At 69.6% G+C, this 115,343-nt stretch carries 101 protein-coding genes, 1 tRNA gene and 1 pseudogene (2 of these 103 only partly in view); 42 read left to right on the top strand and 61 right to left on the bottom strand.

The features are described from left to right. The 6 genes from AAFN86_RS21245 to AAFN86_RS21220 form a co-directional block, all read right to left on the bottom strand. Positions 1-620, bottom strand: the 5' portion of a protein-coding gene (locus AAFN86_RS21245) for a hypothetical protein (RefSeq protein WP_347545556.1). It extends 109 nt beyond the left edge of the window; the window shows 620 of its 729 coding nt (coding positions 1-620); it begins with the start codon at positions 618-620; the stop codon falls past the left edge of the window. Further along, on the bottom strand, positions 617-1,420 hold the full coding sequence (locus tag AAFN86_RS21240; RefSeq protein ID WP_347545555.1) for a hypothetical protein: 804 nt from the start codon (positions 1,418-1,420) through the stop codon (positions 617-619). The genes AAFN86_RS21245 and AAFN86_RS21240 overlap by 4 nt, the downstream gene beginning before the upstream one ends. A gap of 181 nt (positions 1,421-1,601) precedes the next feature. Then, positions 1,602-2,606: a glycosyltransferase 61 family protein gene (locus AAFN86_RS21235; RefSeq protein WP_347545554.1), complete on the bottom strand. Its 1,005-nt coding sequence runs from the start codon at positions 2,604-2,606 to the stop codon at positions 1,602-1,604. Then, positions 2,603-3,734 (bottom strand): peptide chain release factor 2 gene (gene prfB, locus AAFN86_RS21230; RefSeq protein WP_347545553.1). Its coding sequence is split into 2 segments (ribosomal slippage): positions 2,603-3,664 and positions 3,666-3,734, totalling 1,131 coding nucleotides; the frame shifts between segments, so codons are not numbered across the junction. Before prfB ends, AAFN86_RS21235 begins: the two co-directional genes overlap by 4 nt. A gap of 9 nt (positions 3,735-3,743) precedes the next feature. Beyond that, positions 3,744-6,338 carry a PBP1A family penicillin-binding protein gene (locus tag AAFN86_RS21225; RefSeq protein WP_347545552.1) on the bottom strand — a complete coding sequence of 865 codons (2,595 nt, stop codon included), beginning with the start codon at positions 6,336-6,338 and terminating at the stop codon, positions 3,744-3,746. 232 nt (positions 6,339-6,570) lie between these two features. After that, entirely contained in the window at positions 6,571-7,695 is a 1,125-nt protein-coding gene (locus tag AAFN86_RS21220) for an N-acetylmuramoyl-L-alanine amidase (protein WP_347545551.1), read from the bottom strand. A gap of 789 nt (positions 7,696-8,484) precedes the next feature. Here AAFN86_RS21220 and AAFN86_RS21215 point away from each other — a divergent pair. The 3 genes from AAFN86_RS21215 (at position 8,485) to AAFN86_RS21205 (ending at position 15,251) form a co-directional block, all read left to right on the top strand. After that, complete coding sequence (locus AAFN86_RS21215; protein WP_347545550.1) at positions 8,485-11,427, top strand: ribonuclease E/G; 2,943 nt, start codon at positions 8,485-8,487, stop codon at positions 11,425-11,427. A gap of 459 nt (positions 11,428-11,886) precedes the next feature. Then, positions 11,887-14,673: an ATP-dependent DNA helicase gene (locus AAFN86_RS21210; RefSeq protein WP_347545549.1), complete on the top strand. Its 2,787-nt coding sequence runs from the start codon at positions 11,887-11,889 to the stop codon at positions 14,671-14,673. Positions 14,674-14,738: 65 nt separating this feature from the next. Beyond that, positions 14,739-15,251: a hypothetical protein gene (locus AAFN86_RS21205; protein ID WP_347545548.1), complete on the top strand. Its 513-nt coding sequence runs from the start codon at positions 14,739-14,741 to the stop codon at positions 15,249-15,251. Positions 15,252-15,296: 45 nt separating this feature from the next. Here the strand turns inward: AAFN86_RS21205 and AAFN86_RS21200 are convergent, their stop codons facing one another. From AAFN86_RS21200 to groES, 7 genes are all read right to left on the bottom strand, one after another. After that, complete coding sequence (locus tag AAFN86_RS21200) at positions 15,297-16,319, bottom strand: LLM class flavin-dependent oxidoreductase (RefSeq protein ID WP_347545547.1); 1,023 nt, start codon at positions 16,317-16,319, stop codon at positions 15,297-15,299. 375 nt (positions 16,320-16,694) lie between these two features. Continuing rightward, the gene (locus AAFN86_RS21195) at positions 16,695-17,876 is read right to left on the bottom strand and encodes an amidohydrolase family protein (protein ID WP_347545546.1); all 1,182 of its coding nucleotides are present in this window, start codon (positions 17,874-17,876) and stop codon (positions 16,695-16,697) included. After that, positions 17,873-18,832: a threonine dehydratase gene (locus AAFN86_RS21190; protein ID WP_347545545.1), complete on the bottom strand. Its 960-nt coding sequence runs from the start codon at positions 18,830-18,832 to the stop codon at positions 17,873-17,875. Before AAFN86_RS21190 ends, AAFN86_RS21195 begins: the two co-directional genes overlap by 4 nt. A 22-nt stretch (positions 18,833-18,854) precedes the next feature. Beyond that, positions 18,855-19,058: a cold-shock protein gene (locus tag AAFN86_RS21185; RefSeq protein WP_347545544.1), complete on the bottom strand. Its 204-nt coding sequence runs from the start codon at positions 19,056-19,058 to the stop codon at positions 18,855-18,857. Between the two features lie 221 nt (positions 19,059-19,279). Then, on the bottom strand, positions 19,280-20,260 hold the full coding sequence (locus AAFN86_RS21180) for a tripartite tricarboxylate transporter substrate binding protein (protein WP_347545543.1): 981 nt from the start codon (positions 20,258-20,260) through the stop codon (positions 19,280-19,282). A 330-nt stretch (positions 20,261-20,590) separates the two neighbouring features. Beyond that, entirely contained in the window at positions 20,591-22,234 is a 1,644-nt protein-coding gene (gene groL, locus AAFN86_RS21175) for a chaperonin GroEL (RefSeq protein ID WP_347545542.1), read from the bottom strand. A 52-nt stretch (positions 22,235-22,286) separates the two neighbouring features. Next, entirely contained in the window at positions 22,287-22,601 is a 315-nt protein-coding gene (gene groES, locus AAFN86_RS21170; RefSeq protein WP_347545541.1) for a co-chaperone GroES, read from the bottom strand. A 311-nt stretch (positions 22,602-22,912) separates the two neighbouring features. Here groES and AAFN86_RS21165 point away from each other — a divergent pair, with 311 nt between their 5' ends. The 3 genes from AAFN86_RS21165 to AAFN86_RS21155 all read left to right on the top strand — a co-directional run bounded on the left by AAFN86_RS21165 (position 22,913) and on the right by AAFN86_RS21155 (position 25,862). Then, entirely contained in the window at positions 22,913-23,182 is a 270-nt protein-coding gene (locus AAFN86_RS21165) for a Usg-like family protein (protein ID WP_347545572.1), read from the top strand. A gap of 104 nt (positions 23,183-23,286) precedes the next feature. Further along, a complete protein-coding gene (locus AAFN86_RS21160) occupies positions 23,287-24,822 on the top strand; it encodes a TrkA C-terminal domain-containing protein (RefSeq protein ID WP_347545540.1) in 1,536 nt (511 codons plus the stop codon). A gap of 17 nt (positions 24,823-24,839) precedes the next feature. Continuing rightward, positions 24,840-25,862: a 2-hydroxyacid dehydrogenase gene (locus AAFN86_RS21155; RefSeq protein WP_347545539.1), complete on the top strand. Its 1,023-nt coding sequence runs from the start codon at positions 24,840-24,842 to the stop codon at positions 25,860-25,862. 304 nt (positions 25,863-26,166) lie between these two features. Here AAFN86_RS21155 and ubiM read toward each other — a convergent pair whose 3' ends face one another. Genes ubiM through AAFN86_RS21140 form a run of 3 tightly spaced genes read right to left on the bottom strand, consistent with a single transcriptional unit; the run spans position 26,167 to position 28,896 of the window. Then, the gene (gene ubiM, locus AAFN86_RS21150; protein ID WP_347545538.1) at positions 26,167-27,357 is read right to left on the bottom strand and encodes a 5-demethoxyubiquinol-8 5-hydroxylase UbiM; all 1,191 of its coding nucleotides are present in this window, start codon (positions 27,355-27,357) and stop codon (positions 26,167-26,169) included. 58 nt (positions 27,358-27,415) lie between these two features. Further along, complete coding sequence (locus tag AAFN86_RS21145; RefSeq protein WP_347545537.1) at positions 27,416-28,111, bottom strand: VTT domain-containing protein; 696 nt, start codon at positions 28,109-28,111, stop codon at positions 27,416-27,418. After that, entirely contained in the window at positions 28,108-28,896 is a 789-nt protein-coding gene (locus AAFN86_RS21140) for a glycosyltransferase family 2 protein (protein WP_347545536.1), read from the bottom strand. Before AAFN86_RS21140 ends, AAFN86_RS21145 begins: the two co-directional genes overlap by 4 nt. 108 nt (positions 28,897-29,004) lie before the next feature. Between AAFN86_RS21140 and AAFN86_RS21135 the strand changes: the two genes are divergently transcribed. The 3 genes from AAFN86_RS21135 to tldD all read left to right on the top strand — a co-directional run bounded on the left by AAFN86_RS21135 (position 29,005) and on the right by tldD (position 34,217). Beyond that, positions 29,005-30,093, top strand: a complete 1,089-nt coding sequence (locus tag AAFN86_RS21135) for a COX15/CtaA family protein (RefSeq protein WP_347545535.1) — start codon at positions 29,005-29,007, stop codon at positions 30,091-30,093. After that, positions 30,090-32,717 (top strand): PAS-domain containing protein, encoded by a 2,628-nt coding sequence (locus AAFN86_RS21130; protein WP_347545534.1) that lies wholly within the window; start codon positions 30,090-30,092, stop codon positions 32,715-32,717. The genes AAFN86_RS21135 and AAFN86_RS21130 overlap by 4 nt, the downstream gene beginning before the upstream one ends. Positions 32,718-32,789: 72 nt before the next feature. After that, entirely contained in the window at positions 32,790-34,217 is a 1,428-nt protein-coding gene (gene tldD / locus AAFN86_RS21125) for a metalloprotease TldD (protein ID WP_347545533.1), read from the top strand. Between the two features lie 323 nt (positions 34,218-34,540). Here tldD and AAFN86_RS21120 read toward each other — a convergent pair whose 3' ends face one another. Then, positions 34,541-35,221, bottom strand: a complete 681-nt coding sequence (locus tag AAFN86_RS21120; protein ID WP_347545532.1) for a TetR/AcrR family transcriptional regulator — start codon at positions 35,219-35,221, stop codon at positions 34,541-34,543. A 176-nt stretch (positions 35,222-35,397) separates the two neighbouring features. Between AAFN86_RS21120 and AAFN86_RS21115 the strand changes: the two genes are divergently transcribed. Further along, positions 35,398-36,252 (top strand): TauD/TfdA family dioxygenase, encoded by an 855-nt coding sequence (locus AAFN86_RS21115; RefSeq protein WP_347545531.1) that lies wholly within the window; start codon positions 35,398-35,400, stop codon positions 36,250-36,252. Between the two features lie 85 nt (positions 36,253-36,337). After that, positions 36,338-36,604, top strand: a complete 267-nt coding sequence (locus AAFN86_RS21110) for a hypothetical protein (RefSeq protein WP_347545530.1) — start codon at positions 36,338-36,340, stop codon at positions 36,602-36,604. Positions 36,605-36,611: 7 nt separating this feature from the next. Here the strand turns inward: AAFN86_RS21110 and AAFN86_RS21105 are convergent, their stop codons facing one another. Together AAFN86_RS21105 and AAFN86_RS21100 are read right to left on the bottom strand one after the other, a co-directional pair. Beyond that, entirely contained in the window at positions 36,612-37,955 is a 1,344-nt protein-coding gene (locus AAFN86_RS21105; protein WP_347545529.1) for a glutamate--cysteine ligase, read from the bottom strand. A 91-nt stretch (positions 37,956-38,046) separates the two neighbouring features. Beyond that, a complete protein-coding gene (locus AAFN86_RS21100) occupies positions 38,047-38,772 on the bottom strand; it encodes a 16S rRNA (uracil(1498)-N(3))-methyltransferase (protein ID WP_347545528.1) in 726 nt (241 codons plus the stop codon). Between the two features lie 29 nt (positions 38,773-38,801). On the opposite strand from AAFN86_RS21100, the gene ubiA reads away from it, so the two are divergent. The 3 genes from ubiA to AAFN86_RS21085 are packed head-to-tail and all read left to right on the top strand — an operon-like array spanning position 38,802 to position 40,805. Beyond that, positions 38,802-39,701, top strand: coding sequence for a 4-hydroxybenzoate octaprenyltransferase (gene ubiA, locus AAFN86_RS21095; RefSeq protein WP_347545527.1), 900 nt, complete (start codon positions 38,802-38,804; stop codon positions 39,699-39,701). Beyond that, the gene (locus tag AAFN86_RS21090; RefSeq protein ID WP_347545526.1) at positions 39,698-40,339 is read left to right on the top strand and encodes a 50S ribosomal protein L11 methyltransferase; all 642 of its coding nucleotides are present in this window, start codon (positions 39,698-39,700) and stop codon (positions 40,337-40,339) included. The genes ubiA and AAFN86_RS21090 overlap by 4 nt, the downstream gene beginning before the upstream one ends. Positions 40,340-40,388: 49 nt before the next feature. Continuing rightward, on the top strand, positions 40,389-40,805 hold the full coding sequence (locus AAFN86_RS21085) for a type IV secretion protein Rhs (RefSeq protein ID WP_347545525.1): 417 nt from the start codon (positions 40,389-40,391) through the stop codon (positions 40,803-40,805). A 28-nt stretch (positions 40,806-40,833) separates the two neighbouring features. Here AAFN86_RS21085 and AAFN86_RS21080 read toward each other — a convergent pair whose 3' ends face one another. The 5 genes from AAFN86_RS21080 to AAFN86_RS21060 form a co-directional block, all read right to left on the bottom strand. Continuing rightward, complete coding sequence (locus AAFN86_RS21080) at positions 40,834-42,003, bottom strand: c-type cytochrome (protein WP_347545524.1); 1,170 nt, start codon at positions 42,001-42,003, stop codon at positions 40,834-40,836. Between the two features lie 359 nt (positions 42,004-42,362). After that, positions 42,363-43,112 (bottom strand): SDR family oxidoreductase, encoded by a 750-nt coding sequence (locus tag AAFN86_RS21075; RefSeq protein WP_347545523.1) that lies wholly within the window; start codon positions 43,110-43,112, stop codon positions 42,363-42,365. 200 nt (positions 43,113-43,312) lie between these two features. Next, the gene (locus AAFN86_RS21070) at positions 43,313-44,848 is read right to left on the bottom strand and encodes a DHA2 family efflux MFS transporter permease subunit (RefSeq protein WP_347545522.1); all 1,536 of its coding nucleotides are present in this window, start codon (positions 44,846-44,848) and stop codon (positions 43,313-43,315) included. An 83-nt stretch (positions 44,849-44,931) separates the two neighbouring features. Further along, positions 44,932-46,038, bottom strand: coding sequence for an HlyD family secretion protein (locus tag AAFN86_RS21065; protein WP_347545521.1), 1,107 nt, complete (start codon positions 46,036-46,038; stop codon positions 44,932-44,934). A gap of 11 nt (positions 46,039-46,049) precedes the next feature. Then, on the bottom strand, positions 46,050-46,544 hold the full coding sequence (locus AAFN86_RS21060) for a MarR family transcriptional regulator (RefSeq protein WP_347545520.1): 495 nt from the start codon (positions 46,542-46,544) through the stop codon (positions 46,050-46,052). 134 nt (positions 46,545-46,678) lie between these two features. On the opposite strand from AAFN86_RS21060, the gene AAFN86_RS21055 reads away from it, so the two are divergent. The 7 genes from AAFN86_RS21055 (at position 46,679) to AAFN86_RS21025 (ending at position 51,553) form a co-directional block, all read left to right on the top strand. Beyond that, positions 46,679-47,689 (top strand): C-terminal binding protein, encoded by a 1,011-nt coding sequence (locus AAFN86_RS21055; protein ID WP_347545519.1) that lies wholly within the window; start codon positions 46,679-46,681, stop codon positions 47,687-47,689. A 172-nt stretch (positions 47,690-47,861) separates the two neighbouring features. Then, on the top strand, positions 47,862-48,995 hold the full coding sequence (locus tag AAFN86_RS21050) for an acyl-CoA dehydrogenase family protein (protein WP_347545518.1): 1,134 nt from the start codon (positions 47,862-47,864) through the stop codon (positions 48,993-48,995). A 57-nt stretch (positions 48,996-49,052) separates the two neighbouring features. Further along, positions 49,053-49,805, top strand: coding sequence for a helix-turn-helix domain-containing protein (locus AAFN86_RS21045; protein WP_347545517.1), 753 nt, complete (start codon positions 49,053-49,055; stop codon positions 49,803-49,805). Continuing rightward, the gene (locus tag AAFN86_RS21040) at positions 49,802-50,275 is read left to right on the top strand and encodes a VOC family protein (protein ID WP_347545516.1); all 474 of its coding nucleotides are present in this window, start codon (positions 49,802-49,804) and stop codon (positions 50,273-50,275) included. The genes AAFN86_RS21045 and AAFN86_RS21040 overlap by 4 nt, the downstream gene beginning before the upstream one ends. Before the next feature lie 25 nt (positions 50,276-50,300). After that, complete coding sequence (locus tag AAFN86_RS21035; protein ID WP_347545515.1) at positions 50,301-50,654, top strand: DUF1428 domain-containing protein; 354 nt, start codon at positions 50,301-50,303, stop codon at positions 50,652-50,654. A gap of 18 nt (positions 50,655-50,672) precedes the next feature. After that, complete coding sequence (locus AAFN86_RS21030) at positions 50,673-51,095, top strand: VOC family protein (protein WP_347545514.1); 423 nt, start codon at positions 50,673-50,675, stop codon at positions 51,093-51,095. Beyond that, the gene (locus tag AAFN86_RS21025; protein WP_347545513.1) at positions 51,095-51,553 is read left to right on the top strand and encodes an SRPBCC family protein; all 459 of its coding nucleotides are present in this window, start codon (positions 51,095-51,097) and stop codon (positions 51,551-51,553) included. Before AAFN86_RS21030 ends, AAFN86_RS21025 begins: the two co-directional genes overlap by 1 nt. 7 nt (positions 51,554-51,560) lie before the next feature. Here AAFN86_RS21025 and AAFN86_RS21020 read toward each other — a convergent pair whose 3' ends face one another. Beyond that, a complete protein-coding gene (locus AAFN86_RS21020; RefSeq protein ID WP_347545512.1) occupies positions 51,561-51,929 on the bottom strand; it encodes an ArsC family reductase in 369 nt (122 codons plus the stop codon). Between the two features lie 127 nt (positions 51,930-52,056). On the opposite strand from AAFN86_RS21020, the gene AAFN86_RS21015 reads away from it, so the two are divergent. After that, positions 52,057-52,638, top strand: a complete 582-nt coding sequence (locus AAFN86_RS21015) for a dihydrofolate reductase family protein (RefSeq protein ID WP_347545511.1) — start codon at positions 52,057-52,059, stop codon at positions 52,636-52,638. Positions 52,639-52,643: 5 nt separating this feature from the next. Then, the gene (locus tag AAFN86_RS21010; RefSeq protein WP_347545510.1) at positions 52,644-53,303 is read left to right on the top strand and encodes a glutathione S-transferase family protein; all 660 of its coding nucleotides are present in this window, start codon (positions 52,644-52,646) and stop codon (positions 53,301-53,303) included. 517 nt (positions 53,304-53,820) lie between these two features. Here AAFN86_RS21010 and ybaK read toward each other — a convergent pair. The 3 genes from ybaK to guaA are packed head-to-tail and all read right to left on the bottom strand — an operon-like array spanning position 53,821 to position 57,133. Then, positions 53,821-54,294: a Cys-tRNA(Pro) deacylase gene (gene ybaK, locus AAFN86_RS21005; protein WP_347545509.1), complete on the bottom strand. Its 474-nt coding sequence runs from the start codon at positions 54,292-54,294 to the stop codon at positions 53,821-53,823. A gap of 2 nt (positions 54,295-54,296) precedes the next feature. After that, positions 54,297-55,556, bottom strand: a complete 1,260-nt coding sequence (locus AAFN86_RS21000; RefSeq protein WP_347545508.1) for a M20/M25/M40 family metallo-hydrolase — start codon at positions 55,554-55,556, stop codon at positions 54,297-54,299. Continuing rightward, positions 55,553-57,133, bottom strand: coding sequence for a glutamine-hydrolyzing GMP synthase (gene guaA / locus AAFN86_RS20995; RefSeq protein WP_347545571.1), 1,581 nt, complete (start codon positions 57,131-57,133; stop codon positions 55,553-55,555). Before guaA ends, AAFN86_RS21000 begins: the two co-directional genes overlap by 4 nt. Before the next feature lie 194 nt (positions 57,134-57,327). Here guaA and AAFN86_RS20990 point away from each other — a divergent pair, with 194 nt between their 5' ends. After that, positions 57,328-57,510 (top strand): hypothetical protein, encoded by a 183-nt coding sequence (locus AAFN86_RS20990; protein WP_347545507.1) that lies wholly within the window; start codon positions 57,328-57,330, stop codon positions 57,508-57,510. Between the two features lie 21 nt (positions 57,511-57,531). On the opposite strand, the gene AAFN86_RS20985 is transcribed toward AAFN86_RS20990, so the two are convergent. From AAFN86_RS20985 to AAFN86_RS20940, 10 genes are all read right to left on the bottom strand, one after another. After that, positions 57,532-58,095, bottom strand: a complete 564-nt coding sequence (locus tag AAFN86_RS20985; protein WP_347545506.1) for a GNAT family N-acetyltransferase — start codon at positions 58,093-58,095, stop codon at positions 57,532-57,534. Further along, on the bottom strand, positions 58,092-59,429 hold the full coding sequence (locus AAFN86_RS20980; RefSeq protein ID WP_347545505.1) for an RsmB/NOP family class I SAM-dependent RNA methyltransferase: 1,338 nt from the start codon (positions 59,427-59,429) through the stop codon (positions 58,092-58,094). The genes AAFN86_RS20985 and AAFN86_RS20980 overlap by 4 nt, the downstream gene beginning before the upstream one ends. Further along, entirely contained in the window at positions 59,426-60,103 is a 678-nt protein-coding gene (locus tag AAFN86_RS20975; RefSeq protein WP_347545504.1) for a haloacid dehalogenase type II, read from the bottom strand. The genes AAFN86_RS20980 and AAFN86_RS20975 overlap by 4 nt, the downstream gene beginning before the upstream one ends. 441 nt (positions 60,104-60,544) lie before the next feature. Then, entirely contained in the window at positions 60,545-62,050 is a 1,506-nt protein-coding gene (gene guaB / locus AAFN86_RS20970) for an IMP dehydrogenase (protein WP_347545503.1), read from the bottom strand. A 188-nt stretch (positions 62,051-62,238) separates the two neighbouring features. After that, positions 62,239-63,831, bottom strand: a complete 1,593-nt coding sequence (locus tag AAFN86_RS20965) for an ABC transporter substrate-binding protein (RefSeq protein WP_347545502.1) — start codon at positions 63,829-63,831, stop codon at positions 62,239-62,241. A gap of 546 nt (positions 63,832-64,377) precedes the next feature. Next, a complete protein-coding gene (locus AAFN86_RS20960; protein WP_347545501.1) occupies positions 64,378-65,658 on the bottom strand; it encodes an MFS transporter in 1,281 nt (426 codons plus the stop codon). Between the two features lie 476 nt (positions 65,659-66,134). Beyond that, positions 66,135-68,501, bottom strand: coding sequence for a tetratricopeptide repeat protein (locus AAFN86_RS20955; RefSeq protein WP_347545500.1), 2,367 nt, complete (start codon positions 68,499-68,501; stop codon positions 66,135-66,137). After that, the gene (locus AAFN86_RS20950; protein WP_347545499.1) at positions 68,498-69,511 is read right to left on the bottom strand and encodes an HAD family hydrolase; all 1,014 of its coding nucleotides are present in this window, start codon (positions 69,509-69,511) and stop codon (positions 68,498-68,500) included. Before AAFN86_RS20950 ends, AAFN86_RS20955 begins: the two co-directional genes overlap by 4 nt. 128 nt (positions 69,512-69,639) lie before the next feature. Continuing rightward, positions 69,640-71,325, bottom strand: a complete 1,686-nt coding sequence (locus tag AAFN86_RS20945) for an arylsulfatase (RefSeq protein ID WP_347545498.1) — start codon at positions 71,323-71,325, stop codon at positions 69,640-69,642. A gap of 172 nt (positions 71,326-71,497) precedes the next feature. Then, positions 71,498-72,307, bottom strand: a complete 810-nt coding sequence (locus tag AAFN86_RS20940) for a helix-turn-helix domain-containing protein (RefSeq protein WP_347545497.1) — start codon at positions 72,305-72,307, stop codon at positions 71,498-71,500. A gap of 247 nt (positions 72,308-72,554) precedes the next feature. Between AAFN86_RS20940 and AAFN86_RS20935 the strand changes: the two genes are divergently transcribed. Further along, entirely contained in the window at positions 72,555-73,799 is a 1,245-nt protein-coding gene (locus tag AAFN86_RS20935; RefSeq protein WP_347545496.1) for a porin, read from the top strand. A 94-nt stretch (positions 73,800-73,893) separates the two neighbouring features. On the opposite strand, the gene AAFN86_RS20930 is transcribed toward AAFN86_RS20935, so the two are convergent. The 8 genes from AAFN86_RS20930 to AAFN86_RS20895 all read right to left on the bottom strand — a co-directional run bounded on the left by AAFN86_RS20930 (position 73,894) and on the right by AAFN86_RS20895 (position 81,909). Continuing rightward, positions 73,894-75,504 carry a hypothetical protein gene (locus AAFN86_RS20930; protein ID WP_347545495.1) on the bottom strand — a complete coding sequence of 537 codons (1,611 nt, stop codon included), beginning with the start codon at positions 75,502-75,504 and terminating at the stop codon, positions 73,894-73,896. Between the two features lie 466 nt (positions 75,505-75,970). After that, a complete protein-coding gene (locus tag AAFN86_RS20925) occupies positions 75,971-76,753 on the bottom strand; it encodes a succinate dehydrogenase iron-sulfur subunit (protein ID WP_347545494.1) in 783 nt (260 codons plus the stop codon). Between the two features lie 75 nt (positions 76,754-76,828). Further along, positions 76,829-78,640, bottom strand: a complete 1,812-nt coding sequence (gene sdhA / locus AAFN86_RS20920) for a succinate dehydrogenase flavoprotein subunit (RefSeq protein ID WP_347545493.1) — start codon at positions 78,638-78,640, stop codon at positions 76,829-76,831. A gap of 109 nt (positions 78,641-78,749) precedes the next feature. Then, positions 78,750-79,142, bottom strand: coding sequence for a succinate dehydrogenase, hydrophobic membrane anchor protein (gene sdhD, locus AAFN86_RS20915; protein WP_347545492.1), 393 nt, complete (start codon positions 79,140-79,142; stop codon positions 78,750-78,752). Positions 79,143-79,147: 5 nt separating this feature from the next. Continuing rightward, on the bottom strand, positions 79,148-79,594 hold the full coding sequence (gene sdhC / locus AAFN86_RS20910) for a succinate dehydrogenase, cytochrome b556 subunit (protein ID WP_347545491.1): 447 nt from the start codon (positions 79,592-79,594) through the stop codon (positions 79,148-79,150). A gap of 161 nt (positions 79,595-79,755) precedes the next feature. Beyond that, the gene (locus tag AAFN86_RS20905; protein ID WP_347545490.1) at positions 79,756-80,160 is read right to left on the bottom strand and encodes a DUF350 domain-containing protein; all 405 of its coding nucleotides are present in this window, start codon (positions 80,158-80,160) and stop codon (positions 79,756-79,758) included. Between the two features lie 275 nt (positions 80,161-80,435). After that, positions 80,436-81,557, bottom strand: a complete 1,122-nt coding sequence (locus AAFN86_RS20900) for a glutathionylspermidine synthase family protein (RefSeq protein WP_347545489.1) — start codon at positions 81,555-81,557, stop codon at positions 80,436-80,438. A 4-nt stretch (positions 81,558-81,561) separates the two neighbouring features. Further along, entirely contained in the window at positions 81,562-81,909 is a 348-nt protein-coding gene (locus tag AAFN86_RS20895) for a hypothetical protein (protein ID WP_347545488.1), read from the bottom strand. Between the two features lie 91 nt (positions 81,910-82,000). Between AAFN86_RS20895 and AAFN86_RS20890 the strand changes: the two genes are divergently transcribed. The 3 genes from AAFN86_RS20890 to AAFN86_RS20880 all read left to right on the top strand — a co-directional run bounded on the left by AAFN86_RS20890 (position 82,001) and on the right by AAFN86_RS20880 (position 85,096). Then, positions 82,001-83,230, top strand: a complete 1,230-nt coding sequence (locus tag AAFN86_RS20890) for an MFS transporter (RefSeq protein WP_347545487.1) — start codon at positions 82,001-82,003, stop codon at positions 83,228-83,230. A gap of 358 nt (positions 83,231-83,588) precedes the next feature. Continuing rightward, positions 83,589-84,233, top strand: coding sequence for a trimeric intracellular cation channel family protein (locus AAFN86_RS20885; protein WP_347545486.1), 645 nt, complete (start codon positions 83,589-83,591; stop codon positions 84,231-84,233). After that, entirely contained in the window at positions 84,230-85,096 is an 867-nt protein-coding gene (locus AAFN86_RS20880) for a DMT family transporter (RefSeq protein ID WP_347545485.1), read from the top strand. The genes AAFN86_RS20885 and AAFN86_RS20880 overlap by 4 nt, the downstream gene beginning before the upstream one ends. Before the next feature lie 125 nt (positions 85,097-85,221). On the opposite strand, the gene AAFN86_RS20875 is transcribed toward AAFN86_RS20880, so the two are convergent. Further along, entirely contained in the window at positions 85,222-87,444 is a 2,223-nt protein-coding gene (locus AAFN86_RS20875) for a primosomal protein N' (protein ID WP_347545484.1), read from the bottom strand. 73 nt (positions 87,445-87,517) lie between these two features. On the opposite strand from AAFN86_RS20875, the gene fsa reads away from it, so the two are divergent. From fsa to pap, 4 genes are all read left to right on the top strand, one after another. Continuing rightward, the gene (fsa, locus tag AAFN86_RS20870) at positions 87,518-88,174 is read left to right on the top strand and encodes a fructose-6-phosphate aldolase (RefSeq protein ID WP_347545483.1); all 657 of its coding nucleotides are present in this window, start codon (positions 87,518-87,520) and stop codon (positions 88,172-88,174) included. Beyond that, positions 88,171-88,851 (top strand): DUF484 family protein, encoded by a 681-nt coding sequence (locus AAFN86_RS20865; protein WP_347545482.1) that lies wholly within the window; start codon positions 88,171-88,173, stop codon positions 88,849-88,851. Before fsa ends, AAFN86_RS20865 begins: the two co-directional genes overlap by 4 nt. A 322-nt stretch (positions 88,852-89,173) precedes the next feature. Then, the gene (locus tag AAFN86_RS20860) at positions 89,174-90,106 is read left to right on the top strand and encodes a tyrosine recombinase XerC (protein ID WP_347545481.1); all 933 of its coding nucleotides are present in this window, start codon (positions 89,174-89,176) and stop codon (positions 90,104-90,106) included. 46 nt (positions 90,107-90,152) lie between these two features. Continuing rightward, positions 90,153-91,676, top strand: a complete 1,524-nt coding sequence (gene pap, locus AAFN86_RS20855; RefSeq protein WP_347545480.1) for a polyphosphate:AMP phosphotransferase — start codon at positions 90,153-90,155, stop codon at positions 91,674-91,676. 348 nt (positions 91,677-92,024) lie between these two features. On the opposite strand, the gene AAFN86_RS20850 is transcribed toward pap, so the two are convergent. The 4 genes from AAFN86_RS20850 to AAFN86_RS20835 form a co-directional block, all read right to left on the bottom strand. Beyond that, complete coding sequence (locus AAFN86_RS20850) at positions 92,025-92,717, bottom strand: endonuclease V (protein WP_347545479.1); 693 nt, start codon at positions 92,715-92,717, stop codon at positions 92,025-92,027. A 28-nt stretch (positions 92,718-92,745) separates the two neighbouring features. Next, positions 92,746-93,999, bottom strand: coding sequence for a hypothetical protein (locus AAFN86_RS20845; protein WP_347545478.1), 1,254 nt, complete (start codon positions 93,997-93,999; stop codon positions 92,746-92,748). Continuing rightward, positions 93,996-94,937 carry a metal ABC transporter substrate-binding protein gene (locus tag AAFN86_RS20840; protein WP_347545477.1) on the bottom strand — a complete coding sequence of 314 codons (942 nt, stop codon included), beginning with the start codon at positions 94,935-94,937 and terminating at the stop codon, positions 93,996-93,998. Before AAFN86_RS20840 ends, AAFN86_RS20845 begins: the two co-directional genes overlap by 4 nt. A gap of 78 nt (positions 94,938-95,015) precedes the next feature. Then, complete coding sequence (locus AAFN86_RS20835) at positions 95,016-95,771, bottom strand: hypothetical protein (RefSeq protein ID WP_347545476.1); 756 nt, start codon at positions 95,769-95,771, stop codon at positions 95,016-95,018. Between the two features lie 155 nt (positions 95,772-95,926). On the opposite strand from AAFN86_RS20835, the gene pip reads away from it, so the two are divergent. The 3 genes from pip to AAFN86_RS20820 all read left to right on the top strand — a co-directional run bounded on the left by pip (position 95,927) and on the right by AAFN86_RS20820 (position 98,319). Next, a complete protein-coding gene (gene pip / locus AAFN86_RS20830; protein WP_347545475.1) occupies positions 95,927-96,874 on the top strand; it encodes a prolyl aminopeptidase in 948 nt (315 codons plus the stop codon). A gap of 25 nt (positions 96,875-96,899) precedes the next feature. Continuing rightward, positions 96,900-96,976 (top strand) — tRNA-Arg (locus AAFN86_RS20825). 566 nt (positions 96,977-97,542) lie between these two features. After that, positions 97,543-98,319 (top strand): hypothetical protein, encoded by a 777-nt coding sequence (locus tag AAFN86_RS20820; protein ID WP_347545474.1) that lies wholly within the window; start codon positions 97,543-97,545, stop codon positions 98,317-98,319. Between the two features lie 84 nt (positions 98,320-98,403). Here AAFN86_RS20820 and AAFN86_RS20815 read toward each other — a convergent pair whose 3' ends face one another. Beyond that, the gene (locus AAFN86_RS20815) at positions 98,404-98,925 is read right to left on the bottom strand and encodes a hypothetical protein (protein ID WP_347545473.1); all 522 of its coding nucleotides are present in this window, start codon (positions 98,923-98,925) and stop codon (positions 98,404-98,406) included. A gap of 16 nt (positions 98,926-98,941) precedes the next feature. Further along, positions 98,942-99,340: a hypothetical protein gene (locus AAFN86_RS20810; protein ID WP_347545472.1), complete on the bottom strand. Its 399-nt coding sequence runs from the start codon at positions 99,338-99,340 to the stop codon at positions 98,942-98,944. A gap of 246 nt (positions 99,341-99,586) precedes the next feature. Between AAFN86_RS20810 and AAFN86_RS20805 the strand changes: the two genes are divergently transcribed. The 4 genes from AAFN86_RS20805 to AAFN86_RS20790 all read left to right on the top strand — a co-directional run bounded on the left by AAFN86_RS20805 (position 99,587) and on the right by AAFN86_RS20790 (position 103,658). Next, a complete protein-coding gene (locus AAFN86_RS20805; RefSeq protein ID WP_347545471.1) occupies positions 99,587-100,372 on the top strand; it encodes a hypothetical protein in 786 nt (261 codons plus the stop codon). A 117-nt stretch (positions 100,373-100,489) separates the two neighbouring features. Continuing rightward, on the top strand, positions 100,490-100,699 hold the full coding sequence (locus AAFN86_RS20800) for an excisionase family DNA-binding protein (RefSeq protein WP_347545470.1): 210 nt from the start codon (positions 100,490-100,492) through the stop codon (positions 100,697-100,699). Between the two features lie 137 nt (positions 100,700-100,836). Then, positions 100,837-101,076 (top strand): hypothetical protein, encoded by a 240-nt coding sequence (locus tag AAFN86_RS20795; protein WP_347545469.1) that lies wholly within the window; start codon positions 100,837-100,839, stop codon positions 101,074-101,076. Continuing rightward, positions 101,073-103,658, top strand: coding sequence for a DUF3987 domain-containing protein (locus AAFN86_RS20790; protein WP_347545468.1), 2,586 nt, complete (start codon positions 101,073-101,075; stop codon positions 103,656-103,658). Before AAFN86_RS20795 ends, AAFN86_RS20790 begins: the two co-directional genes overlap by 4 nt. Before the next feature lie 395 nt (positions 103,659-104,053). Here the strand turns inward: AAFN86_RS20790 and AAFN86_RS20785 are convergent, their stop codons facing one another. From AAFN86_RS20785 to AAFN86_RS20770, 4 genes are all read right to left on the bottom strand, one after another. After that, a complete protein-coding gene (locus AAFN86_RS20785; RefSeq protein WP_347545467.1) occupies positions 104,054-105,547 on the bottom strand; it encodes a site-specific integrase in 1,494 nt (497 codons plus the stop codon). A 575-nt stretch (positions 105,548-106,122) separates the two neighbouring features. Continuing rightward, positions 106,123-106,884 carry a hypothetical protein gene (locus tag AAFN86_RS20780; RefSeq protein ID WP_347545466.1) on the bottom strand — a complete coding sequence of 254 codons (762 nt, stop codon included), beginning with the start codon at positions 106,882-106,884 and terminating at the stop codon, positions 106,123-106,125. Positions 106,885-107,079: 195 nt separating this feature from the next. Then, on the bottom strand, positions 107,080-107,721 hold the full coding sequence (locus tag AAFN86_RS20775) for an imm11 family protein (RefSeq protein WP_347545465.1): 642 nt from the start codon (positions 107,719-107,721) through the stop codon (positions 107,080-107,082). A gap of 22 nt (positions 107,722-107,743) precedes the next feature. Beyond that, positions 107,744-108,553 carry a DUF4261 domain-containing protein gene (locus AAFN86_RS20770; protein WP_347545464.1) on the bottom strand — a complete coding sequence of 270 codons (810 nt, stop codon included), beginning with the start codon at positions 108,551-108,553 and terminating at the stop codon, positions 107,744-107,746. Positions 108,554-109,479: 926 nt separating this feature from the next. Here AAFN86_RS20770 and AAFN86_RS20765 point away from each other — a divergent pair. Beyond that, positions 109,480-110,091, top strand: coding sequence for a hypothetical protein (locus AAFN86_RS20765; RefSeq protein ID WP_347545463.1), 612 nt, complete (start codon positions 109,480-109,482; stop codon positions 110,089-110,091). A gap of 57 nt (positions 110,092-110,148) precedes the next feature. Next, positions 110,149-110,514 (top strand): annotated as a pseudogene (locus tag AAFN86_RS20760) (class I SAM-dependent methyltransferase); the annotation flags it as partial. 21 nt (positions 110,515-110,535) lie between these two features. Here AAFN86_RS20760 and AAFN86_RS20755 read toward each other — a convergent pair. Genes AAFN86_RS20755 through AAFN86_RS20740 form a run of 4 tightly spaced genes read right to left on the bottom strand, consistent with a single transcriptional unit; the run spans position 110,536 to position 114,300 of the window. Then, complete coding sequence (locus tag AAFN86_RS20755) at positions 110,536-111,306, bottom strand: methyltransferase domain-containing protein (RefSeq protein WP_347545462.1); 771 nt, start codon at positions 111,304-111,306, stop codon at positions 110,536-110,538. Then, entirely contained in the window at positions 111,303-112,076 is a 774-nt protein-coding gene (locus tag AAFN86_RS20750; RefSeq protein WP_347545461.1) for an ABC transporter ATP-binding protein, read from the bottom strand. The genes AAFN86_RS20755 and AAFN86_RS20750 overlap by 4 nt, the downstream gene beginning before the upstream one ends. Next, positions 112,073-113,143: an iron ABC transporter permease gene (locus AAFN86_RS20745; protein WP_347545460.1), complete on the bottom strand. Its 1,071-nt coding sequence runs from the start codon at positions 113,141-113,143 to the stop codon at positions 112,073-112,075. Before AAFN86_RS20745 ends, AAFN86_RS20750 begins: the two co-directional genes overlap by 4 nt. Further along, complete coding sequence (locus AAFN86_RS20740) at positions 113,140-114,300, bottom strand: ABC transporter substrate-binding protein (RefSeq protein WP_347545459.1); 1,161 nt, start codon at positions 114,298-114,300, stop codon at positions 113,140-113,142. Before AAFN86_RS20740 ends, AAFN86_RS20745 begins: the two co-directional genes overlap by 4 nt. Positions 114,301-114,503: 203 nt before the next feature. Between AAFN86_RS20740 and AAFN86_RS20735 the strand changes: the two genes are divergently transcribed. After that, positions 114,504-115,343: the 5' portion of an MFS transporter gene (locus tag AAFN86_RS20735; RefSeq protein ID WP_347545458.1), read on the top strand. The gene runs 411 nt beyond the window's last position; only the first 840 of its 1,251 coding nucleotides appear in the window; it begins with the start codon at positions 114,504-114,506; its stop codon lies beyond the right edge, outside the window.

Genomic DNA, 115,343 nt, shown 5'->3' with positions numbered 1-115,343 from the left:
TCGTCCAGTCCGGCGATGCGGGCGATGCGCGCGAACAGGTTGTCGATCATGTCCCCGCCCGGCTTGAACACGGTCATGCCGTCGAACAGTTCCGCGCTTCTGCCACGTGGCCCCTGCGGGTCCGACGGCCCGGCAAGACGCCGTTCCGTCTCGGCCAGCTTGGCAAGGTTCGCCAGCACGGTGCCGTTCAGCGCCACCGCCCGCTGCGTCGGCGTGCCGTGGTCGGCCAGCGTGTCGCAGGCGGACACCAGCCAGCGCAGCGACAATTCACGCAGCAGGAAGGCGCCTTCCTCCAGCCACAGACGCTGGTAGAGCGGCAGGAAATGCGCCACGGCAACACGCCGCCGTAGCGCCACGACAAAGCCGGCATGCAGCACGAGCAATTCGCTGCGCCCGGCGAATTCGCTGCGCAACTCGTTGACGTGGTCGAAGAAGTCGGGCCGGCGCCCGCCGAAGACCGGCCTGCGGCGCTCGCCGCGGGTGAAGGCATTGTCGATGCCGTCCACCGTCGCGTCGCGCAGCGCCGCAAAATCCATCCCGGCGGCGGCGTAGTCGCGCGGGTCCCGCTTCGCGGCCCGCACCGCCCCGCCGCGCCCTGCCCTGGTGGCGCCGTCGGTCACTCGGGTGCCGCGACGTCGCGCAGCGCTTCCGCGAGGCCGCTGCCGCCTTCCACCGCCCAGTTCGGCCGGCCGATCGAATCCAGCGTGCGCAGCACGAGGTCGCGATTGTCGAAGGCCGAGACCACGTCCCAGCGCCCCTGCTTGACCAGCCGGCTCGACATCTCGAGCGCGCCGACCGCGCCGGCATGCCGGGCCGCGTTGCGCAGCATGACCGCGTCGAGCAGGTCGATGTAGCTCAGCGGCAGGAACGGCTTGCCGGCGGCATCGAGGCCGGTCAGCACCTCCTGGTAGAACTGGCGGAAATTCTCCCGGGCCGACAGGAAGCGCCTGGGTTCGAAATGCAGCGGCGGTGGGTCGGCCTGCGGCGCCTGGCCCGCCGATGCCCACACCCCGGTGCGGTTGGCGGTGAGTTGCGAGGAATGCACGGCGAGGAAGTTCGGCCGGAACAGCACGATGCAGCGCCAGCCAGGATCGGCGATGATGCGCCGCCGCACCTCCGGCGCATGGTTCGGCAGCAGCTTGATGCCCAGGATCGGCGTGGCGCAGTCGCGTTCCAGCCGGTCGAGGAAGCCGAGCGGATCGGCGTCGCGCGCCGCCTTCGTCGCATCCTGCGCGGCGCTCGCGAGATGGACGCGGTTCGGGTTGAACGGCTCCGGGTGGAAAGTGACGCCGGGCAGCGAGCCCAGGCTGCTGGCGAGGTAGTTCGTCCCGGTCCTCGGGTAGCCGAGGATGGCAACGCGATGCTGCGGCAGGCGCACCACCGTCACGCCCCGCACCACGGGAGACGTGCAGCGCGGCACGATGACGCACCAGAACGCGCCGGTACATGCCCCCGCTGCCGGCAGGCGTTGCGGGCAAGACCCCCCCGGCCGCAGGTCCTACGCAGCGGGCTGCGTTGCGCGACAGGGCGCCGGCACGCGACCGTCCCGGCCGGGGCGCCGCGATGCCCGGCATCGGGCGCGGGACTCTCGGACAACCTCGTCATTGCCGCGGCGCAGCCTCCGTCGCCATCGTCATCTCGCGCAATACATCGAGCACCTGCGCCGGCCGCGACAGCCGGTAGCTGGCGACCCGGCCCTTGCCCCCGAGATGCTCGAGATCCAGCGAGACCAGGCGCTGGTCGAGCCCCTTGGCATGCGCGATCACCTGGTAGTTCGGGTTGATCCGCGGGCCCCGGCCGAAAATGACGATGCGCGCGCGCACGTCGCGGACCAGCAGCAGGCTGTGAAAGGCGGACCCCTCGAAGCCGGCGATCACCTCGGCCGCCTCCAGCGCGGCCAGTTGATCGGCGAGGCTCATCGTCTCGGGGTGCAGGATCGTCCAGCGGTCGGCAGCGAGTGCGGCCTCGACCTCGGCCTCGCCATCGACCCGCGCGAGCCTGGCGGGCAGGTCGCTGCGCGACAGCCAGACGCAATGGCCGGGCTGTGGTGTCCGGCAGGGGTGCGCGGCGAGCGCGGCCTCCTGCCATGCATGGAGGTACCGCCGCGTCACTAGCCCCTGCTCCGGCACCGCGAGGCGGGCGACGCGGACAGGGCGGTCGATCACGCGGTGCTCCCGCGCTCCAAGCCCGAGCAGGTCGAGGATATCGCGCTGCCAGGGCAGGAGACGTGAATGCGACACCGCGCGCTGCCACAGCACCGGCCCCGGCAGCGTGGCGAAGGCCCAGGCCCGCGACAGGCTTTCCAGCAGGAAATGACCGAAATGATCCCAGAGCTGGCCGCCATAGATGAAATCGCCGTCCCAATCCTCCTCGGCAGCGGCGAAGGGCGGGGGGTTGGCGGCGTGGCCACCGCGCCGGTGGATGGCCGCCGCCACCGGCAGGTCGTCCGGGCCGAAGGCGCCGATGCGGAACGGCAGCGGCGCGCCGGGCGCGGTTTCATGCACGAGCGGCACGAGGGTCGCCCGGTCGACATGGTGCACGAGAAGTTCGGCCGGTGCAGGCCAGCGCGGCGGTGGCGCCGCGCCGGCCGGCGGCACCCCGGTCATCGCGCCGCCGCACTCGCCTCGGACCGCGTCGCGCCGACGCGCTGGGCCAGCGCGGCGGCCATGAATTCGTCGAGGTCGCCATCCAGCACGGCGTCGGGGTTGCCCTTCTCCACGCTGGTGCGCAGGTCCTTCACCATCTGGTACGGCTGCAGGACGTAGGACCGGATCTGGTGGCCCCAGCCGATATCGGTCTTGCCGGCCTCGACTGCGTCCGAGATCGCCTCGCGCTTGCGCAGTTCCAGTTCGTACAGCCGCGCCTTCAGCATCTCCATCGCGATGGCGCGGTTGCGGTGCTGGCTGCGGTCCTGGGTGGAGGCGGCGACGATGCCGGTCGGGATATGGGTGAAGCGCACGCCCGATTCGGTCTTGTTGACGTGCTGCCCGCCGGCGCCTGAGGCGCGGAAGGTGTCGGTCTTGAGGTCGGCCGGGTTGACCTCGATCTCGATCTTGTCGTCGATGACAGGATAGACATAGACCGATGCGAAGGATGTCTGCCGCCGCGCGGCCGCGTCAAAGGGGCTGATGCGCACCAGCCGGTGCACGCCCGATTCCGTCTTGAGCCAGCCATAGGCGTTCGGCCCCGACACCTGCACGGTGGCGGACTTGATGCCGGCCTGCTCGCCTTCGGACTGTTCGGTCAGCGTCACCTTGTAGCCGCGGCGTTCCGCCCAGCGCATGTACATGCGCAGCAGCATCTGGGCCCAGTCCTGGGCCTCGGTGCCGCCGGCCCCGGCATTGACTTCAAGGTAGGCGTCGTTGGCGTCGGCCTCGCCGGATAGAAGGCTTTCGATCTCAAGCCGCTTGGCTTCCGTGGCGAAGCCTTCGAGGTCGGCCATGGCGGCCTTGATGGTGTCCTCGTCGCCTTCGGCCTCGGCCAGTTCGATCAGGCCGAGCGCATCGGCGACATCGCGCTCCAGCTTGCGCACGCCCTCGACCTGACCGGCCAACCGGCCACGCTCGCGCATCACGCGACCGGCCTCGGCGGCATCATTCCAGAGGGAGGGGTCCTCGACCCGAGCGTTCAGCTCCTCGAGGCGGCGGGTTGCGGCATCCCAGTCAAAGATGCCTCCTCAGCAGGGACACCGAAGCGGTGATCTGCTCGTTCAGGGATTCTGCTTCAGCGCGCATGATGCTGGGTCAATAAAGCCCGCCCAGGTTGCTGTCGAGGCCGGTGGCCGTGCCGCCGCCGCCGCCACCGCCGCCCGCGCCCCACCGCCGCGCGGCATTCTCGGTGCCCGGGCGAAAAGCTTCGAGGATCGAGCCATTGCCGACATTGATGCGCACCAGCGCCACGCCCGGCGGCGCGCGGAACGGCACCGGCGGACTGTCGCGCAGGGCGGCTGCCAGCACGTCGTGGAAGATCGGCGCAGCATTGCCGCCGCCGGTCTCGCCATTGCCCAGGCTGCGTGGTTCGTCATAGCCCATCCACACCGCGATCACGATGTCGGGGGTGAAGCCGACGAACCAGTTGTCCTTGTAGTCGTCGGTGGTGCCGGTCTTGCCGGCGATCGGCCGGTTCAGCCCGGCCCCGGCGCGCGTGCCGGTGCCGCGCTGCACCACGCCCTGCAACAGGGACACCATCTGATAGGCGGCGATCGGGTCGGTCGCCTGCTGGCGCTGCGGATCCACGAGCTCGGGCGGGCCGGCATCGGGGTTGCCCGCGTCGCAGGTGGCGCAGCTGCGGCGGTCGGCGCGCCAGATCACTCGCCCGCGGCGATCCTGCACGGAATCGATCAGCGTCGGCGTCACGCGATTGCCGCCATTGGCGAAGGCGGCGTAGCCGGCGGCCATGCGCAGCACCGTCGTCTCCCCCGCGCCGAGCGACAGGGCGAGATAGCGCGGCATGTTGTCGATCACGCCGAAGCGGCGCGCCGCATCGGCCACCGCGTCCATCCCCACCTGCTGCGCGACCCGCACCGTCACCAGGTTGAGGCTGCGTTCCAGCGCCTGGCGCATGGTCACCCAGCCATTGGCCTGGCCTGCGGTGTAGTTCTGCGGCCGCCACAGCCGCCCGCCGGACATCACCTCGATCGGTTCGTCGAGCAGTTCGGTATTGGGCGGAATACCCTGCTCCAGCGCGTTGATGTAGACGAAGGGCTTGAAGGACGACCCCGGCTGGCGCTGCGCCTGGGTCGCGCGGTTGAACCAGGACCGTTCGAAGGACCAGCCGCCGGCCATCGCCAGCACGCGGCCCGATTGCGGGTCGAGGGCGACCACCGCGCCCTCGATCTGCGGCATCTGGCGCAGTTCAACGCGCTCGGGACGCGCCGCGCGCCCTTGCGCGGGCATCTGGGTCGCCATCTGTTCGACGAAGACGACGTCGCCGACATTGACCACCTGGTTCATGCGGGCGGGCTGGCCGCCCATCCGCCCATCGCGCACCGGGCGCGCCCAGGCGAGGTCCTGCAGATACATCAGGCCGGTCTGCGGTTGCGGCGCCCCGCGCCCGCCATCGGCGCGGTCGATCCAGCCGAGCCGTGCATCGTTGGCGCGCACTTCCAGCACCACCGCCAGCCGCCATTCCGGCAGTCCGCCCGGCGGCCGCTGATAGGCTTCGAGCGCCGGCATCCATTCGGTCGGGCCGGCCGCGATCTGGCCGAACGCGCCGCGCCAGCCGCCGCGGCGGCGGTCATAGGCCACCAGCCCGTCACGCAGCGCCTTCTCGGCCGCAGCCTGCAGGTCGGGTTCCAGGCTGGTGCGCACCACCAGGCCGCCCATCGTGGTCTGCTCGGCGCCGAAGCGCTGGATCAGCTCGCGGCGTACTTCCTCGGTGAAGTGCTGGCCGACCGGGACGACCTCCGGCCGGCGGGACGGGCGCGGGACCAGCGGCTCGGCCTTGGCGTAGCGGGCTTCCTCCCGCGTGATGTGGCCGTCCTCGGCCATGCGGTCGATCACCCAGTCGCGCCGGGCGCGCGCCGCCTCGGGGAAGCGGATCGGGTTGTAGTTGTTGGGCGCCTTGGGCAAGGCGGCGAGGAAGGCGGCCTCGGCGATCGTCAGGTCATCCAGGCCCTTGTTGAAATAGGCCTGCGCGGCGGCCGCCACGCCATAGGCGGATTGACCGAGGAAGATCTCGTTCAGGTAGATCTCGAGGATGCGTTCCTTGGGCAGCGCCTGTTCGATGCGCACGGCGAGGATCGCCTCGCGCACCTTGCGCATCAGCGACCGTTCGGCACCCACCAGCATGTTCTTGGCGACCTGCTGGGTGATGGTCGACGCCCCACCCATCCGCCGGCCGGAGCCATAGTTCTCCGCCGCCGTCAGCAGCGACCGCCCGATGCCGAGCGGATCGACGCCGGCATGTTCCCAGAAGCGCTGGTCCTCGGCCGAGACGAAGGCCTGCTGGATGCGCGCCGGGATCGCCTCGATCGGCACGAACACGCGCCGCTCAGTCGCCAGTTCGGCGGTGAGCCGGCTGTCGGCGGCGTAGATGCGGCTCATCTGCGGCGGGTTGTAGTCGGCCAGCCAGCGGTAGTCGGGCAGGTCCTCGGAGATCTGGCGATACAGGCCATAGGCGGCGACCGAACCGACCAGCCCACCCACGACCAGGATCATGAACAACAGGCGGAACAGCCCGAAGCCGCGACGGCGACGCTTGGCGCGCGCCGGCTTCTCGCGCCGCGGGGCGGCTTCCGCAGACGGTTCCGGCGGGGCGGCAGGGCCGGCCGCCGCAGCACGCCGCGTATTGCGGCGGGGGTCGAGCGGCTCGTCGGCATGAAGATCAGGCGGGGTCATCGGGGCACAGATACACTGTCAGGACGGGTGGGGCGATATTTGGTGCGGCGCAGCTGGAATGGGCGGGCTTCGCAAAGATTTCGTCGCGGTGCTGGAGGGGCCTTGCCCCTCCAGACCACCCCACCAAAGGCCAGTGGGCCTTTGGAAACCGATCCTTGGTGTCGGGCGCCGCGGGCTGGCTGATTCGCTGCGAGGCGCGCGGGGTGGGAATGGACGCCGATAGCAAGCCCCCCTACCCGGTCGGCGTTGAATCGAGCCATTGCTTCACGGCACGCGAAAGCGCGAGCGACAGCCGCGCCCGGTGCGCCCCCTGCTGCAGGGCGGCTTCGTCGCGCGGGTCCGACAGGAAGCCGAGTTCCACCAGGGCCGAGGGGATTTCCGGCGCCTTGAGCACCACGAAGGCGGCCTCGCGATGGGTGTTGGGCAGCAACTGCACCTCCTCGCCCAGTTCGCGCACGGCCAACCGGGCGAGGCGGTTGGAGCCGACCCGCGTCTCCTGCCGCATCAGGCTGATCAGGATGCGCTGAACCTCGGGGCTGACCGAGGGCAGGCGCAGGCCGCCGGCGATGTCGGCGCGGTTCTCGCGCTGCGCCAGCGCCTCGCTCATCGCGTCCGAAGCGGTCTCGGACAGGGTGTAGACCGAGGCGCCGCGCGCGCCAGGCGCGGAATCGGCGTGCAGGGAGACGAACAGCGCGGCGTCGCGGCGGCGGGCGAACTCGACCCGGTCGGCGAGCGGGACGAAGACGTCCCGCTGACGGGTGAGCAGCACGCGGCAGGTGCGCGCGGCCTCCAGCCGGCGTTTCAGTTCGAGCGCGGCCGCCAGGACGATGCGTTTTTCCTGCACGCCGGTGGTGCCGATCGCGCCTGGGTCACGGCCGCCATGGCCGGGATCGAGCACGACGAGCGGCAGCGATCCGGCGCTACGGGCAGTGCCGGCCAGCACGTCGCGCCCGGCGCGGATGGCGGCTTCGAATCGCGGCGGCGGCACCGGGGCGATGTCGATGGTGATCTGCCCCTCGCGGGCGGGGCCGATGGATGGCAAGGCAGGGCCGGCAAGGTCCAGCACGAGGACGCCATCCGCGGCGACGAAACGGCCGGCGCGCACCGGCCCGGCGTTGCGCAACGTGGCGGCACCACGCCAGGTCGCGCCGGGCAGTTCGATAACCAGGCGCATCGGGTCGGCATGGGCGCGGATCGACCAGCGCTGCGCGCCGTCAATGGCCAGGGTCAGGCGCGCACGGCCGGCAGTTGCCGCCAGGGTGGCCCCGGTGAGTGTGGCCGCCCGCGCCAGCGATGGCGCGGCGACGGCGGCGATCAGGCCGAGCCCCAGCAAGGGGCGCCGGCCGAGGCGCGGCATCGATGCTGTTCCCTGTTCCTGGCCCAACCCCCGGACCAGGCGGCAATATGTCATGTATTTCAGATATTTGCCATGGCTGAATTGAAGTGGCGTCTTATCCGATCGACACTTGGCCCGGTGCCCCGCACCAGACAGGAGCGCAAAGCGCTACCGCGACCGGACCGTCCGCCGTAGTCCGCGCGCCCGCGCAAAGCGCTGAACACAAGCCCACCGGATGGCCGGCGCCCGCCGTTTGAGGGACAGGCAAAAACCAACAAACCGCTGCCTTGTGGCAGCGGTGTGTGGCGACTATGGTTACCTGCCCCGGCGGTAACCGCTGCGGGCGGAGTCCCGGGCAGGATCGCCCGGCATGCGACCCGAGGGCTCAAGGCCGGGCGCGTGGCCGGTGCGAGACAGACGGGGACCCGGCCTGGAGCCGGGGCGGCACTCATGCCCCCCGCGCCTTCCGTGGTTCAGCCGGGTGCCCTGCCCCAAGGTTCCGCCAGCGCGGAGACGGGTGCGCGCATGGTCCGGTACTTGCCCCCTAGCCGGCAACCGGGCCGCCGCACAGCGTCCGCCGGCCCGCCCGTGCCTGGGACCGCCGCGACACCGCGGCCGTTCAAGGGTTACCGGGGCAGAAACCAGGCGCGCCCACCCCGGGCCTGCATCGCCACGCGCGGTGCGCGGCCCACCGAGCGAGGACTTTCGCCGCCGCATGCCCAAGGAAGCAGCGCCGCGATTCCGTCTCCGCCCGGGCCCCGCCATTTCGTTGCGCCGCCGGCCCCGCCGCGGCGCGGAGTTCCGACGCCCATGACCAAGCGCATGCTGATCGACGCATCACACCCCGAGGAGACAAGGGTGGTGGTGCTGGACGGCAACCGTGTCGAGGAATTCGACCTCGAGACCGCCACCCGCCGCCCGCTGAAGGGCAACATCTACCTGGCCAAGGTGGTGCGGGTGGAACCCTCCCTGCAGGCCGCCTTCGTCGAATACGGCGGCAACCGCCACGGCTTCCTCGCCTTCGGCGAAATCCACCCCGACTACTACCAGATCCCCGTCGCCGACCGGCAGCGCCTGATCGAGATGCAGGCCGAGGATGCCCGCGCCGAGGAGGAGGACGACCTGCCGCCGGAATCGGCGATGGACCGCGCCGCCTGGAACGGCGAAGGCGCCGAGGGCTGGACCAATGGCGAGGAAGCGCCCGCCCAGGCTGCGCCCGCCGGCGAATCCGCCGCCACGGAAGCGACGGCCCAGCCGCTCGACATGGCCGATGACCGCATCACCGGCACGCCGGATGCCGGCCTGCCGATCGAGCCGACCGCCGCCCCCGAAGCCGTGGATGCCGCCCCCGACACCATTGCGGCCGAGGTGCCGGACAACGACGCCGAGGACATCAGCCGCGTCGAATCCCTGCCCGCCGAGGACGCCCCCCCGCCGCCCGAGACGATTGGCGGCGAGGACCTGCCCGCCGAGGGTGAAGGCGAGGAAGACCGCCGCGAGCGCCGCATCCCGCCGCGCTTCCTGCGGCACTACAAGATCCAGGAAGTGATCAAGCGCCGGCAGATCATGCTGGTGCAGGTCGTCAAGGAGGAACGCGGCGGCAAGGGCGCGGCGCTGACCAGCTACATCTCGCTGGCCGGCCGCTTCTCCGTGCTGATGCCGAATTCCCCGCGCGGTGGCGGCGTCTCCCGCAAGATCACCTCGGCGGCCGACCGCAAGCGCCTGCGCGAAGCGGTCGAGGAGATGAACATGCCCGACGGCATGTCGCTGATCGTGCGCACCGCCGGCGCGCAGCGCCCCAAGCCCGAGATCAAGCGCGACTGCGAATACCTGCTGCGCCTGTGGGACAGCATCCGCGAGCGCACCCTCGCCTCCTCCGCGCCCGCGCTGATCTATGAGGAAGCGGACCTCATCAAGCGGTCGATCCGCGACGTCTATGGCCGCGACATCGACGAGGTGGTGGTCGAGGGCGACGACGCCTACAGCCAGGCGCGCGAGTTCATGCGCATGCTGATGCCGGCCAATTCCGGCCGCATCCGTGCCCATCGCGAAGCCGTGCCGCTGTATGCGCGCTTCAATGTCGATGCGCAGCTCGATGCGATGCACTCGCCGATCGTGCAGCTGAAGTCCGGCGGCTACATCGTCATCAACCAGACCGAGGCGCTGGTCGCCATCGACGTGAATTCGGGCCGCGCCACGCGCGACCGGCACATCGAGGACACGGCTCTCCGCACCAACCTTGAAGCCTCCGACGAGATCGCGCGGCAGCTGCGCCTGCGCGACCTCGCGGGCCTCATCGTCATCGACTTCATCGACATGGAGGCGGCCAAGCACGACGCCATGGTCGAGCGCCGCCTGAAGGAGGCGCTGAAGCACGACCGCGCCCGCATCCAGGTCGGCCGCATCAGCCATTTCGGCCTGCTGGAGATGTCGCGCCAGCGGCTGCGCCCGTCGATCGCCGAACAGACCTTCGTCGCCTGCCCGCATTGCCAGGGCCGCGGCCTGGTCCGCAGCGTCGACAGCAGCGCCCTGCAGGTGCTGCGCGCGATCGAGGAGGAAGGTGCCAAGCGCCGCGCCGCCGAGATCTGCGTGCATGTCGCCTCCCCCGTCGCGTTGTGGCTGCTGAACCGCAAGCGCGAGAAGCTGGCCGAGATCGAGGCGCGCTTCGGCATGGCGGTGCTGTTCGAACCGGACGACACGCTGATGGGTCCGGCGCTGAAGATCGAGCGCCTGCGCGCCGCCGAACCCTCCGCCATGCCCGTCGCGCCCTCCGCCCTGCGCATGGACTACGCGCCCGAGCCGGTTGAGCCCGAGGAGGAAGCCGAGGAGGCCGATGAGGCCGAGAGCGCCGAGGAAGCCGACGGCGCGCCGCGCCGCGCCGACGAGACCGCCGAGGAAGGCGAACGCCGCCGCCGTCGCCGCCGTCGCCGTCGCGGCGGACGCCGCGAGGATGGCCGTGAGGATGGCCGCGAGGCCGAGGGACTTCCTGGCGGCGAGGGCGAAGGCGAGGGTGACATCGAGGCCGAGGTCGCGGAGGCGGTCGAGAGCGCTGTGTCCGCCGAGGCCGGCGAAGCCCCGCCCGCCGACGCCACAGCCGAATCGGACGCCGATGCCGAAAGCCGCCGCCGTCGCCGTGGTCGCCGCGGCGGCCGCCGCCGGCGCGAGGATGGCGGCGCGGCCGAACCCGCCGCGACCGAGGAAGGCGAGGAGGCCGCACCGCTCGCTGCCGCCCCTGCCCCGGCACCGGTCCCGGCACCGCGCCCGGCGCGCTATACCGGCCCGACCCCGGCGGATCCCTTCGCTGGCCAGATCGACGATATCTTCGACGTGATGGAAGCCGCCGAGGCCGCGGCCGAACGCGCCGCCTCGTCCTCCCGGGCGGCCCGCAATGCCGCCCCGGCGCCGGTGACCGCGGCGCCTGACGCCGAAGCGCCGGCGACGGAAGCACCGGTGGCCGAGACGCAACCGGTCGAGACACCAAAGGTCGAGACGCCGGAGGTGGAGGTGGCGGCCGTCGTGGAGACCGCTGGCGAGGCGCCCGCCGCCATCGAGCCGGTGGTCGAGGCGCCGCCCGCCATGGTGGCTGAGCCGGTGCCGGAACCGGCCGCGGCGCCGCCGGAACCCGAACCCGTCATCGTCGCGCCGGCCCCTGGCGCCGCCGAACCGACGGTTGGCGCGCCGGTTCAGCCGGTTGTCCTCGGCACCGGTGCGGAAGCCGACCGACCCAAGCGCCAGGGCTGGTGGCGTCGCTGACGCCATCACGGCCGCGCCGTTCACGGGGATCCACCTGAACGGCGCGGTGGTGCCGGGCAGCCGCTCGGATCAGCCCGGCCAGGACCGGACGGCTGCACGAAACCTTCGATCCGGACCACCCGGTCCTGGTCTGATACCAACGGCTGAATTCCTCGCCGTTGGTAACGGCTCCGGCCTGCCCTCGGACACGTCGTGCCAAAGGTACGCCCATGGCGTGACGCGCAAATCTGCGGTTTGCCTGGCTTTCGCCGGACGACCGGCGGGTCGCCTTCGCGGCCTCGGCATGAGTCAATGACTCGTCCGTTGGTATGATACCCGCCGGCAGCCAGACTGAACCGCTGCCGCGGGCTTACCGGCACGCCCACACGCCACCCCCGGGCTGCCGCAGGCGGCCACCGGGGCGGGACAGGGGCATCCGTCCGCGGCTCGCACGCCCGCCGCAGCCTGCTACCCTGCGCCATGGCTTCTGCCCCGCGACTCCTGTTGCCCGACGTGCCTTGCCTCGTCGCCGGCCTTGGCCGGGCGGTGCTGGTGACCCCCGATGGAGAGGTCGAGACGCTGCAGGCCGAGGCCGCGGCGCAGCGCCTGCGCGACACCGCGCCGATGCTGGTGCACGCCCCGGCGACCGCGCGGCGGCTTGGCGTTGGCAGCTTCGAGGCGGCGCATGACGTGCTCGAACTGTTCGCCTTCTGCCGCCCGGCGGAACCCTGCGCGCCGACACCGCGTGGCCTGGCCCTAGCGCTCGACATGCCGCAGCCGGCGGATGAGGAAGCCGCCGCGGCCCTGCTGCCCGAGATCGCCACGGCGCTGCTGCGCCACCTGGCCGATACCCGCGACGCCCCGCAGAATCGCGACGCGGCCGGCCTGGCTGCCCGCATGGGCGAAGCGGGATGGGCATGGGCGCCATCGGTGCTGGCGGCGCTCGGCGATCCGAACGCGAAGCCGATGCCGAATGCCTACAAGGTCTGGCGCCGCCTGCCGGAATGGGAGGACACCGCCCCCGCCCCACCCGCTGCCGCCTTCGCCGTGGAACCGGCCGAGGCGCGGCGGCGGCTGGCCGAGATCCTCGGCGCCGGGGCGGAACAGCGGCCGCAGCAGGCCGACTACGCCTCGGCCGCCGCCGGGGCCTTCGCGCCGCGCGAGCACCCCGGTGCGCCGGCGCTGGTGCTGGCGGAAGCGGGGACGGGCACGGGCAAGACGCTCGGCTACATCGCGCCGGCCAGCCTGTGGGCCGAGAAGAACGGCGCGCCGGTGTGGATCAGCACCTTCACCCGGAACCTGCAGCGCCAGATCGACCAAGAGACGGCACGGCTGTTTCCCGACCCGGAGGATCGCCGCCGCCACGTGGTGCTGCGCAAGGGACGGGAGAATTATCTCTGCCTGCTCAACCTCGATGACCAGACCTCGGGCGGGCCGCCGCCCTATTGGGCGGTCGCACTCGGGCTGGTGGCGCGCTGGGCGCTGGCGACGCGCGACGGCGACCTGCTGGGCGGCGACTTTCCCGGCTGGATCACCGAGCTGTTCGGCCCCGGCGCGGTGCTGCCGCTGGCCGACCGGCGCGGCGAATGCATCCATTCCGCCTGCCCGCACTACAAGACCTGCTTCGTCGAGCATTCCATCCGCCGGGCCAAGACCGCGCAGATCGTCATCGCCAACCACGCGCTGGTGATGATCCAGGCCGCCCTTGGCGGCGGGGAGGACGGGCCGCCGCTGCGCCTGGTGTTCGACGAAGGCCACCATTTGTTCGACGCGGCGGATTCCGCCTTTTCCGCCGACCTGACCGGGGCCGAGATGGCGGAACTGCGCCGCTGGCTGCTGGGCGCGGAGGGCGGTCGGTCGCGGGCGCGCGGGCTGCGCCGGCGGCTGGAGGAATTAATCGGCGACCGGCCGGAGTTGAACGCCCAGCTCGACGCCGCGCTGCTGGCCGCCCGCGCCCTGCCGCTGCCGGGCTGGCCGACGCGCCTGCCCGGCGGCGGCACCGCCCGGCCGGACGAAACGCCCAATGCCGGGGAGGTCTTCCTGCGCGCCGCGCGCGAACAGGTGCTGGCCCGCACACAGGATGCCCGCGACGCCGGGCTGTATGATTCCGAATGCGACCTGTTCCCGGTGACCGCCGACCTGCCCGGTGCGGCGGAAGGCCTCGCCCGCGCCCTGCGTCGCATCGAGGAGCCGGCGGTGCTGCTGCGCGACCGCCTTGCCGCGCGGCTGGAGGATGAGGCGGAGGAGCTGGAAGTCGGCGACCGCATCCGCATCGAGGCCGCCTGCCGCGCGCTCGACAACCGTGCCTTGCGACCCCTGCGCGCCTGGACGCAGATGCTCGCGACCATCCAGGCCGACCCGCCGCAGCCGGGCCAGCGGCCCGATTTCGTCGATTGGCTCAGCCTGGAACGCCGCGGCGGCGCCGATACCGACGCGGGCATGCACCGGCACCACCTGGACCCCACCGAACCCTTCGCCCGCGCCGTGGCGGCACCCGCGCATGGGCTGCTGATCACCTCCGCCACGCTGCGCGACGAAGGGGAGGCCGAGGATGACGACCCCGAAGCCACCTGGCGCGAGGCGGAGGCGCGCACCGGGGCCTCCCACCTGCCGATCCCGGCGATCCGCGCGGCGATGCCATCCCCCTTCGATTACGCCGCGCGCACGCGCTGCCTGGTGATCACCGATGTCGCGAAGGAGAATACCGGCCAGGTCGCTGCCGCCTTCCAGGCGCTGTTCCTGGCGGCCGGCGGCGGCGGGCTCGGGCTGTTCACCGCCATCCGGCGGCTGCGCGACGTGCAGGCGCGCATCGCCGGGCCGCTGGAGCAGGCGGGCATCCCGCTCTATGCCCAGCATGTCGATGCGATGGACAATGCCACGCTGGTCGATGTCTTCCGCGCCGAGGAACATGCCTGCCTGCTCGGTACCGATGCGATGCGCGACGGGGTGGACGTGCCGGGCCGCGCGCTGCGGCTGCTGGTGTTCGACCGCGTGCCCTGGCCGCGCCCGACCATCCTGCACCGCGAACGTCGCGTGCATCTGTCGGGCGGGCGTCCCAAGGATTACGATGATCGCATTGCCCGCCACCGGTTGCGCCAGGCCTTCGGGCGGCTGATCCGCCGCGCCGACGACAAGGGCGTCTTCGTGCTGCTGGACCGCTCGGCCCCGTCGCGGCTGCTGCACGGGTTGCCGCCGGGGGTGCTGATCCGTCGACTGGGGCTGGCGCAGGCGGTGGCCGAGACGCGGGATTTCCTCGCCGAGCCATGACCCCTTCCGTCCGGGGCCTTGTGGGAGCATCTTCCCCTCCTGTTCCCGGCGGGAGGAGAATGTCCGTGCCCATGACCATAGAGACCTTTGCCGAGCGCGCGCGCGAGGCGCTCAAGAGCCACCCCGGCCTCGAAGGCCGCATCATGGTCTGCGACCTGGTGGGCGAGGCGCTCAAGGACGCTGCCTTCGTCGCCAAGCACATCAATGACAAGACGCCGGAACGCCAGGTTCTGTATGAGGATCCGGAACTCGGCTTCACCGTGCTCGCGCATGTGTACCACGACGCCAAGACCTCGGCCCCGCACGACCACGGCCCGACCTGGGCGATCTATGGTCAGGCGGCGGGCGAGACGGTAATGACCGACTGGGAATGCCTGGCACGGCCGACCGAGACGACGCCGGGCAAGGCGCGGCGCATCAAGGACTACGCGATGAAGCCGGGCGATGCGTATCTGTACGAACCTGGCATCCTGCATTCCCCGCGCCGCGACGGGCCAACGCGCCTGCTGCGGATCGAAGGGCTGAACATGGACCGCGTGAAGCGCCTGCCGTATCTGCCGGTGGACGCCGCGGCCTGATGCGGGATTGAACGGGAGGGACGCGCAGCGCCCTCCCGGCCAAGGTCAGCGCCAGCCGAGGGCCGGCGCGACCTGCGTCAGGATGCCCTCGATGACATGGGCGCAGTATTCGACGCCGAGCTGGTTCGGAATGGTCAGCAGCAGCGTATCGGCCTCGGCGATGCCCTCATCGGCGCGCAGCTGCTCCACCAGCGCCTCGGGCTCGGCGGCGTAGCCGCGGCCGAAGATGGCGCGGGTCTTCTCGTCGATGAAGCCGACCTGGTCCTGTTCCTTGCCGCCGCGCCCGAAGTATTCGCGGTCCTGGTCGTCCAGCAGCGGGAAGATGCTGCGGCTGACCGAGACGCGCGGCGTGCGCGAATGGGCGGCTTCCTTCCAGGCCTCGCGATAGGCGCGGATCTGCTTCGCCTGCTGGACGTGGAAGGGCTCGCCGGTCTCGTCGTCCTTCAAGGTGGAGCTTTGCAGGTTCATCCCCTGTTGCGCCGCCCAGACGGCCGTGGCGTTGGAGCCCGAACCCCACCAGATGCGATCGCGTAGCCCGTCCGAATGGGGTTCGAGGCGCAGCAGCCCCGGCGGGTTCGGGAACATCGGGCGCGGATTGGGCTTGGCGAAGCCTTCGCCCTGCAGCACCTGCAGGAACACCTCGGCATGACGGCGGCCCATATCGGCGTCGCTTTCGCCCTCGGCGGGCGCGTAGCCGAAATGGCGCCAGCCATCGATCACCTGTTCGGGTGAACCACGGCTGAGGCCGAGCTGCAGCCGCCCGCCGGCGATGAGGTCGGCTGCACCGGCATCCTCCGCCATGTAGAGCGGGTTCTCGTAGCGCATGTCGATCACGGCGGTGCCGAGTTCGATACGGCTTGTCCTCGCCCCCATCGCCGCCAGCACGGGAAACGGCGAGGCCAGTTGCCGCGCGAAATGATGCACGCGGACATAGGCGCCATCGGCGCCAAGGTCCTCGGCCGCAACCGCGAGGTCGATGGATTGCAGCAGGGCATCGGCAGCGCTGCGCGTGCCGGAGTGCGGCGAGGGCGACCAATGGCCGAAGGACAGGAAACCGATCTTCTTCATGGCAGGTCTGGTCCGATCGGGCGCGGCATCGCCGGCCCGCAAGATGGTGGCGGCCGCGCGGAGATCGCCAGGCCGTGTTGCCCAGGGATGTAGGTCATGCCGCAACTCCATGCCCATCACGGCCACCGATGATGGTCATGGCTTTGGTCCGATTGCGGGTCTCCGATCAGCGCGATCGCGGCATGCATGGCGCAGCGGCTGCAGCGGGCGGATCACGCCCGGGCCTCCCGCCTGCACGAGCACCGCCGCGCCTGACGGCAGTCCGTCAGACGCGATCGACCCCCGAGCATGATCGGTTCATCCCCATCACGCGCCAACCTGTTGTTTGCTCGCGTGATTCAAACCTTCGGTGCATGCGCACCTGCAGCCATCACGCTAGACGAGCAATGCGCCATCCCGCGCCACCACGCGGCCTCCCGACACCACCAGTTTGCGCGCCGGCCGCACCACCACCGCTTCGGCCAGGTTGCGCGCATCGACCAGCACTAACTCCGCACGTGCGCCGGGCGCCAAGCCGTAATCCGCGAAGCCACAGCCGGCCGCGCCCGCGCCGCTGATGCAGTCGAAGGCCAGCGCAATCTCATCATCCCGCCGGAAATTGTTGCGCAGCCCGACCAGCATGGCGCGTTCGAGCATGTCGGGCGAGCCATAGGGCGTCCAGGTGTCACGGATGCCGTCATTGCCGGCGAAGATCGTGACACCCGCCGCGCGGCACGGCGCGACGAGCGGAACGGGGCGGGATGCCGGCGCGGTGGTGGCGATGCCCACGCCCAGCCGCGCCATCTGCGCCAGCAGATCGTCGCGCTCACGTTCGGGAATGTCGCCGAGGCAGAAGGCGTGGCTGACCACGACCTTGCCCTCCATGCCGAGGGCGCGCGTGCGCTCCAGGATCAACTCCAGCGAGAAGGCGCCCATCGAGCCCTGTTCATGCAGGTGGATATCGACGGGCTTGGCGTGCTTTTCGGCAAGGGCGAATACGATGTCGAGATGCTTCACCGGATCGCGTTCGATCGCGCAGGGGTCGAGGCCACCGACGATATCGGCGCCGAGCGACAGCGCGGCATCGAGCGCCGCCTCCGTGCCCTGCCGGCCGAGGATGCCCGATTGCGGGAAGGCGACGATCTGGATGTCCTGCAACCCGTCCATCGCCGCACGGGTTTGCAGGACGCGTTCGACATGGGCGGTGCCCGCCTGGGTATCAACATCGACATGGCTGCGGATGCGCGTGGTGCCGGCGGCAAGGAAGGCACGCGCCATCGCCAGCGACGCGGCGTAGGCGTCGTGCCCGGTGCGCGCGCGCCATTCGCGTTCATTGTCGATCTTGTCGATGATGCGCGGGCCAACGGTGTTCACCAGCCAGTCGGGCTCGTGGAAGGTGGTCTTGTCGAGATGCGTGTGGCCTTCGACGAATCCAGGCAGCAGCAGCAGGCCTGCACCGTCCTCGACCGGGGTGCCGGAGGGGATGGTGCCGGGCGCGGCGATGCGGCCGCCCTGCACCAGCACGTCGGTCGCGGCCCCGCCCATCGGGCGGACGTTGCGCAGCAGAAGGTCGGTCATGCGGTCCCCAGCACCCAATCACGGAACAGGTCGAGATCGATATTGCCGCCGCACAGCACCAGGCCGACACGCTTGCCGCGCATCGCACCCCGTTCCTGCAGCAGCGCGGCGAGCGGCGCGGCACCCGCGCCCTCGGCAAGATTGTGGGTGTCCTGCCAATAGGCGCGGATCGCCGCGGCAACCTCGTCATCCGTCACGGTGACGATGCGTGCGGCACCAGCGCGGATGATGGCGAGTGCCGCGGCGTCCGGCACACGCGTCGCCATGCCGTCGGCCAGCGTATCCGCGCGCGGGGTCGTCACCACCTGCCCGGCGGCATAGGACAGCGCATAGGATGGCGCGCCGGTCGATTGCACGCCGATGATCTCGGTGCCCAGGCCGAGCAGGTCACGCGCGAGGATGCAGCCGCAAATCCCCGAGCCCAGCCCGATCGGCACATACAGCGCATCGAGTGGCGGCGCGTCGCGGAAGAATTCCAAGGCGTAGGTCGCGACACCCTTCACCAGGTCCGGTGCGAAGGACGGCGCGAATTCCAGCCCCTCGACGGCGGCGAGGCGCATCGCTTCTTCCCGCGCCGCATCAAAATCCTCGCCATGTTCGACCAGCCGCGCGCCGAAGGCCCGCATCGCGGCGTTCTTCTCGCTGCTGTTGCCGTGCGGGACGAGGATGGTGACCGGCACGCCGTGGCGCTGCCCGGCATAGGCGAGGGACTGGCCGTGATTGCCGCGCGTCGCGCTGACCACGCCCTTCACCGACGGGCGTTCCCGCTTCAGCCGGTTCATATAGACCAGCCCGCCGCGCACCTTGAAGGCGCCGGTGGGCGTGTGGTTCTCATGCTTGACGTGCACATCCACGCCGCATCGCACCGCGAGCAGCGGCCACGCGACCTGCGGCGTGGGTGGGAAGGCCTGGTGGATCAGGCGCGCCGCCGCCTCGAGTTCCGTCAGCGTGAACATCGGGATGGCGGCGCGGGGCGCGCTACAGCGGCTTGAGGTTGACGGCGGCGGCCTTGCCGCGTTCGTTCTCGACGTCGTAGCTGACCTTCTGGTTCTCGTTCAGCCCGGTCAGGCCGGCCTTCTGGACGGCGGTGATGTGGACGAAGACGTCCTTTCCACCATCCTGCGGAACGATGAAGCCGAAGCCCTTCGTCGCGTTGAACCACTTCACGGTGCCGATCGCCATGCGATCTGTCTCCTTGCCTCGCCCGGACGCGGCCTCGCGCCAGGGATTGTCCATCCGGGCCCGGATTCGGCTTGGAGGCGACCGGGTATCCGGAGGCACGGCAAGGCGAGACGAGACACGATTGGTGACGAAATCTGGCGCAGATTGTCCCGGCCGCGTCAATCAAAGTGAACCTTCGGCCATCTCGCGGCTGCATCGCATGATGCAGCCGCGAAGCGCCATCACTCGACGCGAATGCCGAGCTCCGGGATGGTGCGCCCCCAGAAGGCGTGTTCGTCGCGCACCTGGGCCGTGAAGGCTTCGATGCTGACCGGCCCGGTGAGCGGTTCCAGGCCGTCGCGACCCAGCTTCTCGTGGAAGGCCGGCATCGCTGCGATCTCGGCGACCGCCGTACGCAGCGCCGCGACCGGCTCGGCCGGCGTGCCGGCGGGATAGAACACGCCGTGCCAACCGGTGACGTTGTAGCCGGGCAGGCCCTGCTCGGCGACGGTCGGCACGTCCGGGAAGGTCGGCGAACGCTGCGCCCCGGTCACCGCGATGGCGCGCAGCTGGCCGTCGCGCACCAGCGGGATAGCCGGCGGCGGGGAGGAGATGTTGAACTGCACCGTGCCGTTCACCGCATCCATCAGCGCGGGCGCGGTGCCGCGATAGGCGACGTCGCCGATATCGATGCCGGCCATGCGGTTGAGCAGCTTGCCCGCCAAGTGGTTGTTCCCGCCATTGCCGGAATGGCTGAAGGTGATCTCGCCGGGCCTCGCCTTCGCCAGCGCGATCAGCTCCTGCAGGTTGGTCGCCGGGAAGCGTGGATTGGCGACCAGGATGTACTGGTAGTTGGCGACGATGCCGGCGGGCACCAGGACCAGCGCGGGGTCGTCGCGCTGCGGCGTGCGATAGACATGCGGGTTGATGACGATGTTGGAGGAGACGGCGTAGAGGAAGGTGTAGCCATCGGGGCGCGCCCGCACCGCGGCCAGGGCGCCGATCGACCCGCCGGCGCCGCCGCGATTGTCCACCACCACGGTCTGGCCGAGCTTCTGCGACAGGATATTGGCGAATTCGCGCCCGACGATGTCGGTGCCGCCACCGGCCGCATAGGGGACGATCATGGTCAGCGGGCGGTTCGGCCGCCAGGCGGCGCCCTGCGCCAGCGCAAGCGTCGGCGCGAAAAGGACTGGTGAAAGAAGCAGGCTGCGGCGTTTCATTGGACGGTTCCCGGTGCTTGAGCGGCGGCTCCTTAGCACCATCGCGGCACGGGGCCATAGGGCAATCAGGCCCGCCAGGGATCACCGGAAACAGCGGATCGAGGCCCCGCCTCGATCCGGGAGCGCAAAGCACGACCGCGCCCAGACCAACCGCCGTCCCCGGAACGCCAGTGCATGGCGCGCCAGTCAAGCACGCGGATAGGTGCGCCGGCGCTTGAGGCAGAATGACAAAGCCAAGCCGGAGGATGCTGGCTCCGGCGATCGACGCACAAAAAAAGAGGGCGGCCCCGAAGGACCGCCCTCTCCTGTTCCTTGCGGATCAGGGCTGGATCAGAAGTCCATCCCGCCCATGCCGCCCATGTCGCCGCCACCGCCGGCCGGAGCCGCCGCCTTGGCAGGCCGCTCGGCGACCATCGCCTCGGTGGTGATCAGCAGGGACGCGATGGAAGCCGCATCCTGCAGCGCCGTGCGCACAACCTTGGTCGGGTCGATGATGCCGGCGGCCACCAGGTTCTTGTACTCGTCCGACTGGGCGTCGTAGCCGTATTCGTAGGTGTCGGTGCGCAGCACCTCACCGGCGACCACGGCGCCGTCCTTGCCGGCGTTCTCCGAGATCTGGCGGATCGGCGCCTGGATCGCGCGGCGCACGATCTCGATGCCGACCTGCTGGTCGGGGTTCTCGGCCTTCAGGCCGGCCAGCTTCACGGAGGCGCGCAGCAGCGCCACGCCGCCGCCCGGGACGATGCCTTCCTCGACCGCGGCGCGGGTCGCATGCAGCGCGTCATCGACGCGATCCTTGCGCTCCTTCACCTCGACCTCGGTCGAGCCGCCGACGCGGATGACGGCAACGCCACCGGCCAGCTTCGCCAGACGCTCCTGCAGCTTCTCGCGGTCGTAGTCCGAGGTGGTCTCCTCGATCTGCGCCTTGATCTGCTCGCAGCGGCCGGTGATGGCGGTCTTCTCGCCGGCACCGTCGACGATCGTGGTATTCTCCTTCTCGATCTTCACGAGCTTCGCGCGGCCCAGCATCGCGAGCGTGACGCTCTCGAGCTTGATGCCGAGGTCTTCGGAGATCACTTCACCGCCGGTCAGGATGGCGATGTCTTCCAGCATCGCCTTGCGGCGATCGCCGAAGCCCGGCGCCTTCACGGCGGCGATCTTCAGGCCACCACGCAGCTTGTTCACGACCAGGGTGGCCAGCGCCTCGCCCTCGACGTCCTCGGCCACGATCACGAGCGGACGGCCCGACTGCACCACGGCTTCGAGGAGCGGCAGCATCGGCTGCAGCTGCGACAGCTTCTTCTCGAAGATCAGGATGTAGGGGTTTTCCATCTCGGCGATCATCTTCTCCGCATTCGTGATGAAATACGGGGAGACGTAGCCGCGATCGAACTGCATGCCCTCGACGACGTCGAGCTCGGTCTGGATCGACTTGGCTTCCTCGACGGTGATGACACCCTCGTTGCCAACCTTCTCCATCGCCTTGGCGATCATCTCGCCGATCTCGGTCTCGCCATTGGCGGAGATCGAGCCGACCTGCGCCACTTCGGCCGAGGTCGTGATCTTCTTCGTCTTGGACTCGAGGTCCTTGACGACTTCGGCGACGGCCTTGTCGATGCCGCGCTTCAGATCCATCGGGTTCATGCCGGCGGCAACGGCCTTGGCACCTTCACGGATGATGGCCTGGGCCAGCACGGTCGCGGTGGTGGTGCCGTCGCCGGCCAGGTCGTTGGTCTTCGAGGCCACTTCGCGCACCATCTGGGCGCCCATGTTCTCGAACTTGTCGGCCAGCTCGATTTCCTTGGCGACGGTCACGCCGTCCTTCGTGATGCGCGGGGCACCGAAGGACTTGTCGAGCACGACATTGCGGCCCTTCGGGCCCAGCGTCACCTTCACGGCGTCGGCAAGGATGTCCACGCCGCGAATCATACGTTCACGCGCCGAAGCGCCGAACTTCACGTCCTTAGCAGCCATGTGTCTCTACCTCTGAATTCTGTGTTGCGTCGGGTCGTCGCGAAATGGCGCCTCAGGCGGCCTTCTTCGCGGCGGACACGCCCTCGAGAATGCCCATGATGTCGGACTCCTTCATGATCAGGAGCTCCTCGCCATCGAGCTTCACCTCGGTGCCGGACCACTTGCCGAACAGGATGCGGTCGCCGGCCTTCACGTCGAGCGGACGGATCTCGCCCTTCTCGTTGATGGTGCCGGCGCCGACGGAGACGACTTCGCCTTCCTGCGGCTTTTCCTTGGCGGTGTCGGGGATGATGATGCCGCCGGCAGTCTTTTCTTCCGCGGTGACGCGGCGAACGAGAACGCGGTCGTGCAGGGGACGAAAGGTCATGAGTGTCCTCTCCTGAGCCTCGGGTTGATGAGCGCTCGCCCTGGGAAGCCTGTGGCCGGTCGCCAGGAGCGCGCCGGCCGTTAGCACTCCCCCCAGAGGAGTGCCAGCGATCTAGCCTTCGGGCCGCCACGCGTCAAGCGTTTGGCAGCACTCGTCGATCGAGAGTGCTAATGATCTGATTATACAAGATTTTTCTTGCGCTTCGTTGCACCGCACATGTCATCCTGTGAAGCAACTCACCGCGCCGCGACGGCGTTGCAGGTAGGAATGGCACGTCACACCACCCTCAAGGGAAAGGAATGACTACAGTGCTGCAGGGACTGGAACCGATCCTCCGAATCCCCGATTGGCGCATGACGACCGCCGAATTGCTGTACCACATGCCTGACCACCCGCATGTCCTGCAGGCCTTCGTCTGGCAGAAGATCGACCACGCGCCGGACTTCCCCGAACTGACCCGCTTCCTGGATTTCTGGAAGCGCGAGATCGAAGGCCCGCTGCATTCGGTGCGCGTCGCCTCCACCGCGCTGACCCGCCCGGCCGAACTGCGCTACGCGAACGGCGTGTTCACGTTGCACTGAGCCCGCCGAACGCGCGACCATGACCCCGCATGCCGCGCCGGAGAGCGCGGCATGGGGGAGATACCGGCGTGGAATGGTTTAGCGGCATACTCGAGGGCTCGCCGATGCTGGCCCTCTTCATCGCCATCGGCCTTGGCTATGCGCTCGGCCAGGTGCCGGTGCTGGGCGTGACCTTCGGTGCCGGGGCGGTGTTGTTCTCGGGCCTCGCGATCGGCGCCATCGCGCCGCGCGCCGCTCCGCCCGGCTTGGTCGGGACCCTCGGCCTGCTGATGTTCCTCTACGGCACCGGCATCCAGTACGGGCCGCAATGCGTCGCGGGCCTCAAGGGGCCGGGGCTACGCTGGATTCTCCTCGCCCTGGTGGCCGTCGTCGCCGCGCTGTTCGCCGCGAAGGCAGTGGGTGGCGTGCTTGGCCTGTCGGCCGCGATGCAGGCAGGGATGTTCGCCGGCGCAGGTACGAGCACCTCCGCCTTGCAGGCGGCGATCACGGTGGCGGGCGGCGGGCCGGAACCGACCATCGGCTATGCCGTCGCCTATCCGATCGGCGTCATCGGGCCGATCCTGCTGATGGGCTTCATGCTGCGGATCTTCGCGCTCAAGCCGCCCACGGCCGCGCCCGCGCTGCGCCATGCCGAGGTGACGCTGCGCGCGGACCAGCCGACACGCACCGTCGCGCAGATCACCGCCGCCCTGCCCGAAGGCGTGATGATCCTGGCGATGCGCCATGAGCATCAGAACGCCCCGGCCGAGCCCGAGGCTCGCATCGGTGCCGGCGATGGGCTGCTGATCGTCGGCCCGCCCGCGGCCATCGATGCCGCGGTCGCAATATTGGGGGAGGAGGAGGAAGGCCGCCTCGCCAAGGATCGTGCCGACTACGACATGGTCCGCGTCATCGTCTCCAAGCCGGCCTTCCGCGGCCAGACGCTCGCGTCCATGCCGAAGCCGCCCTGCCAGATCCGCGTCGCGCAGGTGCGCCGCGGCGATTCGGTGATGCTGCCCGGTCCGGACGTCGTGCTGGAGTATGGCGACGTGCTGGTGCTGTTGGCCGAGGCCGGCCGCCGGCCGGAACTGACCGCCCATTTCGGCGACAGCGTGAAGGGCAATGCGGAACTGTCCTTCGTGTCGATCGGCATCGGCATGGCACTCGGCCTGCTGGTCGGCATGATCCAGATCCCGCTGCCGGGCGGCGGCGGCTTCAGCCTGGGCGTCGCCGGCGGTCCGCTGGTGGTGGCGCTGATCCTCGGCTGGCGCGGCAGCAGCTTCGGCATCGGCTGGCGCATGCCGGTCGCGGCCAACATGGTGCTGCGCAATTTCGGCCTGTCGATCTTCCTCGGCCAGGTGGCGATCGCCTCCGGCCGGCCCTTCGTGGATACGGTCGCCTCGCAGGGGCCCGCGGTGCTGGTGGGCGCGGCGCTGGTGCTCGCGACCATCGTGCTGATGGTGCTGGCGATCGGCCACCTGATCCTGCGCATCCGCATCGACGATCTGTTCGGCGTCTGCGCCGGGGCCACCGGCAACCCGGCGATCCTGGCTGGCGCCAACCGATTGCTCGCCTCCGACCGCGCCGATGTCGGCTACGCCATCGTCTTTCCCACCATGACCATCGCCAAGATCGTCGCCGTCCAGCTCATGCTCGGCTGACGGGCGGGAGGCCCCCCATGCGCATCGCCATGTTCAGCACCAAGCCCTATGACCGCCGCAGCTTCGAGGCGCAGCCCGGCGCGGCGCCGCACGAGATCCTGTTCCTCGAACCGCGCCTCGCACTGCTGACCGCGCCGCTGGCGATGGGTGCGGAGGCCGTCTGCGTCTTCGTCAACGACGACCTGTCCGCCCCGGTGCTGGAGGCACTGGCCGCAGAAGGAACCAGGCTGGTCCTGCTGCGCTGCGCGGGGTTCAACAATGTGGACCTCCACGCCGCGCAACGGCTCGGCATCAAGGTCGCGCGCGTCCCCGCCTATTCGCCGCACGCCGTCGCGGAATTCACCATCGGGCTGATGCTCTCCCTCGTGCGCGGCATCCACCGCGCCTACCAGCGCACGCGGGACGGCAACTTCGCCCTCGAAGGGCTGCTAGGCTTCGACCTGCACGGCAAGACCGTGGGCGTGATCGGCACCGGCAAGATCGGGGCGATCGTCGCGCGCATCCTGTCGGCCGGCTTCGGCTGCCGGGTGCTCGCGTACGACGTCCACCCCGACCCGGCGCTGCAGGCGATCGGCGTCACCTATGCCGAACCGCGCGCCATCGCCGCCCAGGCCGACATCCTGACGCTGCATTGCCCTCTGACGCCCGAGACGCATCATGTCGTCCGTGCCGAGACGCTCGCCCTCGCCCGGCCGGGCCTGGTCGTGATCAACACCAGCCGCGGCGGGCTGGTCGATGCCGAAGCGGCGATCGATGCGCTGAAATCCGGCCAGCTCGGCGGCCTGGCGATGGATGTCTATGAACAGGAAGCCGACCTGTTCTTCGAGGACCTGTCGAACGAAATCCTCACCGACGACGTGATCGCCCGGCTGCTGACCTTCCCCAACGTGCTGGTCACCGGCCACCAGGCCTTCTTCACGGCCGAGGCGATGGGCGCCATCGCCGAGGTGACGCTCGGCAACGCCGCGCGGTTCGCGGCGAAGGAAGCGCTGGGGACGTCGGAGGTGACGCTGGCGGCGACGGTGCCCCGGCACGCGTGAGGGCGGAGGGACGCCGTCCGGAGCGCGTGGCAAGGAGAGGGGCCCTGCCCCTCTCCTGACCTCACCCCGCCAGGGTGCAGGGGCACCCTGGACCGCCGGGACTTGGTGCCGGACATGATGGAGCCCGTTGCGGGCACGGCGCCCCGGGAGTCTCCCGGGCTCCGGGCGCGACGCACCTGCTGTTGCCGCAGGATGCCTGCCCTGCCCGGCACCAGGTGATGGTTTCCAAAGGCCTTATGCCTTTGGTGGGGTGAGGTCCGGAGAGGGGCAAAGCCCCTCTCTGGCTCCCTCGTCGCCGCAGCGCCTACCGGCCCGCGCCGGGCAGCGGCTTCCACGTGCGCCCGGGCGCATCCATCAACCCAGCGACGATCGCCCGGCGCACCGGCGCCAGCACCGCGCCCGCGCCGATCAGCGCTGCACGCGCCAGCCGCGCCGGGGCCCGGTCATCCGAATACAGCCGTGCGACCGCGTTGGTCGCGAGGAACAGCGGCAGGCTCGCCCGCCGATGCGCGGCGGCATACCGCGACAAGCCCGCCGCCGCGCCGGGATCGGTCGCGCGGCGCATCTCGCCGGCCAGGATCTCCGCTCCCGACAGGCCGAAATTGAAACCATGCGCGGTCACCGGGTGCATCCCGACCGCGGCATCCCCCAGCAGCACGAAGCGCCGCGCGGCGAAGCGATGGGCATAGATCGCCACCAACGGATACGCATGCCGCGTCCCGGCCGGCCGCATCGTCCCGAGGCGCGATTCGAACCGCCGTGTCACTTCCTCGGCGAAATCCTCGGGCGGCAGCGCCATCGCCGCCTCGGCCTCCGCCGGCGGCAGCGTCAGCACGACGGACGACATCGCCCCGTTCAGCGGCAGCATGGCGATGGTCTGGCCATGGCCGAACCATTCCGTCGCGATGCCTCCATGGGGCTTCTCATGCGCCACGCGCGCGACGATCATCGTCCGCCCGAAATCCAGCATCTGCGCCCCGATCCCCGCCCGGCGCCGCGCTTCGGAAAAACGGGAATCGGCGGCGACGACGACCCGCGCCGCCACCTTCTCCCCGCCATCCAGCGTCACCTCGGCCCCTTCGGGCGCCAGCGACAGGCCGGTGACGGACCGCCCGGCGACCAGCCGCGCCTCAGTCGTCGCGGCGGTCTCGAACAGCGCGCGACGGATCAAATGGTTCGGAATCAGCCGGCCGAGCGGTTCCCCGTCACCCCCCGGCGCGAAGCGCAGCGCCAGCGGATTGGCGCCGTTCAACACCTTCGCCTCGCGCAGCGGCGCCGTCTGGTCGGCCGGGATGCGATCCCAGGCGCCGAGGTCGCGCAGGATCGCCTGCGACCGGTGGGTCAGCGCGATCTCCCGCCCGTCGAAGGCAGGATCGGCGATCGATGCCTCCGGCGCGCGTTCCAGTAGGGTGATGCGCAGGCCGCTGCCGGCCAGCGCGCAGGCCAAGGCGAGCCCGGCCGGGCCGGCTCCGATGATGGCGACATCCGTGTCCATCGCGTCTCGTTCCCCCGGACGGTCCGCGCCGTCCATGATCCTGCGCAAAGGTGGCGCTTCAGGCCTCGTCTTCCAGGGCCCGTCCCGCCTGGTGCCGGCGCAGCAGCATAAGCCCGATAACCGCCGAGACCACGAACAGCCCCACCCCGAGCGCCAATTGCCAGGCGCCATCCACCCGGATGCCCTTGCCAAGCAGCGCGAAGACCACGGTCTGCGGCAGATAGCCGATGGCCGAGGCCGCGAGGAAAGGCAGCAGGCTGATCCCCGCCATCCCCGCCAGCAGGTTCAGCGCAAGGTTGTTGCCCACCGGCAGCAAGCGCAGGGCCAGCGTCGCATTGAACGGGCTGCCGGCGAGCACGTCGCGCAATGGCCGCAGCCGATGCCCGAAGCGCCCGGCGAGGCGCCGTTCCGCCCAACCCCGCCCGACCGCCCGCGCCCACAGGTAGGAGATCGCGCAGCCCGCGACCTGCGCCGCCAGCGACACCGCCGTGCCCTGGACGATCCCGAAGGCGTAGCCGCCGAGGAAGGCGACCCCCTGGCGCGGCGCACCCGCCGCCGTCGCCGCCGCACCAATGCCGATGAATACCAGGTCGCCGAGCAACCCCTGCCCCAGTACCCAGCGATCCACCCAATCGGTGCCCGGGGCGAGGCCGACCTCGCGCAGGAACAGCCCGGCCACCACCAGCCCGGTCGCGAGGATCGCCAGCTTCAGCAGCGCGGCGCGGCGCCGCCCGGACGCCGCCGCGCCGGTCATGGCCGTTCGTCGCCCTCGATGACCGGGCGGCGGCCGCGGCGCTGCAGCCACGCCATGCCGACCAGGTCGAACAGGCTGACCAGCAGCCGGTCGATCGTGCCGTAGTTCGACACGCCGCGGACCCGCGGGCGATGGTTCACCGGTTCGCTGACCACGGCCCCGCCCTGACGCAAGGTCAGCGCCGGCAGGAAGCGGTGCATGTGGTCGAAATGCGGCAGGTCGAGGAACAGGTCGCGCGGGAACACCTTCAGCCCGCAGCCGGTATCGGGCGTGGCGTCGCGCAGCAGGCGGGACCGCACGGCGTTGGCGATGCGGCTGGAATACCGCTTCACCCCGCTGTCGCGGCGGTTCACCCGGTGGCCGGCCACCAGGGTGCGGCGGCCGGCTTCGGCCTCGGCTTCAGCGCGGGCCAGCAGGCGGGGGATGTCGGCCGGGTCGTTCTGCCCGTCCCCGTCCAGGGTCGCGATCCAGCGGCCGCGCGCCGCCTTCACCCCGGTGATCACCGCCGCCGACTGGCCGCAGGATGCCCGGTGACGGATCGCATGCAGCGGCGCCCCGGCGTCACGGGCTGCGCGCAAGGCGGCCGGGGTGTCGTCGGTCGATCCGTCATCGACATAGACGATCTCATGAGGCACGGCGGCCAGCGCGGCCTCGATCTCGGCGACGAGGGGCGCGATGTTCGGCGCCTCGTTGCGGACGGGGATGACGACGGACAGGACGGGTGGCGCGGCGGCCTGCGAACCCACCACGGCGGGTCCGGTCGCGGCGCTGGGCTCGGAAACCATCGGTGGGCGGTAGCAGCCCCGCCTCGGAGCGGCAAGCACCCGCGGCCGGTCCCCCGCAAGCCGAGCAGCCCCCGTGCAGGCCGGCCTGCACTCGCCTATATCGCGCCCATGCCTTTCGATTCACGCGTCCCGGCCGCGCCCGCCGCCGAGGGTTCCGCCGCCCACCACCGCGCCGTGGCACGCTGGCTGCTGTTTGTCGCCGGCCTGGTCTGGATCATGGTCGCGATCGGCGGCGCCACGCGGCTGACCGGTTCGGGCCTGTCGATCATGGAATGGGCGCCGATCACCGGCATGCTGCCGCCGGTCAGCGATGCCGAGTGGAACCGACTGTACGATCTGTACCGCACCATCCCGCAGTACCAGCTGGTCAACCAGGGCTTCGGGCTGGAAGGCTTCAAGCAGATCTTCTGGCTCGAATGGATCCACCGTTTCTGGGGCCGGCTGATCGGCATCGCCTATGTGGCGGGCCTCGCCTGGTTCTGGCTGCGCGGGCAGGTGCCGGCCGGATACCGCGGGCGGCTGCTGTTGCTGCTGGCCCTCGGCGGGCTGCAGGGGGCGGTCGGGTGGTTCATGGTCGCCTCGGGATTCGACGCCGATCGCACCGCCGTGTCGCCTTATCGGCTGGTGATCCACCTGTCGCTGGCCTTCCTGCTGTTCGGCGTGCTCGTCTGGACCGCGATGACCCTGCTGCGCCCGCGGCCCGAGGGCGCGCCCGTGCCGCCGGCGCTGCGTCGCCTGGTGCACGCGGCGGCGGGCCTCGCGGTGCTGGCGATGCTGGCCGGTGGCTTCGTTGCAGGCATCCGCGCAGGTTTCGACTACAATACATTTCCGCTGATGGAGGGCCGCCTGTTGCCGCGCGGCTATTGGGTGCTGGATCCGGGCTGGAAGAACCTCACCGCCAATATCCCGGCGGTGCAGTTCAATCACCGCCTGCTGGCCACCGCGACGCTGATCGTCGCGGGCTGGGCGGCGGTGCTGGCCTTTCGCGCCCTGCCGCGCGGGCGGGTGCGTGGGGCGGTGACGGGCCTCGCCATCGCGGTCGCCCTGCAATACGCGCTGGGGGTGGCGACGCTGCTCGCGGTGGTGCCGCCCTGGCTCGGCACGCTGCACCAGTCGGTCGCGGTGCTGGTCCTGACGGGGGCTCTGCTCGCGATCCATGCGCTGCGCCAGCCGCCGCCGCCGGCCGGATCCGGGTGACCCCGGCCGACGCCGCGCTCAGGGCCATCGAGGCCCTGCCCCATGCCATCCTGGTGGTGGACGGGGCGGATCGGCTCGTCCTCGCCAATCCGGCGCTGTGGGGCGAGGCGGGGGCGGACCCCGCCCGATTCCCGCCGGGAACGCCGCTGCGCGACATGCTGCGGCTGCTCGCCTTCCGCGGCCTTCTCGGGGCCGGCGACCCCGCCGCTCTGGCCGAACAGGCGCTGGCCCAGGACCGCGGCAGCCTGCATCTGCGCCATGTGCGCAGCGCCGACGGCGCGCGACTGTCGGAGGTGGCGAGCCTGCCCCTGCCCGGCGGCGGCTTCATGCTGTGTTCGGTCGACATCACCGCCCTCAATCGCGCCGAGGCAGCCGCGCGGGCCCGCGCGGCGTTGCTCGACCATGTGCTGACCATGCAGCGCGGCGGCGTCGCGCTGTTCGACGCCGCGCAGCGGCTGGTGCTGCACAATCCCGCCTATGGCCGGCACATCGGTGCGACGCCCGAGATGCTGGCCGGCCGGCCGACGCTGTCCGACATCATGGAAGCGCTGACCCGGGCCGGCGAATTCGCGACCAGCCGTGACCGCGGTTATGTCCGCGCCGTGCTCGCCGCCGACCGTCGCAAGCGGCTCGGCGGCCAGCGCGACCGGCTGGACGGCACGGTGGTGCGCTTCCACAGCACGCCGGAACCCGATGGCGGATTCCTCATCGAAAGCGACGAGGTCACCGACCTGCGCCATGCCGAGGACGAGGCGCGCCGCCGCGCCGCCATCCTCGATGGCGTGCTGGAAGCCCTGCCGCATGGCATCTGCGTCTGGGGCCCAGACCGCCGCGTCGCACTGTTCAACGACGCCTATTCCCGGTTGATGGAGGGCGCGCCGCTCCGGGTGGGCGACACGCTGGAGGACGTCATCCAGCGACGCGCCAAGGCCGGCGAATACGGCCCCGGCGAGGCCGAGGCGGTGTACCGCCAGGAAATGGCGCGAGACCTGTCCCGCCCGCAGGAACGCCGCCGGCTGCGCGCCAATGGCACCGCGCTCGACGTGCGCACCGCGCCGCTGCCCGATGGCGGGCATATCTCCGTCGTCACCGAGATCACCGCGCTGTGGCGGGCCGAGGAGGAAGCGCGCCATCGCGCCCGGTTGCTCGAAACCGCGATGGGATCGATGCGCCATGGCCTTGTGGTCTATGGGCCGGACCGGCGGGTGATTGCCGCCAACGACCTGGCGGGTGAACTCGCCGGGCACGAACCGGGCGCCATCGGCAAGGGCGCGCTGCTCGATGACCTGGTGCAGGACCTGCACGCGAACGGGCGCCTCGGGCCCGAGCCGGAGGCCAGCGAGGTCCTGCGCACCGCGATCGCGCTCGACCGCAGCAAGCCGCACCGCATGGTGCGCAGGACCCCTGCCGGGCGGGTGCTGGAGGTCTCCTCCGACCCGACGCCCGATGGGGGCTTCGTGGTCACCCATATCGACATCACCGCCCGCGCCGAGGCCGAGCGCGAGGCGCGCGAGCACGCCGCCATCCTGCAGGTCATGCTCGAGAACATGCGCCACGGCATCGCGCTGTTCGACGGGGATAGCCGGCTGGTGGCGTCGAATGCCCTCGCCGCTTCGATGTGCGGCCTGCCACCGGAACTGATGTCCCCGGGCACCACCCTGGTCGAGATGCGCCGCGCGCAGACCGCGCTGGGCGAATTCGCCATGCCGCAGGAAGACCTGCGCGCCGATGCCACGCAGTGGACCCGGCCGCTGACTGCCCCCGACCGCTACATCCGCCGCCGCCCCAATGGCCGGATCATCGAGGTGATGACCGACCGCACGCCCGATGGCGGCTTCGTGCGCACCTATACCGACGTGACCGATGACCGGCAGGTGCGTGACGAGCTGGAACGTGCCCGCGCCGCGGCCGAAGCGGCGAGCGAGGCGAAGTCCCGCTTCCTCGCGACCATGAGCCACGAGCTGCGCACCCCGCTGTCGGCGGTGATCGGCTATGCCGAGGCGCTGCTCACCGATCCCGCGCCCGAGCAGGTTGGCGAATACGCCGGCGCGGTGCGCGAGGCGGGGCGGCAGGTGCTGGCGCTGATCGACGACATCCTGGACGTCGCGCGCGCCGGCGGCGCCGAGCCGTCGCCGGGCAGCATGCCGGTCGATCCCGCCGCGCTGGTGGCCGGCATCGCCGCCGCCATCGCGGCGGAGGCAGAGGCGGCGGGGCTGACCCTGACGACCGGGGCAGCACCCGACCTGCCGCGTGCGGTCTGCGACGAGCGCCGGCTGCGCCGCATCCTTCAGGTGGTCGCCAGCAACGCGGTGAAGTTCACCCCCGCCGGCGGGCGCATCCGCATCGAGGCTGCCGGCGACGAGGCAGGCGGCCTGGTCTTCCGCGTCAGCGATACCGGCATCGGCATGGACCCGGCCGATATCCCGCGCGCCTTCGAGCCCTTCACCCAGCTCGAATCCTCCTTCGCCAGGCGGTATCCGGGCTCGGGGCTTGGCCTGCACCTCGCCCGGCTGCTCGCCGAGACGCTGGGGGCGACCCTTGGCCTCGACAGCCATCCGGGGCGCGGCACCATCGCAACCCTTCGCCTGCCGCGTGCCATCACCATCTCAGGGCCGCGGGGCTAGAATGCGCCCGGCGCTGCCTTTTCACGCCCAGGCCCGGATCGACTTCGCCGGCACGGCGACACAGGAGACGACATGACGGCCCTTGCCACCACCGACGCCCTGTTCTTCGGCCTGGTCGACCGCGCCGCCGCCGAGGCCCGCCTGCGCGAGGCGACCGAAGGCTGCGAGGATGGCGAACTGTTCCTCGAATACCGCGAGAGCGAAGGCATCTCGATCGACGATGGCCGCATCCGCACGGCGTCCTACGATGCGACGCGCGGCTTCGGGCTGCGCGCCGTAAGTGGCGAAGCGGCGGGCTACGCCCATGCGGGCGAGTTGTCCGATGCGGCGCTGGCCCGCGCCGCCGAGACGGTGAAGGCGGTGCGCCAGGGCCGGTCGGGCGTGATGGAGGCCGGGCCGCGGGCGACCAATGCGCGGCTGTATGCCGACGCCAATCCGCTCACCCAGATGGATTTCGCCGCCAAGACCGCGCTGCTGCAGGAGATCGATGCCTTCGCCCGCGCCCGCGACCCGCGCGTGGTGCAGGTGATGGCCTCGATCTTCGGCGAATGGCAGGCGGTGCAGATCATCCGCGCGGATGGGCAGCGCGTGGCCGACCTGCGGCCGCTGGTGCGGGTGAACATTTCCGTGGTGGTGGAACAGGATGGACGGCGCGAGACCGGGTCCTATGGCACCGGCGGGCGCTTCGACTATGCGCGCATCCTGACCGAGGAAAGCTGGAAGGGTGGCGTGGAGGAGGCGCTGCGCCAGGCGCTGGTGAACCTCGACAGCGTGCCCGCACCGGCGGGCGAGATGGAGGTCGTGCTGGGGTCCGGCTGGCCGGGCATCCTGCTGCATGAGGCGATCGGCCACGGGCTGGAGGGCGATTTCAACCGCAAGAAGACCTCGGCCTTCGCCGGGCTGCTCGGGCAGCGCATCGCGTCCCCCGGCGTGACGGTGGTGGATGACGGCACCATCCCCGACCGGCGCGGGTCACTGACCGTCGATGACGAAGGCACGCCGACCAACCGCACCGTGCTGATCGAGGACGGCATCCTGACCGGCTTCCTGCAGGACCGGCAGAATGCGCGGCTGATGGGCGTGTCCCCCACCGGTAACGGCCGCCGCCAGTCCTTCGCGCATATCCCGATGCCGCGCATGACCAATACGGTGATGCTGGGTGGGGCGCATGAACCGGGCGAGGTGATCGCGTCCGTCAAGCGCGGGCTCTACGCGGTGAATTTCGGCGGCGGGCAGGTGGACATCACCTCGGGCAAGTTCGTGTTCAGCGCGTCGGAAGCTTACCTGATCGAGAACGGTAGGATCGGCGCGCCGGTGAAGGGCGCGACGCTGATCGGCAATGGGCCGGATGCGCTGACCAAGGTGACGATGGTGGCGAACGACATGGCGCTGGACCCCGGCATCGGGACATGCGGCAAGCAGGGGCAGGGCGTGCCGGTCGGCGTGGGGCAGCCGACGCTGAAGATGGCGGGGCTGACAGTGGGTGGGACGGCGGTCTGATTGGGATGGCCGGGCGCTGCCCGTAGAGTTGCATCGCCCCTCTCCGGGCCTCACTTCACCAAAGGCCGGGGGCCTTTCGAAACCGTCACTTAGCGCCGGACGGGGCGATCGCTTACCCCTCCCCTGTTGCGTGCGGCAGATATGTCCTCGTGGCGCTGGGCACGACGCGCCCACGCAACCGGGGGAACCCCAATGCCCGGCACCCAAAGATCGCATTCCAAAGGCCCGTTGGCCTTTGGTGGGGTGGTTTGGAGGGGCGACGCCCCTCCATCCTTTGGGCGCATGGACCTGCGCCCCTCCTCATGCGCCCGCCGCAGCCTGCCTCATCCCGGCCCGTAGGTCGCCGCGCCCTGCCCCGCCTCCGCCTCGATCAGCCGCAGCATCGCCTCGGCCAGCAGGCGCGGTGTTGCCGCGTCGTGGATGCCGAAGGGTCCGGGATCGACCAGCATCATGTTGTTCAGCGTGCCGAACAGGATCTGGAAGGCGAAGCGCACCGCGTCCGGCGCCGCCGGGGATGCCGTGGGGCCCAGCAGGCCAAGGATGACGGGCAGCGTCCGCTCGACCCGCAGGCGGCCCAATTCCCGCAACGGCGACCAGGCCCCGTCATCCACCCGCGCTTCGCGCAGGGACGCGCGGATCAGCCCTTCATGCCGGCGCCGCCAGCGCACTGAATTCTCCACCAGGCGCCCGAGGAAGTCGCGCAGCGACATCGCCGGCAGGTGGTCCGGCGGCAGTTGAGCCTCGATGTCGCGGGCCGCTTCGGTCACCACCACCTGCTGGACGGCGCGCAGGAAGGCCTCCTTGCTCTCGAAGCGCGCGTAGAAGGAGCCGGTGGCCACGCCGGCGGCGGCGCAGAGGTCGGCGATCGACAGCGCATCGAAGCTGCGGTCGCGCAGCAGCGCGAGGCCGGCCTCGATCAGGGCCAGCGCGGCGGCGCGGCTGCGGTCCTGCCGGGCGGGAAACACGCCCGGCAGGTTCAGCCCGTCGAGCACCGAGGCATCCATGGCGAAACTCCGGCTTGACTAGAATTAGAATTCTAGTTTTGTTTAAAGCAGATCGCGCCTGACTGGAATCAGGCAGGCGCGTCAGGATGCCCGCTGAAGCAAAATTCTGGGGTTGGTTTCGTGAGCATAGGCGAACGATTTCCGCGCCAGGCGAGGAACAACGGCAAGGAACCCCCATGCACAGCAATTCCGTCCGCGTCGAGCCCGTCTCCGGCCCCGTGGGGGCCGAGATTCTCGGCATCGACCTCGCCAGCGACCTGGCCGAGACCGATGTCGCCCTGATCCGCGACACGCTGTTCGACCGCGGCGTGGTGTTCTTCCGCGACCAGTCGATCACGCCGGACCAGCACATCGCCTTCGCCGAGCGCTTCGCGCCAATCAACGTCAACCGCTTCTTCGCCCATGCCGAAGGCTATCCGGCGATCGCCGAGGTGCGGAAGGAGCCGGAGCAGAAGAAGAACATCGGCGGCGGCTGGCACACCGACCACAGCTACGACCAGGTGCCGGCCATGGGGTCGATCCTGCTCGCGCGCGAATTGCCGCCGGTCGGCGGGGACACGTTGTTCGCCAGCATGTTCGCCGCCTATGACGCGCTGTCGGATGGGCTGAAGGCGACGCTCGAGGGCCTGCGCGCGGTGCATTCCAGCCGGCATGTCTTCGGCGCGGGCGCCAAGCGCCTGTCCGACCCGGCCGACGATCTCAAGGGCCGGCTGCGCAATGCGGACCAGGCGACGCAGGACGCGGTGCATCCCGTGGTGATCCGCCACCCCGGCAGCGGCCGCCGCGCATTGTATGTGAACCCCGGCTTCACCCTGCGGTTCGAGGGCTGGACGGACGACGAGAGCCGGTCACTGCTCGACTATCTGTACCGTCACGCCGCCAAGCCGGAATTCCAGTGCCGCTTCCGCTGGCGCGAAGGCTCCGTCGCCTTCTGGGACAACCGGGCGACCTGGCACTACGCGGTGAACGACTATCACGGCGAACGCCGCCTGCTGCATCGCATCACGCTGGAAGGCGCTGCACTGTCCTGAATGCAGCATCGCGGAAGGCTGAAGCCGTTCATCGTGCGGCGACGTCTTCCGCGCCAGGCTTCCCGGTGCTTTCCAGGAGGTCCCGATGATCCCCGTTCCGCCCGACGCCGCTCTCGATGAGCAGAAGCGCGAGGAGATCCGTCGCCAGGCGGAAGGCAGCGGCTTCGCGGATGGCACGGACATCGCGCTCGGCGTTGCGGAGGCGGCGTCGGATGGTGCGCTCGGCCTCGCCGCGCAGGCGGCCGGCGTCGTGGTCGATGCGACCGGCGCGGTGCTCGGCGCGACTGTCGAGGTAGCGAAGGTATCGCTCGACGTGATCGGCGGTATCCTCGGCGGGCTTGCCGACCTCTGACGCGGCGCTACACCGCCGCTTCGGCGAACACCTTCGACACGTCGCCACCCCACACCGTCGCACAGCGTTCCAGCCACCGATCCGCCTGAGTCTGGCCCGTCGCCACGATGGCGTCCACCGGGTCGAGGAAGGACGCCTCGCCCAACCCGCGCGCCACCAGCCCGCCGCGCGCGATCGCCATCACGTCGCGCGCCACGTCCAGCAGCGGCCGCCCGGCGATCGTCGCGGTCAGCCCTTCCTTCGGCACGGCCACGCGCAGCGCGCGCATCTCCTCGACCGACCAGCCCTTGGTCAGGGCGCGCGCGGCCTTCTGCGCCGCGTCGTCATAGATCAGCCCGACCCAGAAGGCCGGCAGCGCGTTCAGGAAGGCGGGCGCGCCGGCATCGGCGCCGCGCATTTCCAGGAACCGCTTCAGCCGCACATCGGTGAACACCGTGGTGACATGGTCGGCCCAGTCGCCCATCGTCGCGGTGTGGCCGCGCAGCTTCTCGGCACGGCCTTCCATGAAGGCGCGGAAGGACATGCCCGCCGCATCGATCCACTGCCCCTCGCGCATGATGAAATACATCGGCACGTTGAGCACCCAGTCGGCAAAGCGGTCGAAGCCGAAGCCGTCCTCGAAGGCGACAGCGGGGATGCCGGTGCGGTCGGGGTCGGTGTCGGTCCAGACCTTGCCGCGCAGCGTGCGATAGCCGTTGGGCTTGCCTTCCGTGAAAGGGGAATTGGCGAACAGCGCGGTCGCCAGCGGCTGCAATGCCAACGACACGCGCAGCTTCTCGACCATGTCGGCCTCGTCGCCGAAGTCGAGGTTCACCTGCACGGTGCAGGTCCGCAGCATCATGTCGAGGCCCATATGCCCGACGCGCGGCATGTATTCGCGCATGATCGCGTAGCGGCCCTTGGGCATCCACGGCATGTCCTCGCGCCTGGCCAGCGGATGAAAGCCGAGCGGCGCGAAGCCAAGGCCCAGCGGTGCGGCCACCGCGCGCACCTCCTCCAGATGGTTGGCGAGCTCGGCCGCGGCCTCATGCATCGTGGCCAGCGGCGCGCCGGACAATTCGAACTGCCCGCCGGGTTCAAGGCTGACCGAGGCATCGCCGCGCTTCAGCCCGATCGGGTTGCCGCGGTCCAGGATCGGTTCCCACCCGAACGCCATCAGCCCTTCGAGCATGGCGCGGATGCCACCCGGTTCGTAGGGCGGCGGGGCAAGGGTGTCGCGGCGGAAGCCGAATTTCTCGTGCTCCGTGCCGATGCGCCATTGGCTGCGCGGCTTGGACCCGGCGGCGAACCACCCGGCAAGCTGTCGCGCCGAACTGATCGGCGTGGGATCCGACTCGCCAGGATTAGACATGCAGCCCTTCCGTGGTCGCCGCAGGATGCGGCGCGTTCACTTGTCGCCGCAGGATGCGGCGCGATCCAATATCGCCGCAGGATGCGGCGCTTCAGGTGACGGCCCAGTCGCCCGCCAGTGCCTGCAGCACGGCAAGGCCCGCCACCGCCGCCGTCTCCGCCCGCAGGATGCGCGGGCCGAGAGCGACCGCGGTAACAAAGGGTCGCCGCGTCGCGTCGTCAAGTTCACCCCCCTCGAAGCCGCCTTCGGGACCGACCAGCCAGCCGCAAGGCAGCCTCAGACCGTGGGTGGCGTGGCCGATGGGCAACGCGCCGCGCCTTTCCGCGGCCACCAGCAGGGGGGCGCCGTCCCAGGCGTCCAGCGCCGCATGCAGCGGAACGGAGGCGTGGATGACCGGGATGGACAGACGTTCACTTTGTTCCGCGGCGCCGCGGGCGATGGTCGTCAGCCGCTCGACATTCACCCGGTCGACCACCGTCCGCCGGGTGGTGACCGGGTGGATGGCGGATACGCCAAGCTCGGTCGCCTTCTCCACCACCCAGTCGAGTGCATCGCGCTTCAGCACCGCGACCACCAGGCGCAGGTCTGGTTCGGATGCCGGGGCCCGCAAGCGTTCGCCGAGCCTGAAGGCGCAGCGATCCTTGCGCAGCGCCGCGATCGTCGCGGCGAACTCGCCGTCGCGTGGGTTGAACACCGCCACCGCATCGCCCGGCCCGCGCCGCAGCACGGTGCCGAGATGATGCGCCTGGGCCGGCGTGCCGGGGATTTCCGCCCCTTCGGACAGCGGGGCATCAAGGTAGCTTCGCGGGGTGGACATGCAGGGTCTCCGCAGCCTCTATACCGCGCGTGAATACCTATACCGATATCCGCGCCGGCGGCTGGGTGGCGCGCCTGCCCGAGGGCTGGCGTCCCTATGCGCTGCTGATGCGACTGGATCGCCCGATCGGGTCGTGGCTGCTGTTCTTGCCGGGGTTGTGGGCCTTCGCGATGGCCGCGCCGTCCTGGGGGCGGGGGTTGTGGCTGACGGCGCTGTTCGGGCTCGGCGCGGTGCTGATGCGCGGCGCCGGCTGTGTGGTGAACGATTTGTGGGACCGCGACCTGGATCGCCAGGTGGAACGCACGGCGGGGCGGCCGCTGGCGTCCGGGGCGGTGCGGCCCAGACAGGCGCTGGCCTTCCTGGTGGCCCTGCTGCTGGTGTCCTGCATGATCCTGCTGACGCTGCCGCCGGTTGCCATCCTGCTCGGCGTGTTGTCGCTAATGCCGATCGCGCTGTATCCGCTGGCCAAGCGTGTCACAGACTTTCCGCAGGCGATGCTGGGGCTGGTCTTTTCCTGGGCCGCGCCGACCGGATACGCGGCGGCGACGGGCGGATTGGATGCGCCCGCCTTCGCGCTGTGGGCGGCGGGGTTCTGCTGGATCCTCGGCTACGACACGATCTATGCGCATCAGGACCGCGAGGATGACGCGCTGGTCGGCATCCGATCCACCGCGCTGCATTTCGGCGAACGCACGCGGCCCTTCCTGGTCGGCTGCTACGCGGCGGCCGTGGTGCTCCTGGTGCTGGCGGGTCTGTTGGCCGGCCTGTCCTGGCTGTTCATCCCGGCGCTCCTGCTGCCGGCGGGGCTGCTGGCCCGGCAGGTCGTCGCGCTCGACATCCGCGACCCGGCGCTATGCCTGCGGCTGTTCAAGGCCAATCGCGATGTCGGCCTCGCGGTGGCGCTCGCCTTCCTGATCGGCCGGCTGTGAACCCCGAGGACTTCGTCCGCGCCCATACCACCATCGCCCGCGCGCCGCTGGTCCCGGAGATCGCGCTGCACCTCGCCACCGAGATCACGCCCATCTGGCAGGCAACGGAATCCTGGCTGGCCGAACGCAACATCGAACCGCCCTTCTGGGCCTTCGCCTGGCCTGGCGGGCAGGCGACGGCGCGGCTGCTGCTGGATGACCCGTCGCGCGTGGCCGGCAAGAGGGTGCTGGATTTCGCCGCGGGCTGCGGCATCGCCGCGATCGCCGCCGCCATGGCCGGCGCCGCGTCGGTCGAAGCCGCCGAGATCGATCCCCTCGCACTGGCCGCTGTGCGGGTGAATGCCGCGCTGAACGGCGTGGCCGTCGCGACGCCGGACGGCGACATCGTCGGCGCGCCCTGCCGCTGGGACGTCATCCTCGCCGGCGATGTCTGCTACGAGGCGCCGATGACCGCGCATATCCTGCCCTGGCTGCGCGGTCTCGCCGCCAGGGGGGCGGAGGTGTTGCTGGCCGATCCGGGCCGCGCCTACCTGCCGGCCGAGGGATTGCAGCCGCTGGTCCACCACGCCGTGGCAACGACGCTGGAACTGGAAGACCGCACACTGCGGAATGTGACGATCCACCGCCTGCTTCCGTGACGTCGGCGCAACATGCTATTCTGCCAGGGCTGCCAGGGAGGGCCGCCCCATGCGCCGCTTCGCCGTCGCACTCCTGCCTCTGCTGTTGTTGGCGGCGCCGGCCGCGGCGCAGCGCCAGAACATCTACGACGCCCAGGGCCGCTACCAGGGCTATACCGAGCGCAGCGGCGACCGCGTCACCCGCTATGACGGCCAGGGACGCTACCAGGGCTACACCGAACACAGCGGCGGGCGCGCCACCACCTATGACGCGCAGGGGCGCTACCAGGGTTACAGCGAGCGCAGCGGCGACCGCGTTACCCGCTACGATGGCCAGGGGCGCTACCAGGGCTACACGGAACGCAATGGGACGCGCAGCCAGAGCTATGATGGGTCGGGCCGCTACACCGGCACCACAGAACGCGGCCCGGGCGGGACGCGCAGCTATGACGGAACGGGGAAATTCAGCGGCAGCACATCGCGCTGACCGGCACGTCACCGTTTGAACAGGCGGGTCAGCGCGTCGCCCGTTCCAGGAACCGCAGCAGCGCCGCGAGGTCTTCGGCATTGCCGACGGTCTGCACCGGCATCTTCGTCCCCGGCGTCACCACATCCGGCCCGCGCGTGAACAGGTCCGCCACCGTCTCCGGCGTCCAGACGATGTCCCCCCGCGCCAACCGCGCCGAGTAGGCATACCCCGCCACGCTACCCATCCGGCGCCCGAACAGGCCGTGCAGCGTGGGCCCGGCCATGTTGCCGCCCTCGGCCGTCAGAGCATGGCAGGCGGCGCAGGCGCGGAAGACGCGCGCACCATGCGGGTCGAGGCCCTCGGCCGGGGCGGCCTGGTCCGCCTCCCCCACGGGGCCAATGGCCCGCCCGGCCACGGCATCCCAGCGCCGCACGCGCCGGTCCGCCCCGCCGGTCCACAGCGTGCGGCCATCGGCGTCGAAGATCGCCGACCAGACCGGCGTGCCGGGACCATCCAACGTGTGCAGCAAGCGCCCTGCCGGCAGGCCTAGCACCGCGACCGACCCACCCAGCGACGCCGCCGCCAGCAGCGTGCCCGGCGCATTCGCCGCCAGCGCGACCACCGGCCGCCCCAGCGACAGCACCTCCCGCACCGTCCCGTCGGCGGCGATCATCCGCACGACCCCATCCACGCCCGCCACCGCCAGCCCGCCATCCGGCAGGGGGGCCAGCGCCGTCTGCGGCAGGGCCAATTCGGCGATCACGGCATCCGGCCCCCAGGTCCGCACCGTGCCATCGAAGCCCGCGCTGACCAGCACGCCATCGGTGCGGAAGGCGACCGCATTGACGTTGCCGCGATGGCCCTCGAGCACCCGCACCGTCCCGTCCGCCGCCCAGACGCGCACCGTCCCGTCCCAGGCCGCCGAGGCGATCACGCCATCCCGCGCCGCCAATCCCGCCACCGGCCCGTCATGTCCCAGCAGGACACGTTGCGGCTCGCCTCCACCAGCCCAGACCGCGATGCGACCATCCTCGCCACCCGAGGCGAAGCGCCCGCCAGGCAATGCCGCCAGCGCATTGACCGCCCCGGCATGCCAGCGCACGACGGCGCGCGCGCGCCCGGTGGCGAGGTCCCAAAAGATGACGGATTGGTCGAAGCCCGCAGAAGCAAGCGTGCCCGGCGCGACCGCAAGCGCACGGACCGGGCCGCCATGCACTGCGGCGCGATCCTGTGCCAGTGCCGGAAGGGTTAGCGCCAGGAGGAGTGCGAGCCATTGGAGGGGCTTTGCCCCTCCAAGCCACCCCACCAAAGGCCAACGGGCCTTTGGAATGCGGGACTTTGGTGTTGGGCATGGAGGGTGTTCAGGGGCTTGGGGTCGTGCGCTGTGCCCGGCGCCAGGAGGATTTTTCGCTGGCGGGCGCAACGGGCGCTTCCCCGGGGTGAACGACAGCCCGGCCCGGTGCCAAGTGACGGTTTCCAAAGGGCCACCGCCCTTTGGTGGGGAGAGGTTCGGAGAGGGGCAAAGCCCCTCTCCGAGACGCCACATCGCGCGGATGGGGCAGCGCCCCTCCGGCATCACACGACGACCCCGCCGCTGACATGCAGCAGTTGCCCCGTGACATATGCCGCGCCCGGGGAGGCCAGGAACGCGATCCCCGCCGCCACATCATCCGGCGTGCCCAGCCGCTTCAGCGGGATCCGCGCTGCGATGGCATCCCACTGCGCCTGGGTCATCGCCGCATGCGCGCCGGGGTCCTTGCGCGTATAGCCGGGCACCACCGCATTCACCGTCACGTCCGGCGCCCATTCCAGTGCCAGCGCCTTGACCAGCGCCTCCACCGCCGCCTTCGCGGCGGCGGAGGCGGGGAAAGCGGTCACGTCGTTGCGGAACAGGTGCGCGACGAAGGATGACACGGCGACCAGCCGCGGGTCCCTGCCCTGCCGGAGGATCGGCCCGGCCTCACGCGCCAGACGCAGGAAGCCGAGTGCGATGGCGTCGTGGCTTTTCGCGAAGCCCGCATCGGTCAGGGCTGCGACGGGCGTGCGATCGGCGAAGCCGGCATTGGAGACCACCACATCCAGCCCACCGAGGAGCCCCGCAGCTTCCTGCACCGCGTGCTCCGGCGCACCGGCCTCGGACAGGTCGCAGAAGATCTCGTAGGCTTCGCCACCGCGGGCGCGGACGGCCTCGGCGGTGCGGGCCGAACCTTCGCGGTTGCCGCGGGTATGCACCGCGATCGCCACACCTGGCCCGGCCAGCGCCCGGCAGGCGGCGGCACCGATGCCGCTCGCCGCGCCGGTGACGAGGATATTGCGTTGGGCCATGCGTCGTCGCCTCCGATGAATCGTGCGCGAAGTTATAGCGGCAAGGCACGCCAAGGGCCGAGGGGCGCACACATCCCGGTTCCGGCACCAAATCCTCGCGGTCCAGGGGCCCGCTGGCCCCTGGTGGGGTGGTTTGGAGGGGCAAAGCCCCTCCATCCTTCCGCTGTGAACCAGCTCCGATGGGGCGACGCCCCTCCAGCTCAATCCATCGCCGCATGCGCCGGATCGGCGGCCGACAGCCTGCCTGGCCGCCGCATCATCAGCACGAGCAGCGCGGTCGGCACGCAGAGCAGCATCAGAAGGTGGAAATCATTGGTGTAGGCCATGATCTGCGCCTGCCGCGTCACCTCGGCATTCAGCAGCGCCGCGCCGGTCGGCGTCGCCGGGTTCCAGAACTGCGCCACGCCGGACCATTGCAGCATGCGGTTCAGCGGGCTGATCAGCGAACCGATCTCGGCATGCAGCACCTGCGTGTCGTGTTCCAGCACCGCGACCGTCACCGAGATGCCGATGGCGCTGCCGATGTTGCGCATCAGGCTGGTCAGGCCCGTGCCGTCGGTGCGCAGGTCTGGCGACAGGGTCGCGAAGGCAATGACCTGCAGCGGGATGAAGACGAAGCCGAGGCCGAAGCCCTGCATCGCCGTGGTGAACATCAGGTGATGTGCGTTGAGGTCGGGGGTCCAGCCCGTCATGTCCCACAGCGTCCAGCCGATCACCGAGACACCGAACATCATCAGCAGGCGCGGATCGACACGGTCGGCCAGGCGCCCGGCCACCAGCATCGCCGCCATGGTGCCGACGCCGCGCGGTGCCAGCACCAGCCCCGCATCGAATACCGGATAGCCGCCAAGCGTCTGGAGATACGGGGCGAGCAGTGCCGAGGTGGAGAACAGGATTACGCCGACGACGAACATCATCAGGAAGCCCGAGAGGAAGTTGCGGTCCTTGAAGATGCGCGGCGGGATGAAGGGCCGTTCGGCCGTCAGCAGGTGCACCATGAACAGCCACAGGCCGAGCGCGGCGATGCCGGCCTCGATGATGATCTCGGTCGAGGTGAACCAATCCTCCCGCTGCCCGCGGTCGAGCATCAGCTGCAGGGCGCCGATGCCGATGCTGAGCGCGGTGAAGCCGAACCAGTCGAAGCGCCGCCCGCTGCCGGGCCGGTCATCGGCGAGGAACGCCCACAGCCCGGCGAAGGCGAAGATGCCGAAGGGCAGGTTCACGTAGAACACCCAGCGCCAATTGTAGGTCTCGGTCAGCCAGCCGCCGAGGGTGGGGCCGAGGATCGGGCCGAGCATCACGCCCATGCCCCAGACCGCCATCGCCGAACCACGCTGCGCCGGCGGGTAGATGTCGAGCATGGTCGCCTGCGACAGCGGGACGAGTGCGGCGCCGAACGCGCCCTGCAACAGGCGGAACAGCACCATCTGTTCGAGCGACTGCGCCGCGCCGCACAGCACCGAGGCGGCGGTGAAGCCGGCCACCGAGATCAGGAAGATGCGCTTGCGCCCATAGCGCGCGGCGAGCGCGCCAACCGGGGAGGTGAGGATCGCCGCGGCGACGATGTAGGAGGTGAGCACCCAGGTCACCTGGTCGGCGGTCGCTGACAGCCCGCCCTGCATGTAGGGCAGCGCGACATTGGCGATGGTGCCGTCCAGCGCCTGCATGAGCGTCGCCGCCATGGCGCAGACGGTGATCAGCGCGCGGTTCGGGACCGCATTTTCGGTGTCGGACATGACACGCCTCGATCCTTGTCCCGGCCTGTGCCGCGGGGCTCGAACCGAGCCGCCGGCCAGTGCCGGGACGTCGTGAAAGCCTCTCAGAACAGGTCGGACAGAGAGCGCCGGTGGCCGGTGTCGATGGTGGCGACGACGGACATGCCGGCGCGCAGCGGCGGTGCGGCCGCTTCGGCATCCACCTGCACGCGCACTGGAATGCGCTGCACCACCTTCACCCAGTTGCCGCTGGTGTTCTGCGCCGGCAGCACCGAGAACTGCGCGCCCGTCGCCGGGCTGATCGAGGCGACGGCGCCATGCCAGGTCCGGCCCGGATAGGCATCGACGGTGAAGGTCACCGCATCGCCCGGCCGCACATGGGTCAGGTCAGTCTCCTTCGGGTTCACCTCGATCCAGGTGTTGCGCGACCCCACCAGGCCGAGCGCGGGCGTGGCGGCGGCGAGGTAGAGGCCAGGCTGCACCGCCTCGACGCGGGTGACGGTGCCGTCGAAGGGCGCGCGCACGGTGCTGTTGGCGAGTTGGCGACGGGCCTCGTCCAGCGCGGCCTGGGCTTGCTGCACCTCCGGCTGGCTTTGCACGGGCTGGTCGGGATCGCCGCCGAGCCGCGCCTGCTGCACCACCGCCTGCTGGCGCAGGCTGGCGAGTTGCTGTTCCGCCTGCTGGAGGTGGAAACGCGTATCGTCGTAGGAGGCGCGCGAGACCGCGCTGGTGCTGACCAGTGACTGGGCGCGTTCGAACTGCGCCTGGGCAAGTCGCACCGCGGCTTCCTGCGCAGCGATATCGCGCTGCATGCGCGTCAGGTCGGCGCGCATCGCCTCGATGGTCAGCGTCGCCTGGCGCAGCCGCGCCTCGGCGCCGGCCACCGCGATCGCGAAGGGCTGCTGGTCAAGCCGGTAGAGTACCTCGCCGGCCTGCACCGCCTGGCCTTCATGCACCGGCACGTCGCGCACGATGCCGGCGACGTCGGTCGAGACCAGCACGAGGTCGGCATGCACATAGGCGTTGTCGGAGGAGACGTAGCGCCCGCCCGACAGCCAGCCCCAGCCGGCAGCACCGATGGCGGCGACGACGCCCGCGGCCATCAGCGCGTGGCGCAGCCGCCGGCGGCGCTGGGCGGGGTCGCGCGGGGGGCTCGCCTCGCTCGCGCGATCCAACGCGCGAGGCGCTTCGTTCAGGGGACCTTCAGGCATGACAGGCTTCCTCAGGCAGCCTCATCCGGGACACGGTCGCCGGAGAGCAGCTGCGACTTCATGGTGATCAGGGCCTCGACCAGGTGATGGACCGCGTCGCGGTCGAGGCCGGCCGTGACGGTGTCATGGAGTTCGGTGCGATAGGCTTCGATGCGCGTCAGGATCGGCGCCGCCGCATCGGTCAAGTGCAGGCGCCAGACGCGCCGGTCGGTCGGGTCCGGCCGGCGTTCGACCAGGCCGCGCGCCTGCAGGCGGTCGATCAGCCGGGCGACGGTGATCGGTTCGACCTCCAGCACATCCGCCAGTTCCTTCTGGCTCAGCCCGCCCGCACGTTCGAGGCGGGCGAGGATGACCCATTGGGCGCGGGTCATCCCGTCCTCCCGCGCGCGGCGGTCGGCGTGGATGCGGGCGAGGCGGCCGACATCGGAGAGCAGGAAGAGCAGGTCGCGGTCGAGGGCGCGTGGCATGGCGAGGCTTATAATAAGCAGCGTTATGATCAGCTTCAATAGCAATTCGGCTGACGGTCCCAGCGAGCGCCGGGCGCCCGCCGAGGACGGCGATCGGCCCGGGCGGACCGGGTTGCGCGGGCCCGCCCACCGCCGCATCCTCCTCGCATCAAGAATTCCTTGGGGGGAATGGCGTGACGCTGACTGTTGTCGAGCCTGAAGGGCTCTATCCCGACACCGCGCTCGAACAGCGGATCATGGGACCGTCCGTCCGCATCCTGCAGGGGCCGTGCAAGACCTCCCTCGCCGAACTGCCCGATGAGATCTGCCAGCAGGTCGAGGGGCTGATGACGCTGCGCATGGCGGTGCCGGCCGACCAGATCGCGCGCTTCCCGAAGCTGAAGGTCATCGTGCGGATGGGCGTGGGTTATGACCGCGTCGATCGCGTCGCGGCTGCCGCACGCGGCATCAAGGTCTGCAACGTGCCGGACTACGGCACGCAGGAAGTCGCTGAATTCGCCGTGCTGATGGCGCTCGCGCTGCGCCGCGGCCTCACGATGTACCATGACACCCAGCGCGGCCCGAACCCGGCCCCCTGGGCGGTGATGCGCAGCCCGGCGGTGCGCCGGCAGGAGGTGCAGACCTTCGGAATCCTCGGCCTCGGGCGCATCGGCACGGCGGCGGCGCTGCGCGCCAAGGCGCTCGGCTATCGCGTGGTGTTCTACGATCCGGCGCTGCCCAACGGGGCCGACCGCGCGATCGGCGTCACGCGCTGCCGCACGATGGATGAGATGCTCGCCCAGGCGGATGTCCTGTCCATCCATTGCCCGCTGACGCGGCGCACGCGTGGCATGGTGGGCGAGCGCGAGCTGCGCCTGCTGCCGCAGAACGCCGTGGTGATCAACACGGCGCGCGGGCCGATCCTCGACATCGACGCGCTGGAACAGGTGCTGAAGGAAGGCCACATCGCCGCCGCCGGCCTCGATGTGATTCCGGATGAGCCGCCCGGCAATGACATCCCGTCCCTGCTGCGCGCCTACCGCGACCGCGAGGATTGGCTGACCGGGCGCCTGATCATTTGCCCGCATATCGCCTTCCACACGCCCGAGGCGTGGGACGACATACGGCTGAAGGGTGCTGAGACGATGCGCGACGTGCTGGTCGAAGGGCTGGAGACCAACGTCATCCCGCCCGAGAGCGATTAGCGATGCCCCTGGCGTCGGCGCGCGCAGCCGGGTTTCGCGCTTGCTGCCGGTCCGCCTGGCTGGCGCGCGCGCCCGGCATTGCCGCCCTGCGCGTCGCTGACGGCCCGGGTGCGGCGGTGCCATGCGTTGCGGGCCTGATGCACGACGCCGGGCCCGCGACGACGGTGATGGCGTGATCCGCGACGCGGCGACGCAGGCGGCCCGTCTCGACGCCGCGCGCAGCCTGGTCGAGGACATCCTGATCCCCGCCGAGGCGCGGATGGATGCCGAGGACCGCATGCCCGAGCACGCTCGCGCCGCGCTGCGCGCGCATGGGCTGTTCGGCATCTCGATCCCTGAGGCGCAGGGCGGCCTCGGCCTGACGATGGAGGAGGAGGCCGGGCTGATGCTCGTCCTCGGCCGCACGGCGCCGGCCTATCGGGCGGTCTATGCTCTGAACAGCGGCGGCGCGGCGCAGATCCTGCTCCGCGCCGGTACGGATGTGCAGAAGGATCGCTGGCTGCCGGGCCTCGCATGCGGCGACCTGGTCGCCTGCTTCTGCCTGTCGGAGGCCGAGGCCGGGTCGGATGCCGCATCGCTGCAGACGACGGCGCTGCGGGCCGGTGACGGCTGGCGCATCGCCGGCCGCAAGCGGTGGGTGACCAACGCGCCAGAGGCCGGCATGCTGATGGTCATGGCGCGCAGCGGTGGTCCGGGCGCGCGCGGCATCTCCGCCTTCGCGATCGATCCCGCCACGCCGGGCATCGAGGTCCTGCCCGCCCAGGCCAAGATGGGCATGCGCGGCGCGCAGGTCGCCGACATCGTCTTCCATGACGTGGTGGTGCCAGGTGGTGCGCTGGTCGGTGCGGAAGGCGAAGGGCTGAAGCTCGCTCTGGCGGGGCTGGACAAGGTGCGGCTGCATCTCGCCGCGCTGTCTGCGGGACTGATGGAACGGCTGATCGACGAGGGACGCCGGCATGCGCTGGCGCGCCGGCAATTCGGCAAGCCGCTTGCCGAACAGCCCGCCATTGGCGCGCTGCTGGCCGATAGCGTGGCGGAGGCGCTGGCGGCGCGCTGCATGGCGCTCGAACTCGCCCGCGCGCGCGATGACGGCACGCTGCGCCCGGCCGATGCCGCCGCAGCCAAGCTGTTCGCCACCGAAGCCCTCGGCCGCGTCGCCGACCGCGTGCTGCAGGTCCATGGCGGCGAAGGCTACATGGTGGGCAGCGCCGTCGAGCGACTGTACCGCGACGTGCGGCTGTTGCGCATCCTGGACGGCACCTCCGAAATCCAGCGCATGGTGGTGGCACGCGGCCTAATGGGGTGACGTTCGGGCGGTGGTCCGACGGTTTCTTGATCCGTCAGACCGCGCGCGCCGCACCTTGTGCTGTCGCGCCGGCGGCAACAGGCGGCAGCATCACGACCCGCAAGCGGGGCCGTCACATTTCCGTGGCTGGCGCGACCGAGGTTGCGACCATACCGACTGGTTGGTATGGTTCCGGCAATGGAAGAAGCGCAACCCCGCCGCGGCGATACACGGACACGCCTGCTCGATGCGGCGATGACCGTGATCCGCACCCGGGGCTATGTCGGCACCACGGTCGATGAACTCTGCGCCGCCGCGGGCGTGACCAAGGGGGCCTTCTTCCACCACTTCCACAGCAAGGAAGACCTGGCGCTCGCCGCCGCGGTGCATTTCAACGCCTGGCTCGAGGCGCTCTTCGCGCGCTCAGGCTGGCGCGACCACGCCGACCCGCTCGACCGCGTGATCGCCTACATCGATGTCCGGACCGCGATCCTGCGCGGGGATCTGCCGCGCTTCACCTGCCTGCTCGGCATGATGGTGCAGGAAACCTACGCCACCAATCCGGCAATCCGCGCGGCGTGCGAGGCCGGTATCCGGGCCCATGCCGAGCCCCTCGAAGCGGATATCGCTGCAGCGATGACGATGCGCGGCATCACCGGCTTCACCGCCGCAAGCCTGGCCACGCATGTCATGGCGGTGATCCAGGGTGCGTTCGTGCTCGCCAAGGCGGCGGGCGGCGCGCCGCCCGCCATCGACAGCCTGCGGCATCTGCGCCGCTACGTTGCAATGCTGTTCGCAGCCCCCCACCGACAGGACGAGAACGCCGCATGACGCAGATCGCCACCAGCCTCTGGTTCGCCACCGAGGCCGAGGACGCCGCGCGCTTCTACTGTGCCACCATCCCCGGGGCGAAGCTCGGCGAAATCATCCGCATCCCGCCAGGCGGACCCGGCCCGTCCGGCGGCGTTCTGCTGGTGGAATTCTCGCTGAACGGCACACCGATGCTGGCGATGAACGGCAATCCGGGCGAGGCCTTCACCAATGCGGTCTCGCTCTCCGCACTCTGCGCCAACCAGGATGAACTGGACCGGGTGTGGGATGCGCTGCTGGTCGGCGGCCAGGCGCAAGCCTGCGGCTGGCTGAAGGATCGCTATGGCGTGGCCTGGCAGCTGGTGCCCGAGGCCCTGCCGCGGCTGATGAAGGCCGGCAACGAAGCGCAGCGCGGCCGCGTTATCGCCGCGCTGATGCAGATGGTGAAGATCGACGCCGCCACGCTGGAGGCCGCGTTCAACGCAACCTGACGGGAACAGGAACAGGAGAACGTCCATGACCTATGTCGATGGCTTCGTGCTGGCCGTGCCGAATGCGAAGAAGGATGCCTACCGCGCGCATGCCGAGAAATCTGCCGTGATGCTGAAGGAGCACGGCATGCTCTCGATGATCGAATGCTGGGGTGACGACGTGCCGGAGGGCAAGCTCACCTCCTTCCGCATGGCGGTGAAGCAGGAGGAGGACGAGACCGTCGTCTTCTCCTGGATGACCTGGCCGTCGAAGGAAGCGCGCGACGAGGGCTGGAAGAAGATCATGGCCGATCCGCGCATGAAGATGGAGCCCGGCGACGTGCCCTTCGACGGCAAGCGGATGATCTACGGCGGCTTCAGCGTGCTTGTTCAGGCCTGAGGAGCGGAGGAACGACCCATGCCCATCACCCCCTATCTTTTCTACGAAGGTCGCGCCGAGGAGGCGATCGAGTTCTACAAGAAGGCACTCGGCGCCGAGACCGTCATGCTGATGCGCAACAGCGATTCACCCGAACCGCCGCCGCCCGGCATGATGCCGCCGGGCTCCGAGAAGAAGATCATGCATGCCGAGATCCGCATCGGCGCCGAATCACTGATGCTGTCGGACGGGCATTGCGCGGGGGCGGCAAAATTCGCCGGCTTCGGTGTCTCCCTGCCCGCGCGCGATGCCGCCGAGGCGGCACGGCATTTCGCCGGGCTGTCGGATGGCGGCGCGGTGCGCATGCCGCTCGGCAAGACCTTCTTCAGCCCGGCCTTCGGCATGGTCGAGGACCGCTTCGGCGTGCTGTGGATGGTGGCCGTGCCGATGGAGGGCGCGTGATGGACCCCGCGCTCGACCTGCTGATCGAACGCGAGATCGACGCCGCGCCGGGTAAGCTCTTCGCGTGCTGGACGCAGCCGACGCTGATGGAACGGTGGTTCTGCCCGGTGCCCTGGAAGATGACCGACATCGACCTCGACCTGCGGCCGGGTGGGCATTTCCGCGGCGTCATCCGCGGCCCGAACGGGGAGGAGATGCCCAATGCAGGCTGCTATCTTGAGGTCGTGCCCGATCGACGGCTGGTCTGGACCGATGCGTTGACGGGCGGCTATCGCCCCTCGGGCGGCGGCTTCATGACGGGGATCATCACCTTCGACCCGATCCCCGGCGGGACGCGGTATCGCGGCCTTGTCATGCATGCCGATGCGGAAGCGCGCGCCAAGCATGAGGCGATGGGCTTCCATGACGGCTGGGGCAAGGCGGCCGACCAGTTGGCCGCCCTTGCCCGCACGCTGTAGCCGCCGGTCAGTCGCGCGGCACCTGGCCCAGCGCGGCGGCGTAGTCCGCCGCGTCGAAACCGACGACCAGCCGGTCGCCGAGTGCCAGCACGGGCCGCTTGATCATCGAGGGCTGCGCCTCCATCAGCGCCAGCGCGCTGGTTTCGGTGAGGCCTTCCTTCCGCGCATCGGGCAGCTTGCGGAACGTGGTTCCGCTGCGGTTCAGCAGCTTCTGCCACCCCACCTTGCCGGCCCAGGCCTTCAGCGTCGCGCCGTCGATCCCCTTCGCCTTGTAGTCGTGGAAGTCGTGCGCGATGCCGTGGCTCTCAAGCCAGGCGCGCGCCTTCTTCATCGTGTCGCAGTTCTTGATGCCGTGGATGGTGATCGGCGTCGGCACGGGCGGGACCTCCGGTGATTCGCCGCCCGAGGCTACGACGATTTAGCGCGCAGGGCTTCATGACGATGACGGGGTCGCGCCCGCAACCAGCAAACACCGCACCGCCCACAGCGGAGGAGAGCATCCGATGGCCGAACTGGTCTTTACCGTCTTCACCAGCCTTGATGGCTATATCGAGAAGCCCGGCGGCGTGTTCGCGCCGCCCCCCTGGTCGGACGAGGTCGAGCGCGAATGGTCGAACCGCGCGCTGTCGCGCGCGAAGCACCTGCTCTATGGCCGGGTGAACTTCCAGTTCAACAAGGGCTTCTGGGGTCCGGCCGCGACCGATCCGAGCTCCGTCGCCGCCTCCATCTCCTATGCCGGGAAGATGAACGCGCTGCCCAAGACGGTGCTGTCGCGGACCCTGACGGGCGATCCCGGCTGGAATGGCCGCATTGCCGGTCCTGACATCGCCGCTGAGGTCGCGCGGCTGAAGCGGGACGTCACGGGCGGCGACATCTTCGCCTTCAGCGGCGCGGGCCTGGCGCAGGCGCTGTTCTCGGCCGACCTCGTGGATGAATTCTGGCTGATGCTGACGCCGCAATTCTTCGGCGACGGCAAGCGGCTGTTCCGCGAGGGCCGCCCCGAAGCCGCCATGACGCTGGTGGAATGCCAGCGCCTCGATGTCGGCTCGGTGATCCTGCGCTACCGCCGCGCGACGGGGGGCTGACGGCCATGGCGCTCGCCCTCTACGCCCACCCCTTCGCTGCCTTCTGCCAGAAGGTGCTGGTCGCGCTGTATGAGAACGCGACGCCTTTCGCGTTCCGCCACATCGACCTCGGCAGGGCTGAGGATCGCGACGCGCTGATCGCGCTCTGGCCCTTCCGCAAATTCCCGGTGCTGGTGGACGGTGATGCGACGATCGTGGAATCCAGCATCGTTATCGAACACCTCGACCGCCATCATCCGGGGCCGGTGCGCTTCATTCCCGCCGATGCGGATGCGGCGGCCGAGGTGCGGCTGCTCGACCGCGTCTTCGACAATTACGTGCTGGTGCCGATGCAGAAGGTGGCGACCGATCCGCTGCGGCCGGCGGGCGGGCGCGACCCGGTCGGCGTCGAGCACGCACGCGCGACGCTGCAGACCGCCTATGCCTGGCTGGAACAGCGTCTGGCAGGCCGGCGCTGGGCGACGGGGGACGCCTTCACCCTTGCGGATTGCGCCGCAGCACCCGGGTTGCTCTACGCCGACTGGTCGGAACCGATCCCCGAGACCTGCCCGGCACTGCGCGCCTATCGCGCGCGGCTGCTGGCGCGGCCGTCCTATGCGCGCGTGCTGGATGAGGCGCGGCCGTATCGGCACCTGTTTCCGCTTGGAGATCCAGGGCGGGATTGAGCCCCGCATCATCCGCCATCGGGAAGACTTCGACCTCCCGATACTCCTCGGCACGCCAGGCCAACGCGAGGTCGCGCATGGTGAAGCGGATGGGCTCGATGGCCCGCGAGGGCGGATGCGCGGGGCCGTCTCGACGTGATGCGGCGAAAGATGAAGGCGCTCCCGCCTGGTCGGGTGCCACAACAGGCCGGCAAAATCGGACAGGATGCTTTCCCGCGCCCGCGGCATCCGCGCTGCTGCCTCCGCATCCGGCCGGATGCAGAAGCACAGCGGCCAGGATTGCTTCTTTGTCAGCCCAGGACGATCGAGGACGCCTTGCACGTGCGTGACCTTGCACGTGTCTATCCCTCTCGCATCGCAAGCTTGAACAAATCAGGAACTTCATTCAAGGCCTGCGAAACGCGTTGACTGCCGTCTATCGGGGGCTCAGGCATCGGGACACTTGGCAGGGAGGCGCGATCGGGACTTGTCGTAGCGGCGCGAAACCGGCGCTGACGACGATCGCGGCGCATGGCGCCTATGCCACCAGCGGCGCCACCACCGCCTTCAGCAGCACCACGGCATCGCGCGGATTCATCCGCACCTGCAATCCGCGCTGCCCGCCATTCATGAACACCAGTTCGTGCGTGAGCGCCTGTTCCTCGATCGCCGTGCGCACCGGCCGCGCCTGGCCGAAGGGGCTGATGCCGCCGACCTTGTAGCCGGTGACGCGCTCCGCCTCGGCCGGCTTCATCATCGCCGCGGACTTGCCGCCGAAGGCCGCCGCCAGGCGCTTCATCGACACCTCATGGTCGGACGGCACGATGACGCAGGCCGGCTTGCCATCCACCAGCGCCATCAGCGTCTTGAGCACCCGCGCCGGGGATTCGCCCAGCGCCTCCGCCGCCTGCAGGCCGATGCTGTCGGCATACGGATCGTAGTCGTAGCCATGGACCGTGAAGGTCGCGCCCGCCTTGGCCAGCGCCGTCGTCGCACGCGTCGCTTTCGACATGGTCAGCCCGGCACCGAGAGATAGTCCACGGCGCACATCACCTGCAGCTTCAGCACGGCGATCGCCTCGTCGATCGTCACATGCTCGTTGTCCGTACCCATGCTGAGTGGCGACGGGCCGACGATCACCGCGGGAATGCCGCGCCAGCGCCAGTAGCGCGTGTCGGTGCCGCCCAGGCTGCACACCGGTGGGGCGTCCATGCCGAGCAACGCGCGCGTGTTGGCGCGCAGGAATCCCGCCATCTCGCCGAAGGGATCGGTGCTGCTGGCGGGGTAAGAATGATCCTCGTTGATCGCCAGCGTGCAGCCGAATTCCTCGGCCAGCGCGGGCAGTTCGCCGCGCACGCGGTCGCGGTCCGGGCCGACGGGAAAGCGCATGTCCACATGCACGGTGCAGGCGGTCGGGATCTGCGTCGCCTTGCGCCCGCCCTCGATGATGCCGGCGTTCACGGTGATGCGCAGCGCATTGTCCGCGGCCCCCTGCCCCAGGATGGCATCCGCCGCCGCGACGCTCTCGGCGGACCGCAGCACGGCAGCGAAATCCTCCGGCATCTCGGCCAGCCGGCGATGGTAGCGGTCGTACAGCGCCTGCGTCGCGGCGACGATCTGCTGGATCGGGTTGTTGGCGCGATGCGGATACCCACCATGCCCGCCCGGCCCGGTGGCCGACATCGCGAAGCGCAGCGTCCCCTTCTCCATGAAGCGGAGGTTGCCCAGGCCGCTCGGTTCGCCGTTCAGGCAGCAATCGCCGCTGACCGCCTCGGCATGTTCGTCGAACAGGTATTTGGTGCCGTAGCGCCCGCCGGATTGTTCGTCCGACACGACCGTCAGCGTCAGCGCGCCGCACAGAAGGTCGCGATGGGGATGCAGCAGGCACCAGGTCAGGATCGAGGCGAGCGTGCCCGTCTTCATGTCGGATGCACCGCGCGCGACGATGCGGCCATCCTCGATCTCGGCCGCCCATAGCCTGTCGTCGGAAACCGGGAAGACATCCATGTGCCCGTTCAGCACCAGATGCCGCCCGGGCCGCGCGGCATCCCAGCGGCCGATGATGTTGGGCATGTCCTCCCGCGCCGCGACGGTGCGATGCGGCAGGCCGAAGCGGTCGAGGATGCCGCGCACGAAATCAGCCGCCTCCCGCATGTCGCCCGGCGGGTTGACCGAGCGGATGCGCAGGAAGTCGCGCAGCAGGGCGACGACGTCGTCGCGCCGGTCGCCGATGTGACGGCAGAGTTCCGCCTTCAGATCGACGGCCGTCGTCACTCCCACTCGATCGTCCCCGGCGGCTTGCTTGTGATGTCGTAGGTCACGCGGTTGATCCCGCGCACCTCGTTCACGATGCGGTTCGACACCCGCGACAGGAACGCCATGTCGAACGGATACACATCCGCCGTCATGCCATCCGTGCTCGTCACCGCACGCAGCGCACAGGCCTGGTCATAGGTGCGGCCATCGCCCATCACGCCCACCGTGCGCACCGGCAGCAGCACCGCGAAGGCCTGCCAGATCGCGTCATACAGCCCGGCGTTGCGGATCTCCTCGAGGAAGACGGTGTCCACCTTCCGCAGCAGGTCCGCCTTTTCCCGCGTCACGTCGCCGGGGATGCGAATGGCCAGCCCTGGCCCCGGGAATGGATGGCGGCCGACGATCTCCTCGGGAATGCCAAGCTCGCGCCCCAGCACCCGCACTTCATCCTTGAACAGCTCGCGCAGCGGCTCGACCAGCTGCATGCGCATCCCTTCGGGAAGGCCGCCGACATTGTGGTGCGACTTGATCGTGACGGACGGCCCGCCGGTCGCCGAGACGCTCTCGATCACATCCGGATACAGCGTGCCCTGGGCCAGGAAATCCGCCCCGCCGAGCTTGTTCTGCTCCTCCTCGAACACCTCGATGAACAGGCGCCCGATGGTCTTGCGCTTGATCTCCGGGTCGGTGACGCCGGAAAGCTGGCCGAGGAACAGGTCCGACGCGTCGCGATGGACCAGGTGGATGTTGAAGCGGTCGCGGAAGGTCTTCACGACCTGCTCGCTCTCATTCGCCCGCATCAGCCCATGATCGACATAGATGCAGGTCAGCTGATCGCCGATCGCCTCATGGATCAGCACCGCCGCGACCGATGAATCGACACCGCCCGACAGCCCGCACACCACGCGGCCGCGGCCGACCTGCGCGCGGATCTTGGCGATGGTCTCGGCGCGATAAGCGCCCATCGTCCAGTCGCCCGAGCAGCCGCAGATGCCATGCGTGAAGTTCTTCAGCAACGCGGCGCCATGCGGCGTGTGCACCACTTCCGGGTGGAACATCGTGCCGTAGAAGCGGCGCTCATCGTCGGCGATCACCGAGAAGGGCGCACCCTCGCTGCTTGCCACCGAGCGGAACCCCGGCGGCAGCGCGGTGATGCGGTCGCCATGGGACATCCACACCTGTTCGCGTGCGCCCGGCGCCCACACCCCCTGGGTGATCGCGCATTCGCTGGTCACATCGACGAAGGCACGGCCGAATTCCCGATGGTCGGACCCTTCCACCACGCCGCCCAGCTGGGCGGCCATGGTCTGCTGCCCGTAGCAGATGCCCATCACCGGCAGTCCGAGCGTGAAGACGTGGTCCGGCGCCTTGGGGCTCGCACCCTCATTCACGCTCGCCGGGCCGCCGGACAGGATGATGCCCTTCGGTGCGAAGGCGCGGATGCGTTCCTCGGGCGCGTGGCTGAACGGCCAGATCTCGCAATAGACCCCGGTCTCGCGGAGGCGGCGCGCGATCAGCTGCGTCACCTGGCTGCCGAAGTCGAGGATCAGCACATGGTCGTGCCGGGCGGGGGCGGTAGCGGTGGGGTCGGCCATGGCGGCGTGAAGCACAGGCGCGCGCTTCCGGCAAGACGAGTCGCGCCAGGACCCGGCCGCCTGGGCCTGCGAGCCGGTCCGCGCCCCGCCGAAGGCCCGCCGCTGACGGGCGGGCACCGGCCGGAGCCGGGGCCATGCGGCCCCAATGCAACTTTCAGGCGCGCCGGACGCTCAGCCCGCGAAGGAGACAACCGATGTCGCTTCTGCTGATCATCATCCTGCTGTTCCTGCTCCTGGGCGGGGGCGGCTTCTACGGATACCGGTCGGGGTATTATGGCGGCGGCGGCCTGGGCGGCATCCTCGGCCTGCTGCTCATCGTGCTGGTGCTTTACCTGGTGTTCGGCGGTGCCTTCATGGGCGGTCCCGTGGTGCCGTAGCCCCACGCGGCGGCCCGGCCGCTACCGGTCCTGCACCGGGGCGGTCGCGGCCAGCAGCGCCTCGATCGGGTCCCACACGAAGGCGGCCTGCTGCACCGTCTTGCCGCCGACGCGCACCTCGTCATGCGCCACCTCGCGGCCGCCCAGGTGCTGATAGAACCAGCGCGTCGGGTTGTCGGCCAGCACCCACAGCATGGCGGACCGGCAGCCCACCGCGCGCAGATGCGCCCCCATCGCCCGCATCAGCCGCCGCCCGGCCCCGCGTTCCCGCCAATCCTCCAGGAGGTAGAGTGTCTCGACCTCCCCTTCCGCCAGGCCAGGACGGCGCGACCGCCCACCGGAGGCGAAGCCGACCACCTCGGCGCCGCCGGGCGCCTCGACGCCGCCAGCCGCGGCGACGAACACCGCGTGGCCCTCGCGCCGGTCGAGCACCGCCCGCTGGTAGAACCCGGCCAGACGCTGCGCCGACAGCCCCGCCAGATAGGCATCGGGCAGGATGCCGGCATAGCTGCTCCGCCAGACCGCCGCATGGATCTCCCCGATCGCCTGCGCGTCGGAGGGGCGGGCCCGGCGGATGCTGATCACGCGCTGCGCTCCAGCACCGCGCAGAAGAAGCCATCCGTTCCCTGGCCGCCGGGGGAAAGGCTCAGCCACGGACCGGCGCAGGGCAGGTCCACGCCCGGGCGCAGTTCCGACCACAGCCGTTCCAGCGGAACCGGCAAGAAGCCGGGGGCACGCGCCAGGAAGCGGTCCATCTGCTCTTCATTCTCCTGCGGCAGGAGTGAACAGGTAGCGTAGACCAGCCTGCCACCCGGACGCACGAGTTCCGAGGCCCTGTCGAGAATGTCATGCTGCACCACGACAAGCTCGGCGAGGTCCTCAGGCCGGGTGCGCAGCCGCCCATCCGGGTTGCGCCGCCAGGTGCCGGTGCCGGTGCAGGGCGCATCGACCAGCACGCGGTCGAAGGACCCCGCCCGCCGCTTGGCCCAGCGGTCGCCGGGTGCCAGCAGGTGGCGCTCGGCATTGTCCACGCCCGCGCGCTTCAGCCGCTTGGCCGCCCCCTCCAGCCGCGCCGCGGAGGTATCGCAGGCGGTGATCTTGCCCCGGTTGCCCATGGAAGCGGCCATCGCCAGCGTCTTGCCCGCGGCGCCCGCACAGTAGTCCGCGACGCGCATCCCCGGCCGCGCATCCGCCAGCAGGGCGATCAACTGGCTGCCTTCGTCCTGCACCTCGACCAGCCCGTCGCGATAGGCCTTGGTGCCGGTCACCGGCCGGCGGGACGGCAGCCGCAAACCCCAGGGGGACATCGGCGTCGGCACCACCGCCAGGCCCTCACCCGCCAGCAGCACGGCGGCGGCATCGCGATCCCCGCGCAGAAGGTTGACGCGCAGGTCGAGCGGCGCCTCGACCTCCAGCGCCGCGGCTTCCCTGGCCAGGCCCGCGCCGAAGCGGGCGGACAGCGCCGGCAGGACCCAGTCGGGCAGGTTCAGCCGTGGCCCGTCGGGCATGGCCGGGTCGATCAGCGGCCGGCCATCCAGCGACGCCGCGACCCGCCGCTCCGCTGCATCGAGCGCGGCCGGCCCGTAATGCGAATCATCGAAGGCGGCCTCCGCCGCCTGGCGCCCGCGGCCATGGTCGCCGCTGCGGCCCAACAGCATCTGCGCCAGCAGCAGCAGGCGCGCCGTCGGCGCCGCGCCCAGCCGCCCCAGGTGCCATTCCAGGCGTAGCTTCTGCCGCACCACGCCCCAGGCGAGTTCGGACACCACGCGCCGGTCGCCACCACCGATGAAGCGGCGGGTGCGGAAGAAGTCGCTTGCCACGGCATCGGCCGGGCGGCGGCGCGCCTCGGGCGCGAAGCATTGCTCCTCGAGCGTCTTGAGCAGGTCGATCGCGGCGGCAATCCGGGCGGAGGGGGTCACGCGAGCAGGCCGGGAAGGCCGGCGAGGTCGCGCAACTCCGGCACGCCGGCCTCGGCCAGGCCGTATTCGTCGGGCGCGCCCGTACGGTTCACCCGCACCACGCGCATCCCGAAGGCCAGTGCGGCCTGCGCATCCCAAGCATTGCCCGACACGAAGACCAAATCGTCCGGCGCACAGCCGAACTGACGCGTCGCCAGGCGATAGACTCGCGGATCGGGCTTGAAGACGGCGACGGATTCCACGCTCAGTATCTCATCCAGCAAAGTTTCGATCCCCGCGGCGGCGACGGCATCCGCCAGCATCCCAGGCGTTCCGTTCGACAATATGGCAGTCGTGATGCCGCCACCGCGCAGGGCGCGCAGCATGGCGGGTACCTCGGGATAGGCAGGCAAGGTGCTGTAGGCCTGCATCAATTCCTTCTGCAGCGGCGCGTCGTCGATGCCATGGTTGGCGAAGACGAAGGCCAGCGCGTCGCGCGTGCAAAGCCAGAAATTCTCATAATGCGCCGCACCGGTCAGGCTACGCACCCAGCTGTATTCGAGCTGCTTCGCCCGCCATTCGGACGACAGCAGCGGCCAGCGGTCGCCCAGCCGCACGGCCTGGGCAGCCATGGCGGCATTGACGTCGAGCAGCGTGCCATAGGCGTCGAAAACAACCGCTTCCGGGGCGGGCATGCGGCATTCCTCCTGGAGTCACGCCAACGTCGCGCGAAGCGCGGCGGCGCGGCAAGGTTGGTGTTGGGGTGGCGAGGCCTGGGCTGGCGGGTCTTGGCTTGTGCGCGCTGGTGCTGGGAAGGATGGAGAGGGGCTCTGCCCCTCTCCAGACCTCACCCCGCCAAAGGCCTAAGGGCCTCTGGACACCTCGATTTGGCGTTGGGGACGGAGGGTGGAGACATCGGTGACTGCGCTGTTGGGCCGGCTCCGGAGAACATCGGCATTCAAGCCTGCCGCGGTGCCGGGATGCCCGCCCCGCCTGGCGCCAGGTGGCTGTTCCCAAAGGCCCATAGGGCTTTTGGGTCCGAAGAAGCGCAAGGCCCTCTCTGGGGTTCCGCGCCACAGCGCCTTGCGCGAATGGAGCAGCGCCCCTTTCAATCCATCAACGAGGTCCGAAGTCGCTCAGCCCTCCGCGCGATAGTTCGGCGCTTCCCGTGTGATCGCCACGTCGTGCACATGGGATTCGCGAAGCCCCGCGCCGGTAATGCGCCGGAACCTCGCATTGGTCTGCAGGTCAGGCACCGTCGCGCAGCCCGTGTAGCCCATCGCGGCGCGCAGCCCGCCGACCATCTGGTGCACCACCGTGCCCACCGGGCCCTTGTATCCCACGCGGCCCTCGATGCCTTCCGGCACCAGCTTCAGCGTGTCCTGCACCTCGGCCTGGAAGTAGCGGTCCGCCGAACCGCGGGCCATCGCGCCCAGGCTGCCCATGCCGCGATACGACTTGTAGGAGCGGCCCTGGTAGAGGAACACCTCGCCCGGCGCTTCGTCGGTGCCGGCGAAGACGCTGCCCATCATGGCGCAATCCGCGCCGGCGGCGATCGCCTTGGCCAGGTCGCCCGAGGTGCGGATGCCGCCATCGGCGATCACCGGCACGCCCTTCTCCCGCGCCGCGGCGGAGCTTTCCATTACCGCGGTCAGCTGCGGCACGCCGACGCCGGCGACGATGCGCGTGGTGCAGATCGACCCCGGGCCGATGCCGACCTTCACTGCGTCCGCGCCGGCCTCGATCAGCGCCAACGCGCCTTCAGGCGTGGCGACATTGCCTGCGACCACCTGGACGGAATTGGACAGGCGCTTGATGCGCTCCACCGCCTCCATCACGCCGCCCGAATGGCCATGGGCGGTATCGACCACCACCACATCGACCTCGGCGGCGATCAGCAGTTCCGCACGGCGGAAGCCGTCCTCCCCCACCCCGGTCGCGGCACCGACGCGCAGGCGGCCCATGGCGTCCTTCACCGCGTTGGGATTGGCCTGCGCCTTGTCCATGTCCTTGACGGTCACCAGGCCGACGCAGCGATAGGCGTCGTCCACCACCAGCAGCTTCTCGATGCGATGCTTGTGCAGCAGGGCGCGGGCTTCGTCGGGGCGCACCTCGGGGCTGGTGGTGATCAGGTTCTCCCGCGTCATCAGTTCATAGACACGCAGGTTGGGGTCGGTGGCGAAACGCACGTCGCGGTTGGTGACGATGCCCACCAGGCGGCCCGACCCGCGCTCGACCACCGGGATGCCGCTGATGCGGTAGCGGTCCTGCAGGGCGCGGACCTCGGCCAGCGTCTGGTCGGGATGGACCGTCAGCGGGTTCACCACCATGCCCGATTCGAACTTCTTGACCTGGCGGACCTGGGCGGCCTGTTCCTCGGGCGTCAGGTTCTTGTGGATGACGCCGATGCCGCCGGCCTGGGCCATGGCGATGGCCATGTTGCCCTCCGTGACCGTGTCCATCGCCGCGGAGATCAGCGGGATGTTCAGCGCGATCTCCCGCGTCATGCGGGTGCGCGTGTCGGTGTGGGAGGGCAGCACCGTGGAATAGGCCGGCACCAGCAACACGTCGTCGAAGGCGTAGGCCTCCTCGATCATGCGCATGCCGCGGCGGGGGGTGTCGTTCGTGCTGTCGGGAGCCATGGGGGACCTTTCAACGATCCTAACCTTGGCGGCCCTCCTTAATCGCGGGGGGCGGGTTGGGCAAGCGGCGGTTATGTGGCGGCAGCGATGCAGCGGCCGCCGATCGACAGGACCGGGCGCGGGAGAGAATGCGGGGGCGACGCCGCCTCGGGGGGTGCGGGCATTCCCCCCGAAGCCGCGGCCAGGGCTCACCGGGCCGGGCGCACGCCCATGGCGATGGTGCGTTCATCCATGCGCGGGTCATGGGTCAGGCCGCGCCGGACGGCCCAGGTGTTCACATACTGGATCAACTGGATCAGCGGTTCCTCCTGCGCATAGAGGGCGACCGCCTCATGCCAGATCGCCTCGCGCCGTTCATCGTCGAGGGTGGCGGAACCGCGCGCGGCCAGTTCGTCGAAGGCCGGGCCGGAGAAGCGGGCGTTGTTGTTCGCACCGGTCAGCAACTGACGGTTGTTGGTCGCCAGGGTGTTGATCAGGAAGTTCGACCCCTCGCCGGTCGAACTGCCCCAGGCGGCCATCTGCATGGCGTATTCGATGCGCGCGCGGCGGGGGACGAAGGCAGTCCAGGGCAGGGCCTCGACCTGCACGCGAACGCCGATGCGGGTCCACATCTGGGCGATCGCCTGGGTCAGGCGGGCATCGTTGGGCCAGCGGTCGTTCGGCGTGTGGACGGTGACGCGGAAGCCGTTGGCATAGCCGGCCTCGGCCAGCAGGCGGCGGGCGCCGTCGGGGTCGAAGGCGCGCGGGCGGATGTTCGCATTGTAGCCGAAGGCACCTTCGGGCAGCCATTGCGCGGTGGCCGTCGCGGCACCTTCCATGACCTGTTCCACCAGCGCCTGGCGGTTGATCGCCATCGACAGGGCGCGACGGACGCGTACGTCCTTGAAGGGGTTCACCGGCAGCGGCGTGCCGGCATTGTCCGTGATCAGCGGGGTGCCGCCGTCGCGGGTGTAGTCGGGCGCCATGTAGACGGTGCGGGTGCTGGCGATCTCGGTGACCGTCACGCGCGGTTCGCGGCGCAGCCGGGCGAGGTCGGAGGTGGGCACCTGCTCGATCAGGTCGAGGTCGCCGGCGAGCAGCGCCGCCGTCCGCGCGGCGTCGTTGCTGACGATGCGGTAGTTCACGCGGGCCCAGGGTTCGGCGCCGGCGAAATAGGCGTCATTGCGGGCGAGTTCGATGCGGTCCCCGGAGCGGTAGGAGACCAGGCGATAGGGGCCGGTGCCGACCGCCGCGCGGCCGGTGTTGTAGTCCTCGGAGGACGCGCCCTCGGCGGCGTGGCGCGCGATGATGGAGACCGAGGCAAGATCCAGCGGCATCAGCGGATGCGGCCGCGCGGTGTGCAGGCGCAGCGTGTACTGGTCCACCACCTCGACCCGGGTGATGGCGCGCAGGAAGCCGCCGAAGCCGCCGGGGCTGTTGGGCACGTTGGGGACGCGGGCGAAGGTGAAGACCACGTCGTCGGCGGTGAAGGGGCGGCCATCGTGCCAGGTCACGCCCTCGCGCAGCTTGAATTCCCAGACGGTGTCGGACACGACGCGCCAGGACGCAGCGAGCGAGGGATGCGGGCGCGCCCGGCCATCGCGTTCCACCAGGCGGTCGAAGATATGCATGGTCAGCGCGTTGTTCGGCCCGACATTGTGGAAATGCGGGTCGATGGTGGTGACCGGGGCGGCGGAGCCGATGGTCAGCGTCTGCGCCCGGGCGGGCGCGGCGGCGAGCACGGCGGCAAGGCCCAAGGCGGCGACGAACGGGGCGGCGGTGATGGGGGTCCGGCGGGGCATGGTGGTCTTCTCCGTATCCTCTGCCCGGCGTCTGGGGCCGGGTCTTGGCGGCATGCTGACACGGATGGCGGCGATGCATAGCCTGCGGATGCGGTGGGAAGGCGAGAAGAGGACGACGCGGGCGGCGAACCGGGCGACACCCGGCGCTTCAGCATCGTCCATGCGTCGCGACGTGTCGGTTTCGGACAAAATACCGGACCGCAGAATCCGTGCGTGCCGACTTGCTCCCCTTGGAAAGCGGCGGGCGGATGCGAGGCTTCAAAGAGCGCGTGACGGCATAGGCCGACAAGGACATTAATCCTATAACCACACGTCGTCTTTGTCCAGTCACTTGAGGCGCCAAGGCAGGCGGGTGTGCTCGCCGGGTTTTGCACCCAGGACGCAGGCGCATGGGATGCCAGGTAAGATTGCGGTTTCGGTGATCAGCGGCGCTCACGCCCGCCACTTCCCCCGGACATCGCGATCCCTCACCGACCACCCGAGCACCAATCCACAATCGCTAGGAAGGGAGGGGGATTCGGGGGCAGAGCCTCTGCGTAACGCCCCTCAAACGGCCTTCACCACCCGCCCTCGCGCATCATGCAGCGTCAACACCGCCAGCGCCGCGCTCACGCTGATCATCCCGACGGTGATGAAGGCTGGCCCGTAGCTGCCGGCCACGTCCCGCCACACGCCGCCCATGGCGGCTGACACGGCGCTGCCAAGCTGATGGGCGGCGAAGGCCCAGCCGAAGACGATGGCGGCTTTCTCCGGGCCGAAGTGCAGGGCCGCGAGCTTCACGGTGGGCGGGACGGTCGCGACGTAGTCCAGGCCGAAGAAGATCGCGAAGAGGGTCAGCGAGTAAAGGTCGAAGCTGCTGAAGGGCAGCCAGATCAGAGAGAGGCCGCGCAGGCCATAGTACCAGCCGAGCAGGGCGCGGTTGTCGAAGCGGTCGGACAGCCAGCCGGACGCGACCGTGCCCATGAAGTTGAAGATCCCCATCATGGCGAGGAAGGAGGCGGCGGTGACGGCGGACACGCCCATGTCGCCGCAGAAGGGGATGAAGTGCTGATTGACGATGCCGGTGGAGGACAGGCCGCAGATGAAGAAGGTGCCGGCGAGGACCCAGAACACCCGGTTGCGCAGGGATTCGCCGAGGACCGACAGGCTGAGAGTGACGATGTTGGCGGCGGCGGGCACGGTGGGGGGTGTGATCGCCTTGGCGCCGTAGGGTGGCAGGTTCACCTGGGCGGGCCAGTCCCGGGCGAGCAGCAGGTATAGCGTGACGCAGATGGCGAGCCCGATGATCGCGGGCAGGATGGCCATGCGCCAGCCGTAGTTGGCGGCAAGTGCGGCGGCGGCCGGCAGGAAAGTGAGCTGCCCGGCGGCGAAGGCCGCGGTGAGCATGCCCATCACCAGGCCGCGGCGCTCGGCGAACCAGCGGTTGGCGACGGTGGCGGACAGCACCAGGGCGACCATGCCGGCGGCGCCGCCGAGGGCGGCGAGGCAGGTCCAAACCTGCCAGGGTTCGGTGACCTGCGTCAGGCCGATGACGGCGATGACGGCGATGGTGGCGGCGGTCGAGACGACGCGGCGCAGGCCGTGGCGGATCATGAGCGCGCCGGCGAAGGGGGCCATCAGGGCGAACAGGCAGAACATGACGCCCATCGCGCCAGAGACAGCGCCGCGGCCCCAGCCGAATTCCTCGGTCATCGGCACCAGCAGGACGCCGGGCAGGCTGACGGCGGCGGAGGTGCAGACGGACACGAGGAAGGTGAGGGCGACCATCACCCAGCCGTAGTGGATGCCGTGGCGGGCGAGGCGCGTGGCGAGATGGGTAGCGAGCATGGCGACGGCGCTTCCAGCGTTTGGTGGAAGGGGACGCCGATCGCAGCGGGCCCGCAAGGCCATAATCTGGACTGCCGCCCGTACCGGCGGGGCGATGGGCCGCGTCGTCTCACTGGAGCGACGGCCCGACCGACCGAAAGTGCAGGAACCTGAGTTTCCTGCCGGGTTGCAGGGTGGGGGCACATAACCGCTATACCGAACGCGCCTCGACCCGCCATAAGCGCAGGCGCTGCGTGGCTTGAGTGCCCGTTTGCAAGTCCAAGAGCGGGGACGTCCAAGCGACGATCCCACTTCGTGGCGATCACGCTACCAACTTCGGAGTGACCGATGCGATGCGCACATGGCTCCGGTCAACACGGATCGGGCACGCCGATGCAGGACGCCCGCGGTGTTGTGGACAGGCTCTGCATTCGGCCGGACGCCTCGACCTGACAGGCCGAACGGGCCCTGCCCGGCGCCGCGCCTTCGCGGGCTGATCAGCGCAGCCCGGGAACCTGCCGCCGCAGTTGCCGCAGTTGCTGCAACAGCGCCGCCGCCTCGCGGTCCTGCGGATTGGCCTGCACCGCCTGGGCTGCCAGCCGCTCGGCCTCGGTGATGTTGCCGCGGTCGCGTTCCAGGCTCGCCAAGGCGACCAGCAGGTCGCGCTGGCCGGGGTGGCGCAGCAGGGCGGCGCGCAGCGTCTCCATGGCCTCGGGCCCGCGGCCGAGGTCGTTCAGCGCGATGGCGTAGACATAGGCGTAGCGCGGCCGGTCCGGTGCCAGTGCCGCGGCGCGACCCAGCGGGCCGAGCGAGTCCGGCGCCCGGCCGGCGCGCACCCGCGTCAGGCCCAGCGCGTGGTATGCCTCCGCACTGTCGGGATGGGCGGCGATACCGCGGTTCAGCAGCGCTTCCGCCGCATCGAAGCGCCGTCGGCGATTCTCGAAATCCGCCATGTTCACCAGCGCCGGCAGGAAGCCGGGGTCCAGGCGCAGCGCGTCGCGATAGGCCGCCTCGGCCGCCGCCGCATCCCCGCGTGCGGCGAACAGCCCGGCGAGGTTCACATGCGATTCCGGGCGTTCGGCGGCGACGCGCTCGCTGGCGAGCAGTTCATCCCAGGCGCGGGCGAAATCGGCGCGCGAGGCTTCGGGGATGGCCTGCGGCGGGATCGGGGCGAGGATGCGCGCTGCCTCGATGCGCACCAGCCGTGTCGGGTCCGCCAGCAGCGACAAGGCATGCTGGCGGTTGCGCGGATCAATGCCGGCCAGTGCGCGCAGCGCGGCGGCACGCACCAGCGGGTCCGGATCGCGCAGCGACAGCACGATGGCCTGGGCGGCGTCGTTGCCGGCCGGTGCAGGCAGCAGGGTAAGGGCGGTGGCGCGCAGGATTGCCGGCTCCGCCTGGTTCTGCGCCAGGGCGGCGAGCGCGGGCACCGCACCGGGATCGCCGCGCCGGCCCGCGGCGATGGCCAACGCCGGATGCGGCGTCTGCCGCCGCGTCGGCCCGAACCAACCGCGGATCTGCTGCGCCGCCCAGGCCGGCTGGCGACCCACATGGCAGGTGGTGCAGGCATCCGGCGCGCCGATGGTGGTTGCGATATCGGGGCGCGGGACGCGGAAGCCGTGATCGCGCCGGCCATCCACGCCCATATAGGTGACCTGCGGCATGTGGCAGGACGCGCATTGCGCGCCCGCGCTGCCCTGCGGGTGGTGATGATGGTCCGCTGTGTCGAAGCGCGCGGGCAGGTGGCATTGCGCGCAGACGGCGTTGCCTTCGGCGCGCAGGCGCTGGCTGTGCGGGTCGTGGCAATCGGCGCAGACCACGCCGGCACGCTGCATGCGGCTTTGGGCGAAGCTTCCCCATTCGAAGACCTCGCCGTCGATCTGGCCATCGGCGTGGTACAGGCCGCGATCGAGCAGCGCTGGCGCGTGGGTGTCGAGAAAACGCGCGCCCGGCAGCGGATCCGCGGTGATGGGCCGCGCGCGAGCATGGCAGGGGGCGCAGATCTCGGCCTGAGCCTCCGCCTGGCGCGGCGGGCCCTCCCAATGCGCGATGCCGCGCGGGTCTGCCTCCGAAAAGCGCCAGGCACCGCCCGATGCATCACGCAGTGCGACCTCGAGCCCGAGTAAAGGCGCCTCCGGGCGCGGATCGGCCTGCGCCCAGGCGACATGCGCGGCACCCCGCCCATGGCAGGATTCGCAACCGACGCTGATCTCGGTCCATGTCGTGTCGTAGCGGTCGGTGGCGGCGTCATAGCCGCGCTGCACGCCGGTGGAATGGCAGGCGGCGCACATGAAGTTCCAATTCTGGTCGCGTCCGGTCCAGTGCAACGGGTCGCCCGCATGCAGGGATTCGTTGGGCAGCAGGTGATACCAGCGCTGGCCGCCGGCCTCGCGCGGTCGCGTGTCCCAGGCCCAGGGCAGCGCCTGGCGGCGGCCATCGGGGAACAGCACCAGATACTGCTGCAGCGGATCGACGCCGAAGGTCTCGGTCACGGTGACATCGGTGGTCACGCCGCCGGGTCCGTCGGTGCGGACGATGAAGCGGTCGCCGTCACGGCGGAAGGTGGCGCTGCGATCGCGATCGGTGACCGTCACGCCGGAAAAGTCGCCGAGCACCGTCTGCGGCGTCGCCGCCGCCATCGCGCGGGCGTGGTCACTGTCTTGCCAGGCGGCCGCCTGCGGCGCGTGGCAGGTGGCACAGGTGGCGGAGCCGACGAAGCCCTCGGCGGCGCGCTGATGGGCCTGGACGGGCGCGGCGATGCGGAAGCCGGCGCCCTGGCCCGACAGGATGGCGGCAATCGCGAAGCACAGCACCACCCCACCCAGCATGGCGAGGGCGGCCAGGACACGCTGCGTCGCGGTCATGCGCCCGGGAAGATCCGCAGCCAATCATCCTTCATCGAGATAACCTTCCAGCCCGCGGCCGGGGCGAGGGTCAGCCCGCGATCCAGCCGCCCGATATGCGTATCCCGATCATAGGCATATTCGCGCACCGCGTCGTCATGGTGGACGAGCAGGCCAAGCCGCTGGCCTGGGCTGGTGGTGGTGTATTGCAGCATCTCGACATCGCCATCGGAATTGCCGAAGGCGAGGATGGGACGACGACCGATGAAGCGACCGATGCCGACCGGCTTGCCGGGGCCGTCATCCACCGCATCGATGGCCGGCAGGCGGAACAGTTCGGAGGTCCCGTCGGGCAGCAGGCGGAATTCGGTTCTGATGGTCGATCCCACCACGCGGTCGAGCGCGACGTCGTAGGTCGGCCGGCTGAAGGCGCGGACGAAGTCCTGCCCGCCGCCGGTGACGATCCATACCGCGAAGCCTTGCTGCCGCAGCAGCCGCATCACCTCCAGCATCGGCTGGTAGATCAGTTGCGTGTAGGGGCGGTTGAAGCGCGGGTGGCGCGCCGTCGCGAGCCATCGCGTGACGATCCCGTTGAAGGCCTGCTGGGACATGCCGGCATGGGTGATGCCGATGATCTCGGCGAGGGCGCGCTCGCCGCCGGCCATCAGCGTGCGCATGTCGCCTTCGATCGCGGCCTTGAAGGGCTGCCGTTCGGCCAGGGATGCGTCGCTGCGCGCCATCTCCTTCAGCCGGTCGATGGCGAAGACGAACTGCGTATAGAGCGGCTGTTCGACCCACAGCGTGCCGTCATTGTCGAAGACGGCGACGCGGTCGGCGGGGGCGACGAAATCGGGCGTGCCGGGCTGCGCGGCGCGGCGGATCGCGGCAAGGATGGCGCGCTTGGTCGGGCTGTCGCGCCAGGACGGGAGTGGGTCGCGCGTGGTCTGTGCCTCGGCCGCGGGAGCCGCGGTCAGTGCAAGGGTCATCGCGGCAAGCGATCGGCGTGCGAAGGCCATGGGTGCAAGGGTCATGTCGGCGCCCTCCGATGCGATGTGACTGCGGTTGCCGTTGCGGCCAGCCTCGCCGAAATCCGGCCTGAAACAAAACCGCCGGTGCTCATGCGGCACCGGCGGCCTTGCTTGTCGAAGTCGGGCGAGGACTAGTTGCTCCGGCCGCGCGCCGCGGCGATGGCGGCTTCGATCTGCGCCCGCACCACCTCCATGTTGAAGGAGGCGCCACGCTGCATCGGCGGGTATTCGACGAAGGATTGCGCGTAGCGCGCCACCTCCTGCTGGACGAAGACGAAGCGCCAGAAATTGTCCAGGAAGAAGGAGTAGAAATTCAGCGAGCCCTGCGCGCCGCTCGGCAGGCCCATCCGCTCGAACGGGTCGAGGCGGAGGTTGACGATGATCGGCCAATCCACCCGCACCGTGCCGCCGAGCCAGCCCTGCGGCTGGTCGATGAAGCGGTACTTGTAGTCGTTGATCCGCACCGCACCGAGCGTGCTCTCGGTGAAGTAGAAGATCTCGTTGCGCGCGGACGGCCCCTGCCCGGTCAGCATCCGGGTCTGGTCGTAGCCATCGAGGAAGTTGCGGTAGGTGCGCCCGCCCAGATCGACGCCGGCGCGCAGCTGGTCGCGGATGTTCGGGTTGCCCGCGGCGGTGAGCAGCGTCGGCAGCCAGTCGAGCCCAGACATGATGCCGTTCTGCACCGTGCCCGGTGCCACGCGGCCCGGCCAGCGGATGATCATCGGCACGCGGAAGCCGCCTTCCAGCGCCTGGCCCTTGCCGCCGGCGAAGGGGGTGTTGCCGCCATCGGGCCAAGTGAAGTTTTCAGCACCGTTGTCGGTGGTGAAGACGACGATGGTGTTCCGGTCCAGCCCACGGGTCCGCAGGTGATTCATCACCGCGCCGATATTGTCGTCCATCTGCGCCATGCCGGCTTCCTGGATGGACCAGCCATTCTCGCCATTCCGCCGCGCCTGGTATTCCGGCGACAGATGCGTCTGGACGTGCATCCGCGTGGGATTCATCCAGACGAAGAACGGCTTGTTCGCCGCCACCGACTGATCGATGAAGCGGATCACGTTGTCGCGGATGACCTCGTCGAAGGTCTCCATGTTGTACTGGATGCCTGGGCGCGGATGCGGCGGCAGCGGCCCTTCATCGACGATGCGCTGGCGTCCGATGCGGCCCCAGCGGGGCTGTTCGGTCGCGTCGTCCACATCGGTCGCGAAGGACCGCACCAAGTTGCGCGGGCCGACCTGGTTGAGCAGCGCCGGCGGATAGTTCGGCGAGAACGGGTCCTGCATGGCATCGAGGTGATAGAGGTAGCCGAAAAACTCATCGAAGCCATGCAGCGTCGGCAGGAACTGGTTGAGATCGCCGAGGTGATTCTTGCCGAACTGGCCGGTCGCATAGCCCTGCGCGCGCAGCGCGGTCGCGACTGTCACCGCCTCTGCCGGGATGCCAAGGGTCGATCCGGCCTGGCCGACCGTGGTCAGGCCGGTGCGGATCGGCAGCATGCCGGTGATGAAATTGGCACGGCCGGCGGTGCAGGAGGCTTCCGCGTAATAGTCGGTGAACATCATCCCCTCGGCCGCGAGCTGGTCGAGGTTGGGAGTCCGCCCGGCCATCAGGCCACGATGGTAGGCGCCGATGTTCCACATGCCGATATCGTCGCCCATGATGAACAGGATGTTCGGGCGGGCGGCGGCCGGCTGGGCTGGTGCTGCAGGCTGAGTTGGCGTCGCCGGTTGCGCGGCCAGCGGACCGGCCACGATGAGCGCGGCGATGGCACCGAATACGCCCGCCACCCATCGGCGGGATGCCGTGTGTTGCTGCATCTTCGCAGATCCTCCCCAGGGACAGGGCCACAACGACCGTTGTCCGACCGTATCATGGTGCCTGGGGCAAGGCGGGGCGCCTATGCAGAATTCGTCGCATTCTCAACTGACGCACTGTTGAACACCCAGGATGCTGACTACTGCATGAATCGGCATGCCAGACTGCGAATTCTCAGGCCGTTTCGCGACGCAGCGTATGGGACGGGCTCTCCCCGAACACGTCGCGGTAGGCGACGGCGAAGCGCCCCAGTTCCCAGAAGCCCCACGCAAGCGCGATCTGCGACACCGTCGCCTCACGCGGATTGGCCGATTCCAATGCGCGTCGCGCACCCCATAGCCGCCGCAGGCGCAGATATCGGTTGGGCGTCTGGCCGAAGGCCTGCAGGAACAGTCTCTCCAGCAACTTGGTCGAGCAGCCGCCGACGGTGCAGAGTTCGGCGAGCGCGATCGGGCGCGCCGCATTGTCCTCGATGAAGGGCATGACCTTGCGCATGATGGCGTGATGCCGGCGATCGACCAGGCTTTCGCGATCGGGCGTCACGCTCAGCAACGCATCAAGCAGGGCCTCGCCGATCTGCTCGTCGAGCGCCTGGCTCGCGGCGGGGCGCGTCAGTACATCAGGGGCGCCGGTCGCCAGCCCCAGGCCATCCCGTTGCAGGCGCGCCAGCCGCGCGAATGCCGCGGGGGACGGGCGTATGACATCGGCGTCACCGAGAAGCGAATGCAGGCTCCGCCGTCGCAGCACCTCCGCCCGATGTGCGAGTTCGGCGACGGGAATGGACAGGGATCGCCACATCGATTGTCCCTCCGAACGGTCATCCACCGGCGCGCCGCGGCGCCCGATCGCGATGGTTCCTGGTTCCGCCGGCTTGCCATTGCGTAGATTGGGGGGCTCATCGGCATGTTTCAGCCGGAAGAATATCCGCTCGGGCGTTGCCTCGCAGGTGAACCGGCGCGCCAACGTCTCCTCGCTCATGGACATGTGGATGTCCGGGAGCGTAACCAGGGTCAGGCGCGCACGATACGGTCCGGATCGATCAGGCCTGACCCGGCCGTGGATATTGTGAATGCGCGTCGCATAGGCATCAGGATCGTCGAAGCACCAGATGCGGCTGCCCGATGGCATGACCAGGCTCCCAGGACGATACGGAACTAGAACATGGTTCCACGCTGGCGACCAGCCTGGGTTGGTTCGTCCGGCATCCCGCTGCAGCGATGGAGACGCGACCGTGCAGGATCCGACATTCGGCGTGTTCGGGATCGTCGCGGCGCTGGCCGCGTTGCTGGTCGCATCGCCCCAGCCGCGCGCGGAAACGCCCACACACACCGAGCCCGCGCATGCCGAAGGCCTGCCGCGGCTTGACCTGTTCGACGGGCGCTTCACCCTGCTGCCCACCGCGCGTCTCGACCTCGATGCGGGGTCCTTCGCCGGGCAGGATGTGCGGCCGGGCTTCCAGAGCAACGTCAATATCCGCCGTGGGCGGATCGGCCTGGAAGCCACCCTGCTGCGGGATATCGATATCGTCTTCCAATGGGAATTCGCCCCTGCCGCGCCGGGGGACCAGCCGCTTGGCGGCCGGCTCTACGAATTGCAGATGGCCTATCGCGGCATCGAGGGCACCACCCTGCGCGCCGGCGCCTTCACGCCGCTGCATACGCTGGATTTCTCCAGCAGCTCCTTCACCCTGCCCTTCCTCGAACGCGCTTCGATCAGCGAACTGGCGGCGAGCATCGCCTCCGGCACCAGCCGCATCGCCGCGGGCGCCGAGCTGCGCGGCGAGACCTGGTTCGCCAGTGCCTATGCCACCGAGGGCGTGGCCGGCACGCCGAATGACGACGCGCAGCGCGGCGTGGCCGGGCGTGCCGCGCTGCAACCCTTCGATGGCATCCTGCGTGCGCAGATCGGCATCAACGGCGCGATGCAATTCCATCCGGGCACGCGATCGGACGAAAGCGTGCGGCTGCGGGACTACCCGGAGCTTCGCATCTCGCCCAACCGCTTCCTCGACACGAAATCGATCCCCGCCGGGCAGGCCTGGGCCGTGGGGCCGGAGCTATCGGGCATGGTCGGGCCGCTGCATTATGCGGCGGAATACCAGGCGATTGGCGTCGAGGCCGATAGCGGGCCGGCGCGGCGCTTCTCCGGCTGGTATGCGGCGGCCTCCTGGCCGTTGGTCGGCGCGCCGCGGCGCTGGGACGCGCTGCGCGGCAGCTGGGCGAAGCCTGAGACGGCGCGCCTCGACCCTGCCGCCGGCGAATGGGGCTGGCTGGAACTCGCCGGGCGCTACAGCCGCGCCGACCTCAATGACGGGCCGACGCGCGGCGGGGCGCAGTCAATCTGGACTGCGGCGCTGAACTGGTATCCGGCCGAACAGGTCCGGGTGTCGATGCAGGTCGAGGTCGGGCAGATCACCGGCAACGGGCCCGACCGGCCGTTCCAGGCGGTGGGATGGCGGCTGTCGGTCGCACCGTGACGGGGCGCGGGCTTCGCGGGATCGATCCGGTTGTCGCGGCTGTCCTACGGCGCATCTTCCGATAGGGACGACGTTCTCCTCCCCCGACCCTCCTTCAATCCGCGCGCGTCGCCAGCAGTCCCGCCAGCGCCATCTCCGCCGGGCCGGGCTGCAGCGCGACATCGATCGCCGCCACCCCATCCGGCAGGTCCAGCAGCAATGCGCCATCCGCTTCGGTCGCCGGCAGCGAAGTGGCATGTCCCGCCTGCAGTGCCTGAATCCTGCACGGCGCCGTCGCCACGCCGGGCAGCGGCATGGCGGCGATCCGCCAGCGGCCGGGCGACAACCCCTCAATGCGGCCGGTCGCGACCGGATCGTCGCCCTGCCCGGCCGCGATCCAGATGGCGGCGAGCCCGCCCGGCATCAGCCGCGCCATCGCGTGCGGCTGGGCGTAGGTCATGTCGTCGGGGTCGAGGGCGCGGGTTTCCCGCCCGGCGATGCGGTTGGCCTGCGCGGCCAGGTGCGGCAGGCGGAGGGCCCGGCCGCGCAGGGGCCGTTCGGTCCAGACCGCGCCATTGGGCAGGGCCTCGCGCTGCCACAGGAACCGGCGGCGATAGGCCGGCTTGGGCGCGCCGGCGGTATGCAGCAGCCAGCCGCAGCGCCAATCGGCCAGGTGGCTGCCATTGGCGATCAGGTTGAATTCCGGGGTCAGCCGGTGCAGCGGCGCGCCCAGCCGCCGCAGCGCCGCGTTCACCGTGTCCTGTTCGGGAATGCGCCCACCGATGGTGCCGTGCGACAGCGCCGCCAGCACACCCAGATGGGCGCGCGAGAGCACCATCATGCCGGCATTGACGTAGTGCTGCGGCGGGAAGGGTGCGACGCCGTGCAGCGCGACGAGGTCTTCGACGATGCCGGCGCGCTGGTAGTGCTCGCCTTCGGGATAGGCGCCGATCGCGTCGGGCGGGACGATGCCGAACAGGTCCGGCGCGTGCGGCCGGATCAGGATGTCGGCGTCGAGCATGATGATGCGGTCATGGGCCATGGCGACATCGACCGCGAGCGACTTCAGGCTGGTGGAGGGGAGGCCGCGCCCGTCGCGCAGGATGTGCAGCGTGGCGCCGATGGCGGCGGCATAGGCGGCGACGGAGGGGCCGGTGATCTCCCATTCCGCGCCGACCTGGTCGCCCACGACAAGCACGACCACGGCGTGGTCGCCGCGCGGCCAGGAGGTGGGGATCGCGGTGTGGTGGCGGGGGCGCAGCGCGGTGAGGGTGGCGCCGTGGTCCAGCACATCGAAGACCGGGCGCAGGGTGTCGAGGTCGCTGGCCGGCTGGGCTGCGATGAGCAACAGGCCGCCAGGCGCCAGGGCGCGCAGCGCGGCGCGCGCGGCCCAGGCGCGGGTGGGGCCGGGCAGCAGGATCACATCCGGACGCAGGCCCTGCAGCGCGGGGCGCAGCAGGGGGTGTGCCCAGCCCTCGGGGGGGGGTTCGAAGGGCGGCAGGGCGCGCAGATGCAGGCAGGGGTCCTGCGGCAGGGTGGCGAGGAGCGGGGCGATGGCAGCCTCCGACGGCTCGATGCCCATCACCCAGTCGGGGGTGCCGTGGCGGGCGGCGGCGAGCAGCGTGGCGAGGTGGGGGCCGGCCTCCCAGGCCAGGAAGCGGCGGGCGGCGGGGGCGTGGCGGGCAAGCAGTGCGGCGAGTTCGGCCGGGTCGGGCGGCGGGGTCAACGGGGCGCCGGGGCGTGGGGGGTGGGTTGTGGGTGACGGGTGGGGGGGCGCTGCCCCTCCAAGCCACCCCGCCAGGGACCAACGGGTCCCTGGACCGCGGGGCATTGGCGCTGGGCTTGGCTGGGCGGCCGGGTGGTGGGTGGCTCAGCGCCGGGGATCATGCGGGCCCGCGCCCGGACGATACGGCCCGATCCGGTTGTCCAACGCACGGTGACGGTGTCCAGAAGGTCACCGGCCTTTGGTGGGTTTAAGGCGTGATCGCCGCAGGTGGCCTCACCGGAGGCGTGAATCAAACGATCAAACAACGGCATGGAGCGGGAGGCGTGAGCACGAGTGAACGGATCCTGCTCCGGCGGCATTGCCGCCAAGGTCCGGGGATGGGCAAGGCCCCTCCCCGCGCGCCGGCTTCGGGCCGGGAGCCGGCACCGCGTCGCGGGAACCGCCGCCCGGCACCGGCGACCATCGGTCAACCCTGGCGTTCGACCATCAGCTTCTTGATCTCGCCGATCGCCTGCGCCGGGTTCAGGCCCTTCGGGCAGGTCCGGGTGCAGTTCATGATGGTGTGGCAGCGATACAGCTTGAACGGGTCTTCCAGAGCATCGAGCCGTTCCCCGGTCGCTTCGTCGCGGCTGTCGGCGATCCAGCGATAGGCCTGCAGCAGCACGGCCGGGCCAAGGTAGCGGTCGCCGTTCCACCAGTAGGACGGGCAAGCGGTCGAGCAGCAGAAGCACAGGATGCATTCCCACAGCCCGTCGAGCTTCGCGCGTTCTTCCTTGGATTGCAGGCGCTCGCCATCAGGCGGCGGGGGGGTGTCGGCCTTCAGCCAGGGCTCGACGGAGCGCAGCTGGGCGTAGATCTGCGACAGGTCCGGCACCAAGTCCTTCACCACCGGCATGTGCGGCAGCGGGGAGATGCGGCAATCGCCGGTCACTTCCTCGATCGGCTTGAGGCAGGCCAGCGTGTTCAGCCCGTCGATGTTCATCGCGCAGGACCCGCAGATCCCTTCGCGGCAGGACCGCCGGAAGGTCAGCGACGTGTCCACCTCATTCTTGATCTTGATGAGGGCGTCGAGGACCATCGGCCCGCACTGGTCGAGGTCGATCTCATAGGTGTCGGTGCGCGGATTGGCACCGCCATCCGGATCCCAGCGATAGATCTTGAACGACTTGACGTTCTTCGACCCGGCGGGGGCGGCATAGGTGCGGCCTTCGCCGACGGTGGAGTTCTTCGGAAGCGTGAAGGTGGCCATCGCTCAATCCTCTTTTGGCCGGCCGATTCACGCCTCCGGGCCTTGCGGCCCTCCGACGGTCGGACGGCCTGATCCTCAGTACACGCGCGGCTTCGGCGGGAAGACCTGCACTTCGTTGGTCAGCGTGCGCATCTTCACGTCGCGGTAGTCGAGCTTCACGCCGTACTTGTCATCGACGCGCGCCAGGGTGTGCTTCATCCAGTTCACGTCGTCGCGGTCGGGGTGGTCCTCATGGGAATGGGCACCGCGGCTTTCGTGGCGCGCATCGGCACCATGGATCGTGGTCAGCGCATTGCCGATCAGGTTGTCCAGTTCCAGCGCTTCCATCAGGTCGCTGTTCCAGATCAGGGAACGGTCGGCGATTTTGATGTCGCCGTAGCCGGCAGCGACCTTGTCCATCTTCTCCACACCCTCCTTCAGGAGTTCCGTGGTGCGGAAGACGGCGGCGTGGGTCTGCATGGCGCGCTGCATGGTCAGGCGCAGCTCGGACACCGAGGTGTCGCCCTTCGCATTGCGCACGCGGTCGAAGCGGTCGAGCGATGCCTCGCCGGCCTTGGGCGGCAGCGGCGCCTGGGTCGCGCCGGCCTTGATCGTCTCGGAGGCGCGATGGGCGGCGGCGCGGCCGAACACCACGAGGTCGAGCAGCGAATTGGTGCCGAGGCGGTTCGCGCCGTGCACGGACACGCAGGCGGCCTCGCCCACCGCCATCAGGCCGGGCACGACCTTGTCCTGGTCCTTCGACGTCGCGGCCAGCACCTCGCAGTGAATGTTCGTGGGGATGCCGCCCATGTTGTAGTGGACGGTCGGCAGCATCGGGATCGGCTCCTTCGTCACGTCCACGCCGGCGAAGATCTTCGCCGTCTCGGAAATGCCGGGGAGGCGTTCATGCAGGATGTCCGCGCCCAGGTGTTCCAGGTGCAGGTGGATGTGGTCCTTGTGCGGGCCGACGCCACGGCCCTCGCGGATCTCCATCGACATGGCGCGGGAGACGACGTCGCGCGAGGCGAGGTCCTTCGCCGTCGGCGCATAGCGCTCCATGAAGCGCTCGCCCTCGGAGTTGGTGAGGTAGCCGCCTTCGCCGCGCGCCCCTTCCGTCACCAGGCAGCCGGAGCCGTAGATGCCGGTCGGGTGGAACTGCACGAACTCATTGTCCTGCAGCGGCAGGCCGGCGCGCAGCGCCATGCCGCCACCATCGCCCGTGCAGGTATGGGCGGAGGTGCAGGAGAAGTACGCGCGGCCATAGCCGCCAGTCGCCAGCACCACGGTCTGCGCGCGGAAGCGGTGCATGGAACCGTCTTCGAGGTTCCAGGCCATGACGCCGCGGCAGGCGCCCTCATCGTCCATGATGAGGTCGAGGGCGAAATACTCGACGAAGAACTCGCAGTTATGCTTCAGCGATTGCTGGTACAGCGTGTGCAGGATGGCGTGGCCGGTGCGGTCGGCGGCGGCGCAGGCCCGCATGGCGGGTTCCTTGCCGTAGTGCGTCATGTGGCCGCCGAAGGGGCGCTGGTAGATCTTGCCGTCTTCCGTGCGGCTGAACGGCACGCCGTAGTGTTCGAGCTCGATGATCGCGGGCACCGCCTCGCGGCACATGTATTCGATGGCGTCCTGGTCGCCCAGCCAGTCCGACCCCTTCACGGTGTCGTACATGTGCCAGCGCCAGTCATCCTCGCCCATGTTGCCGAGCGCGGCACCGACGCCGCCCTGCGCGGCGACGGTGTGCGACCGCGTGGGGAAGACCTTGGTGATGCAGGCGGTCTTGAGGCCGGCGGCACCCATGCCGAAGGTCGCCCGCAGCCCCGCCCCGCCCGCGCCGACGACGACGACGTCGTAGGTGTGGTCCACGATGCGGTAGGCGCCGTTGGAAGGCTTGCTGATCGCGTTCATCGCATCCGTCTCATCTGTCCGCGGGGCGGGGTGGAACGCCCCGCTTGCCGCCATCCGTCAGTCGTCAGTCGTCCAGTTGGGCCGCTTCCGCGACTTCGCCAGGGGTTGGTCAGACCGCAATCCGCAGCACGGCGAGCGTCGCCGACAGCCACAGCAGGAAGCACGCGCCCTTGACCGCGAGCAGCGAGCCGACCTTGGCCACCTCGCCGCGCACATAGTCCTCGACCACTTCCTGCAGGCCATAGGCGGTGTGGTGGAAGGCGGCGGCGAGGAACGCCAGCAGCAGCACGGTGTTGAACGGCCGGCCGATCCAGTTTGTCGCCTGCAGCCAGGTGGCGTCCGGCATGCGGGCCAGCCCGAACACCAGCCAGATGGTCAGCGGCAGAAGCGCCATGGAGGTGACGCGCTGCATCCACCAGTGATGCGTGCCGCCCTTGGCGGCGCCAAGGCCGCGCACACGGCCGAGCGGGGAACGAAGGGTGCGTATCGTCGGCGCGGCCATCGGCGTCAGATCCAGGTGATGAGCAGGATGAGCCAGGTCAGCGCGGTCAGCGCCGCGGTGCCGATCAGCACCCCCCGGCCGGTCAGGTAGGTGGTCGGCAGGTCGAAGCCGCGCCCGCTGTCCCAATACAGGTGCCGCAGCCCGTTCAGCGTGTGGTACCAGGCGACCGCGGTCAGACCGAGCAGCCCGATCACGCCGATGAAGGACCCGAAGAACCACATCGCGCCGTTGTAGGAGGCTTCGCCCGAGGCGGTCGCGACCAGCCACCAGACCAGGAACACCAGACCGATCGACCAGAGCACGCCGGTGATGCGGTGGGTGATGGACAGCGCCGAGGTCATCTGCAGCATGTCATAGGCCTGCAGGTGCGGCGACAGCGGACGGCGGACGAGGCTGCCATCCGTCCGGCGGCCGACCATCACGGCCTCCCGCGCGTCGGTGATCTTCGACATGGGTCGGTCAACTCCAGTGGGCCGCTTGCCCCGATCCCCGAGCCGGGGGCCGGCCTTGTCACGCGCTCTTGTATGGTGCGGCGCGGGACAGCGTCAAATCGGCGGCAGCGTGCGTCGCGGCGCGCTGCATCATTTGCGAAAAATTCGCAACAACTGTCGTTTCAGCTGCTCATTGCCGCGGCGTTGACGATGCCCACGGCGATCGACACCCCGGCCTTCACGATCGCACCCGCGGCCTCGTTGCGCTGTTCCATCGCGTCCCGCCAGCCGGGCCCGAGCACGCGCACCACGACGAAGAAGCACAGTAGCTGCGCGATCACCGCAACCACGCCCCAGACCGCCGCATCCAGCAGGTTCGCGGAATTCGACACCGAGGCCCCGATCGGGATCGCCATGCCGACCAGCGCGCCCACCAGCGCGATCGCCGCCGCGGTGTTGCCCTGGCGGATCAGCGCGACCTCATCCTGCGGGGTGATGCGGCAATAGGCCCAGCCGCCCAGCCAGACCAGAGCGATGCCTGCAATGAAATGGGTGAGGAATCCCGGCAGGGTCGCGAGACTGGTCATGGCGTTCTCCTTCGGCGAACCGACATCATTGGCGCGATGCCCGGCATCGGGCCAGGAGCGCAAAGCGCGACCGCGCCCAGACCGCCCGCGGCCCCGACGCACCAGCGCAGGGCGCGAAGGCAAGCCGTGCGGATGCACGGCGCCCGCCGTCTGAGGGACGCGAGAAGAACGGAGCGCAAAGCGCGACCGCGCCTAGCCGGCCCGCGGCCGCCGACGCGCCAGCGCGGGGCGCGAAGCCAGGCCGGGCGGATGTGCGGCGCCCGCCGTTTGCGGGCCTAATCAAAATAATGCGGCACGAAGCGACTCGAATCGCGGGTCACCGGCGTCGCATCCTCGCGAATGCCGAGCCCGGCGGGCTCGCCGGCGACGATCCATGACCCGAGCACCGGATACCGCCCGGCGAAGCAGGGCAGTTCGGCATATTCCTGCCAGACCCGCGGCTGGTCGCCATAGGGGCCATCGGTCTCGATTCCCGGGGCGGAGATGTTGGCCCCTTCCCGGCCCCACAGCGGCTTGGATATCTCGGGCCGGCCGGTCTTGCCCGGTTCCAGATGCGCCGCCAGCAGGTTCGGATGGTCCGGGTTCAGGTGCCACAGCAGGGATAGGAACGCCTTGCTGGACGGGATCAGCCGCCAGGCGGGTTCGATCCAGCGGGTCGGCGCCTTGGGGATATTGGCGCCGAAACCCTCCCGCAGCAGCCAGTCCCAGGGATACAGCTTGAACATCGCGGCGATCGGCGCCTCATCCAGGTCGGTGAAATCCCGCCCGTTCCAGCCGATCTGTTCCATCGTCAGGAAGGGTGCTGCGAGCCCGGCCTGCATCGCGGTGTCGCGCAAATAGTCGACCGTGCCGCGATCCTCGACGCTCTCGTCGGCGCAGCAGAAGTGCACGGCAGGCGACAGTCCCATCGCGCCCCAGGCCGCGATCAGCTTCTCATGCAGGGAATTGAACTGGTCGTGCAGTTCGGGCCCGCGCCCGTCGTCGAGGCATTGCAGCCATTCCCACTGCACCACCGCGGCCTCGAACAGCGCGGTCGGCGTGTCGGCGTTGTATTCCAGCAGCTTCGGCGCGCCGCTGCCGCCGTCCCAGCGCAGGTCAAGCCGGCCATAGAGCGAGGGCTCCTGCCTTTCCCAAGACCGCGTGGCGATGCGCCAGGCGCCATCGGGAATGCCGAGCGGGCCGCCGAGGCCGCTGCGCACCGCGTAGTCCACCGCGGCGCGGCTGATGCGCTCGATCTCGGCGGTGGCGGCCTCGAGCGTGTCGATCTCGGCCTCGGTGAAGCGGTAGCAGGCGGTTTCGTCCCAATAGGGCTCGCCGCCGACATCGGCGAAGGAGAAGCCCATGCGCCGGGCGCGGTCCCGGCGGTCGGGGCGGGGGTCGAGGCTGCGTCGCTCCACCCGGTCAGGATCCGGAGGAGGAATGCGCGCTGGAGCCGAAGCCACCGCGCGAGGACACCGAGGTCGCCCCGCCGCGGAAGCCGTTCGAGGCGACCAGCGCCGCCCCGCCCGTGCTGCCGGAGGAGCGTCCGCTCCGCCCGACGAACCACGATCCGCCATGATACGGCGACCCGGCGGAGGAGGAGGTCCGCGCCGCCGCGCAGATCTGCTCGGCATCAGGTCGGTTCTGGGCGCGCGCTTCCTGGCATTCGCGCTGCCGGTTCTCCCGGCCCGAGCCCGGGCCCATGAGCATGGCGGCACCGCCCAGCATCACGCCGCCGCCCAGCAGCACCAGGGTTATCGTTTGAGCCATCCGCATGAAGCGAATGTTAGGCCGCCGGGACGTTGACGGGAAAGCATCGTGCGCTCAGCGTGTGACCGATTTCACAGGCCAGGGTGGAACCATGCCCGCCGAAACCTCCGCGCCCGCCGGTATCGGCCAGGATGCACGCATCATCACATTGATCGGGACAGGGCATTTCCTGTCCCATTTCTATGTGCTGACGCTGCCGCCGCTGTTCCTGTTCTGGCAGGCGGAATTCAACGTCTCCTTCGCCGAGCTGGGACTGGCCGTCGCGCTGATGTCGGGCACGACGGCGCTGCTGCAGACCCCGGTCGGCTTCTGGGTGGACAAGCACGGCGCCCGTGCCTTCCTGGTGGGCGGCACGCTGCTGATGGCGCTGTCCATGTCGGCCATGGCCTTCGCGCCCGGCATCTGGGCGATCTGGCTATTCGCCATCCTGTCCGGCGTCGGCAATTCGGTGATCCACCCGGCGGATTACGCCATCCTGGCCGGGTCGATCGACAAGACCCGCATGGGCCGCGCCTTCGCGCTGCATACCTTCACCGGCAATCTCGGCTTCGCCCTCGCCCCCCCTGTCGTCGCGCTGCTGGCGGCCACCATGGGCTGGCGCATGGCGCTGCTGCTGGTCGGACTGTTGGGCGTGCCGGTCGTCATCGCCATCCTGCTGCAGAGCCGCATCCTGCGCGACCAGCCCAAGGCGAAGAAGGCCGAGGGCGGGCCGAGCGGGCGTGAATTGCTGCTCTCCCGCCCCATCCTGCTGTTCTTCGGCTTCTTCATGCTGTCGTCGATGGCCGGTTCGGGCATCCAGTCCTGGGTCATCACCGTGCTGGGCAAGCTGTGGGGCACGCCGGTCGCCGTCGCGTCCATGGTGCTCACCGGCTACATGATCGGTGCCACGTCGGGCACGCTGGTCGGCGGCTGGGTGGCGGACAAGTCGAAGCGCAACCTGATCGGCTTCGTCGTCGTGCTGACCTGTTTTTCCATGGCGACGATCCTCGCCCTGGGGCTGCTGCCGATGCCCGAATTCCTGCTACCGATCGTGGGCTTCCTCGGCGGGCTGGCGATGGGCGCATCGCGCACGCCGCGCGACGTGATGCTGAAGGACGCCTCGCCTCCGGGCGAGATCGGCAAGGTGTTCGGCTTCGTCTCCTCCGGCCTGCCGCTCGGCGGCGCGATCACACCAGTGCCGCTCGGCTTCCTGATCGACATGGGATACCCGATGCTAGTGCTGCCGGTGGTGGCGACGCTGCTCGGGCTGTCGCTGCTCTGCGCGGGTTCGGCGCAGTCCGAAGCGCGCAGCCGACAGGCGGCGCCGGCCCCGGCGGAGTGAGGGCGGGGCGGCGGGGGACAGGCCAGAGAGGGGCGTCGCCCCTCTCCGGACCTCACCCGACCAGGGGCCAACGGGCCCCTGGACCGCGGGGATTTGGTGCCGGGCAAAAGGGGCGTGCTCGGTCGCTTCGGCTCCTGCGCCGCGAGGATGTTCCTGCAGTCCTGCGCAAGGGACATTTGGCAACGTCGAACCACAGCGGCGCCCGGCGCCATGGATCGGCATTCCAAAGGCCCCCTGGCCTTTGGTGGGGTGAGGTCTGGAGAGGGGCAAGGCCCCTCTCCAGTCCACCCCCACGGCGCAACCCCGCGCCGATGGGGCAAGGCCCCGCAATCCATCGTCCGCACCCTCACGCAGCGCCGTGATCGTCTTCGACGACCTCCTCCTCGCCCTCACCTGGCTCGCCGTCGCGGTGCTGGCGGTGGCGGGAGCTCTGACGGCATCGCGCAAGCAGCTCGACCCGGTGGGCTTCATGCTGGTGGCCTGCCTCTGCGCCTTCGGCGGCGGCACGGTGCGCGACGTCATCCTGAACCAGCCGGTCTTCTGGCTGGCGGTGCCGGGAATGGTGGCGCTGGCGGCGGGCCTGGCGCTGCTCGTATTCTTCACCGCGCACCTGCTGGAACGGCGCTTCGTCGTGCTGCTCTGGGCCGATGCCGTCGGGCTCGGGCTGTTCGCGGTGCTGGGGGCGGAGGCGGCGCAGCGCGCCGGCGTCGCACCCTGGGCGGCGATCCTGATGGGCACGATCACGGCGACAGCGGGCGGCATCCTGCGCGACATCATCTGCGCCGAGGTGCCGCTGGTGCTGCGGCGGGAGATCTATGCCACCGCCGCCGCGCTGGGCGCGGCCGTCTTCATCCTGGCACAGGGTGCGGGGGCGGGGCGCACGTTGGCGATCTCGCTCGGCGTGCTGGTCGGGTTCGGGGCACGGGCGGCGGCGATCCTCGGCGGCTGGTCGCTGCCGACCTACCGGGCGCGGCCCGGCCGCGACTACCCGGACGGGCGATGACCCAGCCGGTGCTGGCGGTGCTGCTGACGCTGGGGGCGGGGCTGCTCTACACGCTCGGCTACGCGATCGCGAAGATCCTGTCGGGCAGCCTCGATCCGGTGCAGATCACCTTCCTGCGTTCGGTGCTGGTGCTGGCGGGGGCGGCGCTGTGGCTGCCGCGACTGGCCGACCCGGCGGGCGCGCTGCGGCGACTGATCCGGCCCCCGCAGGCGATGGGCCAGCGGCTGGCCGCCGGCATGCTGATCCTGTCCACCACGCTGGCCGTGCTGGGCTATTCGCTGGTGCCGGTGACGGAGGCCTCGGCGCTGGGCTTCACCGCGCCGATCATCCTGGTGCTGCTCGGCGCCCTGGTGCTGCGGGAGACGGTGACGCCGCGGCGCTGGGTGGCGCTGGGCTTCGGCTTCGCGGGGATGCTTGCGGTGGTGCGTCCAGGCGGGGAGCTGTTCACCTGGGCGGCCGCGGTGCCGGTCTCGGCGGCGCTGTCCTATGCGCTGTACCAGGTGATGACGCGGCGCATCCGCGGCGTGGCCGATGAATGGGATGCGACACTGCAGGGCGCGCTGGCGGGGGTGGTGCTGCTGGCGCCGGTGATGCCATGGCTGTGGCGGGTGCCGGATATCGCGGCGCTGGCGCTGGTCGGGCTGTATGCGGCGGTGCAAACGGCGGCACTGCTGTGCATCGCCGGCGCGGTGCGGCGGGCGGAGGTGTCGGGCCTCGCACCCTGGCATTATTCGCGCATCGTCTTCGCGCTGCTGCTGGATGCGCTGCTGTTCGCGCGGGTGCCGGGCGCCTGGGCGCTGCTGGGCTGTGCGCTGATCGCCGTGGGCGGGCTGGTGCTGGCCTGGCCGCGCCGGGCCGGCTGACGGGCGCGAAGGCGCTCTTTCGCTCGCGCCTGATCAGGCACTCGCCCGCACCCCGCCCGGCCACCGGAGGATCGTATCCTGGATGGGTGGCCAGGCGGGCCGATGCCGCCCGATCGACATGCCCGCTATAGGAAGCCGACCGGGTCCACATCCACCTGCACGCGGACATCGTTCGGCACGGCGACCTTCGCCAGCCAGTCCTGCAGCAGCGGCTGCACGGCAATGTCGCGCCGCGTCTTCAGCAGCAGGCGGCGCCGATGCCGCCCGCGCAGGATGGCGAGCGGCGCGGGCGCGGGGCCGAGCACCTCCACCCCCTCCCCGCCCGGTGCAGCGAGGCCGAGATCGCGCGCGGCGCGGTCGGCGGCGCGTTCGTCCTCGCTGCTGACGATCAGTGCGGCGAGGCGGCCGAAGGGCGGCCAGTGGCCGGGACGGCGGTCATCCGCCTCGGCGGCCATGAAAGCGTCGACGTCGCCGGACACCAGCGCCTGCATCACCGGATGCTCGGGCGCGAAGGATTGCAGCAGGACGTGGCCGCGATGTTCCTCCCGCCCTGCCCGGCCGGCGACCTGATGAAGCAGTTGGAAGGTGCGTTCCGCCGCGCGCAGGTCGCCGCCCGCCAGCCCCAGATCGGCATCGACCACGCCCACAAGCGTCAGATGCGGGAAATGCCAGCCCTTGGCGACGATCTGCGTGCCGATGATGAGGTCCACCTCGCGCCGCTGGATCGACTGCGCGGCGGCGGAAGCGGCGGCCGGGCCGGGGATGGTGTCGGAGGCCATGACCAGCCGCCGCGCCTCGGGCCACAGGGCGGTGGCTTCCTCCAGCACCCGTTCGACCCCCGGGCCGATCGGCACGGTGGAATGGGCGGCGCCGCATTGCGGGCAGGATTCGGGCGGGGCTTCGACATAGCCGCAATGGTGGCATTGCAGCCGGCGCTGGGCGCGGTGCTCGACCAGCCAGGCGGTGCAGTTCGGGCAGCGCAGCCGGTGGCCGCAGGCGCGGCACAGCGTCATCGGTGCATAGCCGCGGCGGTTCAGGAACAGCATCGCCTGTTCGCCGCGCGCCAGGGTTTCGGTCACTGCGGCAACCAAGGGCGGGCTGAGGAAGCGACCGCGTTCAGGCGGCGTGCGGCGCAGGTCGATCAGCGCGACATCGGGCATGTCCGCCCCGCCGTGACGCGCCGGCAGATGCACGCTGGCGTAGCGCCCCGTCGCCGCATTGGTGGTGCTTTCCAACGACGGCGTCGCACTCGCCAGCACGCAGGCGGCGGCGGACAGCCGGGCGCGCACCACCGCCATGTCGCGCGCGTGGTAGACGACGCCTTCCTCCTGCTTGAAGGCCGTCTCGTGTTCCTCGTCGATCACGATCAGGCCAAGATCGGGGAAGGGCAGGAACAACGCGGAACGCGCACCGACCAGCACCGGCGCCTCGCCTTCCGCCACCGCGCGCCAGGTCTCGCGGCGCGTGCGGGAGGTCAGTTCGGAATGCCATAGGGCCGGAGCCGTCCCGAAGCGGGCGCGGAAACGGTCGAGCCATTGGGCGGAGAGCGCAATCTCGGGCAGCAGCACAAGCGCTTGGCGGCCCTGGCGCAGGGCCTCGGCGACGGCTTCGAAATAGACCTCGGTCTTGCCGGAGCCGGTCACGCCGGTCAGCAGCGTGGTCGAGAAGGCGCGGCGGGCCACCGCCTCGCGCAGCGCGGCCGCGGCAATCGCCTGTTCCGGGCCGAGGGCCGGGCCGGGATGCGCCGGGTCGGGTGCCGCGAAGTCCGGCCGGCGCGGCAGCAAGGCGGGTTCGATCAGCCCGGCATCGGCCATGCCGCGCAGGATGGCGGATGCCACGCCGGCGGCCTCGGCGATCGCGCCGCCGGCGCGCGCCGTGCCATCGGCCAGCAGGTCCAGCACGCGGCGGCGCGGCGGGGTGATGCGCGCACCCTCCGGCGGATGCGACGCCCTGCGCCAGCCGGCCTGGGGCGCGCGGGGTTCCAATGCGGAGGGCGAACTCATCGCCATGCGCAGCACCGCGCCGGGCGGGCTCAGCGTATAGGCGGCGACCCAGTCCACGAACTGCCGCAGCGTCGCCGTCATCGGCGGCACGTCGAGCACCTGTTCCACGCTGCGCAGGCGGGATTCCGCCAGGGTGGGGTCGGGCGTGCCGTCCCACACCACCCCGATCGCCTGGCGCCGGCCGAGCGGGACGATCACGAAGGACCCGGGCGGCACCGGCGGTCCGGCCGGCGCGCGATAGTCATAGGCGTTGCCCAGCGGCAGAGGCAGCAGCACGCGCAGTCGTGGCGTCGGCGCAACAAGCCCCGCACTGTCATCCGGCTGTAGTTTTTTTGCATGCACCATCGACTACACTGTGATCCCGAGCACGGCCATCATTCCGCCTGCGCTGCAATCTGCCCCTGGAAGGTTTCTCAGCATGAAGTTCTTCGTCGATACCGCCGAGGTTGCCGACATACGGTCCCTTGCCGAAGCCGGCCTCGTGGATGGTGTGACCACCAACCCCTCGCTGATCGCGAAGTCCGGCCGCGACATGAAGACCGTCATTGCGGAGATTTGTGCCATCACGCCAGGGCCCGTCAGCGCCGAGGTCACCGCCACCGATGCCGCCGGCATGCTTGCCGAAGGCCGCGTGCTGCGTGCCATCGCGCCGAATGTCTGCGTGAAGGTGCCGCTGACCGAAGCCGGCCTCGTCGCCTGCCGCACGCTGACCGGCGAGGGTGCCCTGGTCAACGTCACGCTGTGCTTTTCGGCGGCCCAGGCGCTGCTGGCCGCCAAGGCGGGTGCCACCTTCATCTCTCCCTTCGTCGGCCGGCTCGATGACATCGCGACGGACGGGATGCGGCTGATCGCGGATATCGTCCAGATCTACCGTAACTACCCCGCGCTGAAGACCGAAGTGCTTGTGGCCTCGGTGCGCCACCCGATCCACCTGATCGAATCGGCAAAGCTTGGTGCCCATGTCGCAACCCTTCCGCCTTCGGTCATCCGCATGCTGCTGAAGCATCCGCTGACCGATCGCGGCCTGGAGGCCTTCCTGGCCGACTGGAACAAGACGGGACAATCCATCCTATGAGCGCGCACCTCCCCCTCCCGGCTGACCCGTCCACGGATCTCCAGGCGGAGGAGGTCGAAGCCTTCCTTCGGGCGCATCCCGCATTCCTGTCCGAGCGTCCGGACATCTATCGCGTGCTGGTGCCGCCGCGGCGCCTGTACGGCGAGAACCTGGCCGATCACATGGCGGCGATGCTGGCAACCGAGCGCAATCGCGCCCGCGCCATGGAAGCCGAGGTGCGCGAGGCGCTCGAAGCCGGACGCGCCGGGGCGGGCCTCGCGGTGCGCGTGCGCCTGGCGGTATTGGCGCTGATGCGCGCGCCGGACGTGATGGAAGCGGTGACGCAGGAAATCCCCGCCCTGCTCGGCGTCGAGACCTGCACCCTGGCGGTCGAGCCCGGCGGCGGGCCGCACAATTTGCCCCTCGGCATGCTGCGCCTGCCGCGCGGGGCGGTGGCCCGCCTGGTCGGCCATGGCCGCGATGCCGTGGTGCGAGCCGCGCCGACCGATGTCGAATTGCTGCATGCCGAGGCGGCGCCGCTGGTGGTGCGCGACGCCCTGGCCCGCGTGCCGCTGCCGATCGGCCCGCCGGCGCTGATCGCGGTCGGCGCACGCGACCCGGCCGCGCTGCCGATGCGCCAGACCATTGCCCTGCTCGCCTTCCTCGGGCGCGCTGTCGCGGCCGCGCTGTCGCGGTGACGCGCAGGGGGCGGGGCGCGCCGGGGGCGGCTTTGTCACGTTGGAGGGGCTCTGCCCCTCCAAGCCACCCCGCCAGGGACCAACGGGTCCCTGGACCGCGGGTATATGGTATCGGGCGTGGCAGGCGGTCCGGAACGACGATACATGCGGTGGGCGCGACGCCCGGACAGGCTTCCCGTTCCTGGGCACAGAGCATCCCGATATCCTTCGCGCCGCCCGACCTGCCCCACGCCAAGTCGAGGTTTCCAAAGGCCTTAAGCCTTTGGTGGGGTGGTCTGGAGGGGCAAAGCCCCTCCATCCTGGCGCGCATCGGCACAACACCATGACGGCCGATCAGGCGCGCATCGCCTGGCTCGACTGGCTGGCGCGTGAACGTCGCGCCAGCGCCAATACGCTCGAAGCCTATGGCCATGACGTCACCGGATTTCTTGGCTTCCTGACGCGACATCTGGGCGGCGAGGTCGATCTCGGAGCCCTTGGAGCGCTGCGCCCGGCGGATCTGCGCGGCTTCCTCGCCGAACGCGCCATGGAGGGGGATTCCACCGCGACGCGGGCGCGGCGGCTGGCGGCGATCCGCGGTTTCCTGCGGTATCTGACGCGGCACCACGGCATGGCGGCGCTGCCGCTCGGCGCCATTCGCGGGCCGCGGCCGAAGCCGCCCATCCCGCGCGCGCTGACGCCGGACCAGGCGCGGGCGGTCGCGCATGAGGTCGGGGAGGTGCACAGCCTTGGCCGGCACGAAAGGCCCGAGATGCAGGCGGCGCGCGACACCGCGCTGTTCGCGCTGCTGTATGGCGCCGGGCTGCGCATCGGGGAGGCGCTGTCGCTCGATATGCGCGACGCGCCGCTGCCGGGCCGCGACGGCGCGCTGCGCGTCATCGGCAAGGGGTCGAAGGAAAGGCTCGTGCCGGTGCTGCCGGCGGTGCGCGCGGCGGTGGCGGAATACCTGCGCCATCGCGGGCCCGGGGATGCGGGCGACCCGCTTTTCCTCGGCGCGCGCGGCAAGCGGCTGGACGCGGCAGTGGCGCAGAAGTCGCTTCGGGACTTCCGACGCCTGGCCGGGCTGCCGGAACACGCGACACCGCATGCACTGCGGCATTCCTTCGCGACGCATCTGCTCGGCGCGGGGGCGGATTTGCGCGCCATCCAGGAATTGCTGGGCCATGCCAGCCTGTCGACGACGCAGCGCTACACGGCCGTGGATGCGGCAGGGCTGCTGGCGACGTGGAAGAAGGCGCATCCGCGCGCGGACTGAACGCCCCGCTGTTCGGTTCCAGCGCCAGCATGCATGATTGCCACCCGTGAAGCGCCCGGCGCGAGGCGCGCGGCTGGATGGTGGCGTGATGTTCGAAGCGGCCGAGCTGGACCACAAGGTAGCCAAGGCGGACTACAAGCGGGAGGAGGCAGAGCTTCGCCGCGCCTTGCTGGAGGCGCAGCGCACGCTCGGCGAACACGGCCGCTTCCCGGTGCTGGTGCTGATCGCCGGTGTCGAGGGCGCGGGGAAAAGCGAGACGGTCCATCTGCTGAACGAATGGATGGACCCGCGCTTCATCGAGGTCACGGGCTTCGCCCTGCCGACCGAGGAGGAGGCCGCGCATCCGCCGATGTGGCGCTTCTGGAAGGCGCTGCCGCCCAAGGGCCGCATCGGCGTCTTCTTCGGCGCCTGGCAGACCGTGCCGATCCTCGAACGCGTGCTCGGCAAGCTGGGCGCCGGCGGCTTCGCAGCGCGGATGGAGGAGATCATGCGCCTGGAGCGCATGCTTGCCGCCGAGGGCGTGCTGCTGATCAAGTACTGGTTCCATTTGTCCAAGGCGCAGCAGAAGAAGCGCATCAAGGCGCTGGAGAAGGACCGCGAGACGTCCTGGAAGGTCAGCCGCTACGACCGCACGCTGTTCGAGCACTACGACGAGTTCATCGCGGTCTGCGAGCCCTTTCTGCGCGAGACCTCGACCGGCGAAGCGCCCTGGACGGTGGTGCCGGCGGCGGATGACCGGTATCGCGCGCTGTTCGTCGGGCGGCATCTGCTCGGCGCGCTGCAGGCGCGTCTGGATGCGCCCAAGGCGGCGGCGCAGGCGCCGACGGTGGCTGCATCCCCACCGCCCGACAAGGTCAACATCATCCGCGCCCTGACGCTGAAGCAGGAGATGTCGCGCGAGGATTACGAGAAGGAGTTGGTCGAGGCGCAGGGCCGGCTTGCCCGCGCGACGCGGCACAAGCGCTACGGGAAGATCAGCGTCATCGCGGTGTTCGAGGGCAATGACGCAGCCGGCAAGGGTGGCGCGGTCCGAAGGCTCGGTGCGGCGCTCGACCCGCGCGCCTATCGCATCGTGCCGGTCGCGGCGCCGACCGAGGAGGAACGCGCGCAACCCTATCTGTGGCGCTTCTGGCGGCACGTGCCGCGGCCGGGGCGGCTGACGGTGTTCGACCGGTCCTGGTATGGGCGCGTGCTGGTCGAACGCGTGGAAGGCTTCGCCGCCGAGCACGACTGGCGCCGCGCCTATGGCGAGATCAACGATTTCGAGGAACAGCTCGCCAACCATGGCGCGGTGGTCGCAAAGTTCTGGCTGGCGATCAGCAAGGACGAGCAGCACCGCCGCTTCAAGGAACGCGAGGCGACGCCCTTCAAGCAGCACAAGATCACCGCCGAGGACTGGCGCAACCGCGAGAAGTGGGATGTCTACGAGGACGCGGTCTGCGAGATGGTCGAACGCACCTCGACCAGCCTCGCACCCTGGACGCTGGTGGAAGCGGACAACAAGCTGCATGCGCGGGTGAAGGTGATCTCGACACTGGCCGACAGGGTGGAGGCGGCGTTGCGGCGGTAGGGCAGGTCGTCATCGGCGCGAAGGTCGGGCGGGAGAGTTGGAGGGGCGTTGCCCCTCCAAGCCACCCCACCAGGGGCCAGCGGGCCCCTGGACCGCGGGGGTTTGGTGCCGGGCCGTGGGGGTGTTCATTGTTTGGGGCCGCGTGCCGTGCCCGGCGCCGCGAGGTGTTTCCGCCGTCCTGCGCATGGGGCGTTTCCCCAGGACGAGCGACAGCCACGCCCAACGCCAAGTCGAGGTTTCCAAAGGCCTTAAGCCTTTGGTGGGGTGAGGTTCGGAGAGGGGCAAAGCCCCTCTCCGAGACACCGCGCCATACCCGCGCCTGTGGTTCCGGCCCGCCGTGACACATCATCACTCCAGCGCACCGCGCCGCGCGGCGTTGGCGGCATCATGCGCGGCACGGATCGGCGCCACCAACCGCCGGCCGCGTGTCGCCGCCAGCACGATGGCGACGGCCGTGTCCAGCGCGACACGATGGCCGATCGAGACATAGAGCGGCTTGGCACCGCGCCGCGTGCGCAGCACGGTGCCGATGCGCTGCCCTTTCCAGACCAGCGGCACGCAGTCGCCCGGTTCCGGCCCGGGTTCGCCTTCACCCACCAGACGCGACTTGGCCACACCGATGGTCGGCACGCCGAGAATCAGGCCGAGATGGCAGGCGAGGCCGAGGCCGCGTGGATGCGCCATGCCCTGCCCATCCACCAGGATGACATCGGGCTTCACCGCGAGCCGCGCCCAGGCCGCGCGCAGCGCAGGCACCTCGCGAAAGCCGAGATAGCCCGGGACGTAGGGAAAGTCGGCGATGCGCGTCTCGGTCGCGACGGCGCGCGCCGCGTCGGTGGTGGCGTCCAGCGTCACGAGCGCCGCGTGCACGCGCTTCGTCGGATCGAAGCGCGTGTTGGAGACATCGGCGCCGCCGATCAGCGCGATGCGCGCCGGCAGCGCATCCTGCGTCACGACCTGCGTGGCCATCTCGGCCTGGGCGGCGCGGGCCGCGGCGATGTCCTTCGGGTGGAGCCAGTGCGGCGGCAGATCCGGATCCATGCCCGACCCTGCCACGCCGCGCCGGGCTTCAGAACAGGCTGCCGCGATAGACCAGCCGCGCGAGGATGGAGTGGCTGGTGCCGAGCTGCGGCCCTTCCTCGGTGAGCTGCCGCGCATACTGGTAGCCGAGATCGATGCCGAAGCCGCGGCCGAGGTCGCGCCCGACCGAGACCTCGATCCAGTTCTCGTTCGGCACCGGCTCGATGCTGCGCTTCCGCTGCCATTGCTGCCAGGCGAGACTGGCGCGCCAGGGCCCGATGCTGTGCCGCACGCCGATGGTGAAGAAGGTCTGGCGCTCGGACAGCGTCGTGCTCGTCATGCTGTCGATTGCCGTGCCGGTGGCGGGATCGGTGCTGGTGGTCGGCACCTCGATGCGCGGGCGGCCGCCGGCGTTGCGGAACTGCACGCCCTCGGCGAACAGCATGGTGGATTGCTCGGCGTTCCAGCGGTGGTCGTAGAACAGGCTCGCCGCATAGCCCCATTCGCGCGCCGTGCCATCGGTGCCCGGCGCCTGCGACAGCACGGCGAAATGATAGGAGAAGCCTTCCAGCCCAGGGATGTTCTCGCCATCCAGCGCGAGGGCGAAGCTGTCGAAACTGCCGTCATTGCCCGGCCCGCCCTGCCGCGCGGTGTTGCGGCTGTAGCGTTCGTAGCGCGGGTTGCAGCAGGACCGCGGCGTGATCAGGGTGGTCGAGAGGAACGAGCGGTCGAGCGCATAGACGAACCCCGTCACCTCATGCGTGCCGAAGCGCGGATCGTCGAGCCAGGTCCAACTGGAGTTCACGCCGAGCAATTGGTTGAACAGATAGGCTTCGTGCGCCCGCACCGGGACCAGGATGCCGGGGAAGTCATGATAGCCGCGGCCGAAGGGTGCCACGAAGGTGCCGGCGCGCAGCGCGAGATCGGGATCGGGTTTCCATTCGGCATGGAACTGTTCGATGAACAGCGCCTGGCGGCGGAAGCCGATGATGCCGCCATCGGGGAAGCCGCCGGTGGAATCGCCCTCCCCGATCGGTTCGGTGGCGAGGCCGAGCTGGATCGAGAAGTTCTCCGTCAGCGCCAGGGCGAAGTCGATGTCGCCGAACAGGAAGACGCTGCCGCCGCGCCGCGTCGGGTCGGTCGAGGACGGCGTGCCGACGCCGATCAGCGCCATGTCGATTTCGTTGGTAAGCTGCGGGAAGCGCACCTGGGCCGCGGCGGACGGGCTGGCTTCGGGCGGCGCATCCTGCGCGAAGGCCGGCGCGGCCAGGGCGATCAGGGCCGCGACAAGGGCGCGCTTCACGCCGCACCCGCACGCATCGCCGGCACCAGCAGGCCGATGTTGTGGCGGAACATGGCCTCATAGGTCGCGGCCGGGCCGCCGGGTGCCGACAGCGCATCGGCATAGAGCCGCCCGCCCACCGGTACTCCGATCTCGGCGGCGATGCGCCGCAGCGTGGCGGGATTGGTCATGTTCTCCATGAAGATAGCGGTTATGTTCTGTTCGCGCATCAGACGGATCAGCCGCGCCACCTCGGCGGCGGAGGGCTCGGCCTCGGTCGAAACACCCTGTGGGGAGAGGAATTCGATGCCGTAGGCAGCGGCGAAGTAGCCGAAGGCATCGTGGCTGGTGACGACGCGACGGCGGTTGCCGGGCACGGTTGCGACCTGCGCGCGCACCCAGGCATCGAGCGCGGCGAGGCGGGAGGCAAAGGCTTCGGCATTGCGGCGATAGGTCGCCTCGCCATCCGGGTCGGCGGCAACGAGCGCGGCGGTGATGTTGCGCAGATAGACCTGGCCGAGGCGCAGATCCTGCCAGGCATGCGGGTCCGGCACGCTGTTCGGGCCGAGGCTGTGAGACCGCCGACGGCCGGTGACGCCATGGTCGTGGGCATCGGCCGCCATGGCGCGCGGCGTGATGCCATCGGTTGCGGTGGCGACGGGGCCGCGAAAGCCCGCGGCACGAACCAGCCGGTCCATCCAGGCATCGAAGCCGAGGCCATTGCGCACCACCACCTGCGCCTGCCGCAGCGCGGCGACGTCGGAGGGGCGCGGCTGGAAGCCATGGGCATCGACATCGGGCCCGGCGATGACGCGCAAGGCCACGCGGTCCCCGGCGATCTGCGTGACCATGTCGCCCAGGATCGAGAAGGAGGCGACAACCGGCAGCCGGTCCGGCTGCGCCCCGGCGGGACGGGCGGCGAGCAGCGCCGGCAGGGCGAGGAGGGATCGGCGGTTCACGGCGGGCGACACCTGGGATGTTATACCATAACGTTGCCATCGCACTGAAAGGTGCGCAAGGCCCGTCCCTGCCGATCGTCAGCCCTTGCCGAACAGCCTCCGCAGCCAGCCGAACACGCCGCCGCCGCTGCCGGGGTCGCGACGCCGATGCGTTGCATGCGGCCGGCGCGCGGGTGGCGGCAGGGCGGATGCGACGGTGTGGCGGCCGGCATCCCGCGCAGCCGCAAGGCGACGTTCCAGGGCGATGACGTGGCCGACCGCCTCCGGCGGGGACAGCATGGCGAGCTCGGCGGCCGTCGCCTCGGCATCCTCCCAGGATTCGGCGCGGCGCAGCGCGTCGATCACGCGCACGGTCTGCTCGGCATCGAGCGGCGGGCCGGAGCGCCACAGGGCGACGGCCTCCTGCCGCCAGGCGCGGGCGAGGTCCGGCTTGGCGGCATCATCGGCAACCCAGGCGGCCTGCAGCGTGGCTTCGGCAGCGGCGTGCAGCGCGCCGGTTTCTTCCAGCACATGGGCCCAGGCGAGGAAGCGACGGGCCAGCGGCGGGTGGCCGCCATCCTGGATGAGCGCCCGGAACGGCGCGGCGGAGACCGCCGCGGCGGCACCCGGATGCGCGCGAGCGATCGCCGGGGCGGCATAGTGGCAATGCGGGCATTGCTGCAGCCAGCGCGTCATGGTCGAGCGCACCGGCTCGCCCGGGCGCAGGTCGAGGTCGGGAGCTTGTTCGGGCGGCGGCGGGCGGAACGGGGGTTGCCGGCTTTCGCGGCCGCAGACGCCACAGGCAACCTGGCCTGCGGTGGCGGAACGCGGCGGGGCGGAGGGCGTCTCGGCCATGGAAACGTCATGTTAGACCAGAATGATCGCGGCCGGTATCGGGTCGCTCGGTCATTCGGTCGGTGCCGGTTCCGTGATCGCGATGCCCCGCTTGGCGGCGTGATCACAACCGTTGCACCATTGCAGTGTGGCGCGGGCTTGGGCATGTGGTGTCCATGCCCCGCGGCGACCTCTTTCCCGATATCGCGCCCTACGAGACCGGCCTGCTGCCGCTGTCGGGCGGCCACGTCATGTATTGGGAACAGGTCGGCAATCCGCGCGGCCAGCCGGTGCTGTTCCTGCATGGCGGGCCCGGCGCGGGCGCAGGGGCGGTGCATCGGCGGTTCTTCGACCCCGGGCATTGGCGCGTCGTCATCTTCGACCAGCGCGGGGCGGGGCGGTCGCGCCCGTTGGGCGAGCTGCGCGACAACACCACGCCGCATCTGGTGTCGGATATCGAGATGCTGCGGCGTTTCCTGGGCATCGAGCGTTGGCTGCTGTTCGGCGGGTCGTGGGGGTCGACGCTGGCGCTGGCCTATGCGCAGGAACACCCGGAACGGGTGATGGGCTGCGTGCTGCGCGGCGTCTTCCTCGGCCGCCAGGCGGAGGTGGAGTGGTTCCTGCACGGGCTGAAGCGGGTCTTCCCCGATGCCTGGGCGTCCTTCGTCGAGCATCTGCCGGAGGCCGAGCGCGGCGACCTGCTGGGGTCGTACCTGAAGCGGCTGTGCCACACGGACCCGGCCGTGCACCTGCCGGCGGCGCGGGCCTGGAGCCAGTATGAGGGGTCGTGTTCGACCTTGCTGCCCTCCCCGGACACGGTGGCGAGCTTCGCGCAGGACCGCACCGCGCTGGGGCTGGCGCGGATCGAGGCGCATTACTTCGCGCATGACCTGTTCCTGCCGCCCGCGGGGCTGCTCGGGCGGATCGGGCGGATCGCCAATATCCCCGCCGAAATCGTGCAGGGCCGCTACGACATGGTGTGCCCGGCGGAGACGGCGTTCGAACTGGCGGCGGCCTGGCCGGGCGCGCGGCTGACGGTGGTGCCGGATGCCGGGCATTCGGCGCTGGAGCCGGGGGTGCGCACGGCGCTGGTGGGCGCGGTGGAGCGGTTCCGGCGGCGCTAATCGCGTGGTATAGGCGCGCCGGTGGGTCCCCGTAGCTCAGTAGGATAGAGCACAGGATTCCTAATCCTGGGGCCGTGAGTTCGAATCTCGCCGGGGACACCACCTTTTCTGCGGGTTTCAGCGATTTTCGCGCGCCAAATCGTCGTTGGAAATCCCGTCAGTAAGCAACCCGGTAAGCACGCGCCGCGTCGCGCGTTTCGCGACCGGCTTGTTGCCAATTCCAAATATTCCTAGCCAGAGTAACCGACGCGATCGCGCTGCGGTTTCAAAGTGACACACTGCTTCGGTCGCCGGGGACGGGGATGCAAAGATTTGGCGCTTCTACTCTCGGCCGTATTGTTGGTGCTGCCCGGCTACCTCGTGGTGGCGTGCATCCGGGCTGCACTTGATCCACACGGAGCAGATACAGCAACCCATATCGTAGCCTGGGGAGGGTCCGGAGTGCTGCTTACGCTCCTATCACTGCTCTTGTTCGCCGCTGTCCAATAGATGCCCAGCGACACCCCCTCGCATCGCTTGGACGCGGTGCGGAAGGCCCTCGCGAACCCGTCCGTGAAGGGCGAGTTGCGGACGAAGCTGGAGCGGCTGCTGAAGCTGGGAACCGAGCGGGAGATCCTGCAAGAAGCGATGGCGAGGCAGCGGGGCGAGGCCGGCCCAAAGAGAGAGCTATGACCGACACCGATCCGACCAAGCCACGGGGAGCGGCCGGAATCTTCATTACGAAGGGCATGACAATCGCGATCCCGCCGGGCGGGCTCAAGATCGTCGAAGGCGCTGATGGAACCGTCTCCACCACGCTGACACTCCATCTTGCGATGGACATGTCACTTCATTGGCTCCGCATCGCCCTAGATCATGCGAGGGCCTGCGAGATTGCCAGCGATGAGCTACGCGCCATTTGGAAGGACGGCACTAGCGCCGTGGAGATCGCGGCGCTGGAAGCCGGCTTCCGGGCTGGCATGCAGGCGTGTTCCGCTGCGGCTTTTACGATAGATGCATTCTACGCCACGACGAAGCATTACGCGCCCATTCCTCCCGATGTGGTGGATGTGTGGCGAAGGAACCGAACAGCGCGCGCAGTCCAGATAGCCGAGACGTTGCGCTTGGCATTTGCGATCTCCGAACCGAAGTTTCACGAGCTTCGGGACGCGCTGGACGGCCTCTTTATGTTGCGCGGAGAAGCCGTCCACCCCACGGGCCATCCGCAGCAGGCAGTGCACCATCCGATCCTGGCGTTGGCCGTCGAACGCCGATTGGGGATCTTCAATGCCGAGAATGCCAGGCGTGCTGCGAACAACGCACTCGCCATCATGGCGGATCTGACATCGCGGCCGCGAGCGAAAGGCGAGCAGTTTCGCGCCTACTGCGAGCGGACCAAGGCAGAGATCGCCCCGCTGGTCGAAGAATGGCTTCCGGGCCAACGCATTGACGGTCCCTCAACCTGAGCAACGCGCAATTGATCGGGCGCGATGCATGAGGCGATGCCACGCTCATCACACGTTGTTGCCGCTGGGGGGATCCGCGTCCGGCTAAGCGGCTTCATCACTGACCGTCAGCCCATAATTCGCCAGCACGGCCCGCACACGAGCGCGCAGGACAGGCGAGGAAGCCCATGCAAGGGCGAGTAGCGGCGCGATACCGGCGGCGACTTCACCGACCCGCAGCGCGGCGCAGGCGCGCCAGTAGATCGTCGCATCGGCGCCAGTCAGGTCATCGCCCTTGCTGCGCGCACCGCCTGCGTTCGAGTTGGTGGTGTCCATCATGAGCGGTCCTTCCGGGGTGGCTTTGGTGAGCCGGTAGCGGTGACGCTTCTCGTCAGGCCAACGACGCAGGCGGCGCGCTGCCTCTGCATGGGCACACTCGGATGCGGGATGCGCGAGGGTCAACGAGACGACGACGCTGCGTATCGGGCGGCATTGCGGACGACGCGCGACATTGCGGACGATGCCGTAGAGGGCCACGCGGCGGCGCAGGCGGCGTGCTGTCGATGTCGGGCGCTGTCGGTCGCCGGGCCGGTCGGATTTATTTTCGAGAACCGCCAGACGGCTCAAATTCGTCCCGCCTCGCCTAGCAGAGACGCCCAGGAATGCCGGGACCGCAGTCGGGCCAGGAGACGAAGCCGCCCGCAATGACGGAAATCAGCACCGCTCCAAGAAGACCAATGCACGCGGCGCCAAAGGGTAGCTGAAGGGCAATTGAGAAGGCGGCGCGCGCGCAGTCCGGATAATCGACGTGGCACGGATTGGCGTCCTGACCTTCCCGCAGCCGCTTCTCCCATATGCTCCGGCGCTCAAGCACGACTAAGGCAGCAAGTGCGACGACGAAGACCGCGCATGCGACAGCGAGGTAGAGCCCCGTAACCGTTGCGGCCGTGCGCACGCTCCCTTCGGTCATGCCCAGCGTCCCAACGAAGACGAAGCCGACCAGACCTGCCGAAATGCCGGGCGCTTCCCGCCATCTTTCCATCGTTGATCCGCCTCGCACCGCGTCGTGGTGTCGAGGGTCAATTTTTCTGTCTGCTAGCGCAATAGCCTTCTGTGCGCGCCTGACTTGTTCGGCGGCGCCCCCGACCCTGCCCGCCCCACCCCTCCCGGGGCCTCCGGTCGTGCGCGCCGCGAAGGGTGATGGACCCCTGTAGAAAATTCGGCGCTCGCGCTGACTTTCTGAGGCCGTGTAGAATTGCCATGGTCGGTGGAAGGCTGCGGCGGTTCAGTGGACGGCGAAACAGAGCGCGAGGCGCTGAATGCGGCCAAGGTGCAGGCGCACCGCGACCTTGCCCACGCGCGCGGGCGCGATGACGCCCTTGGCGTCAAAGCGGCGAAGGCTGATCTTGAGCGCATCGCCTATCGCCTTCGGAAGTTGGAACGGCCGAGCCTCTGTGATGGGATGCCTCCGCAGACTGCCGCTTATGTCGCCTTCCTCGCCAAGCACTTCCCGCAAGCTCTCGGGCTGAGGCAGCCGACGCGGCCCGGTATGCCTTGGAAGCCCAACCCCGCGCTTCTCGCCGCCGCCGAGGTCGAAGCACTGATGCTGCGTGTCGCTTACCTGCGCTCACGGGTGATGAAGTGGCAAGCTTCACCCCTCCAGATCGCGAAGGCGCATCTTTCTCGTATCGTTCGTGTGTGGGCGCGACAGACCGCTATGGAGATGGGTGCTTTGAAGCGCATCGCGCGTGACCTCAGCCAAGCGATCCAGCAAGGCAGCTTCGCCATCGGTGAACCAGACCACCGACTCAACGATTTTGAAGCCGCACCCATGGTGGAGGGATCAGCGCGCCTGGGCGCCACGGTGCCCTTGGCTGCTGCTCGCCTGCGAGAGCTTCGCCGGCTCAATGCGCGCCCCCTTCGCGAAGCGCGCAAAGGCTATGGGTCAACGCCCCCCGCAGTCGAACGGTATCTGGCCGCCGAGCGCCAGCGCGCCGCCGCTCGCGAAGCCGCCCGCGATGATCTTTTTGGTATCACGCGCGAGGCTCTGAAAGCCAAGCCTGGCCACGCTTAGAACGAAGCGTGCAAGGCGCTGCGCGAAATTCAGGGGGCGATCCTGACAAACTGCTGATCCCTCATTGTCCACCGCGAGCCGAGGCACCCCGCCGAGGCCCGTTAGGGACACACTAATATGTCGCAGACCATCGAGATTGCTGACGCGGCTCCCGCCGTTTCCGGCCCCGAATTCCTCACCGTCGCCGAGGCCCGCGCCCGACTGCGGATAGGCAAGAGCCTGGCGCTTCGGCTGCTCGCGGAAGGGAAAATCCCCAGCGTGAAGTTGGGGCGGCGTCGGCTGATCCCTGCCCATGCGCTGCACGCACTCGCGCAGCAGGCCGCCTGAAAAACACAACCCGGCGCAGGGGGTTCCTGGCCGGGTCGGTGAAGGTCGGAGTGGTGGTCTATTCCCAAGGACACCATACCCGCCCCCACCGGCTGGCGCCAGCATCATCCCGCGCCCCATCCATCCGGAGGGGCATCGTGCCCGACGATCTGAAACACCAAGAGGACGCGCGCCGCGCAATGCTCGCCGGTGCGACGCTGCGCTATCCAACCCTGAAGCCTTGGGGACAGGCGTATCGCTTTCTGCGGCGGATCGAGCGCGCCGCGACCGTCGATGAATACGAGCGCGCGACGCTGAATGCGATCCTAGACATCGCCGATGAGAAGGACGTCCTTCTCAAGATGAACCCGCCATGGCTCCGGAGGGACGCATCGTGAGCGCCGCGCATGATGCGTGCGGCGCTGCCGGCGCGGTGGCGTCGCTCGCCGACTTCAATGGTGTGCGGCGCTGGCTATTCTGGAATGCCGATGCAGGCGACGGGAAGCCGCCCAAGACACCGCGCGCGCCGCGCGGTGGTATGGGACGCGTCAATGATCCCGCCACCTTTGGGACGCGAATGCAGGCGGAGCAGGCGGCCGGCGGTGTATCGCGCACATCCGGCGCCGGCCTTGTGCTGGGCGATTTGACGATGGTGGTGAATGACCCGCCAGGGCTCGCGATCGGCGGATTGGACTTGGACACATGCGTAGACCCCGAGACTGGCCTTCTGGAACGATGGGCGCGCGCGATCCTCGATCGTGTCAACACCTATGCCGAAGTGTCGCCCAGTGGGCGCGGCGTGAAAGCGTTCTTCTTCTACTCGATGGAGGACGCCGGACTGCTGCGCGCCGAGACGGGCATGGAGCACAGCGCCATATGGAAGCGACCAGGAGGGGGGCATCCGCCCGCCATCGAGCTTCACCTATCCAATCGCTTCTTCATCGTGACGGGCGACGCGATCGACGGTGATGAGAAGCCCATTCGCCAGGTTTCGCTCGTCGATCTGCTATGGATCGCGAGAAGGGCAGGACCGGATTTCTGCGGCAAGTCGCCGACTGCGCAGCCAGCGCCGCCGCAACCTGCTGCGGATGACGGCCCACAGGACGCGCTGCCGGCGTCCTCAATCGCGGTGACGGCTCAGCCGGCCAAAGCCAGTGATGCCCAGCCCTCACCCATCGCTGCGAAGATGCAAGCGGCGCTCGCGTCGGATACTCGGCTTGCCCAGCGATGGGCAGGCGACGTGTCGGACCTTCAGGACGCGAGCGGATCCGGCGTCGCGCTTAGCCTGGTGGGCATGCTCAAGGCGCGCGGCTTCACCATGGAGGAAGCGCGGGTCGCGCTGTCGATGCACCCGAGCGAGGACGTGAAGCGGCATATCGGCGACCGGGCCTTCATGCGCATGTGGACGCGCACGATGGCAGAAACCCCGCCCGATGCGCCCACGCTGCCGGGCATTGCGGACGGATGGCCCATGCCGTCGCTGGCACTGCTGGATGAGAAGCGCCGGCCGGCACCGGCCCTGCCGCTCGCACCCTTCGGCGCCTGGTGGGCGAAGATTATTCAGGACGGCGCCGAAGGCGCGAACGCACCGCCAGACTATGTGGCGGCCGGACTGCTCGCCACCGCGTCTGCGGCGATTGGCAACGCGCGGTGGGCTCGCGTGTGGGATGGCTGGACCGAGCCGCCCTTCCTGTGGTGCGCCGCCGTGGGCAATCCGTCAGCGGGGAAGTCGCCCGGTATGAAGGTGGTTGCCGGCGATCCGCTCTCGCGTGTCGAGCGCACGCTTGGAGCTGGGCATCCCGAGGCGCTGCGCGAATGGGAGGCGAAGGTCGCGCAGGCGAAGCAGGAGCGCGCCGCCTGGGAGCAGGCCGTGGCACAGGCGGTCAAGCGGGGGGAAGATGCACCGCCGAAGCCGGCGGGCGCGGATGATCCGCCCGGCCCGTCGCGGCCTCGCATCAAGACCGGCGATGTGACCACCGAGAAGGTCGCCCATCTGCTGCGGGACAACCCGAAGGGCCTGGTGGTCTTTCGCGATGAGCTTGCGGGCTTCCTCGGTAGCTTCGACAGGTATTCCGGCGGTGGCGGTGGCGGCGACCGCGCAGCCTGGCTGGAGGCATGGAGCGCCGGATCGTTAACCGTCGATCGGGTGAAGAACCCGGAACCCATCCAAGTTCCGCGCTTCGGCGTGGCGCTGCTGGGGTCGATCCAGCCCGACAAGCTGCGCCCTGTCACCAGCGGCGCTGACGATGGGCTGCCATCGCGCTTCCTGTGGTTCTGGCCGGAGGACGGCAAGCGGTTCCAGCGACCGAAGGTTGCCGCGAGCGCGGAGCGCATTGCGGCGGCACTGCAACGCCTTGCCGGCCTGGAAATGGAGCCTGACGGGGAAGGCGAGGCGAGGCCCCAAGCGCTGCACCTCACCGATGACGCGGCGGGACTACTTGAGGCTGCTGGGCAGGCTTGGCAGGACCGGGAGCGGCAGGCGGGCGGGCCGATGATCGGTGCATTGGGCAAGGCGCGGGGCAACGCCGTGCGTCTGGCGCTGGTGATCGAGCATCTGTGGTGGTGCGGCCGGGACGGTGTGATCGGTGGCCCACCGCCGCCATCGGTCGTGTCGGCCGAGGCGGTGCGCGCCGCCGTCATGTTGATGGATGGCTACTTCCTGCCCATGGCGGAGCGGGTCTTCGGTGACGCGGCGCTCACCCCCGCCCAGCGGGGCGCGCGGACGCTGCTGCGCGAGATCATCCGCACCTGCCCAGCGGAGATCAACGCGCGGGCTGTCCGCAATTCAGCGCGGCTGCCTGGGCTCAGCACCACCGATGACGTGAAGGCGGCCGTGGCGGTTCTGATGGAGGAAGACATCCTCACGCCCAAACCGGCGCCCATCGCGGAGCGGGGTGGCCGGCCGCGCGGCGACTATCTGGTGAACCCTCGGCTTTGGGAGGCGGTGCCGGCCCAGGATGGGCATGGGGCGACGGCATAGGCCGGCGCGTCGAGGCCGAGCACTGTGGCACTTCCCGCCTCCCAAGGGGGGCGGCGGAGTGCCGTAGGTTTTGGCGGTAATGGTGGTTTTGGCGGACGGTGGAGAGAGAGGAACGGGCACGAAAGGAAGTCCGTCTAGGAGTTTTGAAAGTTCTGGTGCTTTTGGTGACGGGAGATAGACGGAGGAAGCGCAAGCAGGACGATGGAAGGAATGGAGTGGCAAATGGTGAACCCACATATAGGCCAGTATTTCTGCTCTATATGTGGGTTTGTGACCCTCCGCAGACGAGACATATGGCGCCTCTTATGCCCGGCCGTGGGTGCTCTTTTTCCCTCTCTCCCGTTCACCAAAACCACCAGAACCACCAAAACCCCTCTCTCCGCGTGACGCAGTGCTTATGCGGTCTTCCTCGCCGATCCTTTCCGCATCGGATCGGGCCGAGGGAGTGCCGCCACCTTCGCCGCGTCCTGACCGGCGGCGTTGGCTCCGGCCTCCAAGAGCGCCGCAATCGGTGCGGCGATCTTCGCCGCCGCCAAGGTCGCAGCTTCCGTCATCATGTGGGCATAGCGCGCGGTGGTCTGCGCGCTGGTGTGGCCCAGCACCTTGCCGATTTGCGGCAGTGACAGCCCTTCGGCGGCACCGACCGACGCGGCGGTGTGACGCAGGTCGTGCAGCCGGACGGCTCCGACGCCTGCGGTGCCTCTGACCTTCGCCCAGGCGCGCCGCAGGGCGGTGGGCGACAAGTGCCCAGCCATGACCTTCGCCGCCACGGGCTGACCACCCTTCACCGCCGCCATCGCCTTGTCGGCCTGGGCGGGGAAGACATACGGACAGCCGCGACGACGCCACGCCTTGGCTTCCTCAAAGACCGCCGCAAGCGACGGCGTGATAGGCACCAGCCGCCGGCCCGTCTTCCGGCTCGTCTTGTGCTGGACGAGTTCGATCATTCGCGCGTCGAGGTCCACATGCTCCCACCGCATGGCGAGCACTTCGCCGCGCCGCATGCCGGACAGGATGAGCGCGCGCAGCGCCGCGAGGCTGACTTCATTCGCGCCGGAGCGCGCGATGCTGGCTCCGGCGGCAGTGATCGCGGCGGGCGAGAGGAAGACTTCGCGCCGCGCCGTCGCAAACTGCCCCATCCCGAGGGCGGGGTTTACCGACATGTGGCCATGGTCCACCGCCCAGCCGCAGAAAGCCGACAGGACACGCAGAACGGCCTTCATGCCTTCCTGACCCAAGAGACGGGGCGCGGGCTTAGCCTTCGCCGTGCGGCGCCCCTGCCTGGGCTGGGCATCCTCCGGTCGCTCGGCGACGCGCGCCGCTTCCTCGGCTGTCTTCGCGGCGGCATCGAGGCGAGCGCGCCGCCACACGTCGATGCGCTGCCGTGTAAGGTCGGCCGGCTTGAGACTACCGAACGCCGCGCGCAGGTGTCCGTTGGCCCGCGTCGCGTAATCGGCGCGGGTGCTCTCCGCGAGGTCACCCAGCGCAACCCGGCTGCGCTGATGGGCGAGCCACAGGTCAAGCAGTTCGCCCACCGTCGCGGCGTTCCGCTTCGCGATCTTGTCGGCCTGCGGGTCCTGGCCGGCCTTCACGCGGGTTGACGCTTGTTCGGCGAGGTCACGCGCACGGCTCGCACTAATGGCGCCCCCGCCCTTCCCGGCCGTGCCCAGCGTCATGCGGCGGGTCTGCTTCGCCTCGTCTCGGGTCCGATACTGGAACACCCAGGACCGGCCCCCGGCGGCCGTGATCTTCAGGCCGAAGCCCGGCAAAGCGTCGTCCCACACGAAGGTGTCGTTGCCTTTCGCGACCTTGCCGGGCTCAGGCGCGGCGCGCTGCGCCTTCACATCGCTGAGGCGTGTGCGGGACGGTGGTTGCTGGGCGGCTTCCATGAGGGGCATCCTGCGGCGGGCTGCTTACTGTTAGCGCCAGTAAGCAGGCCAGTAAGCAGAATTTGCAAGACCCATGAGGCCCAAGATGGACCGAAACATGCGAAAATCAACAGATTTACTGGACTTTAGGAAGCCGGCAAAAACCTAGAAAAGCCCTGATGGCCATGGGAACCGGAATTCCTAATCCTGGGGCCGTGAGTTCGAATCTCGCCGGGGACGCCACCTCCGCCTGCTCCAACCGTTCTCCCCCTGCGGGCGCCTCGCCGCGAGGCGCAGGATTTCCGTGGTTTTCGCGCGCGGGCTGGCTACTGCGCAGGCGGAACGAGGAACCAAAACCGGCTCTCTCCTTGCGTTTCTCTCTGGACCTGGCGACTTGGCCGATTATCGAGCCACGCTGAAAGCCGCAGAAGACCTACGCTCTGTGCGGCAGATACGTGGCGGAGTTGGTGGAGCGCACGCCCCACCATGCGCGACGGAGCGCGAACTCCGACTGCTCGCCACCGCGGTTGCCGTACACGGCCGGCTGCCTGACGATGGGCAGCAGCACCCACACGGAAACCGGCGGCAGCACTGATCTATTCGGCCGCGAAACGGCCGAGTTCCATGCCTGCTGAGGCAAAATCTCCATTCCGCAGATGATCGACCACGGCTGATCCAACCTGGGCATACTCGAGGGCCGCCAAAGGCATCATCGAGTGGGCGATATGCCGCGTATGATTACCCAATTCCGCAAGCTGAGCCGTGGTCCAGTTCGGCCTGAAAGCCTCAGGCACTATAGCGCGCCCGAGTTCGACGTCCGAGTTCACGGTCGCGATGCGCTCAAGCGTTGTTCGAGGATCGGTGTTGTTGTTGATATCGGGGTCGACCGCGAGGGCTCGGTCGATCTGCTCACGGAATTGGTCGGGCGGGTTGGAATCGTTGCCGCGAATATCATTCCAGCGATTTGTGAATTCTTTACCGTTCAGCAATTGATTAAGTTCGGCGGTTCGCTGCGCCCATATATCGCGAACTTCTTGAAGTTTCTGTTCTTTTGTCCAATCACTGTATTTTTCGTCGTACAAACTAAGGCGATTTAGCGGCATGCGTTCCGCGTCGTTCAATCCAATACGGAGATGGTCTTGAAATGCCTGGATTTTTGCCACCATTTCGCGAACAGCCGTTTCGACGGCGTGCGCATGCGTCGAATTGGGATCCTGAGATACTTCAATAACTCTATTATTAAACTCCAATTCAAAAATCCGCAGTGCAGTTTCTACATAACTGGTGTAGCCTGGATGCGATCCCCGATGGATCGAAACTTTAACGTCGCCAACCAGAGTTTCCGACGAAATCGGCAATAATCTGATATTATCAGGAGACTCTTGGTCGTAAAGATTGTGGTTTTTCAGCTCTCAAAATAAATCAAGATTCTGAAATAATTGATTCGGGATCAAATGGTTCCTTTCGAGTTCCGTCACGCTCGGCGTGGTTTCACTCATTGGGAACTCCCGGCTTTACTGTTTACAAAAATGATGAATTGCGGAAACGATCGCTCACGCCTCGCGCACCTGTCGCAGCCTGAAACCCCTGAGCTTCTTCGCCTGAACAGCCGCGCTGAGGGCGTCAGACATGAAAATCAGGCCGCTGCCGATAAAGGGCTTGTTGAGCCACAAATGCCGCCCCTCGATCGCCGTGCGCGACACGCAGAGGTCGTCCACATCCGGCATCACGTCGCGGATGGTCCGGCGCTGCTCGCCCCAGGGCGCGACGCAATGATCGGGCAGCAGCGCTTCGACCTGTTGCAGTGGATTCATAATGAAGTAATGGCCCGGTCCGACCTCTCGCCCATCCAGCCGCAGGATCGGCTTGCCATTCGGGCGGCGGATGGTGATGGGGAAGAACTGGTGCACGTCCGGTTCGAGGGTCTCAACGAGGTCCTTGAACTCGGCCGAGCAGCCCCACTTGCCGAGAACGGGCAGCACATCCCCCAGTGTCCGATGGTTGGTCTTCAGCCAGAACTCGGTCTTTACAGCGGCTGCGTCGAAAGGGATGCCCTTGAAGCCGAAATCGAGGAACCCGAGCATCTCCGGATCGTTGTGCAGCACATGGTTCCGCCCCGGCTCGCCCTTGGCTCGGCTTCCCTCCACGTTGGGAGCCCAGCGCCCATCAATCGAGAACTTGATCAACGCTGCCATGGCGCGCTTCCGTGCCTTGCCTTCAGCCTGCCGTCGATATGTCGAGCTGATAGGTCGGCACCCCGCCACGCTCGCCGAACCGCACGACGATGCGCTGCGTCGGCGTCTGGCCGACGGTATCGCCGTCGCGGATCACTGGCCCGCTGCGCATCAGGTAGAGCGCCAGGTTCAGGCAGCGATTGTAGATTATGCTTGGCTGTTCGCCGGTCGGAGGGTGGTCGATCTCGCGCCCCACGAAGGGCGCGAGGCCCATCGTCAGGAGCCCCAGCGATTGCCGATCCGGGGGCTCACCGGCGTACCAGCACGGCTTGATCAATTCCGACACCGGCAATTGGTCGGGCCGCATGGCCGCTGCTGCCTGACGGATGGCATCGGGCGCGATGAAGAGCGCCGAGGCTGCCCAGGACACGCCAAGGGTCTCAGGGACCAACTCGCAGAGCGTGGCGGCCGTGGCGAACACCGGCGCCGCGGCCTGCACCTTACCGGGTGCATCCGATGCGGTGTCGAGGTTGGCGACGATGACGTGCGCGCGCTGAGCGCGCGCTGCCGCTTCCCACCCTACCCAAAGACGCTGATGGGCGTCGTCTTGGAAGCAGTCGGCGGGCAAAGGAGCGTCGATGAAACTGACCAGGAGTTTCTGTTCGCCGACAAGAAGCAGAAAGCCGGCTGGCGCATCGGCAACGCCAGATGCCTCGATCGCTTGCGCCGTTCGGGCCCACTCTGGATATCGTTCTGCCAACTTGGTCGCCACGGCTGGCCCAGAGACACGTGCGGCCGCAGACAGCGCGACGTAAGCGATGAAGCGCGACTGTGTCGCCACAACGTCAGGCACGAAAATATTACTCCTCAATTAATCGCAAGTTATCTATGGCTCTTCCGCTCTGGCAAGGCCTTTTCAGCGCCGACATGGAGTTCTCGAACCTACGTGTCAGGGAGCTTGGTCGACTATACTGCTGCATTTGCCCGCGATAGACGTGGGCCCTGATTTCAACCGCGCCCCCCGGCGGAGGCTGCCGTCAGAGAGTTTCGTTCCCCGGTTCCCACCGCTACACCACTTTCACAGGACGGGGGCGACCCGGGGGCAAGCCATCCCGAACGCTCCCGCAGCAATGAGCCCTTCGCCGCCGGCGCGCCAAGATCCAGTCGCTGGCACCGTCACAATCCAGCACCCGCGACCGCCATCCTCGGGGATCCAGGCAAGGCAACTCTACCCCGCCGCCGTCGCTCCCGGCATCGCCTCCCGTGACGTGTCGGGAGCCGGTCGAGCATTCAATACCCGCGCCGGTCCTGTCGCCTCGCAACCCATGCCAGCGCGCCGCCAAGCCCGTGGAGCACGAGCCAAATTCCCAGGAACGCGCACGCCACCAGCCCGTAAGCAATCCACGCCGACACTCGGACCTCCGTTGACGCCGTCCATCGGCGCAATGGGCACATGCGGAGGGTGGATGGCGTGCGCCACAACCGGCGCGGACGCTGGCGGAGACGTGAATTCAACTCGGAGTTTGAAGGCCCGTGGAGGCGATCCGAGGGCCGGTCGCGACGGTGGGGATTGTCGTGAAATCGCGCCCTCCGCTCGAAGGGGGAACTCTCGCCCCTCGCTGACGGCGCTCACCACTGCGCGATGATCGCGAAGCGTCGAGCATTCTTCCTTTGCCCACGTTAGTTCACCCTATAGTCTTTTCACCAACGCGTTACCGCAGATTTGGCACGTCGCGGCGCATGGGACGCCCCGGCCTGAAGAAGCGCAGGGGATAATTCATGGGCGACCTTTCCGACTACTTTCTTGCGGAATTTGATCAGGGAAAAGTACTCGGATCGGCGCACACGGAAAAGACAGACGTCAGTGAAGGCATTTGCGCGGCACTCTCCATCGCTTGGGTGCGCTCCGTTACTGGTGGCGCAAAGGCCGACGACATGAATGCGCTGATGAAGCAGTTCGACATGTCTATCAATATGCAGCGGATCTATGAGGATGCCTGGAGCCAAACGGACGGCCACAGGGAAAGCGTTCTCAACTCGATTTCGCACGTCACTCAGATCAGTGTGAGTGAGGAGCGGTATGGAGAAAGTGTCGGTTCCCTCGTATCCTGCTGCAGGACTTTGACGGAGGGCTTCTATTTTGTTGGCTTGAATTTCCCGGAAGGCCACTTGATCGCCTTGGAGAAGCGCGATGATTTCGATCTTTTCGTGTTTGATCCGAATTATGGCACCTACCTGGCGAGTTCCTTTGAAGAAATCGGCGACTTCATATCGGCGCTCTTCGCAGACTACGCCTCGCGGGGCGATGTACTTGCTCACTGGGACCTTCTGGAAATCAGCTCCGCAGAAAGTGCCCGGGACCGATTTTCGCGCCAAACCGGAAGGTCGTAGCGTCGCTGCACCAAGCCCGGGTGGTCCGTTTCGCGCAGTTCGACGCGTGATTGCGACAGCACGATCGTGAGGTTCCGCCGGGTCCGGCGGCCCGGTGGACGGGTCCTGCTGCTGGAGATCGACCATCCCCGCAGCCGCTGGGCCGCTGCCGCGCTGCGCCTCTACCTCGGCCGCCTGGTGCCGGCGCTCTCCCGCTGGCTCGGCGGTGGGGAGGAAGCGCAGATCATGATGCGCTACCTCTGGGACACCGTCGATGCCTGCGTGCCGCCCGCCGAGATCGAGGGTGCGCTCGCCGACGCAGGCTTCACCGATGTGTCCTGCGAGATGCAACTCGGCATCTTCCGCGCCGGTCGGGCCACATCCAACGCCCGCGCGGCCATGGGCGGCCAGCACGACGGGGCCACCTCGGCAGCGCCTGCCTGATCGGCGGCACGAAGGCCGCTTTCACGCCCCGCCCGGCTTGCCCACGGACACCGCGAAGCGCGTTGGCGCCAGCAGCCGCAGCCGCTCGGCCAGCGTCGCGCCGTGCAACCCGCGCAGGTAGATCGCGCCGACGCCGTGCGGCCGCGGATCGGTGAAGCCGGCGCGCACCAGGTCGCCGATCAGCCGGTCCCGCGTCAGCCCGTCATGATAGGGCACGCGCGACAGGATCTGCCGGTGCACCGCGCCATCGGCCGCGGCCGGCGCGGTCCCGCCCAGCGCCGCGGCGATGCGCCGCAGCAACCTGCCGCGCAGGCCCTCCCGCACCCAGTTGCCATCGACCACCAGCAGCCGTGCGCCGGGCTTCAATACGCGCAGCCAGGCGGCGAAGGCGGCCGGCGGGTCGGTGAGCGTCCACACCAGGTGCCGCGTCACCGCGCCGTCGAAGGTCGCATCGGGCAGGCCGGCCAGCGTCTCGGCATCGGCGAGCCGCCCCTGCCAGGATTGTCCGGCGTGTTTCGCCCGCGCGCGCGCCAGCATCGCCTCGGAGAAATCCACCCCGGTCACGCCGGCACCGAGGTTGAGCAAGGCGCGGCTCACCTCCCCCGTGCCGCAGGCAAGGTCGAGCACGGTACGCCCGTTCAGCGCGCCTAGGCCGGCCTCGATCAGCCGCTGCCAGGCGCCGAGGTCGGCCTCGTCGATCCGGTGCCCGGGTGCGGCATCGAAGCCCGCCGCGCGACCGGACCAGTAGTCGCGGATTTCTTCCTTGAGGTCGTAGTTGCCGGTCATGCTCATGGCAGCGCCGCGTCGATCATCAGGGTACCGCGCCGGGATATCTCGGCGACGAGGTCCACGCCGTAGGTGCGGCCGCAGATGGGATCGGCGAAGACCTCGGCCGGCGAACCGTCGGCGACGACCGCGCCCTGGCCCATCAGCAGCACGCGGTCGGCATGCCGCGCAGCCAGCGACAGGTCGTGCAGCGCCACCACGGCGACATGGCCATCTGCCAGCGCCACCTCGCGCAGCAGCGCCAGCGCCTCCAGCTGGTGGCGCAGGTCGAGCGCGCTGGTCGGTTCGTCGAGCAGCAACACCGGCGCGGGCTGCACCAGGCCCTGCGCCAGCGCCACCATCTGCTGCTGCCCGCCGCTGAGATCGCAGATCATCCGATGCGCCAGATGCTCGATGCGCGTGCGGGCCAGGATCACTTCGACGCGCCCCGCCACCGCAGCACCGCTGCCGGCAGCCCCGGCGGTGCGCGCGGCGACCAGCACCGCATCGAACACGGTCAGCCGCGCCGCCGCCGCGAAGACCTGCGGCACGTAGCGCACCAGCCGCGTGCGCTCGCGCAGGGGCATCGCCTCGATCGGCCGGCCATCCACCAGGATGCGCCCGGCCGCCGGCCGCTTCAGCCCGGCGATGCTGCGCAGCAGGGTGGATTTGCCCGACGCATTGGGCCCCAGAAGCGCCGTGAGCGTGCCGGGCAGCAGCCGCGGCACGGTGACGTCATGCAGCACGCGCCGGCGGCCATAGGCGACGGACAATCCTTCGACGGCGAGTCCCGTCATCGTCCCGGGCTCCGGCGCGCCATCACCAGCGACAGGAAGAACGGCACGCCCACCAGCGCGGTGATGATGCCGATCGGATAGATGATGCCGGGCGACAGCGCCTTCGACACGATCGACGTCGCCGACAGCATCGCCGCGCCGGACAGCATCGACAGCGGCGCGAACCAGCGCTGGTCCTCGCCGACCAGCAGCCGCGCGACATGCGGCCCGACCAGCCCGACGAAGCCGACCACGCCGACGAAGGACACCGCGGTGGCCGACAGCAGCGCCACGATCACCAGCACTTCCAGCCGCAGCCGGCGCGGATCGACGCCGAGGCTCGCGGCGCGGTCGTCGCCGAAGCGCATCGCCGTCAGCGCCCAGCGTCGCCGCCACAGCAGCAGGCTGGCGACGGCCAGCACGCCGGCGGCGATGCCGATCTTCTCGAGCGATGCGCGCTGCAGCGAGCCCATCATCCAGAACACGATCTGCACGAGCTGCGTCTCCGACGCGCGGTATTGCAGCAGGGCGAGCAGCGCGTTGAAGGTGAACATCAACGCGATGCCGAACAGGATCATCGTCTCGGAGGTCGCGCCGCGCGCCAGGGTGAAGACATGCACCAGCATCGCCGCGCCGAAGGCGAAGGCGAAGGCGTTCACCGTCACCAGCGTCGGCCCCGCCGCCGGCAGTACGGACATGCCCGTGACGATGGCCACCGAAGCCCCCACGCCCGCCGCCGAGGACAGCCCCAGCGTGAAGGGATCGGCCAGCGGGTTGTCGAGGATGGTCTGCATCTGCGCGCCCGCCAGGCCGAGCATGCCGCCCACCACCACGGCCAGCAGCGCCACCGGCAGGCGGATGTCCCACACGATCACGACGTAGCGCGGCGACGCTGCCTCGGGGTTCAGCAGCGCCGCGAGGATGTCGCCCCGGCTCAACGCACCAGGCCCGGTGCCGAGGTCGACCAGGAACAGCAGCGCGACCACGAGCGCCCCGGCGGCCAACAGCGCGGTCCGCCGCAGCCCGACCCGCCCGGCCCCGCCGCGCGCTTCGCCGGCCGCGGCGATGGCGGGCGCGGTGACGCTCACGCGAGTTGCGCCCAGAACACGCCGGACAGCGGGATGGGCGAGAAGCGCTCATGATAGATGCGCCAGGTCGCATCGGGGTCGAGGTCGGCGAAGGCCTGCGGGTACAGCCACTTCGCGAAGACCTGCAAGGCGACCAGATGCGCGGGCGATGTGTAGAACTGGTGGTAGATCGAATAGAAGCGCTTCGACTTCACCGCACGCAGCGAGGGCCAGCCGGGCCGTTCGGCGAGCGCGCGGAGCGCGGCCTGCACGCGCTCGGGCGTCGCCTCATAGCCGAAGGGCACGCCACGCGACCCCGGCATGCCTTCGGTCCAGTCGGCGCCGGTGCCGATGATCACCTCGGGGTCGTCGCTGAAGATCGTCTCGGGGTTCACGGTGCCGCCCAGACCGGGGAAACGGCCGGTACCCCAGTTGATGCCGCCGGCTTCCTGCAAGGTGACGCCCAGGTTGGCGTTGCCGAAGGTCTGGCAGCAGCTGTTGGGATCGTAGCCGGCGGCGCGTTCCATCAGCACCGCGGTGCGGCGGTTCGCCGGCAGGTTCCACACGCGGGAGGAGACGCGCCGCGTCTCGCGCAGGAAATAGTCGTTGAAGGCGCGCGCCTCGGCATCAAGTCCGAGCAGCCGGCCCAGCACCTCGATGCTCGGCGTGGTGTTCTGCGACGGCTGTTCGCGGAAATCGACCACGGCCGTGGCGATGCCGGCCCGGGCCAGCTTGTCGTAGGTCCCGGTCGCTTCCATGCGCTGGTGCGCCGACAGCGGGAACAGCACCAGGTCGGGATCGAGCGCGATCGCCCGTTCCACGCTGAAGTCGGCGTTCACGGCATTGGAGAAGCGCGGCAGGGCTTCGGCCTGCGGCACGGCGGCGCGGTATTTCCGCCACGTCCCGGGGTCGAACATGATCATGTCGTCGGCCCAGCCCACGACCCGTTCGAAGGGCGCGCGCGGCACCAGGGTGCTGAAGCCGTACATCAGCCGGCCTTCGCCCAGGATCACCTTCCGCGCCGGAGCGCGCAGCGTGACGGTGCGGCCGGCGAGGTCGGTTGTGGCGATGGCATCCGCCCCGCGCGAGGGCCGCGGCAGGGCGGACAGGCCCGCCATGGCAAGGCTGGACAGCAGCAGGCGCCGCCGGGACGGCAGGGTTGCAGGCAGCGGCGGCATGGGGGGTCCTTCAGCGGGGATCGAGTCAGGCCAGGACGCTATATTGCAACCGAGTCGCAGTATCAATCGCAACTGACGTTCAGCCAGTGCCGGCACTCGCGCCGCCCGCCCCCTTCGCGTCCGGTCCCGCCATGCGCATAGTGCGCGTCAGCGGCAGCAAGCCGCGCCGAGGAAGCACCGTCCATGCCTGCCGGGTCCACCGGGTGACCAACGCCGCGCGCGCGCCTGCCCTGGCACCATTCCGGCAGCGCTCCTTCCGGTTCCAGTGGCCGGCCGACCTCGCCACGTCCTGGGCCTTCGAGATGGAGACCCTGATCCTGTCGTGGTTCGTGCTGGCGGCCACCGGCTCCGTGGTCTGGCTGACGGCGTTCGGGGCGCTGCAATTCGTCGGCACGCTGATTTCCCCGGTCTATGGCGTGATGGGCGACCGGCTCGGCCATCGACGCCTGCTGATCACGATGCGTGCGTCCTATGCCGTGTTGGCCGCGCTGCTGGCGGCCCTCGCGCTGACCGGAACGCTGACCATGGCGGCCGTCTTCACCGTCGCCTTCCTCTCGGGCCTGGTGCGGCCATCGGATTACGGCATGCGCAATGCGCTGATCGGCGCGACCATGCCCGCGCCCTGGCTGATGGGGGCGCTGGGCATCGAGCGCACCAGCGCCGACGCGGCCCGCGTGGTCGGGGCGCTGACCGGGGCGGCGCTGGTCGCCTGGATCGGCATCGGATTCGCCTATGTCGCGGTGTGCGGCTTCTATCTGATCAGCGTCCTGCTGATGCTGGGCGTGGAGGAATCACGGCCCAATGGCGGCGCGCGGTCGATCGGCGCGGTGTGGGACGAACTCGGCGCCGGCATCGCCCATGTGCGCGCGACGCCTCCGCTGCTGGCGGCGATGTGGCTCGCCTTCCTCGCCAATGCGCTCGCCTATCCGTTGACCGGCGGGCTGCTCGCCTATGTGGCGCGGGACATCTACGGCATCGGGCAGACCGGGTTGGGGTCGCTGGTGGCCTGCTTCGCGGCGGGGGCGCTCGTGGGATCGATCATC

It is taken from the genome of Roseomonas sp. CAU 1739, assembly GCF_039839775.1.
Taxonomy (GTDB): Bacteria; Pseudomonadota; Alphaproteobacteria; order Acetobacterales; family Acetobacteraceae; genus Neoroseomonas.
The sequence above is the reverse complement of the archived record's forward strand: the minus strand, read 5'-3'. Positions and strand labels throughout refer to the sequence as shown.

Coding starts and splice junctions, on each gene's coding strand:
- AAFN86_RS21220 (WP_347545551.1), bottom strand. CDS start 7,695: ATGCCGCGCCTCGGCCGGCGCCCCTTGCTGGGGCTCGGCCTGATCGCC.
- AAFN86_RS20925 (WP_347545494.1), bottom strand. CDS start 76,753: ATGGCCACCTTCACGCTTCCGAAGAACTCCACCGTCGGCGAAGGCCGC.
- AAFN86_RS21100 (WP_347545528.1), bottom strand. CDS start 38,772: ATGTCCACCCCGCGAAGCTACCTTGATGCCCCGCTGTCCGAAGGGGCG.
- AAFN86_RS21040 (WP_347545516.1), top strand. CDS start 49,802: ATGACGCAGATCGCCACCAGCCTCTGGTTCGCCACCGAGGCCGAGGAC.
- AAFN86_RS20810 (WP_347545472.1), bottom strand. CDS start 99,340: ATGGAAAGATGGCGGGAAGCGCCCGGCATTTCGGCAGGTCTGGTCGGC.
- AAFN86_RS21035 (WP_347545515.1), top strand. CDS start 50,301: ATGACCTATGTCGATGGCTTCGTGCTGGCCGTGCCGAATGCGAAGAAG.
- AAFN86_RS21030 (WP_347545514.1), top strand. CDS start 50,673: ATGCCCATCACCCCCTATCTTTTCTACGAAGGTCGCGCCGAGGAGGCG.
- AAFN86_RS20875 (WP_347545484.1), bottom strand. CDS start 87,444: ATGGTGCATGCAAAAAAACTACAGCCGGATGACAGTGCGGGGCTTGTT.
- AAFN86_RS21105 (WP_347545529.1), bottom strand. CDS start 37,955: ATGTCTAATCCTGGCGAGTCGGATCCCACGCCGATCAGTTCGGCGCGA.
- guaB (WP_347545503.1), bottom strand. CDS start 62,050: ATGGCTCCCGACAGCACGAACGACACCCCCCGCCGCGGCATGCGCATG.
- AAFN86_RS20965 (WP_347545502.1), bottom strand. CDS start 63,831: ATGCCCCGCCGGACCCCCATCACCGCCGCCCCGTTCGTCGCCGCCTTG.
- AAFN86_RS20835 (WP_347545476.1), bottom strand. CDS start 95,771: ATGGCCGAGACGCCCTCCGCCCCGCCGCGTTCCGCCACCGCAGGCCAG.
- AAFN86_RS20785 (WP_347545467.1), bottom strand. CDS start 105,547: ATGGAAGCCGCCCAGCAACCACCGTCCCGCACACGCCTCAGCGATGTG.
- AAFN86_RS21215 (WP_347545550.1), top strand. CDS start 8,485: ATGACCAAGCGCATGCTGATCGACGCATCACACCCCGAGGAGACAAGG.
- AAFN86_RS21070 (WP_347545522.1), bottom strand. CDS start 44,848: ATGTCCGACACCGAAAATGCGGTCCCGAACCGCGCGCTGATCACCGTC.
- AAFN86_RS21145 (WP_347545537.1), bottom strand. CDS start 28,111: ATGACCGGCGCGGCGGCGTCCGGGCGGCGCCGCGCCGCGCTGCTGAAG.
- AAFN86_RS20765 (WP_347545463.1), top strand. CDS start 109,480: ATGGGCGACCTTTCCGACTACTTTCTTGCGGAATTTGATCAGGGAAAA.
- AAFN86_RS21075 (WP_347545523.1), bottom strand. CDS start 43,112: ATGGCCCAACGCAATATCCTCGTCACCGGCGCGGCGAGCGGCATCGGT.
- AAFN86_RS21225 (WP_347545552.1), bottom strand. CDS start 6,338: ATGACCCCGCCTGATCTTCATGCCGACGAGCCGCTCGACCCCCGCCGC.
- pip (WP_347545475.1), top strand. CDS start 95,927: ATGCCCCGCGGCGACCTCTTTCCCGATATCGCGCCCTACGAGACCGGC.
- AAFN86_RS20990 (WP_347545507.1), top strand. CDS start 57,328: ATGTCGCTTCTGCTGATCATCATCCTGCTGTTCCTGCTCCTGGGCGGG.
- AAFN86_RS20895 (WP_347545488.1), bottom strand. CDS start 81,909: ATGGCTCAAACGATAACCCTGGTGCTGCTGGGCGGCGGCGTGATGCTG.
- groES (WP_347545541.1), bottom strand. CDS start 22,601: ATGACCTTTCGTCCCCTGCACGACCGCGTTCTCGTTCGCCGCGTCACC.
- sdhA (WP_347545493.1), bottom strand. CDS start 78,640: ATGAACGCGATCAGCAAGCCTTCCAACGGCGCCTACCGCATCGTGGAC.
- AAFN86_RS21180 (WP_347545543.1), bottom strand. CDS start 20,260: ATGAAACGCCGCAGCCTGCTTCTTTCACCAGTCCTTTTCGCGCCGACG.
- AAFN86_RS21200 (WP_347545547.1), bottom strand. CDS start 16,319: ATGAAGAAGATCGGTTTCCTGTCCTTCGGCCATTGGTCGCCCTCGCCG.
- AAFN86_RS20905 (WP_347545490.1), bottom strand. CDS start 80,160: ATGACCAGTCTCGCGACCCTGCCGGGATTCCTCACCCATTTCATTGCA.
- tldD (WP_347545533.1), top strand. CDS start 32,790: ATGACGGCCCTTGCCACCACCGACGCCCTGTTCTTCGGCCTGGTCGAC.
- AAFN86_RS20860 (WP_347545481.1), top strand. CDS start 89,174: ATGACGGCCGATCAGGCGCGCATCGCCTGGCTCGACTGGCTGGCGCGT.
- AAFN86_RS21190 (WP_347545545.1), bottom strand. CDS start 18,832: ATGTTCACGCTGACGGAACTCGAGGCGGCGGCGCGCCTGATCCACCAG.
- AAFN86_RS21115 (WP_347545531.1), top strand. CDS start 35,398: ATGCACAGCAATTCCGTCCGCGTCGAGCCCGTCTCCGGCCCCGTGGGG.
- AAFN86_RS20800 (WP_347545470.1), top strand. CDS start 100,490: ATGTCGCAGACCATCGAGATTGCTGACGCGGCTCCCGCCGTTTCCGGC.
- guaA (WP_347545571.1), bottom strand. CDS start 57,133: ATGGCCGACCCCACCGCTACCGCCCCCGCCCGGCACGACCATGTGCTG.
- AAFN86_RS21065 (WP_347545521.1), bottom strand. CDS start 46,038: ATGCCTGAAGGTCCCCTGAACGAAGCGCCTCGCGCGTTGGATCGCGCG.
- sdhC (WP_347545491.1), bottom strand. CDS start 79,594: ATGTCGAAGATCACCGACGCGCGGGAGGCCGTGATGGTCGGCCGCCGG.
- AAFN86_RS20880 (WP_347545485.1), top strand. CDS start 84,230: ATGACCCAGCCGGTGCTGGCGGTGCTGCTGACGCTGGGGGCGGGGCTG.
- AAFN86_RS21160 (WP_347545540.1), top strand. CDS start 23,287: ATGCTGGCCCTCTTCATCGCCATCGGCCTTGGCTATGCGCTCGGCCAG.
- AAFN86_RS20950 (WP_347545499.1), bottom strand. CDS start 69,511: ATGACCCTTGCACCCATGGCCTTCGCACGCCGATCGCTTGCCGCGATG.
- AAFN86_RS20960 (WP_347545501.1), bottom strand. CDS start 65,658: ATGCTCGCTACCCATCTCGCCACGCGCCTCGCCCGCCACGGCATCCAC.
- AAFN86_RS20740 (WP_347545459.1), bottom strand. CDS start 114,300: ATGCCGCCGCTGCCTGCAACCCTGCCGTCCCGGCGGCGCCTGCTGCTG.
- sdhD (WP_347545492.1), bottom strand. CDS start 79,142: ATGGCCGCGCCGACGATACGCACCCTTCGTTCCCCGCTCGGCCGTGTG.
- AAFN86_RS21085 (WP_347545525.1), top strand. CDS start 40,389: ATGCGCCGCTTCGCCGTCGCACTCCTGCCTCTGCTGTTGTTGGCGGCG.
- AAFN86_RS20755 (WP_347545462.1), bottom strand. CDS start 111,306: ATGAGCATGACCGGCAACTACGACCTCAAGGAAGAAATCCGCGACTAC.
- AAFN86_RS21120 (WP_347545532.1), bottom strand. CDS start 35,221: ATGGATGCCTCGGTGCTCGACGGGCTGAACCTGCCGGGCGTGTTTCCC.
- ybaK (WP_347545509.1), bottom strand. CDS start 54,294: ATGTCGAAAGCGACGCGTGCGACGACGGCGCTGGCCAAGGCGGGCGCG.
- AAFN86_RS21010 (WP_347545510.1), top strand. CDS start 52,644: ATGGCGCTCGCCCTCTACGCCCACCCCTTCGCTGCCTTCTGCCAGAAG.
- fsa (WP_347545483.1), top strand. CDS start 87,518: ATGAAGTTCTTCGTCGATACCGCCGAGGTTGCCGACATACGGTCCCTT.
- AAFN86_RS21110 (WP_347545530.1), top strand. CDS start 36,338: ATGATCCCCGTTCCGCCCGACGCCGCTCTCGATGAGCAGAAGCGCGAG.
- AAFN86_RS21025 (WP_347545513.1), top strand. CDS start 51,095: ATGGACCCCGCGCTCGACCTGCTGATCGAACGCGAGATCGACGCCGCG.
- AAFN86_RS21140 (WP_347545536.1), bottom strand. CDS start 28,896: ATGGTTTCCGAGCCCAGCGCCGCGACCGGACCCGCCGTGGTGGGTTCG.
- AAFN86_RS20975 (WP_347545504.1), bottom strand. CDS start 60,103: ATGCCCGCCCCGGAAGCGGTTGTTTTCGACGCCTATGGCACGCTGCTC.
- AAFN86_RS21135 (WP_347545535.1), top strand. CDS start 29,005: ATGCCTTTCGATTCACGCGTCCCGGCCGCGCCCGCCGCCGAGGGTTCC.
- AAFN86_RS20750 (WP_347545461.1), bottom strand. CDS start 112,076: ATGACGGGACTCGCCGTCGAAGGATTGTCCGTCGCCTATGGCCGCCGG.
- groL (WP_347545542.1), bottom strand. CDS start 22,234: ATGGCTGCTAAGGACGTGAAGTTCGGCGCTTCGGCGCGTGAACGTATG.
- AAFN86_RS21155 (WP_347545539.1), top strand. CDS start 24,840: ATGCGCATCGCCATGTTCAGCACCAAGCCCTATGACCGCCGCAGCTTC.
- AAFN86_RS21015 (WP_347545511.1), top strand. CDS start 52,057: ATGGCCGAACTGGTCTTTACCGTCTTCACCAGCCTTGATGGCTATATC.
- AAFN86_RS20945 (WP_347545498.1), bottom strand. CDS start 71,325: ATGCAGCAACACACGGCATCCCGCCGATGGGTGGCGGGCGTATTCGGT.
- AAFN86_RS20820 (WP_347545474.1), top strand. CDS start 97,543: ATGACCGACACCGATCCGACCAAGCCACGGGGAGCGGCCGGAATCTTC.
- AAFN86_RS21195 (WP_347545546.1), bottom strand. CDS start 17,876: ATGACCGACCTTCTGCTGCGCAACGTCCGCCCGATGGGCGGGGCCGCG.
- AAFN86_RS20775 (WP_347545465.1), bottom strand. CDS start 107,721: ATGGCAGCGTTGATCAAGTTCTCGATTGATGGGCGCTGGGCTCCCAAC.
- AAFN86_RS21210 (WP_347545549.1), top strand. CDS start 11,887: ATGGCTTCTGCCCCGCGACTCCTGTTGCCCGACGTGCCTTGCCTCGTC.
- AAFN86_RS20955 (WP_347545500.1), bottom strand. CDS start 68,501: ATGACCGCGACGCAGCGTGTCCTGGCCGCCCTCGCCATGCTGGGTGGG.
- ubiM (WP_347545538.1), bottom strand. CDS start 27,357: ATGGACACGGATGTCGCCATCATCGGAGCCGGCCCGGCCGGGCTCGCC.
- AAFN86_RS20890 (WP_347545487.1), top strand. CDS start 82,001: ATGCCCGCCGAAACCTCCGCGCCCGCCGGTATCGGCCAGGATGCACGC.
- AAFN86_RS21185 (WP_347545544.1), bottom strand. CDS start 19,058: ATGGCGATCGGCACCGTGAAGTGGTTCAACGCGACGAAGGGCTTCGGC.
- AAFN86_RS20850 (WP_347545479.1), bottom strand. CDS start 92,717: ATGGATCCGGATCTGCCGCCGCACTGGCTCCACCCGAAGGACATCGCC.
- AAFN86_RS20865 (WP_347545482.1), top strand. CDS start 88,171: ATGAGCGCGCACCTCCCCCTCCCGGCTGACCCGTCCACGGATCTCCAG.
- AAFN86_RS21235 (WP_347545554.1), bottom strand. CDS start 2,606: ATGACCGGGGTGCCGCCGGCCGGCGCGGCGCCACCGCCGCGCTGGCCT.
- AAFN86_RS20940 (WP_347545497.1), bottom strand. CDS start 72,307: ATGTCCATGAGCGAGGAGACGTTGGCGCGCCGGTTCACCTGCGAGGCA.